Origin of the sequence: Zeimonas arvi (assembly GCF_008039575.1) — a bacterium.
Lineage (GTDB): Bacteria > Pseudomonadota > Gammaproteobacteria > Burkholderiales > Burkholderiaceae_E > Zeimonas > Zeimonas arvi.
Genome location: NZ_VDUY01000002.1, coordinates 111799 through 225427, shown reverse-complemented (window position 1 = coordinate 225427; position 113629 = coordinate 111799). Strand labels below are relative to the sequence as shown.

94 protein-coding genes and 3 tRNA genes (2 of these 97 running past the window's edge) are annotated in these 113629 nt (G+C 70.4%); 27 read left to right on the top strand and 70 right to left on the bottom strand.

The window, feature by feature from the left end; all coding sequences use genetic code 11:
- Together FHP08_RS05450 and FHP08_RS05445 are read left to right on the top strand one after the other, a co-directional pair.
- A protein-coding gene (locus tag FHP08_RS05450; protein ID WP_147703313.1) for a M20 aminoacylase family protein crosses the window boundary here: on the top strand, window positions 1-1058 show its 3' portion. The gene continues 151 nt to the left of window position 1, outside the view; only the last 1058 of its 1209 coding nucleotides appear in the window; the start codon falls outside the window, past its left edge; the stop codon is at window positions 1056-1058.
- A gap of 103 nt (window positions 1059-1161) precedes the next feature.
- A complete protein-coding gene (locus FHP08_RS05445) occupies window positions 1162-1590 on the top strand; it encodes a c-type cytochrome (RefSeq protein ID WP_147703312.1) in 429 nt (142 codons plus the stop codon).
- Between the two features lie 22 nt (window positions 1591-1612).
- On the opposite strand, the gene FHP08_RS05440 is transcribed toward FHP08_RS05445, so the two are convergent.
- Window positions 1613-2443: a class I SAM-dependent methyltransferase gene (locus FHP08_RS05440; protein WP_147703311.1), complete on the bottom strand. Its 831-nt coding sequence runs from the start codon at window positions 2441-2443 to the stop codon at window positions 1613-1615.
- Window positions 2444-2518: 75 nt separating this feature from the next.
- Window positions 2519-3880: a tetratricopeptide repeat protein gene (locus FHP08_RS05435; protein ID WP_147703310.1), complete on the bottom strand. Its 1362-nt coding sequence runs from the start codon at window positions 3878-3880 to the stop codon at window positions 2519-2521.
- An 86-nt stretch (window positions 3881-3966) separates the two neighbouring features.
- Here FHP08_RS05435 and FHP08_RS05430 point away from each other — a divergent pair, with 86 nt between their 5' ends.
- Window positions 3967-5025, top strand: coding sequence for a GlxA family transcriptional regulator (locus FHP08_RS05430; protein ID WP_147703309.1), 1059 nt, complete (start codon window positions 3967-3969; stop codon window positions 5023-5025).
- Here FHP08_RS05430 and gshA read toward each other — a convergent pair.
- The 5 genes from gshA to FHP08_RS05405 all read right to left on the bottom strand — a co-directional run bounded on the left by gshA (window position 4992) and on the right by FHP08_RS05405 (window position 10113).
- The gene (gshA, locus tag FHP08_RS05425; RefSeq protein WP_147703308.1) at window positions 4992-6584 is read right to left on the bottom strand and encodes a glutamate--cysteine ligase; all 1593 of its coding nucleotides are present in this window, start codon (window positions 6582-6584) and stop codon (window positions 4992-4994) included. The genes FHP08_RS05430 and gshA overlap by 34 nt on opposite strands.
- 102 nt (window positions 6585-6686) lie before the next feature.
- Window positions 6687-7172, bottom strand: a complete 486-nt coding sequence (locus tag FHP08_RS05420) for a nuclear transport factor 2 family protein (protein WP_147703307.1) — start codon at window positions 7170-7172, stop codon at window positions 6687-6689.
- A 290-nt stretch (window positions 7173-7462) separates the two neighbouring features.
- Window positions 7463-8140 (bottom strand): DUF6639 family protein, encoded by a 678-nt coding sequence (locus FHP08_RS05415; protein WP_147703306.1) that lies wholly within the window; start codon window positions 8138-8140, stop codon window positions 7463-7465.
- 3 nt (window positions 8141-8143) lie between these two features.
- On the bottom strand, window positions 8144-8749 hold the full coding sequence (locus tag FHP08_RS05410; protein WP_147703305.1) for a class I SAM-dependent methyltransferase: 606 nt from the start codon (window positions 8747-8749) through the stop codon (window positions 8144-8146).
- On the bottom strand, window positions 8746-10113 hold the full coding sequence (locus FHP08_RS05405; RefSeq protein ID WP_147703769.1) for a sigma-54 interaction domain-containing protein: 1368 nt from the start codon (window positions 10111-10113) through the stop codon (window positions 8746-8748). Before FHP08_RS05405 ends, FHP08_RS05410 begins: the two co-directional genes overlap by 4 nt.
- A 252-nt stretch (window positions 10114-10365) precedes the next feature.
- Between FHP08_RS05405 and FHP08_RS05400 the strand changes: the two genes are divergently transcribed.
- Together FHP08_RS05400 and FHP08_RS05395 are read left to right on the top strand one after the other, a co-directional pair.
- A complete protein-coding gene (locus tag FHP08_RS05400) occupies window positions 10366-10605 on the top strand; it encodes a hypothetical protein (protein WP_147703304.1) in 240 nt (79 codons plus the stop codon).
- Between the two features lie 37 nt (window positions 10606-10642).
- Window positions 10643-11566: an MBL fold metallo-hydrolase gene (locus FHP08_RS05395; protein ID WP_147703303.1), complete on the top strand. Its 924-nt coding sequence runs from the start codon at window positions 10643-10645 to the stop codon at window positions 11564-11566.
- Here the strand turns inward: FHP08_RS05395 and FHP08_RS05390 are convergent.
- Entirely contained in the window at window positions 11533-12939 is a 1407-nt protein-coding gene (locus FHP08_RS05390; RefSeq protein ID WP_147703302.1) for a NarK family nitrate/nitrite MFS transporter, read from the bottom strand. The genes FHP08_RS05395 and FHP08_RS05390 overlap by 34 nt on opposite strands.
- A 155-nt stretch (window positions 12940-13094) precedes the next feature.
- Here FHP08_RS05390 and FHP08_RS05385 point away from each other — a divergent pair, with 155 nt between their 5' ends.
- Window positions 13095-13790 (top strand): glutathione S-transferase family protein, encoded by a 696-nt coding sequence (locus tag FHP08_RS05385; protein ID WP_225879042.1) that lies wholly within the window; start codon window positions 13095-13097, stop codon window positions 13788-13790.
- Between the two features lie 63 nt (window positions 13791-13853).
- On the opposite strand, the gene FHP08_RS05380 is transcribed toward FHP08_RS05385, so the two are convergent.
- The 10 genes from FHP08_RS05380 to FHP08_RS05335 form a co-directional block, all read right to left on the bottom strand.
- On the bottom strand, window positions 13854-14294 hold the full coding sequence (locus tag FHP08_RS05380) for a host attachment protein (protein WP_147703300.1): 441 nt from the start codon (window positions 14292-14294) through the stop codon (window positions 13854-13856).
- The gene (locus FHP08_RS05375; RefSeq protein ID WP_147703299.1) at window positions 14291-14539 is read right to left on the bottom strand and encodes a hypothetical protein; all 249 of its coding nucleotides are present in this window, start codon (window positions 14537-14539) and stop codon (window positions 14291-14293) included. Before FHP08_RS05375 ends, FHP08_RS05380 begins: the two co-directional genes overlap by 4 nt.
- Window positions 14536-14922 carry a phage holin family protein gene (locus FHP08_RS05370; protein ID WP_147703298.1) on the bottom strand — a complete coding sequence of 129 codons (387 nt, stop codon included), beginning with the start codon at window positions 14920-14922 and terminating at the stop codon, window positions 14536-14538. Before FHP08_RS05370 ends, FHP08_RS05375 begins: the two co-directional genes overlap by 4 nt.
- A 20-nt stretch (window positions 14923-14942) precedes the next feature.
- Window positions 14943-15254, bottom strand: coding sequence for a DUF883 family protein (locus FHP08_RS05365; RefSeq protein WP_147703297.1), 312 nt, complete (start codon window positions 15252-15254; stop codon window positions 14943-14945).
- Window positions 15255-15381: 127 nt separating this feature from the next.
- Window positions 15382-16554, bottom strand: coding sequence for an ABC transporter ATP-binding protein (locus FHP08_RS05360; RefSeq protein ID WP_147703296.1), 1173 nt, complete (start codon window positions 16552-16554; stop codon window positions 15382-15384).
- The gene (gene modB, locus FHP08_RS05355; protein ID WP_147703295.1) at window positions 16547-17215 is read right to left on the bottom strand and encodes a molybdate ABC transporter permease subunit; all 669 of its coding nucleotides are present in this window, start codon (window positions 17213-17215) and stop codon (window positions 16547-16549) included. Before modB ends, FHP08_RS05360 begins: the two co-directional genes overlap by 8 nt.
- Entirely contained in the window at window positions 17197-18090 is an 894-nt protein-coding gene (gene modA, locus FHP08_RS05350) for a molybdate ABC transporter substrate-binding protein (protein ID WP_147703294.1), read from the bottom strand. Before modA ends, modB begins: the two co-directional genes overlap by 19 nt.
- 1 nt (window position 18091) lies before the next feature.
- On the bottom strand, window positions 18092-19276 hold the full coding sequence (locus tag FHP08_RS05345; RefSeq protein WP_147703293.1) for an acetyl-CoA C-acetyltransferase: 1185 nt from the start codon (window positions 19274-19276) through the stop codon (window positions 18092-18094).
- The gene (fghA, locus tag FHP08_RS05340; protein ID WP_147703292.1) at window positions 19273-20151 is read right to left on the bottom strand and encodes an S-formylglutathione hydrolase; all 879 of its coding nucleotides are present in this window, start codon (window positions 20149-20151) and stop codon (window positions 19273-19275) included. The genes FHP08_RS05345 and fghA overlap by 4 nt, the downstream gene beginning before the upstream one ends.
- A gap of 34 nt (window positions 20152-20185) precedes the next feature.
- Window positions 20186-21292 (bottom strand): S-(hydroxymethyl)glutathione dehydrogenase/class III alcohol dehydrogenase, encoded by a 1107-nt coding sequence (locus FHP08_RS05335; RefSeq protein ID WP_147703291.1) that lies wholly within the window; start codon window positions 21290-21292, stop codon window positions 20186-20188.
- A 368-nt stretch (window positions 21293-21660) separates the two neighbouring features.
- Between FHP08_RS05335 and FHP08_RS05330 the strand changes: the two genes are divergently transcribed.
- Entirely contained in the window at window positions 21661-22761 is a 1101-nt protein-coding gene (locus FHP08_RS05330; protein ID WP_147703290.1) for a GGDEF domain-containing protein, read from the top strand.
- A gap of 43 nt (window positions 22762-22804) precedes the next feature.
- A complete protein-coding gene (locus FHP08_RS05325; RefSeq protein WP_147703289.1) occupies window positions 22805-23800 on the top strand; it encodes a threo-3-hydroxy-L-aspartate ammonia-lyase in 996 nt (331 codons plus the stop codon).
- On the opposite strand, the gene FHP08_RS05320 is transcribed toward FHP08_RS05325, so the two are convergent.
- The 3 genes from FHP08_RS05320 to FHP08_RS05310 form a co-directional block, all read right to left on the bottom strand.
- Window positions 23785-26358 carry a TRAP transporter permease gene (locus FHP08_RS05320; RefSeq protein WP_147703288.1) on the bottom strand — a complete coding sequence of 858 codons (2574 nt, stop codon included), beginning with the start codon at window positions 26356-26358 and terminating at the stop codon, window positions 23785-23787. The two genes, FHP08_RS05325 and FHP08_RS05320, sit on opposite strands and share 16 nt — an antisense overlap.
- 149 nt (window positions 26359-26507) lie before the next feature.
- A complete protein-coding gene (locus FHP08_RS05315) occupies window positions 26508-27494 on the bottom strand; it encodes a TAXI family TRAP transporter solute-binding subunit (protein WP_147703287.1) in 987 nt (328 codons plus the stop codon).
- A 35-nt stretch (window positions 27495-27529) separates the two neighbouring features.
- On the bottom strand, window positions 27530-28900 hold the full coding sequence (locus FHP08_RS05310) for an aspartate aminotransferase family protein (protein WP_147703286.1): 1371 nt from the start codon (window positions 28898-28900) through the stop codon (window positions 27530-27532).
- A gap of 98 nt (window positions 28901-28998) precedes the next feature.
- Between FHP08_RS05310 and FHP08_RS05305 the strand changes: the two genes are divergently transcribed.
- A complete protein-coding gene (locus tag FHP08_RS05305) occupies window positions 28999-30564 on the top strand; it encodes a multicopper oxidase family protein (RefSeq protein WP_147703285.1) in 1566 nt (521 codons plus the stop codon).
- Window positions 30565-30590: 26 nt separating this feature from the next.
- Here the strand turns inward: FHP08_RS05305 and FHP08_RS05300 are convergent, their stop codons facing one another.
- Window positions 30591-32264 (bottom strand): MFS transporter, encoded by a 1674-nt coding sequence (locus FHP08_RS05300; RefSeq protein WP_222707820.1) that lies wholly within the window; start codon window positions 32262-32264, stop codon window positions 30591-30593.
- Between the two features lie 26 nt (window positions 32265-32290).
- Between FHP08_RS05300 and mnmC the strand changes: the two genes are divergently transcribed.
- The 3 genes from mnmC to purT all read left to right on the top strand — a co-directional run bounded on the left by mnmC (window position 32291) and on the right by purT (window position 35936).
- A complete protein-coding gene (mnmC, locus tag FHP08_RS05295; RefSeq protein ID WP_222707819.1) occupies window positions 32291-34249 on the top strand; it encodes an FAD-dependent 5-carboxymethylaminomethyl-2-thiouridine(34) oxidoreductase MnmC in 1959 nt (652 codons plus the stop codon).
- Between the two features lie 68 nt (window positions 34250-34317).
- Entirely contained in the window at window positions 34318-34701 is a 384-nt protein-coding gene (locus FHP08_RS05290) for a YkgJ family cysteine cluster protein (protein ID WP_147703283.1), read from the top strand.
- Window positions 34702-34703: 2 nt separating this feature from the next.
- Window positions 34704-35936 carry a formate-dependent phosphoribosylglycinamide formyltransferase gene (gene purT / locus FHP08_RS05285; protein WP_147703282.1) on the top strand — a complete coding sequence of 411 codons (1233 nt, stop codon included), beginning with the start codon at window positions 34704-34706 and terminating at the stop codon, window positions 35934-35936.
- Window positions 35937-35942: 6 nt separating this feature from the next.
- Here the strand turns inward: purT and FHP08_RS05280 are convergent, their stop codons facing one another.
- From FHP08_RS05280 to FHP08_RS05245, 8 genes are all read right to left on the bottom strand, one after another.
- Entirely contained in the window at window positions 35943-36917 is a 975-nt protein-coding gene (locus tag FHP08_RS05280; protein WP_187272176.1) for a Gfo/Idh/MocA family protein, read from the bottom strand.
- Between the two features lie 31 nt (window positions 36918-36948).
- Window positions 36949-38649 carry a phosphoethanolamine transferase gene (locus FHP08_RS05275; protein WP_225879041.1) on the bottom strand — a complete coding sequence of 567 codons (1701 nt, stop codon included), beginning with the start codon at window positions 38647-38649 and terminating at the stop codon, window positions 36949-36951.
- A complete protein-coding gene (locus FHP08_RS05270) occupies window positions 38646-40619 on the bottom strand; it encodes an LTA synthase family protein (RefSeq protein ID WP_147703280.1) in 1974 nt (657 codons plus the stop codon). Before FHP08_RS05270 ends, FHP08_RS05275 begins: the two co-directional genes overlap by 4 nt.
- 114 nt (window positions 40620-40733) lie before the next feature.
- Window positions 40734-42071, bottom strand: coding sequence for a sensor histidine kinase (locus FHP08_RS05265; RefSeq protein WP_147703279.1), 1338 nt, complete (start codon window positions 42069-42071; stop codon window positions 40734-40736).
- Complete coding sequence (locus FHP08_RS05260) at window positions 42046-42726, bottom strand: response regulator transcription factor (RefSeq protein WP_147703278.1); 681 nt, start codon at window positions 42724-42726, stop codon at window positions 42046-42048. The genes FHP08_RS05265 and FHP08_RS05260 overlap by 26 nt, the downstream gene beginning before the upstream one ends.
- A gap of 8 nt (window positions 42727-42734) precedes the next feature.
- Window positions 42735-44354 carry an ABC-F family ATPase gene (locus FHP08_RS05255; protein ID WP_147703277.1) on the bottom strand — a complete coding sequence of 540 codons (1620 nt, stop codon included), beginning with the start codon at window positions 44352-44354 and terminating at the stop codon, window positions 42735-42737.
- A 13-nt stretch (window positions 44355-44367) separates the two neighbouring features.
- Window positions 44368-48426 carry a phosphoribosylformylglycinamidine synthase gene (gene purL, locus FHP08_RS05250; protein WP_147703276.1) on the bottom strand — a complete coding sequence of 1353 codons (4059 nt, stop codon included), beginning with the start codon at window positions 48424-48426 and terminating at the stop codon, window positions 44368-44370.
- A gap of 72 nt (window positions 48427-48498) precedes the next feature.
- Window positions 48499-48969, bottom strand: coding sequence for an Lrp/AsnC family transcriptional regulator (locus FHP08_RS05245; protein ID WP_147703275.1), 471 nt, complete (start codon window positions 48967-48969; stop codon window positions 48499-48501).
- Between the two features lie 145 nt (window positions 48970-49114).
- On the opposite strand from FHP08_RS05245, the gene FHP08_RS05240 reads away from it, so the two are divergent.
- Window positions 49115-52705 (top strand): indolepyruvate ferredoxin oxidoreductase family protein, encoded by a 3591-nt coding sequence (locus FHP08_RS05240; RefSeq protein WP_147703274.1) that lies wholly within the window; start codon window positions 49115-49117, stop codon window positions 52703-52705.
- A 29-nt stretch (window positions 52706-52734) separates the two neighbouring features.
- Here the strand turns inward: FHP08_RS05240 and FHP08_RS05235 are convergent, their stop codons facing one another.
- The 13 genes from FHP08_RS05235 to FHP08_RS05175 all read right to left on the bottom strand — a co-directional run bounded on the left by FHP08_RS05235 (window position 52735) and on the right by FHP08_RS05175 (window position 64152).
- Complete coding sequence (locus tag FHP08_RS05235; protein ID WP_147703273.1) at window positions 52735-53076, bottom strand: hypothetical protein; 342 nt, start codon at window positions 53074-53076, stop codon at window positions 52735-52737.
- A gap of 152 nt (window positions 53077-53228) precedes the next feature.
- Window positions 53229-54368, bottom strand: coding sequence for a 3-deoxy-7-phosphoheptulonate synthase (locus FHP08_RS05230; RefSeq protein WP_147703272.1), 1140 nt, complete (start codon window positions 54366-54368; stop codon window positions 53229-53231).
- Between the two features lie 68 nt (window positions 54369-54436).
- Window positions 54437-54513, bottom strand: a tRNA-Pro gene (locus tag FHP08_RS05225).
- 15 nt (window positions 54514-54528) lie between these two features.
- Complete coding sequence (locus tag FHP08_RS05220; protein WP_147703271.1) at window positions 54529-54984, bottom strand: MerR family transcriptional regulator; 456 nt, start codon at window positions 54982-54984, stop codon at window positions 54529-54531.
- Window positions 54981-55400: an integration host factor subunit alpha gene (locus FHP08_RS05215; protein WP_225879040.1), complete on the bottom strand. Its 420-nt coding sequence runs from the start codon at window positions 55398-55400 to the stop codon at window positions 54981-54983. Before FHP08_RS05215 ends, FHP08_RS05220 begins: the two co-directional genes overlap by 4 nt.
- A gap of 78 nt (window positions 55401-55478) precedes the next feature.
- The gene (gene pheT, locus FHP08_RS05210; RefSeq protein ID WP_147703270.1) at window positions 55479-57887 is read right to left on the bottom strand and encodes a phenylalanine--tRNA ligase subunit beta; all 2409 of its coding nucleotides are present in this window, start codon (window positions 57885-57887) and stop codon (window positions 55479-55481) included.
- Window positions 57888-57898: 11 nt separating this feature from the next.
- Entirely contained in the window at window positions 57899-58927 is a 1029-nt protein-coding gene (gene pheS / locus FHP08_RS05205; protein WP_147703269.1) for a phenylalanine--tRNA ligase subunit alpha, read from the bottom strand.
- 149 nt (window positions 58928-59076) lie between these two features.
- The gene (gene rplT, locus FHP08_RS05200) at window positions 59077-59439 is read right to left on the bottom strand and encodes a 50S ribosomal protein L20 (protein ID WP_147703268.1); all 363 of its coding nucleotides are present in this window, start codon (window positions 59437-59439) and stop codon (window positions 59077-59079) included.
- A gap of 10 nt (window positions 59440-59449) precedes the next feature.
- Entirely contained in the window at window positions 59450-59647 is a 198-nt protein-coding gene (gene rpmI / locus FHP08_RS05195; RefSeq protein WP_147703267.1) for a 50S ribosomal protein L35, read from the bottom strand.
- A gap of 126 nt (window positions 59648-59773) precedes the next feature.
- Window positions 59774-60295 carry a translation initiation factor IF-3 gene (infC, locus tag FHP08_RS05190; protein ID WP_147703266.1) on the bottom strand — a complete coding sequence of 174 codons (522 nt, stop codon included), beginning with the start codon at window positions 60293-60295 and terminating at the stop codon, window positions 59774-59776.
- Between the two features lie 48 nt (window positions 60296-60343).
- Window positions 60344-62263 carry a threonine--tRNA ligase gene (gene thrS / locus FHP08_RS05185; protein ID WP_147703265.1) on the bottom strand — a complete coding sequence of 640 codons (1920 nt, stop codon included), beginning with the start codon at window positions 62261-62263 and terminating at the stop codon, window positions 60344-60346.
- 85 nt (window positions 62264-62348) lie between these two features.
- Window positions 62349-62425, bottom strand: a tRNA-Val gene (locus FHP08_RS05180).
- 62 nt (window positions 62426-62487) lie between these two features.
- Window positions 62488-64152, bottom strand: coding sequence for an ABC transporter permease (locus FHP08_RS05175; RefSeq protein ID WP_147703264.1), 1665 nt, complete (start codon window positions 64150-64152; stop codon window positions 62488-62490).
- A 43-nt stretch (window positions 64153-64195) separates the two neighbouring features.
- Between FHP08_RS05175 and FHP08_RS05170 the strand changes: the two genes are divergently transcribed.
- Window positions 64196-65344 (top strand): ABC transporter ATP-binding protein, encoded by a 1149-nt coding sequence (locus FHP08_RS05170; RefSeq protein WP_407703981.1) that lies wholly within the window; start codon window positions 64196-64198, stop codon window positions 65342-65344.
- A 64-nt stretch (window positions 65345-65408) separates the two neighbouring features.
- Here FHP08_RS05170 and FHP08_RS05165 read toward each other — a convergent pair whose 3' ends face one another.
- On the bottom strand, window positions 65409-67784 hold the full coding sequence (locus tag FHP08_RS05165; protein WP_187272175.1) for a DUF1631 family protein: 2376 nt from the start codon (window positions 67782-67784) through the stop codon (window positions 65409-65411).
- A 43-nt stretch (window positions 67785-67827) separates the two neighbouring features.
- The gene (locus tag FHP08_RS05160) at window positions 67828-69231 is read right to left on the bottom strand and encodes a GTPase (RefSeq protein ID WP_147703262.1); all 1404 of its coding nucleotides are present in this window, start codon (window positions 69229-69231) and stop codon (window positions 67828-67830) included.
- A 17-nt stretch (window positions 69232-69248) separates the two neighbouring features.
- Between FHP08_RS05160 and FHP08_RS05155 the strand changes: the two genes are divergently transcribed.
- The 4 genes from FHP08_RS05155 (at window position 69249) to katG (ending at window position 73809) form a co-directional block, all read left to right on the top strand.
- A complete protein-coding gene (locus tag FHP08_RS05155; protein ID WP_147703261.1) occupies window positions 69249-70274 on the top strand; it encodes a phospholipase in 1026 nt (341 codons plus the stop codon).
- 19 nt (window positions 70275-70293) lie between these two features.
- Window positions 70294-70665, top strand: a complete 372-nt coding sequence (locus tag FHP08_RS05150; RefSeq protein WP_222707818.1) for a diacylglycerol kinase — start codon at window positions 70294-70296, stop codon at window positions 70663-70665.
- Window positions 70662-71528, top strand: coding sequence for an alpha/beta hydrolase (locus FHP08_RS05145; protein ID WP_147703260.1), 867 nt, complete (start codon window positions 70662-70664; stop codon window positions 71526-71528). The genes FHP08_RS05150 and FHP08_RS05145 overlap by 4 nt, the downstream gene beginning before the upstream one ends.
- Window positions 71529-71634: 106 nt before the next feature.
- Window positions 71635-73809 carry a catalase/peroxidase HPI gene (katG, locus tag FHP08_RS05140; RefSeq protein WP_147703259.1) on the top strand — a complete coding sequence of 725 codons (2175 nt, stop codon included), beginning with the start codon at window positions 71635-71637 and terminating at the stop codon, window positions 73807-73809.
- Between the two features lie 83 nt (window positions 73810-73892).
- Here the strand turns inward: katG and FHP08_RS05135 are convergent.
- The 8 genes from FHP08_RS05135 to FHP08_RS05100 all read right to left on the bottom strand — a co-directional run bounded on the left by FHP08_RS05135 (window position 73893) and on the right by FHP08_RS05100 (window position 83296).
- Window positions 73893-73982 (bottom strand) — tRNA-Ser (locus FHP08_RS05135).
- Between the two features lie 143 nt (window positions 73983-74125).
- Window positions 74126-75433, bottom strand: coding sequence for a serine--tRNA ligase (gene serS, locus FHP08_RS05130; RefSeq protein ID WP_147703258.1), 1308 nt, complete (start codon window positions 75431-75433; stop codon window positions 74126-74128).
- Between the two features lie 85 nt (window positions 75434-75518).
- Window positions 75519-76808 (bottom strand): replication-associated recombination protein A, encoded by a 1290-nt coding sequence (locus FHP08_RS05125; protein ID WP_147703758.1) that lies wholly within the window; start codon window positions 76806-76808, stop codon window positions 75519-75521.
- A 148-nt stretch (window positions 76809-76956) separates the two neighbouring features.
- On the bottom strand, window positions 76957-78234 hold the full coding sequence (locus FHP08_RS05120; protein WP_147703257.1) for an MFS transporter: 1278 nt from the start codon (window positions 78232-78234) through the stop codon (window positions 76957-76959).
- A gap of 37 nt (window positions 78235-78271) precedes the next feature.
- Window positions 78272-79447, bottom strand: coding sequence for a DSD1 family PLP-dependent enzyme (locus tag FHP08_RS05115; protein WP_225879039.1), 1176 nt, complete (start codon window positions 79445-79447; stop codon window positions 78272-78274).
- A complete protein-coding gene (gene lolA / locus FHP08_RS05110; RefSeq protein WP_147703255.1) occupies window positions 79444-80133 on the bottom strand; it encodes an outer membrane lipoprotein chaperone LolA in 690 nt (229 codons plus the stop codon). The genes FHP08_RS05115 and lolA overlap by 4 nt, the downstream gene beginning before the upstream one ends.
- Window positions 80134-80219: 86 nt before the next feature.
- Window positions 80220-82616 (bottom strand): DNA translocase FtsK, encoded by a 2397-nt coding sequence (locus FHP08_RS05105; RefSeq protein ID WP_225879038.1) that lies wholly within the window; start codon window positions 82614-82616, stop codon window positions 80220-80222.
- Window positions 82617-82621: 5 nt separating this feature from the next.
- Window positions 82622-83296, bottom strand: a complete 675-nt coding sequence (locus FHP08_RS05100; protein ID WP_147703253.1) for a Crp/Fnr family transcriptional regulator — start codon at window positions 83294-83296, stop codon at window positions 82622-82624.
- 194 nt (window positions 83297-83490) lie between these two features.
- Here FHP08_RS05100 and trxB point away from each other — a divergent pair, with 194 nt between their 5' ends.
- From trxB to FHP08_RS05085, 3 genes are read left to right on the top strand one after another with little or no spacing between them, the layout of a single operon-like run.
- Window positions 83491-84450 carry a thioredoxin-disulfide reductase gene (trxB, locus tag FHP08_RS05095; protein ID WP_147703252.1) on the top strand — a complete coding sequence of 320 codons (960 nt, stop codon included), beginning with the start codon at window positions 83491-83493 and terminating at the stop codon, window positions 84448-84450.
- A gap of 46 nt (window positions 84451-84496) precedes the next feature.
- Window positions 84497-85165: a Smr/MutS family protein gene (locus tag FHP08_RS05090; protein ID WP_147703251.1), complete on the top strand. Its 669-nt coding sequence runs from the start codon at window positions 84497-84499 to the stop codon at window positions 85163-85165.
- On the top strand, window positions 85162-85788 hold the full coding sequence (locus FHP08_RS05085; RefSeq protein ID WP_225879037.1) for a DUF4126 domain-containing protein: 627 nt from the start codon (window positions 85162-85164) through the stop codon (window positions 85786-85788). The genes FHP08_RS05090 and FHP08_RS05085 overlap by 4 nt, the downstream gene beginning before the upstream one ends.
- A 22-nt stretch (window positions 85789-85810) precedes the next feature.
- On the opposite strand, the gene FHP08_RS05080 is transcribed toward FHP08_RS05085, so the two are convergent.
- Together FHP08_RS05080 and FHP08_RS05075 are read right to left on the bottom strand one after the other, a co-directional pair.
- Window positions 85811-86149 carry a P-II family nitrogen regulator gene (locus tag FHP08_RS05080; protein WP_147703250.1) on the bottom strand — a complete coding sequence of 113 codons (339 nt, stop codon included), beginning with the start codon at window positions 86147-86149 and terminating at the stop codon, window positions 85811-85813.
- A 20-nt stretch (window positions 86150-86169) separates the two neighbouring features.
- On the bottom strand, window positions 86170-87801 hold the full coding sequence (locus tag FHP08_RS05075; protein ID WP_147703249.1) for an NAD+ synthase: 1632 nt from the start codon (window positions 87799-87801) through the stop codon (window positions 86170-86172).
- A gap of 36 nt (window positions 87802-87837) precedes the next feature.
- Between FHP08_RS05075 and FHP08_RS05070 the strand changes: the two genes are divergently transcribed.
- A complete protein-coding gene (locus tag FHP08_RS05070; protein ID WP_147703248.1) occupies window positions 87838-88968 on the top strand; it encodes a GNAT family N-acetyltransferase in 1131 nt (376 codons plus the stop codon).
- Here FHP08_RS05070 and FHP08_RS05065 read toward each other — a convergent pair.
- From FHP08_RS05065 to ppa, 3 genes are all read right to left on the bottom strand, one after another.
- Complete coding sequence (locus FHP08_RS05065) at window positions 88956-92048, bottom strand: efflux RND transporter permease subunit (protein WP_147703247.1); 3093 nt, start codon at window positions 92046-92048, stop codon at window positions 88956-88958. The two genes, FHP08_RS05070 and FHP08_RS05065, sit on opposite strands and share 13 nt — an antisense overlap.
- 12 nt (window positions 92049-92060) lie before the next feature.
- Window positions 92061-93200 carry an efflux RND transporter periplasmic adaptor subunit gene (locus FHP08_RS05060; protein ID WP_147703246.1) on the bottom strand — a complete coding sequence of 380 codons (1140 nt, stop codon included), beginning with the start codon at window positions 93198-93200 and terminating at the stop codon, window positions 92061-92063.
- Between the two features lie 102 nt (window positions 93201-93302).
- The gene (ppa, locus tag FHP08_RS05055; RefSeq protein ID WP_147703245.1) at window positions 93303-93851 is read right to left on the bottom strand and encodes an inorganic diphosphatase; all 549 of its coding nucleotides are present in this window, start codon (window positions 93849-93851) and stop codon (window positions 93303-93305) included.
- Between the two features lie 208 nt (window positions 93852-94059).
- Here ppa and FHP08_RS05050 point away from each other — a divergent pair, with 208 nt between their 5' ends.
- The gene (locus FHP08_RS05050) at window positions 94060-95535 is read left to right on the top strand and encodes an aldehyde dehydrogenase family protein (RefSeq protein WP_147703244.1); all 1476 of its coding nucleotides are present in this window, start codon (window positions 94060-94062) and stop codon (window positions 95533-95535) included.
- 357 nt (window positions 95536-95892) lie between these two features.
- Here FHP08_RS05050 and FHP08_RS05045 read toward each other — a convergent pair whose 3' ends face one another.
- Genes FHP08_RS05045 through FHP08_RS05020 form a run of 6 tightly spaced genes read right to left on the bottom strand, consistent with a single transcriptional unit; the run spans window position 95893 to window position 101978 of the window.
- Window positions 95893-97164, bottom strand: coding sequence for a heme biosynthesis HemY N-terminal domain-containing protein (locus FHP08_RS05045; RefSeq protein WP_147703243.1), 1272 nt, complete (start codon window positions 97162-97164; stop codon window positions 95893-95895).
- A gap of 14 nt (window positions 97165-97178) precedes the next feature.
- Window positions 97179-98360 carry a uroporphyrinogen-III C-methyltransferase gene (locus FHP08_RS05040; RefSeq protein WP_147703242.1) on the bottom strand — a complete coding sequence of 394 codons (1182 nt, stop codon included), beginning with the start codon at window positions 98358-98360 and terminating at the stop codon, window positions 97179-97181.
- Entirely contained in the window at window positions 98353-99174 is an 822-nt protein-coding gene (locus FHP08_RS05035) for a uroporphyrinogen-III synthase (RefSeq protein WP_187272174.1), read from the bottom strand. Before FHP08_RS05035 ends, FHP08_RS05040 begins: the two co-directional genes overlap by 8 nt.
- Entirely contained in the window at window positions 99156-100106 is a 951-nt protein-coding gene (gene hemC, locus FHP08_RS05030) for a hydroxymethylbilane synthase (protein WP_147703240.1), read from the bottom strand. The genes FHP08_RS05035 and hemC overlap by 19 nt, the downstream gene beginning before the upstream one ends.
- A 5-nt stretch (window positions 100107-100111) precedes the next feature.
- A complete protein-coding gene (locus tag FHP08_RS05025) occupies window positions 100112-100912 on the bottom strand; it encodes a LytR/AlgR family response regulator transcription factor (RefSeq protein ID WP_147703239.1) in 801 nt (266 codons plus the stop codon).
- Window positions 100881-101978 (bottom strand): sensor histidine kinase, encoded by a 1098-nt coding sequence (locus FHP08_RS05020; RefSeq protein WP_187272173.1) that lies wholly within the window; start codon window positions 101976-101978, stop codon window positions 100881-100883. The genes FHP08_RS05025 and FHP08_RS05020 overlap by 32 nt, the downstream gene beginning before the upstream one ends.
- A gap of 142 nt (window positions 101979-102120) precedes the next feature.
- Between FHP08_RS05020 and argH the strand changes: the two genes are divergently transcribed.
- The 4 genes from argH to FHP08_RS05000 all read left to right on the top strand — a co-directional run bounded on the left by argH (window position 102121) and on the right by FHP08_RS05000 (window position 105797).
- Complete coding sequence (gene argH, locus FHP08_RS05015) at window positions 102121-103518, top strand: argininosuccinate lyase (protein WP_147703237.1); 1398 nt, start codon at window positions 102121-102123, stop codon at window positions 103516-103518.
- A 16-nt stretch (window positions 103519-103534) separates the two neighbouring features.
- A complete protein-coding gene (locus FHP08_RS05010) occupies window positions 103535-103945 on the top strand; it encodes a RidA family protein (protein ID WP_147703236.1) in 411 nt (136 codons plus the stop codon).
- 136 nt (window positions 103946-104081) lie between these two features.
- Window positions 104082-105404, top strand: coding sequence for a hemolysin family protein (locus FHP08_RS05005; protein ID WP_147703235.1), 1323 nt, complete (start codon window positions 104082-104084; stop codon window positions 105402-105404).
- 36 nt (window positions 105405-105440) lie between these two features.
- The gene (locus FHP08_RS05000; protein WP_147703234.1) at window positions 105441-105797 is read left to right on the top strand and encodes a hypothetical protein; all 357 of its coding nucleotides are present in this window, start codon (window positions 105441-105443) and stop codon (window positions 105795-105797) included.
- 60 nt (window positions 105798-105857) lie between these two features.
- Here FHP08_RS05000 and FHP08_RS04995 read toward each other — a convergent pair whose 3' ends face one another.
- The 6 genes from FHP08_RS04995 to aceE all read right to left on the bottom strand — a co-directional run.
- Complete coding sequence (locus FHP08_RS04995) at window positions 105858-107249, bottom strand: TRAP transporter large permease (protein ID WP_147703233.1); 1392 nt, start codon at window positions 107247-107249, stop codon at window positions 105858-105860.
- Window positions 107250-107255: 6 nt separating this feature from the next.
- The gene (locus FHP08_RS04990) at window positions 107256-107801 is read right to left on the bottom strand and encodes a TRAP transporter small permease subunit (RefSeq protein ID WP_147703232.1); all 546 of its coding nucleotides are present in this window, start codon (window positions 107799-107801) and stop codon (window positions 107256-107258) included.
- Between the two features lie 130 nt (window positions 107802-107931).
- A complete protein-coding gene (locus FHP08_RS04985) occupies window positions 107932-109029 on the bottom strand; it encodes a TRAP transporter substrate-binding protein (protein ID WP_147703231.1) in 1098 nt (365 codons plus the stop codon).
- A 220-nt stretch (window positions 109030-109249) separates the two neighbouring features.
- Complete coding sequence (lpdA, locus tag FHP08_RS04980) at window positions 109250-111073, bottom strand: dihydrolipoyl dehydrogenase (RefSeq protein WP_147703230.1); 1824 nt, start codon at window positions 111071-111073, stop codon at window positions 109250-109252.
- A 37-nt stretch (window positions 111074-111110) separates the two neighbouring features.
- Window positions 111111-112472 carry a dihydrolipoyllysine-residue acetyltransferase gene (gene aceF / locus FHP08_RS04975; RefSeq protein ID WP_147703229.1) on the bottom strand — a complete coding sequence of 454 codons (1362 nt, stop codon included), beginning with the start codon at window positions 112470-112472 and terminating at the stop codon, window positions 111111-111113.
- 29 nt (window positions 112473-112501) lie between these two features.
- Window positions 112502-113629, bottom strand: the 3' portion of a protein-coding gene (gene aceE / locus FHP08_RS04970) for a pyruvate dehydrogenase (acetyl-transferring), homodimeric type (RefSeq protein WP_147703228.1). 1584 nt of this gene lie beyond the right edge of the window; only the last 1128 of its 2712 coding nucleotides appear in the window; its start codon lies off the right edge, out of view; the stop codon is at window positions 112502-112504.

Sequence of the window (113629 nt, the reverse complement as noted above, 5' to 3'; positions counted from 1 at the left end):
AGTGGGGATACCAGGTCACCCGCAAGGTCGGCGGCCACGGCGTGGTCGGCACGCTGATGGCCGGTGACGGCCCGCGCAGCGTGGCGGTGCGCGCCGACATGGATGCACTGCCGATCGCCGAGGAGACCGGCAAGCCGCACGCGAGCCGCGTGCCCGGCGTCATGCACGCCTGCGGCCACGACGGCCACACCACGATGCTGCTGGGCGCCGCGAAGCAGCTGGCGAAGACCCGGAACTTCTCCGGCACCGTGCACCTGGTCTTCCAGCCCGCCGAGGAAGCGGGCCAGGACAGCGGCGCGCAGCGGATGATCGCCGACGGCCTGTTCGATCGCTTCCCCTGCGACGCGATCTTCGGGCTGCACAATCATCCGGGCGTGGCGGCGGGCACCTTCCTGTTCGGCTCGGGCCCGTTCATGTCGGCCTCGGACACCGCGAAGATCGTCATCCGCGGCAAGGGCGGCCACGCGGCCCGCCCTCACCTGTCGGTGGACCCGGTGATGATCGCCGGCAGCCTGATCATGGCGCTGCAGACCGTGGTGTCGCGCAACATCGACCCCACGCAGACCGCGATCGTGACCATCGGCACCGTGCACGCGGGGATCGCGGCCAACGTGATCCCCGACTCGGCGACGATGGAGCTGAGCATCCGCTCCTTCGATCCGGCGGTGCGCGAGCGGCTCGAGGCGCGGATCATCGGGCTGGTGAAGCGCCACGTCGAGGGCTATGGCGGCAGCGTCGAGATCGACTACCAGCGAGGCTATCCGGTGGTGGTCAACAGCGCCGCCGAGACCGGGTTCGCGATCGGCGTGGCCAGGGAGCTGGTCGGCGAGGACAAGGTGGTCACGCCCTTCGGTCCGGTGACCGGCAGCGAGGACTTCGGCTTCTACCTGCAGCACAAGCCGGGCTGCTTCCTGCGTCTGGGCAATGGCGAGGACTGCCCGATGCTGCACAACCCGAAGTACGACTTCGACGACGCGAACCTCACCGTGGGCGCGGCGTTCTGGACCCGACTGGTCGAGCGTTTCCTGGCAGGCGAGGCGCCGGTGGAGCCTGCTTGATCGGTGTCAATCCCTGGCGGCGCGGCCGGCCGGATGATCGCCGCAAGCGCGCATCGGAAATCGCGCTCGCGCCGGCCGCCGCCGCCGCCACCAGGAGACACTCATGAACGCTCTGCCCGCCGGCCGCGCCCTGGCCGCAGTCGCCCTCCTCGCCCTGTCCAGCGCCGGTTTCGCGCAATCCGCCGACGTCGATTACGGCAAGGCCGAGTACGTCAACAACTGCTCCGGCTGTCACGGCCCCGCCGGCAAGGGCGACGGCCATTTCAAGCAGTTCCTCACCATGCCGCCCGCCGACCTGACCACCCTCGCCAGGAGGAACGGCGGCGTGTTCCCGGCCGAGCACATCTACCAGATCATCGACGGCCGCAAGGCGGTGCGCGGGCACGGCACCGGCGAGATGCCGATCTGGGGCCGCGACTACCAGGCCCAGGCGCGGGCGATGTCGCGCTTCGGCACGGTGAGCGAGGAGGCCTACGTGCGCAACTCGATCAACCTGCTCGTCGAGTACATCTACCGCCTCCAGGAGCAGTGAGCCGGCGCGGTCCGCCTGCTCGTCAGCGCCGGCGGGCGATCATCTCGACCGGCGCGATCAGCCCGCCCTCGATGCTGGCGGCCATGTTGCCGATCTTCGTAACCGTGTCCGCGCCCATCACCAGGTGCAGCCCCAGCGGCGGCGGCCCCTTGGACGACGCCAGCCGCGCCCGAAGGCGCGCGAAGAAGTCGAGCGCGAACTGGCGTCGCACGCGCTCGGCGATCAGCAGGAAGCCGGTGGCCTCGAGCGCTTCGCGGTAGGCAGCGGGCGTCGCGACTGCACAGGTGGCAGCGCTCGTCGCCCAGGGCAGCGGATAGGCCAGCGCGCCGCCGCCGGCGCGCATGACGTCGTAGATGCCGAAGGGCGCATCCCGCCGCAGCACGCGCGCGACCTCGCCGAACAGCGCGCGCTTGTCCGCGATGTTCATCCCGACGTGGATCATGTAGGCGGCATCGAAGCTGCCATCGTCGAAGGGAAGGCTCGTCGCGTCGGCGACCTGCAGGTCGACCGCCCCGTCGAGCGCCGTCCAGCGCGTCAGCGCCTTGCCCGCCTCGACGTAGGCCGGCGTCAGGTCGACACCCCTGACGAGGACCCGGTATCGGTCGGCGGCGAATCGCGCCGGACCGCCGAGCCCGCAGCCGACGTCGAGCACGCGCTGGCCAGCGGCCAGGCCCAGCTGGTCGAGGAACTCGATGCTGGCTTCACGGCGGCCGATGTGGAACTCGTCGGCCGGCGCGAGATCGTCGATCGAGACGGTCGCCGGAGACTTTCCGAGCGCCGCGACGCCCGCCTCGAAGGCGGCGAGCAGGCCCTCGCGCCCGTAGTGGGCCGCGACCGGAGCGGTGTTCGTCATGGCAAGCTCCCGGTATCGCCCGCGCCCGAAGGCGACCCCTCCAGCGCGTGCGAAACAGCCCCTGTGAGCGGCCAATCATGCGGCGCGCTTGCCGGAACCTGGCGCCAGCCTGCCGGCAGGGTCCCGGCCCTCGGCCCTGCTCGCGAACAGCCGGCTCAGCGGGCTGGTCGGGCGCAAGCCGACACGCTCGTTGACCAGCGCCCTGGCCAGCGCCGGGTCGTCGCTTCGCAGCGCTGCCTCGATCAGCGTCAGGTCGATCACGTCGCGCTGGGCGTGGCTGCCGCCGAAGCGGTGCGCAATGCTTCGGATCGGGCGCAGCAGCCGGATCGCCTGCGCGTAGTCGCCCTCGCCGAAGGCGCGGATCGCGAGCGCGGCCGGACGCCCGACGTCGCGGGTGAAGGCGGCGTTGTCGGCGTCGCCCGCCAGCGCGGCCTCCTGCGCCTCGAGCAACTGCTGCTGCAGCGCTCGCTGGCCGGTGGACACGAAGGCCATCATCGCGTGCATGTCGTTGAAGGCGTAGTTGCCGGCGCCGGCGATCGGCGCCCAGTTGTCGGCCACCGCCTGCCAGCGATCGCCGACGTCCACGCCGCGCATCTGCAGGCGCCACAGCATTGCGCTGGCGTCGATCAGGTCGACCACGACCGTCGATCGCGCGCCGAAGATCGGCCCGTCGAACAGCCGCAACACCTCGTCGACATCGCCCAGCTCCAGATGGTAGAGCGCAAGGTGCCACCAATTGTGGACGGCCAGGAAGCTCTCCGGGGCCCATCTGGCCGAATTCGGCTGCAGCCAGGCGATGCCGTCTTGCGGCCGGTTGCGCATCTCGATCACGTGGGCGACCGCGTGCCAGCCCCATGCGTCGCGCGGCTCGATCTCGACGCAGCGGCGCCCCTGGCGCTCGGCCTGGTCGTAGTCGGCGGTCTCCTCGAGGCCGAAGGCGTGCATGCCGAGCACGGCGTGGTAGCCGGGCATCGCGGCATTCCACGCCGGAAGCGCGCGGGCGATCCGGTCGCGCAGCATCCGGGAATGACCGGTGAAGAAGTCGATCTGGTGCCCGGCCTGCAGTGCCAGCGGGTCGCGCGGCCAGGCGATGCTCAGGTCTTCGAGCACCCTGCCCGCGGCGTGCCAGCGTCCGTCCGCCAACAGGCGGACCGCCTCCAGGTGGGCGCGCTCGCGCTCGGTGGCCGGCAACCCGGTCGCCGCCTCGTGGCAGGCCCGCGCCACCGCGATGCCCGCGGGCTCGGTGCCCAGCAGGTGCAGCCAGGCCTTCAGGATGTGCGCCATCGTCATGTCGGGGCTGGCCTCGAGCGCGCGGTCGACGGTGGCCACCGGGTCGGCGATGAAGCAGCGAAGCTCGTGGGACGCCTGCTCGAAGCAGGCGAGGCTCTCCGGGCTTGCGCCCGAAACGGGGTGTCCGTGCTGGTCGGCCAGGGTCATGGCGTCTCTCCTTCGATGACGGAAGTCTCCCGCCACCGGCGCCTTTGCACTAAAGTGTTTTCTGCAAGAAAACGGACATTCGTGCCATGGCGGAATCGTCCCGGCCCATCGTCGTCGCGCTGCTCGCGGTCCCCGACGTGACCGCGGCCACGCTGTACGGGTTTCACGACACGCTGTGCGGCGTCGGGCGCGACTGGCAGATGGTCCATGGCGGCACGGCCCGGTCCCCCTTCCGGCCGCTGGTCGTTTCGGTCGACGGCGAACCGTTCACCGCCGCCAACGGTGTGCGCATCGTGCCGGAGGCCGCGTTTGCCGGCTGCCCCCGACCCGACATCGTCTGCATCACCGACCTCGCGATCGCGCCGGGCGCGAAGCTGGACGGCGTGTACGACGCGGCCGCGGACTGGGTCCGCGAGCGCCATGCCGAAGGGGCGTTGCTGGCCTCGGCCTGCTCCGGCGCCGCGCTGCTGGCCCGCACCGGCTTGCTGGAAGGGCTCGACGCCACCTCGCACTGGGCCTACTGCGATGCGCTGAGCCGGCAGTATCCGGGCGTGCGCTGGCATCCGGATCGCGGCCTGGTGATGAGCGGCGCCGGGCAGCGGATCGTGATGGCCGGCAGCGGCATCGCGTGGCACCAGCTCGCGCTCGCGCTGATCGCCCGGCACGCGGGCGCAGAAGCTGCGATGCAGGTCGCCCGGATCAACATGTTCGACTGGAACCCGACAAGCCCGATCGCCTATGCGTCGCTCACGCGGGGCGAGCCGGCGGCCGATCCGGTCATCGCCCGTTGCCAGCAATGGCTGGCGTCGAACTACCAGTGCGAGTCCCCGGTCGCGCAGATGGCCGCGATGTCCGGGATGCCCGATCGCACCTTCAAGCGCCGCTTCGCGCAGGCCACCGGGATGAGCCCGATCGAGTACGTGCACACGCTGCGGCTCGAGGAAGCCAAGCAGATGCTCGAGGCGAGCGACGCGTCGATCGAGGCAATCGCCTTCGAGGTCGGCTACCAGGACGCCAGCTTCTTCGGCAGGCTGTTCCGGCGCCGGGTGGCATTGACCCCGGCCCAGTACCGCCGGCGCTTCGGCAACCTGAAGCGCCGCTTGTCAGCGGCTCAGTCCCCGATCGGCAGCGTGCCGGCCAGGTAGCGCTGCCGGTACTCCTCGAAGGGCATCGATTGGGCCGCTTCGATCGCCTGCTGCTCGGCCAGCGAGGCTTCGGCCAACCGCTCGAAGCGCGCGCGCAGCGCCTCCGGAAACGCCCGGGCCAGGATCGTTTCGCGGTGCCGCTTCGAGGCCGCCAGCGCGAAGGCCGGAAAGGAATTGCCGTGCTCGCGGCGCATCGTGTCGAGCACCCGGGCCGACGGCGTGAGCGACGGGTCGGCGAGCGCAGCCTCGGCGCGGGCCAGCGCGTCGCCATGTGCGCTGCCGCCGCGGGCCTCGTCGAGGGCGATCGCGATCGGCGCGCATTCGGCGAGCAGCTGCCGGCCCCAGTCGGCCACGCCGATCTCCTGCGGCGCGGCGCCGTTCGCGCCCAGACGCCGCAGCTTCAGCGCCGGGTCGCGGCCGTGCTGGGCGACGCGATGCTGGTTGTAGGAGATCCCCGCGATCTCTTCCGGCGTGTCCTTCGGGCTGTCGGCGAGCAGGCAGTGCAGCAGGAACACGTCGAGGAACTGCATCGTGCCGGCGTCGATGCCCACCGGCTCGAACGGGTTCAGGTCCATGCAGCGGACCTCGACGTACTCGACGCCGCGCTCGGCCAGCGCGTGCAGCGGGCGCTCGCCCGAGCGGATCCGCCGCTTGGGCCGAATCGTGCCGTAGAACTCGTTCTCGATCTGCAGCAGCGTGGTCGCCAGCTGGCGATAAAGGCCGCCACCGTCGTGGATGCCGATGGCCTCGTAGGCCGGATACGGTTCGCTGAGCGCCCGTCGCAGCGAGGCGGCGTAGCTGTCCAGGCAGTTGAAGCTGGCGGCCAGCGAGGCCTGGGCGTCGCTCTGGTAGCCCAGCGGGCCCATTCTCAGCGAGGTCGCGTGCGGCAGGTACATCGTGCCGCCGGCCAATTGCCGCAAGCCATGCTGGCGCCCTTCGACGAAGCTCGCGCAGGTGGCCGGCGAGGCGCCGAACAGGTAGAGCAGCAGCCACGAGTGGCGGCGGAAGTTGCGGATCAGCGAGAAGTAGGCGGCGCTGCGGAAGTCCTGCTCGCCGGCGCGGCTGCACTCGGCCTGCATCAGCAGCGGCCAGGCCGAATCGGGCAGCGAGAAGTTGTAGTGGATGCCCGAGATGGTCTGCATCCGTCGTCCGTACCGATGCGACAGGCCCTGTCGATAGACCGTCTTGGCCCGACCCACGTTGGAGCTGCCGTAGCGGCCCAGCGGGATCCGGTCGTCCTCCGGCAGCTTGCAGGGCATGCTCGCCACCCACAGCAGCTCGTCGCCGATGTGCCGGTACACGTACTGGTGGATCTCGGTGACCTCGCGCACGCAGTCGGTGGCCGCGGCGTGGACGCCGGTGATCAGCTCGAGCTGCGACTCGCTGAAGTCGGTGGTGATGTTCGGGTGCGTCAGCGCCGAGCCCAGGGCGGCGGGATGCGGGGTGTCGGCCAGCATGCCGTCGGGGTTCGTGCGCAGGCTTTCCTTCTCGATGCCGCGCAGCAGCCCGCGCAGGGCGTCGGGCGTCAGCGCGCGCAGGCGGTTTTCCAGGCAGGTCAAGGTGAGTGCTCCGGTGGCCCCGGGGGAGCCGGATCGCAGGATGTCGGGGCGCAATTCTGGCAGAGAGCGCCCCGGCTTGCCCGGATTGTCGCTCAGGGCCGGCTAGCCTGCCCGGCTCGGGCGGCGTGCCAGGTGCGCGGCGACCTCCTCGCGCTGCCCGAGTTCGCGCGCATGGCGGCCCAGCAGCTTGCCGATCCGCTCGGTCGCGTAGCCGAGCTGGCTGAAGGCCACGCCCCGGTCGAAGGCCTCGGCGTAGTGCGCGATCAGGCCGTCTCGCAGGGTGAACCGGGCGATGCCCTCGAACACGATCGTGCGCCCTGCGCTCTCGGGTTCCTTCGACCGGTAGCTGAACAGGTAGCCGGCGTAGCCGGTGGTGCCGTCGCAGACCGGATTCCGGAACTCCCAGAGGAAATCCTCGCCGCCGACGTGGAATCGGTCGAGCATCGCGGCGATCTCGTCGCGGCCCTGGTGGCGACCGAAGAAGTAGTCGTCGTAGCTGCCGTCCGGGGTGAACAGCGCGGCAAAGGCGCTCGAATCGTGCGCGCTTGCGGCGGCCGCGAAGCGCTCCAGCAGGCTCTGCAGTTCCATGAATTCTCCTCTCGAATCGTCGCCATCCCTCGATCGGGCGATGGCAGGCCGCGGGCCGCGGTTCATCCCGAGTCGCACGGGCCCGTTCGGCGCCCGCTCAGCCGGGGAGATTGCCATGAACGGAAACACCGAGTCGAAAGCCGGGAGCCGCATCGGCCGCACGCCGGTCGCCTTGGCGGCGCTGGCCCGGCCGGCGACGCTCGGCATCAGCGGCTGCACCGAGATGGTGGCGATGAGCGGCTCGTTCCGGTTCTCACCGGTGCGTCGGTCCTCGCGCGGGCGGGTATCGCTCACCAGACGTCGGCGAGCGCCCGGCCGTCGAGGACCCGGCGGATGAACGCGGCGCCACCGTCCGGTCCGAGATGATGACGCCACGCGATCGCGGCGAACCGGGACGGATCCATCAGGTAGACCGGTCCGTTGAGATGGCCGGGGCCCTCGCTGCTGCTGCGAGGGTATCGCTCGAGCACACGATTGCGAAGTTCGGGAGGCATCGTGGCAAGCTGGGTGACGTAGGCGATGTACTCCTGGGCAACCGGTTCGGGTCGCGCGACGCTGAAGTTCGCCCCGGCAATCGCGTGACCGATCTCGTGCGCGACGACACTCCGATGCAGGGCCTTGCTCATCGGCAGCTCGAAGACGGCAGCCGGGTTCCGGCACTCGGATTCGATCAGCACCCAGGCGGTCCGTTGCTCCCGGACAAAGCATCCGATGGCGCTGGCGCCAACCCCGTCGGGCAGCGCGGCAACGATGCGCAACTCGATCGGCGCGGACACGTCGAGCCCCATGCCGGACAGGAAGCGCGTGGCTGCCGCCGCGGCCTCGCAGGCATGCATGGCCGTTTCCCGGTCTGGGGCGCGCGCCGAGACGGAGGTGCCTGCGCACTCGATACGCGACTCGGCCGAGGCCGCCAGCGCCCCCGCAACGAGCAGGCCGGCGAACCAGGGGGCCTGCAAGGCCAGCTTCATGCCCTATGCCGGCCGCTGGCCCAGGTAGCGCACGACCCTGGCTGCGCCCCGGTGCCCCGGCCCCTCGTCGAGCGTGACCTCGCCCGCCCAGGCGAGTTCCTCGCGAAGCAGGCCGTCGAAGTCCGCCTGCACGGCCTCCAGCGGGTAGAGCATGTCCGGGTCCTTCGGCCCGCCGCTGGACCGGCCCAGCTGTGCCCGGTCGAAGGCCTCGAGGATCAGCCAGCCGCCCGGCCCCAGCGCCTCGGCCATCGCATGGTGCACCGCGCGGCGGACCGAGGACGGCAGGTGAACGAATGTCAGGACCACTGCGTCGGCGCTGCCCGGCTCCGGCCGCCACTCGGCCAGATCCGCCTGCAATGTGGCGATCTGGGCGCCCTGCCCGGCTGCCAGCATCCGGGCCTTCTCCAGGCCGACTGCAGACGAGTCGATCGCCAGGACGTTGTGGCCCCGCAGGGCCAGCCAGACGCTGTTGCGACCCTCGCCGTCGCCGGGCAGGAGCACGCAGCCGCCCGGTCGCAGCCGCTCCGCCTCCGCGACGAGGAAGGCATTGGGCGCCGTGCCGTACTTGTAGCCTGCTTCGGCGTAGCGCTGATCCCAGAAATCGCTCATCCGGGTTCGCTCTCCTTCGGTGTTCCGTTGTCAGATGCCTGCGTTGCCCGCAGCGCGCGCAGCTTTCGATAGAGGGAACGTTCGCTGATTCCGAGCCGCCTGGCCAGTTCCGCTCGGCTGCCGTGGTGGCGGCGCAACTGTTCGTCGAGCGCCGCCAGTTCCAGGGCGGCCAGGGTCGTGGCTGCGGGCGGGCTCGCTTCTTGGGCGCCTGGGTTCTCGCCGCCCGCCCGCCACGGTCGGCAGCTTTCCATCGCCTGGTCGATGTGGGAGAGCTCGATGCGTGCGCCGTCGCACAGCAGCGCTGCGCGCTCGAGCAGGTTGCGAAGCTCCCGCACGTTGCCCGGGAAATCGTAGGCGGCGAACCGGGCAAGCGCGTCGCCGGAAAGCGCCAGCGCGCGACGCGGCGCCAGCCTCCCCAGCAGGGCTTCGGCCAGCAGCGCGATGTCCTCGCGCCGTTCCCGCAGCGCCGGCAGATGGATCGGGAAGACTTCCAGCCTGAAGAACAGATCCTGGCGGAAGCGGCCGTCGGCGATCATCGAGTGCAGGTCGCGGTGGGTGGCCGAGACGATTCGCAGGTCCGCGCGCCGAAGCTCGGTGCTGCCGACGCGGCGCCAGGTGCCGGACTCGAGCAACCGCAGCAGCTTGATCTGCATCGCCAGCGAAATGTCGCCCACCTCGTCGAGGAACAGCGTGCCGCCGTCCGCGGCCTCGACCAGTCCTGCCCGGGCCGCGCTGGCGCCGGTGAACGCGCCGCGCTCGTGCCCGAAGAGTTCGCTTTCGAACGACGACTCGGTCAGGCTGGCGCAGTCGACCACGACCAGCGGTCGCGAGGCACGATTGCTGCCTTCGTGGATGGCGCGGGCCACGAGTCCCTTGCCGGTGCCGGATTCGCCGCGCAGGAGCACCGACGCATCGGACGGCGCCACCCGGGAGATCAGCGCCATCAGGCTGCGGAAGGCTTCGGAGCGGCCGATCAGGCGCTCGCCTCCCTCGGATGCCCGGACGCTCCCGAGCGGCTGCATCTTCTCGACGTAATAGGCGATCGCGCCCGAGGCGTCGCGCACGGGGGTCAGCTCGATGTCGACGTAGGCCTCGCCATGCAGTGTGTGATGAAGGTGCAGCACGCGCTCGCGCCGGCCGCTCTCCCGGGCTCTCGCCAGGGGGCAGGATTCACCGGATTCGTCGCACGGCGCCTCGAAACGATGCGAGACCGCGTAGCAGGTCCGGCCGAGTGCCGAGCCCTCCGGGCTGAAGGCCCTGCGGTACGCGGCATTGGCGGCGAGGATGCGGTAGCCCCGATCGAACAGGATATGCGGCTCGGGGAGGCTTTCCAGATAGGAGATCAGCTCCGGAGAAAGGGACATCACGACTCCCGGTGGGCTGCAGAGGCTCATGGTAAGGCCCGGAAGCAGGTTCCTGCCAGATATGGCGGATGAACACGCCGAGAACATCTGCCGAAATCGGCACTTGCCAATGCCAATCTTGACGTTTCAAGTCAAGAATCATCTGGAATCATTCTTATATATGATTCATAAATATATGAATTAAAAGAAATATTTCTATCCGTCATGGCCTAAGCAATCCCTGGATCCGGAAGGCATCAGCTCTCTTCGCCGATGGAGCCTGCCATCTCCGATGCCAGTTCGGCCGCCCTTTTCTGCCACGCCTCGTCGGGTGACGCGGGAGTGCCGCGCGAGTCCGAGCGCCGCAAGCTCCCGATCGCCGCCGGCGGCATCGGCGCTGGCGCCGCCGCGACCGGGGCGGACTCCTTCGTGTCGAACCAGGTGCCGCCGCACCGGTTCCTCGGCGACACGAAGCCCGTCATCGGCGGGGACAGCGCCGCTCGAGCTGTGTAAGCTGGCCTGCGTCTGCAACCCTGCCCGGAGCCGCCCGATGACCGCCACGCGCCTGCAGATCGAGTCCTTCTTCGACGAGGACACCGCCACCTTCAGTCATCTGGTGCTGGACGGATCGAGCGGGCACTGCGCGATCGTCGACCCGGTGCTCGGCTTCGACCCGGCTTCGGGCCGCACCGACGACACCAGCGCCCGTCGGCTGGCGCATCGCGTGCAGGCGCTCGGCGCAAGGCTGCAGTGGATCCTCGAGACCCACGCCCATGCCGATCACCTGTCGGCCGCGCCCTTCCTCAAGCGCGCGCTGGGTGGCAGGATCGGCATCGGCGAGCGCATCCGCGAGGTGCAGCGCCGCTTCGGCGAGCTGTTCAACGAAGGGCCGGCGTTCGCGCGCGACGGCAGCCAGTTCGACCGCTTGTTCCCCGACGGCGAATGCTTCGCGATCGGCTCGCTGCAGGTTCGGGTCATGCACACGCCCGGCCACACGCCGGCCTGCCTGGCCTATGTCGTCGAAGACCAGGACGACCGGGTCGCTTTCGTGGGCGACACCCTCTTCATGCCCGACTACGGCACCGCCCGCTGCGATTTCCCGGGCGGCAGCGCCGCCACCCTGTACCGCTCGATCCAGAAGCTGCTCTCGTTGCCGCCACAGACCCGGCTCTTCATGTGCCACGACTATCCGCCCGATGGCCGCGCCATCCGGTGGGAAACAACGGTGGCCGAAGAACGGCGCGACAACATCCACGTGCGCGACGGGATCGACGAGGCCACCTTCGTGGCCATGCGCCAGCGTCGCGACGCCACGCTGGGCACGCCGCGGCTGATGCTGCCCGCCATCCAGGTGAACATCCGCGCGGGCGGGTTTCCGCCGCCCGAGGACAACGGGATCAGCTACCTGAAGATCCCGGTGGACGGTCTCGATCAGGTCCCTCAGCAGGGGCGCTCGGCGCCCTTGCGGGCGTAGAACCACCAGGTGGTCGCCACGCAGGTCAAGTAGAAGACGATGAAGCCCCACAGGGCGGCCTGCACGCCGCCGGTCATCGTGATCGACATCCCGTAGGTCTTCGGGATGAAGAAGCCGCCATAGGCGCCGATGGCCGCACTGAAGCCCAGCACCGCGGCCGCCAGCATGTTGCCTTCCTTGACCGCGGCCGCCTGCACCTCGGGGCCCTTGCCTTTCACGGACTCCATCGCCTCGTCCATGAAGATCACCGGGATCATCCGGAAGGTCGAGCCGTTGCCGATGCCCGAGGTGGCGAAGAGCACCAGGAACGAGACGAAGAACCCGGTGAGATTGCCGCCCTGCCCGCCCTCGGGCAGGAACTGCAGCACGCCGATCACGCCGACGATCATGGCCACGAAGTTCCACAGCGTGACCTGCGCGCCGCCGAGCTTGTCGGACAGCCAGCCGCCGAAGGGCCGGATCACCGCTCCGAGGAAGGGCCCCATCCAGGCGAACTCGAGCGGATTCACGTTCGGGAACTGCGACTTGATCAGCAGCGGAAAGCCCGCCGAGAAGCCGATGAACGATCCGAAGGTGCCCAGGTAGAGCCAGCACATCAGCCAGTTGTGCTTGCGCCCGAAGATCACCGCCTGGTCCCTGAACGAACTGCGCGCGTCGGCGATGTCGTTCATCATGAGGAAGGCCAGCAGCGAGGTGATCACGATCGGGATCACCCAGACGAAGGCCGCGTTCTGCAGCCAGATCTTGCGCGTGCCGCCGTCGGCCAGTTGCACGATCTGCGGGTCGCCGCCGAACCAGCCGAAGATGCCCGCCGCGATGACCAGCGGCACCATGAACTGCACCGAGGACACGCCCAGGTTGCCCAGCCCGGCATTCAAGCCCAGCGCCGAGCCCTTTCGCTCCTTGGGGAAGAAGAAGCTGATGTTGGCCATCGACGAGGAGAAGTTGCCGCCGCCGAAGCCGCAGAACACGGCAAGGAGCAGCATGACCCAGTACGGCGTTTCGGGGTCCTGGACCGCGAGGCCGATGCCGATGGCCGGGATCAGGAGCGACAGGGTGGACAGCACCGTCCAGCGCCGCCCGCCCACGATCGGCACCATGAACGAGTAGAAGATCCGCAGGGTGGCCCCGGAGAGCGCGGGTATTGCGGCGAGCCAGAACAACTGGTCCGTGGTGAACTCGAAGCCGGCTGCCGGCAATTGCGTGACCACCGCGCTCCAGACCATCCAGACCGCGAAGGCCAGGAAGAGCGCGGGGATCGAGATCCACAGGTTCTGGTTGGCGATCGCCCTGCCTTCGGCCTCCCAGAAGGCCTTGTCCTCGGGCGTCCAGAGGGTGAGCACGCGGCCCGTGCCGTGGGATATGTCGCTCATGAGCGGATCCTTGTCTTGTATGCGCTTCGTCGTCGAGCGCCGCGGGCTTCGCAAGCGGCGCTCGATCGCGCAGACTCTACGCGCTGAGCCAAGGCGCCGACAACACCCGGCATGCACAACCCGGACGAGGATTGACGAAGATGAAGGAGCCACTCATGAAGTTGTACATCGGCAACAGGAACTACTCGTCGTGGTCGATGCGGCCCTCGGTGCTGATTCGACAGACCGGCATCCCCTGCGAGGAGGTCGTGGTGCGCTTCGACTCCTTCGAGCCGGGCTCGGCCTTCAAGCGCGCGATCGCCGAGCTGAGCCCGACCGGCAAGGTGCCGGTGCTCGAAGCCGAGGTCGACGGCGCGCGACTGCTGGTCTGGGACACGCTGGCCATTGCCGAGTTCCTCGCCGAACGCTTCCCGGAGCGGCGCCTGTGGCCCGAGCGGGCCGCGGCGCGCGCCCGCGCGCGCTCGGTGGCCGCCGAGATGCACTCGGGATTCCAGGCGCTCAGGGCCTGCTTTCCGATGAACATCGAGGCCAGCCTGCCGGACGTGGGCGCCCGGCTGCTCGCCGAGCGCGGTGATGCGGCGGCCGACCTCGAACGGGTTCGCCGCCTGTGGCGCGACTGTCTCTCGGCTTCGGGCGGTCCCTTCCTGTTCGGGGATTTCGGCATCGCCGACGCATTCTTCGCGCCAGTGGTGATGCGGGCCCGGACGTATGCGCTGCCGCTCGACGACGACTGCCGCGCCTATGCGCAACGCGTGACGAATGCCCCCGGGGTGGCCGCCTGGATCGAGCTCGCCCTGGCGGAGAAGGACTTTCTCGCCTTCGAGGAACCCTATCGCAGCGGGCCCGCCTGAGCCGCGCTCCCCGAAGGGGCGGGTCACGCGATGCAGCCCGCCGGGGGCGGGCCCGGTCAGGCCTCAGCGCTCGAGTTGCTGGGCGATCCGCGTCTCGAGCTCGCGGCCGCTGAACGCGGTCAGGTCGATCGCGGCGCTGTGCTGGACCAGCTTGGCGCTGGGGCCGTCGAGCAGGTTGCGGAGGATTCCCAGCATGGCCGGGGAGGCGAACAGCACCAGCGCGCCGCAGCGGTCGCCGTGCACGCCCTGTTGCAGGCGGTCGACGATCTGCCGCGCGAACTTCTCCTGCTCCTTGTCCTTCATTTCCACCGCGGGGGAATAGGCGGTGTGGCCGCCGCCCTGGGTCATGGTGCTGCCAGGTTGGTCGTCGTTGAGCTCGGCGCTCTTCAGGCGGCTTTCGGGGTGGACGAATGACTCCAGCGGCTGGAGCGGATCCCTGGGTTTGGCGCGTTCGTAGAGCTGCGCCTGGAAGGCATTGGCGACGACGATCCAGGTGGGTTTCATCGGGAACTCTCCTTGGTCGGTGACGGCTTGCGGCGCCAGCGGGAATAGAGCCAGGGCACGACGAAGCCGAGCAGTGAGCGCCCGGGAACGGTCGAGGCTGCCGCGACCATCGATTCGCGCAGCAGCCTCAGCGGGCGCGTCGATTCGCGGATGTCGCGCGCCAGGCGCTCGCGCATCAGCATGGACTCGGCAACCAGCAGCCGCTTGCGCAAGGCGCGCAGGTCGTCCGGATCGGAGCGGCTCATCGCTTGGGTCCTTCGCCGCCTTGCCGGCGAACCGGAGGCGCCGCGCCCAGGCGCTGGCGATCCTGCTCGAACTGCGCCGCCGTTTCCGCGAACATCGGCGGCCGGTCTCGCGAGACGCGCGCCAGCAGCCACAGCAGCGCCGCGCCGCCGCTCGCGAACAGGATCGCGAAGCCGGCCAGCGCGAGCACGCGGTGGGTCTCCCAGAGCGCGACGACGACCGCGATCGCCCCGAATGCCACGCCGATGCAGAGCAGCAAGGCGCCGGCAAGGGCCATCGCGATCGCCCGCACGACATGGTCGATCTCGCCCTGGAGCTCGATGCCCGCGAGCTCGAGCCGAACGCGCAGCGTGCCGAGCAGCGAAGCGAGGATGCGCCGAATCATCGGGGCCGGTGCGCTTCGGTTCAGCGGCGGTTGAGCAGCAGGCCGATGACCACGCCCACGCCGGCCGCGATGCCGATCGAGGTCCAGGTGTGGTCGCGTACGTACTCGTCGCCGGCGCGCGCGGCGGACTTGGCCCGATCGGCGACCCGGGACTCGAGATCGGACAGGGTCTCGCGGGCTGCGCTGACCTGGTCGCGCAGCCTGCCCTTCAGCTCGACCAGATCGTCGCCGACGTCCGAGGCGGAGTCGCGGACCAGCTCGTCGAGTTCGGCCATGACCGTCTTGATGTCGGCGACCAGCTTTTCCTTCTGTTGTGCGCGTTGTTCGTTCATGAGGGACCTCCTGCGTGAAAAACTCGTGTGATCCGTGAGGGCGGCGACTCAGCCGGCACTGCCCGTCGCAGTGGCGCCGCGTCAGGACAATCTTCTCTCATGCGGCCATTTCCCGCGTTGTCCTGCCTCAATCCCCTGCCGATTCTGCCATGCGACTCGCGGCACCGGGCGCGGGCGGCATCAGCTGGATGCTGCGGCTGCGCAGGCGCAGCGGCACCGGATCGCCCTCGCGCAGCGCCTGCCGCTCGGCGATGTGGCGGGCCACGGTCAATGTCATGGGCAGGCCCGGGCGGTCGAAAGGCTGAACCGTGACGTGCAGTTGCGCGCCCAGCGCGATGATCCGCGTGATGCGCGCGTCGAACCGCGTGTCGCCGGGCGGCGTGGGCCGGAACGCGGAAAGCAGCAGCACCGCATCGGTGGGGATCGCCCAGGCGACCTCTTCGCCCGCGCGCAGCGAGTCGGCCAGCGGCGCCCGGACCGGCAGGCCTTCCCAGGCGATCCAGGTCGTGTCCTCGTCCGGGTCGTGGCGCAGCACCCGTGCCGGAAAGATGTTCTTCATGCCTGCCAGCCGGGCCACCTCCACGCTGCGCGGCCGGTGCAGCACCTCGAGCGGCGCGCCGGCCTGCAGGACCCGGCCTCGCGACAGCAGCGCGAGCCGGTCGGACAGCAGCGTGGCCTCGTCGAGGTCGTGCGTGACCAGCAGGATCGGGATGGCGAGCGCGCGGCGCAACTCGGCCAGTTCGCCGTACAGCTTCTCGCGGGTCACCTTGTCGACCGCGGAGAACGGTTCGTCGAGCAGCAGCACCGCGGGCTCGCGTGCCAGCGCGCGTGCCACCGCGACCCGCTGCTGCTGGCCGCCGGAAAGCTGGCCCGGAAGGCGTTCCTCGAGCCCCTGCAGGTTGACCCGCTGGAGCAGGCGGATCGCGCGGCCCTCGCGGTCGGGCAGCTTTCGCGGGACCGCCTCGAGCACGTTGCCGAGCGCGCTCAGGTGGGGAAAGAGCGCGTAGCTCTGGAAGACCATGCCGACCGCGCGCCGGCGCGCGGACAGGTCGATGCCCGCCGCGGTGTCCAGCCAGGTCTCGTCGCGGCAGCTGACCCGCCCGTTCGAGGGTCGGTACAGGCCGGCGATGGCCCGCAGGATGGTGGTCTTGCCGCTGCCCGAGGGGCCGACCAGCGACAGCAGCTCGCCGGGGGCGCAGTGCAGCGACAGGTCGAGCGGAATCGGGCCGGGCTGGGCCAGGCAGACCTGCAGCCCTGGCGCCCGAAGCGGCGGCGCTTCGGTGCGGAGACCGTCAGGCATGGCGCCTGGCCAGCCTGCCGCCGGCGACATAGGAGACCGCGATGGCCGCGAGCGAAACGGCCAGCAAGGTGGCCGACATGCGCGCCGCAGCGTTGTCGTCGAAGCCCTGCACCCGGTCGTAGATCGCGATGGCGATCGTCTGCGTCTCGCCGGGGATGTTGCCGCCGACCATCAGCACGATCCCGAACTCGCCCAACGTGTGCGCGAAGCTCATCACCAGGGCGGTCAGGATGCCCGGCCAGGCCAGCGGCAACTCGATGCGCCAGAGCGAGCGCGACAGCGACAGGCCGCAGCAGGCGGCGGCTTCGCGCACCTGCGGGGCGATCGACTCGAAGCCGCGCTGGATTGGTTGCACCGCGAACGGAAGATTGAACACCACCGAGGCGGCCACGAGTCCCTCGAAGCTGAAGGCGAGCGGCTTGCCGAAGAGCGCCTGCCAGACGGATCCCAGCGAGGACTCGGCGCCCATGCCCACCAGCAGGTAGTAGCCGAGCACCGTCGGCGGCAGGACCAGCGGCAGCGCCAGCAGCGCCTCGACGACGCCCTTGCCGGCGAATCGGCCGACCGCCAGCCATCGCCCGAGCACCAGGCCGATCGGCAGCAGGAACACCAGCGTCCAGAACGCCAGCCGAAGCGACAGGTTCAGCGCGTTCCAGTCCACCTGCTGCTCCCGGCGCCCTTCTCCCTGCCCCCTTCTTCCTTGTCTTCCGAGAACCCGTAACGCGCCAGCACTTCGCGCGCGGCCGGTTGCTGCAGCCAGGCGTGGAAGGCGCGCGCGGTCTCGCCTGCCCCCGCGATCAGCACCATCCTCTGGCGCAGCGGCTGGTGCCACGCGGCCGGGATCAGGGCGAACGAGGCGTTCCTGGCGACCTGCGGCGACAGCGCCAGCGACTGCGCCACGATGCCCCCCTGGGTGCTGCCGGATGTCGCGAACTGCGCGGCTTGCGAAACGTTCTCGCCCAGCACCAGCCTGGGCCGGATCGCGTCCCACAGGCCCGCGTGGCGCAGCGCCTCTTCCGCCCGCTTGCCGTAGGGCGCGTGATCGGGATTGGCGATCGCGAGTCGCTTCAGCCTGCCGTCGGCGAGCGCGGCCGCCAGGTCGCGCAGCTCGCCGTCGGTCTCGAGCGGCGAGCCGCGCGGCACGATCAGCACGATGCGGCCGACCGCGTAGAGCGTGCCGCGGTCCACCGTGAGGCCCTTGTCGGCCAGCCGGAAGACCATGTCCTCGTCGGCCGACAGGAACAGCTGGTAGGGCGCGCCCTGCTCGATCTGCCGGGCGAAGTTCCCCGAGGAGCCGAAGCTCAGGCGCAGCTTGCGGCCGGTTTCGCCGGTGAAGCGCGCCGCGAGCTCCTCGAGCGCGAACTTGAGGTCCGAGGCCGCAGCCACGGTGGGGATGTCGCCGGAGCCGGACGACGCTGCCGCGGCCGGCCGCACCGACTGCGCCGCGATGATCGAGGTCCCGCCGGCCAACAGGCCGGCCGCTGCGAGGCCGGCCGTGCCGCGCAGCAGGCGCCGTCGCGAAGAAGCCCGCGGCATCTCAGCGCAGCGCCTCGACGATCGTCACGTTCGCCATACCGCCGCCTTCGCACATCGTCTGCAGGCCGTAGCGCTTGCCGGTCTGCCGCAGCGCGTGCACCAGCGTGGCCATCAGCTTGGTGCCCGAGGCCCCCAGCGGATGGCCCAGCGCGATCGCGCCGCCGCGCGCGTTGAGCCGCTCGGGGTCGGCGCCGGTGGCCTTCAGCCAGGCAAGCGGCACCGACGCGAAGGCCTCGTTGACCTCGAAGAGGTCGATGTCGTCGATCGACAGCCGGGCGCGGGCAAGCGCCTTGGCGGTGGCCGGGATCGGCGCCTCGAGCATGATCGCCGGATCGTGGCCGAGCACGCTCATGTGGCGGATGCGCGCGAGCGGTCTCGCGCCGCTTGCCTTCAGGCCGCGCTCGTTCATGACCATCACGCCCGAGGCGCCGTCGCAGATCTGGCTGGCGTTGGCCGCGGTGATCACGCCGCCCTCCTGGAGCAGCTTGACCGAGCGGATCGCCTCGATCGTGGCGTCGAAGCGGATGCCTTCGTCGATCGTGTGCATGTCTTCGGACTCCGCGCCGTCGCTGGTGCGGATCGGCAGCGGCAGGATCTCGTCGCCGAAGGCGGCGCCGCGCACCGCGGCCGCCGCCCTGCGGTGGCTGGCCAGGGCGTAGTCGTCGAGCAGCTCCCGGGAGAGCTCGTACTTGCGGGCCATCATCTCGGCGCCGGCGAACTGGCTGAACAGCGGCGTGCCCGGGTAGCGTGCGCGGATCGCCGGGCTCATGTAGTCGCCCATGGCCGCCTTCGCGGCCAGCGCATGCGGCGAGCCCATCGGCACTCGGCTCATGCTCTCGACGCCGGCCGCGATCACCACGTCCATCGTGCCCGAGATCACCGCCTGCGCGGCGAAGTGCAGCGCCTGCTGCGAGGAGCCGCACTGCCGGTCCACCGAGGTGCCCGGCACCGACTCGGGCAGGCCGGAGGCGAGCACCGCGTTCCGGGCCACGTTGGTCGATTGCTCGCCGACCTGGCTCACGCAGCCCAGGATCACGTCCTCGACGCTCGCCGGATCCGCGCCGCTGCGCGCCACCAGCGCGTCGATGACCCGGCCCGCCAGATCCACGGGGTGCCAGCCTGAAAGCCGCCCGCCGCGGCGACCGCCGGCGGTGCGGACCGCCGCGACGATGTATGCCTCGCTCATGAACTCGTGCTCCCAGTGGATGTCGGCTTGCCCAGCGCCTTCGCATGATGGCGCAGGTGGTCGTCTGCGAAGCTCGCGATGAAGTAGTAGCCGTGATCGTAGCCCTCGTGGCGGCGCAGCTCGAGCGCCTGCCCCACTGCGGCGCATGCGGCCTCGAAGGCTTCCGGATGCAGCTGCTCGGACAGGAACTTGTCGGAAAGGCCCTGGTCGATCAGGATGCCGCCGGGGAAAGGCGCTTCGGCCTGCGACTGCATCAGCTCGCTGGCGTCGTGGGCGCGCCATCGGCCGCGATCCTCGCCAAGGTAGCCCGAGAAGGCCTTCACGCCCCAGGGACAGCGCATCGGCGCGGCGATCGGCGCGAAGGCCGACACCGAGCGGAAGCGCCCGGGGTGCCGCAGCGCCAGGGTCAGCGCGCCGTGACCGCCCATCGAGTGGCCGAAGATGCCGACCCGATCGCCATCCAGGTCGAAGCTGCGCGTGACGAGCGGCAGCAGTTCGGTGATCAGCCAGGACTCCATCCGCCAGTGGCGGTTCCAGGGCTCGCGCATGGCATCGAGCCAGAAGCCGGCGCCGACCCCGAAGTCCCAGGCGTCGGCTTCGCCCGGCACATTCGCCCCGCGCGGGCTGGTGTCGGGCGCGAGCAGTGCCAGTCCGAGCTCGCTCGCGAGCCGCTGGGCGCCCGCCTTGGTCGGGAACGTCTCTTCCGTGCAGGTGAGCCCCGCCAGGTACACCAGCAGGGGCACCCGATCCTTGCGCGCCTGAGGCGGCAGGAACAGCGAGAACCGCATCGGCAGCCCCACCACCGCGGAATCGTGCGAGTGGAACACCTGCACGCCCCCGAAGCAGCCGTGCTCGCTCAGCAACCTGGTCGCCATGCCCGTCTCCCCGCCTTCGTCCCCCGTCTCTTGCTCAATAAACCACCACCGACCTGATCGACTCGCCCCGCTTCATCAGGTCGAAGCCCTCGTTGATCTGCGCCAGGCTCAGCCGGTGCGTGATCAGCGGGTCGATCCGCAGCTTGCCGTCCATGTACCAGTCGACGATCTTCGGCACGTCGGTGCGGCCGCGCGCCCCGCCGAAGGCCGAGCCTTTCCAGACCCGGCCGGTGACCAACTGGAACGGCCGGGTCGAGATCTCGGCGCCGGCCTCGGCCACGCCGATGATGACGCTCTGGCCCCAGCCCTTGTGGCAGCACTCCAGCGCCTGGCGCATCGTGGTGGTGTTGCCGATGCACTCGAAGCTGTAGTCGGCGCCGCCGTCGGTGAGTTGCACGATCGTGTCGACGACGTTGTCCACGCTCTTCGGATCGACGAAGTGCGTCATGCCGAACTCGCGGGCCATCTTCTCGCGCGCCGGGTTGAGGTCCACTCCGATGATCCTGTCCGCGCCGACCATCTTCGCGCCCTGGATCACGTTCAGGCCGATGCCGCCCAGGCCGAACACCACCACGTTGGCGCCCGCCTCGACCTTGGCGGTGAAGAGCACCGCGCCGACGCCGGTGGTCACGCCGCAGCCGATGTAGCAGACGACGTCGAAGGGCGCGTCCTCGCGGATCTTCGCCAGCGCGATCTCGGGCACCACGATGTGGTTTGCGAAGGTGGACGTGCCCATGTAGTGCAGGATCGGCTTGCCGTCGAGCGAGAAGCGCGAGCTGCCGTCGGGCATCAGGCCCTTGCCCTGGGTGGCGCGGATCGACTGGCACAGGTTCGTTTTCCGCGACAGGCAGAACTTGCACTGCCGGCATTCCGGCGTGTAGAGCGGGATCACGTGGTCGCCCTTCTTCAGCGTGCCGACACCGGGCCCCACGTCGACCACCACGCCGGCGCCTTCGTGGCCCAGGATGGCCGGGAACAGGCCCTCGGGGTCGGCCCCCGACAGCGTGTACCAGTCGGTGTGGCAGATGCCGGTGGCCTTCACCTCGACGAGGACCTCGCCGAACTTCGGCCCCTGCAGGTCGACCTGCTCGACAGTCAGGGGTTTGCCAGCCTGCCAGGCAACGGCTGCGCGGGTCTTCATCGACACTCTCCTCGAATCGATCGGTTCAACGGCGCCGGCACCCGGCCGGAAAATGCGGCCAGTCTAACTCCCGGCCGCCTTGCGCCTGGGGCAAGGCGGACTTCCCGGGATTCCGCCATGCGGTAATCGCCCGGAATCCGACGGGCCAGCGTGCTGCCCGACCTTCGGCGCCGGAGCTTCGGCAAGCGCAAGGCGGCTTGATCCCGACGATCCGCCGCCGGCCGCCGCTGCCGGTGGCGGCCGGCCTTCCCCCTCTTCCCGGCTGCCCCCTGTTCAGGGCGGGTGCGCGCGCGCTTGCGGCGCTATAGAATTCCCTTAAGGCATTTCGGAAGGGTGCCTCTCCTCCAGACTGCCGCCAGGAGCGCAAGATGAACGCGCCAGAGCTGCATCACGCAAGGCCGGTCAAACCGGGCGCCTCGGCCGGGGAGACGATCCCCGGCGAGCGCTCCCACTGCGCCCGCCACCTGCGACGGCTCGCCGAGTTCAGCCGCGCCCTCCAGTCTGCTGGCACGCTGGCCGAGGCCTTGCGGCGCTTCGACGAGCACCTGCCGTGCCTGTTCCACACCACGGGCGGCGCGATCTACCTGTTCGAGTCCGGCTCGCCGCCCCTGCGGCGGGTATGCGCCTGGGGCCACGCCCCCTTGCCGCCGGCGTCCTCCGGAACGGCGCTTCGGGCCCTGCCTGCCAGCAACGACCCTGGCCGCAAGCGCCGCGGCGCGGTCTGGTTGCCGCTCCAGGTGAACGGCGAGGTCGACGGCTTGCTCGGGCTCGCCTGCGCCGCCGCGGAGGCCGACGCGCTGATGCGCAGCGCCTACACCGCGGCAACCGTCGCGCAGATCGCCCTCGAGATCGGCAACATGAAGTCGCGCGATGCCCTGCGCGAGCAGTCGATCCGCGACCCGCTCACCGGTCTCTACAACCGGCGCTACCTGGAAGAGTCGCTGCGGCGCGAGCTGCTGCGCGCGGTGCGCCTGACCCGACGCAGAGCCGGCCTGGGGGTCCTGATGATCGACGTGGACCATTTCAAGCGCTTCAACGACGAGCACGGCCACGAGGCCGGCGACCTCGTGCTTGCGGCCATCGGCTCGCGCCTGCGCCGGGTGGTGCGCGCGAGCGACATCGCCAGCCGCTTCGGCGGCGAGGAGTTCGTCGTCGTGCTGCCCGAGGTCACGCCGGCCCGCGCCCTGGTGCGGGCCGAGCAGGTGCGCTCGGCGGTCGAGGCGCTTCGCCTTGTCCACCACGGCGAGCCGCTTCCGCCGGTCACGGTGTCGGTCGGCGCGGCGATGTATCCGCACCATGGCGACTCGGTCGAGTCCTTGCTGCGGGCCGCCGACCACGCACTCTACGGGGCCAAGCGCGACGGGCGAAACCAGGTCCGCTGCGTGACCGCCGAGGAACTCCACGATACGGGTTCACGCCTGGGGGCGACCGCCGAGTCCGCTGTGCGAGCGCATTCCGGGAGCGCCTGAAACCACCGCAGCGGCCGATCGGGATCGCGTACGATCCCGACTCATGAGCGATTCCCTCCTTGCCGCTGCCGAAACCGCGCCGACCTTGCCCGGCTTCGCCGATGTCCGGCTTGCCGCCAGCCGCCTGGCCGGTGTCGCGCATCGCACGCCGGTGCTGCGCTCGGCCACCGCCGACGCAATCACCGGCGCGCAGCTGTTCTTCAAGTGCGAGAACCTGCAGCGGATGGGCGCCTTCAAGTTCCGGGGCGCCTACAACGCGATCGCCGCGCTCGACGACATCGGTCGGCGCGCCGGCGTGCTGGCCTTCTCGTCGGGCAACCACGCGCAGGCGATCGCGCTGGCCGCGCGCCTGCTCGGGGTCAAGGCCACGATCGTCATGCCGGCCGATGCGCCGGCAGCCAAGCTGGCTGCCACCCGCGGCTACGGCGGCGAGGTCGTCACCTACGATCGCTTCGCCGAGGACCGCGAGGCGATCTCGAATCGGCTCGCCGCCGAGCGCGGGCTCACGCTGATCCCTCCCTACGATCACGCCGAGGTGATCGCGGGCCAGGGCACGGCCGCGATGGAGCTCCTGGAGGAGGCCGGGCCGCTCGACGCGCTGTTCGTCTGCCTGGGCGGAGGTGGCCTGCTGTCCGGCAGCCTGCTGGCCGCCTCGGCCATGGCGCCGGCTTGCGCGGTCTTCGGCGTGGAGCCCGAAGCCGGCGACGATGCCCGCCAATCGCTGCGCGCCGGCCGGATCGTCACGATCCCGGTGCCGAAGACGATCGCCGACGGAGCGATGACCACCCACCTCGGGCGGCTGACCTTTCCCATCATCCGTGACCATGTCCGCGACATTCTCACGGTATCCGATGCCAGGCTCGTCGAACAGATGCGCTTCTTCGCCGAACGCATGAAGATCGTCGTCGAACCCACCGGTTGCCTGGCCGCTGCCGCGGCCTTCGACGCGGCGCCGGCCTGGCAGGGCAAGCGGGTCGGCGTGATCGTGAGCGGCGGGAACGTGGACCTGGCGGCCTACGCGCGCTACCTGGCCGGCTGAGCGGCCATCCGCCGCCCCTGTCTCCACCAGACCAGGCCGACCAGCAAGAGCGCCGGCAGGTAGATCCAGTGGATCGCCGGCTGATCGGTCGGCACCTTGACCGCGGCCACGTCCCAGCCGGCCTCGAAGCCCGACTTGCGGGCCCGGCTGCCGAAGGCCACGTTGGCGATCTGCACCGAGTCGCCGAGCGCCACCACGGCGAGCCCGGCGTCGCGCAGCCGCTTTCGCCCGTCGCCGGGTTCGCTGGCCAGCTGCACCGCCACGGTCTTCTGGACCTCGTCGCCTTCCAGGTTCACCCCGTGGATCTGCAGCACCAGCCGGTCGCCTTCGCCCAGCTTGCCGGCCACGTCGAAGATCTGGCTCGCCGGCGCCTCGGTGTACGGCGCCTTCAGCTTGTCCATGAAGTAATCGGGGCGGAACAGCGCGAAGGTGGCCACCAGCAGCAGCACGATCTCCCACCAGCGGCACTTCACGCGGAACCAGCCCATGGTGGCCGCCGCGAAGGTCAGCGAGGCGATGGTGGACGCGGTCGCCACCAGCGCGACCTCGAACCAGCCGTGCACGTCGATCAGCAGCAGCGCCGGGTTGAAGACGAAGACGAAGGGCAGCACCACGGTGCGCAGCGCGTACAGCGAGCCCTGGATGCCGGTCCGGATCGCGTCTTCCCCGGAGATGGCCGCGGCGGCGAACGAGGCCAACCCCACCGGCGGCGTGATGTCGCCCATGATCCCGTAGTAGAAGACGAACAGGTGCACCGCGATCAGCGGGATCACCAGGCCGTTCTGCGCGCCCAGCTCCACGATGACCGGCGCCATCAGCGAGGCGACCAGGATGTAGTTCGCGGTGGTCGGCACGCCCATCCCGAGCACCAGGCACACGAAGGCGGTGAAGAGCAGCATGGCGAACACGTTGCCCTGCGACACCACCTCGACGAAGTCGGTCATCCGGAAGCCGAGCCCGGTGAGCGTGATGCCGCCCACGATGATTCCTGCCGTACCGGTGGCAATGCCGATGCCGATCATGTTGCGGGCGCCGTCGTTGAGCCCGCCGACCACCTCGCGCCAGCCCACACCGAAGGCCTCTCCGAGGCGACCGTTCCCGCGGAACAGCGCGATCAGCGGGCGCTGCGTGACCATCAGCGCGATCAGCGCCATCGTGGCCCAGAAGGCCGAGAGCGCGGGCGACATCTCCTCGATCATCAGGCACCAGATCAGCGTGCCGATCGGGATCAGGAAGTGCAGCCCGGCGCGCACCGTGGGCCAGGTGTCGGGCAGCACCGGGTTGTCGACGTCGATCTCGGTGGGCAGGTCGGGATAGCGCGAGGCGATCTTCAGCAGCGCCACGTGCAGCGCGAGCAGCAGCCCGCCGACGATCCAGGGCGCCGCCGCGCCGAGCAGCCTCTGCGCACCCATGGCGATCCAGTAGATCAGCGCGAGCACCACGATCGTGCCGGACAGCCCGAGCCCCCAGCGCACCATTTTCTGGCCGATGCTTCGCTCGCGCTGCGAGGCGGTCGCCTCCAGGCCCAGCTTCAGCGCCTCGAGGTGCACGATGTAGAAGAGCGCGACATAGGAGATCGTCGCGGGCAGGAAGGCATGCTTGACGATGTCGGTGTACGGGATGCCCACGTACTCGACCATCAGGAAGGCTGCCGCGCCCATCACCGGCGGCATGATCTGTCCGTTGACCGAGGACGCGGTCTCGATGGCGCCGGCCTTCACGCCGCCGTAACCGGCCTTCTTCATCAGCGGGATCGTGAAGATCCCGCCCGACACCACGTTGGACACCGAGGAGCCCGAGATCAGCCCGTTCAGGCCCGAGGACACGACCGCGACCTTGGCCGGTCCGCCGCGCAGGTGGCCGAGCGCCGCGAAGGACACCTGCATCATGTAGTTGCCTGCGCCGGCCCGGTCGAGCAGCGAGCCGAACAGCACGTAGATGAAGATGAAGCCGACCGAGACGCCCAGGGCCACGCCGTACACGCCCTCGGTGGTCAGCCACATGTGCGAGATCATCCGCTCGAGCGAGGCGCCCTTGTGGGCGATCACGTCGGGCAGGTAGGGGCCCAGGAAGATGTAGCCGATGAAGATGATCGCGAGGATCGCCATCGGCGTGCCGACCGCGCGGCGGGTGGCCTCGAGCAGCAGCACGAGGCCCACGGTGGCCACCACGATGTCGAAGCCGGTGGGCTGGCCGGGGCGGGTCGCGAGCTGGTCGTAGAAGAGCAGCAGGTAGGCGCCGGCGAAGGCCGCCACGAAGGCCAGCACCCAGTCGTAGAGGGGGACGGCGTGGCGCATGCCGCTCCGGGAAGCCGGAAACGCCAGGAAGGCCAGGAACAGTGCCAGGCCCAGGTGCAGCGCCCGCGCCTCGGTGTCGTTGAGCAGGCCGATGCCCAGCGTGAAGGGCAAGGGCGATGCGTACCAGAGCTGAAAGAGCGCCCAGCCGATCGCCGCGGCGAAGATCACCACCCCGGCGGCGCCGCTGGCGGCCCGGCCGCCGGTGTCGCTGTCGGCGACCAGTTGCTGCAGGTCCGCGGGCGCCTTGTCGATGTCGCTCATCCTTCTCCCCTTCGGGCTCGGGCTGCCACAGGCGCCGCCACCGGCAGCCCGGCCGTGTCGTTCTTGTCGTCGCGCGTGTGCCGCGCAGGCCGGACGAAAAAAGCGGGCGCCGGGCCCGCTTTCTTCGCTTCAGCGACTCTCGGGCCGGATCACTTGACCCAGCCTTTCTCCTTGTAGTACCGCAGCGCGCCTTCGTGCAGCGGCGCCGACAGGCCGTCCTTGGCCATGTTCTCGGGCTTCAGGTTGGCCAGCGCCGGGTGCAGCTTCTTGAAGTCGTCGAAGTTGTCGAAGACCGCCTTCACGACCTGGTAGACCGTGTCGGCAGGCGTCTTGGACGAGGCCACCACGGTGGCCAGCACGCCGTAGGTCTCGGTCGGATCGGGGTTGCCCGGATACATGCCGCCCGGGATGGTGGCTTTCGCGTAATAGGGCTTGTCGGCCAGCAGCTTGTCGACGGCCGGGCCGGTCAGCGAAACCAGCTTGGCGCCGCATGAGGTGGTCGGGTCCTGGATGTTCGCCGACGGGTGACCCACCGCGTAGAAGAAGCCGTCGATCTTGCCGTCGCACAGCGCCGGGCCGTGCTCGTCGGCCTTGAGCTCGGCCGCGAGACCGAAGTCGCTCATCTTCCAGCCCAGCGCGCCGACCAGTTCCTCCATCGATGCGCGGGTGCCCGAGCCCGGGTTGCCCACGTTGAAGCGCTTGCCCTTGAAGTCGTCGAAGGACTTGACGCCGGCTTCCTTGCGGGCGACCACGGTGAAGGGCTCCGGATGCACCGAGAAGACCGCGCGCAGGTCGCCCCAGGCGCCGGCGTCCTTGAACTGGCCCACGCCCTTGGTCGCGTTGTACTGCACGTCGGACTGCGCGAAGCCCAGGTCGAGCTCGCCGGCCTTGATCGTGTTCACGTTGAAGACCGAGCCGCCGGTGGACTCCACCGAGCAACGGATGCCGTGCTTGGCGCGGTCCTTGTTGACCAGGCGGCAGATCGCGCCGCCGGCCGCGTAGTACACGCCGGTCACGCCGCCGGTGCCGATCGTCATGAACTTCTGCTGGGCCGAGGCCGGTGCACTGAAGGCGGCCGCCGTGAGGGCTGCGCCGACGATCGCCGCGAATTTCGCGGTTTGCGGGATCCTGATCATTTTTGTCGATCTCCTTGGTTGGAAACGCCCCAGATTTAACCGGAAACACGGATCGAGGCAAGTTCGGCCCCACGCACCGGCCGCCCCGCGATCGACGCGTCGACCGCCTCGCCGAGCCGCTCCACGATCATGTCCAGCTCATCGTCGGACACGATGAAGGGGGGCGCGAGCAGCACATGGTCGCCCAGCCGGCCGTCGATCGTGCCGCCCATCGGGTAGCACATCAGGCCCAGGTCCATTGCCGCCTGCTTGATCTTCGCGTGCAGCTTCAGCGCCGGGTCGAAGACCTGTTTCGATGCCCGATCGGACACCAGCTCGATCGCCTGGAACAGCCCGCGACCGCGGATGTCGCCCACGTGCGGGTGCTGGCCGAAGCGCGCCACCAGCCGTTCGGTGAGCGCGCGGCCCTGCACGCGCACCCGGTCGAGCAGCCGGTCGCGGCGGATGACCTGCTGCACCGCGAGCGCCGCGGCGCAGGCCACCGCGTGGCCGAGGTAAGTGTGGCCGTGCTGGAAGAAACCGGTGCCCCTGGCGAAGGCGTCGACGATGCGCCCGCTCGCGAGCACCGCCCCGATCGGCTGGTAGCCGCCGCCCAGCCCCTTGGCGACCGTCATCAGGTCCGGGGCGACGCCCTCCTGCTCGCAGGCGTGCAGCGTGCCGGTGCGGCCCATCCCGCACATCACCTCGTCGAGGATCAGCAGGATGCCATGCCGGTCGCAGAGCTCGCGCACGCCCTTCAGGTAGCCGACAGGCGGCACCAGGGCGCCCGAGGTGGCGCCCCCCACGGTCTCGGCCACGAAGGCGATCACGTTCTCGCCCCCCAGCCGGGCGATCGTGTCGGACAACTCGGCCACCAGCCGCTGGCCGTAGTCGGCGGGCGACTCGCCCATCTGCATGTCCCGGTAGGCATAGGGCGGCGAGACATGCTCGACGTCGATCAGCAGCGGCGCGAACTGCCTGCGCCGCCAGGCGTTGCCGCCCACCGCCAGCGCGCCCAGCGTGTTGCCGTGGTAGCTCTGCCGGCGCGCGATGAAGTGCTTGCGCTGCGGCTGGCCGATCTCCACGAAGTACTGCCGGGCCATCTTCAGCGCGGCCTCGACCGCTTCGGAGCCGCCCGAGACGAAGTAGACGTGGCCGATGCCGTCCGGCGCATCGGCCGCCAGGGTCTCGGCCAGCTCCTCGGCGACCTCGGTGGTGAAGAAGCTGGTGTGCGCGTAGGCCAGCTTGTCGATCTGCGCGTGCATGGCCGCGTTGATGTCCGGATGACCGTGGCCCAGGCAGGACACGGCTGCACCGCCCGAGGCGTCGATGTAGCGCCGGCCGTCGGCATCGACGATCCAGACGCCCTCCCCGCCGACGGCGACCGGGTAGCGCTTGTTCAGGGTGCGGTGGACGATTCGGGTCATGGCTCGATTCCTGGGGCGACGGATGTCATCGGAATTCTACGGCGAGGCGAGCGGGCATCGGGAACGGCGGGCGCGATCGGCGCTTATCCTTGCCGGCCATGAGCCGTCCACATGCGAACGCCCGCGACGATCTCCACGACGATCTCCACGACGATCGCTGCGGCGATCGCTGCGGCGATCCCGATCCGCTGCGACGCCGTCTGCTCGCGGCGGGCCTGACCCTTTCCTCCGGGGCCCTCGGTCTCCCGCTGGGGGGCTGCGCCAGCGTGGCCAGCCAGCGCGCGGCGTCCGTCCACGCGAGTCGGCTGCGCGCGGCCGAAGGGCGGGCCGCCTTGGTCGGCGATCTCGCCCCGCCGACCGCCGTCTGGCACTACGAGGGCGCGGTGCCCGGGCCGCTGCTCAGGCTGCCCCAGGGCGGCGTATTGGCCGCCACGCTCGACAACGCCCTGCCCGAGCCCACCACGATCCACTGGCACGGCATCCGTCTGCCCAACGCGATGGACGGCGTGCCCGGGCTGACCCAGCGGCCGGTGGCGCCCGGCGAGCGCTTCGACTACCGGTTCGCGGCGCCCGATGCCGGCACCTACTGGTACCACCCTCACCTGTCGACGCCGGAGCAGGTCGATCGCGGCCTGCATGGCGTGCTGATCGTCGACGAAGCCGATCCGCCGGCGGTGGACCGCGAACGGATCTGGCTGCTCGACGACTGGCGCCTGGACCGTCAGGCGCGGATCGTCGAGGACTTTCTCGATTTCCGCGACGTGTCCCATGCCGGCCGCATCGGCAACACGATCACGATCAACGGGCGGCTGGCCGACCGCGAGCCCGTGCGGCCCGGCGAGCGCCTGCGGCTGCGCCTGGTCAATGCCGCCAACGCGCGGATCTTCGGCTTGCGCTTCGAGGGCCTGGCGCCCTGGCTGATCACCCTCGACGGGCAGCCGCTGCCGGCGGCGCGCCCGCTCGGCCAGGACGAGCCGCTGCTGATCGGCCCAGGCATGCGGGCGGACCTCATCGTCGACATTCCCCGCGCGGGCGAGCGCTGGCAGGTGCTCGACGTATCGCAGCGCAATCGGGCCTGGCGGCTGGTCGACCTGGTCGCCGAGGGCGGCGCGCCCGCCCTCCAGGGAGCCGGCAGTGCGCGCGCAGGCGGCCGGCACGATGCGCCAGCGCCGATCGCGCCCAACCCTCACACGGAGCCGGAACTGCGCGACCCCTTGCGGGTGAGCCTGCATTTCGGCGGCGGGATGATGGGACGCGGCCTGCCGCCCGACACCGCGCAGGCCCGCGCGGCCCGTCGCCAGCGCCGGCTGGAAGGCCATCGCGCGCCCGACCCGGCCTGGAGCGTCAACGGGCATGCCCATCTGGAACACGGTGCCGGGCATCCCTTCGAGTTCCTGGCCGAGCGCGGTCGCACCGTCCTGCTGCAGCTGCACAACGACACGGCCTGGTGGCACCCGATCCACCTGCACGGCCACAGCTGGCGAGAGCTCGCCCGCGACGGCCGGCCGGTTCCGGACCGCCCCTGGCGCGACACTTCGCTGATGGCGCCGGGCGAGCGGCTCGAGGTGGCCTTCGTGGCCGACAATCCCGGCGACTGGCTGCTCCACTGCCACGTGCTGGAGCATCACGCGGGCGGCATGGGAACGCAGTTCCGGGTTCGGTAGCGCGGGTTCGGCCGCGCCTCGCGGCGTCAGCCGCTTCGCAGCCCCGCCAGCCTCACCAGCCCGATCGCCAGGAAGGGCAGCACCAGGGCCAGGGCCACCGACAGCAGCATCAGGTCGCCGAGCTGCGAGTAGTCGGCGGGCACGGTCACCGCGCCGCTCGCCGCATCGCGCACCTCTCGGGTCACGGTGAAGAGCTGGTTCAGGTACTTGGTGCCCAGTTGCGAGGCCGACAGCGCCAGGTTGGTGAACGAGGCCATCACCGCGAAGAAGGTCGCCTTGAGCCGGTCGGGCGCGCTGCTGGCGATCCAGGCGAGCATCGGCACCATCGCGATCTGGCCGAGCGGCGACTCGAGCGCGGTGTCCACCAGCGCGATGAAGCGGGCGTCGACGATGCCGCCGGTGCGCGCGGCGGTCCACTCGTGCAGGCCGTGGTACATGCCGATGATCGGCAGCGCGAGCAACGCACCGACCACGGTCAGGACGCCGACGATGCGGTAGATGGACTGCTCGGCCATGAACCGGCGGAACACGAACAGTCCGGCCAGCGTCAGCACGCTGGCGATCAGCGACAGCACGGCCAGGAACTGCTGGTCGAACTTCAGCTCGTCGATCATCCACCAGGTCTGGCCCGCACCCGGGGTCGGCAGCGCGCGGAACACGAAGATCACGACCGCGGTGCCAATCAGGGTCTGCCGGGCATGCGGCTCGAGCTCGCGAGTGAGCCGCCAGATCAGCGTCAGCACGATCGCCATCGACAGCGCGAAGATCCCCTCCTGGCCGAATCGGAAGTTGCCCAGGCCCACGCCGACCGACAGCAGCGCGAACACCGCTCCGCCGCCCAGCACCCACCAGTTCACCGGCGGGCGCTCGGCGTGGACCGCCATGCGGGCGTCGGCCGTGGCGGGCGCCAGGCCCTGCGCGATCAAGGCGGCCCGTTGCCGCCGGCGCAGCCACCAGGCGAAGACGACGCCGCTGACCGAGATCGCCGGGATCGCCAGCGCGATCTCGTGGACCGTCACGTAGACCGCCACGCGCTGCGCCTCGGGCAGCGCCGCGGCGCCGCCCAGCATGCCCACATTCAGCAGCGAGACCAGCACGCCGCCGCCGATGATCGCGACCCGCCCCAGGGTCTGCATCGTGGTGTGCATCGCCTTCAGGCGATCCTCGTCGTAGGGCCGGCCGGCGTCGTCGCGGTGCGGCACCGCCTCCACGGTCATCGCGTCGGCCACCACGTCCTGCATCACGTAGCCGATCGGCGACAGGATCACCGCCAGCACGTACCAGGCCTCGACGCGCATGAAGCTTCCCATCGCCTCGGGGCTCGACAGCAGCCCGATCATGATCAGCAGCTCGATCGCGATCAGCCCGGCGCCGGCCAGCACCAGCCAGCCTTTCCAGCGCCAGACCAGGTCGACCAGGTGGCCCAGCGGCATCTTGAGCGCCCAGGGGAGTCCCGCCCAGAAGCCGAGCGCGGCCAGGAACTCGGCCGACAGCCCCAGGTACTCCTTGACGAAGAAGGTGCCGACGATCGCGGTCAGGCCAGAGATGCCGGCCGCCATGTAGACCATCAGCGGCGGCAGGTAGGACAACCGCATTTCCCGCGCCAGCGTGAGCACGGCGCGATGAGGACGACTCAGGGTTTCGGACAGGGGCATCGGGCGCGGCCGGCATGCGGCGGTATCCAGGACGACCGATATCATCCCGGCTTTCCGACCCGCCGTGAATGATGACCGGTCCCGATCCCGACGAAATACCGGACGCCGCCGCCGGCTTCGCGCCCCACCGGGGGCTGGCGTTCGACGCGACCGGCGCGCCCTTCGATCCGGTCTACCGCGATGTGTTCCGCAATCGCGCGGGCGCCTGGGACGAGAGCGAGGCGGTCTTCGTCGATGGCTGCCGGGTGCGCGAGCGCTGGCGGGGCGCCGAGCGCTTCTGCGTGCTGGAGCTGGGCTTCGGCCTGGGCGTGAGCTTCCTGGCCACGCTGGCGGCCTGGCGCGCAGACCCGGCGCGCTGTCGCGCGCTGCACTTCGTGTCGATCGAGGCGCATCCGCTCTCGCGCGAGGACCTCTCGCGCGGCCTGGCCTCGCTGCCCGACCGGGGGCTGGCCGAGGACATCGCCGCCCTGCTGGCCGGCTGGCCGCTCCCGCTGCCCGGCCTGCACCGGCTGCGCTTCGCCGGCGGCGCGGTGACGCTCACGCTTGCTTTCGGCGAGGCGGCGAGCACGGTGCCTCGCCTGGCCGTCGCTGCCGACGCGATCTACCTGGACGGCTTCGCGCTCTCGCGCAACCCGGCCATGTGGGGGCCGGCGCTGATGCGCGCGCTGGCCCGTCGCGCGCGGCCGGACGCGCGGCTGGCGACCTGGTCGGCCGCCGGCGCGGTGCGCGAGGCGCTCGCGGCTGCGGGATTCGAGGTCGAGCGCCTGCCTGGCGTCGGCGGCAAGCGACACCGGATCGAGGCACGCTGGGCGCCTCGCTGGCGCAGTTGGCCGCCGCCGCCCGAGCCCCCCTTGCCGACTCGGCGCCACGCGATCGTGATCGGCGCCGGGCTGGCCGGCGCGGCGGTCGCCGAGGGCTTCGCGCGACGCGGCTTCACCGTCGATCTCCTCGACGCGCGCCGGGCGCCGGGCGGCGAAGGCTCGCTGCAGCCGGTGATCGCCGATCACCTGCACCTGTCGCCCGACGACAACCCGATGGCGCGGCTCACCCGCGCCGCGTTGCTGCTACGCGCCGGCGGCGGCGCCATGCGGTCTTGCGGCCGACTCGCGCTGGAATCCGGCCCCGACGATGCCGTGCACAACTCGGCGATGCTGGCGCGACTGGCCTTCCCCGCGGCCTTCGTGCGCCGGGTGGAGCGCGACGAGGCGAGCGACATCGCCGGGGTCGCGTTGCCGCGGGGTGGGCTCTGGCTGCCGGGGTGTGCCGCGGTCGCGCCGGCCCATGCGATCGCGAACTGGCTGGCCCGCAGCGGGGACGCGATCCGCTTCGTCGGCGGCGCGCGCGTGGAGACGCTGGCGCGCGACCCGTCGTCGGGCGAGTGGATCGCGCGCGATCCGGCGGGCCGGGCGATCGCGGCCGCGCCGGTCGCGGTGCTCGCCAACGCCGGCGACGCGGTGCGCCTCGCCGCAGTGGAAAGCCTGGCCGTCCGCCGCGTGCGCGGCCAGACCACCTGCCTGCACGACCCCCTGCTGGCCGGACTGCGCACGGTGCTGGGCGGCGACGCCTACGCGGCGCCGACCGGCATCGACGGGCGCATCCTGGTGGGCGCCAGCTTCGACGAGGGCGAGTCGCTGGCCCCGGACCCGCGCGACGATCTCGGCAACCTGCGCAGGCTGGGCAGGATGCTGGACCGCGAGCCGCAGGCGATGCTGCCGGGGGCGATCCCGGCCGCGGTGGGCTTCCGTTTCGCGCTTCCCGACCGGCTGCCCGCCGTCGGCCCGCTGCCCGACGAAGCGGCCGCCCGCGCCGCGGCCGATGCCCTGCTGCGCAACGACAAGCTGCCGATCCCCCTGGCTCCCGGGCTCTACGGCGCCTTCGCCTTCGGCTCGCGGGGGCTGCTCTGGGCGGCGCTGGCCGCCGAGCTGCTGCCGGCGATCGTATGCGGCGAGCCGGCGCCGATCGAGCGCGAGCTGGTCGCCGCGGTCTCGCCTTCACGCTTGCTGCGGCGGCGCCTGCGGCGCGCGCGCTAAACTTGCCGGGCCGCGCGCCGCGCGGACCTGCCGCGTCGCCACGTGCGCCGACGCCCTCCGGACCCATCATGCCGAACGCCGCGCCCCGCATCCGTTACGACTGTTCGAAGTGTCCCGGTTACTGCTGCAGCTACCCGCGCATCGAGGTCAAGGACAAGGACCTGAAGCGGCTGGCGAAGCACTTCGGCCTGCCTGTCGGGGAGGCCGAGCGAAAGTTCACCCGCCGCTACAAGGATGACGAGAGCGACGAGCGCATCCTCCGGCACCACAAGGACGAGATCTACGGCACGATCTGCCGTTTCTTCGACCGGACCGAGCGCCGCTGCACCGTCTACGCGGCACGGCCGGACGTCTGCCGCCAGTACCCGAACGGATCCACCTGCGGCTACTACGGCTTCATCCAGTTCGAGCGCAAGCACCAGGGCGATCCGGACTTCATTCCCTCGGCATGACCATGAGCCTTTCGCAACTTCCCGTTCTCGGCACCCCGCTGTCGCCTTCCGCCATCCGCGTCATGCTCCTGGGCTCAGGCGAGCTCGGCAAGGAGGTGGCGATCGCGCTGCAGCGGCTCGGCGTGGAAGTCGTCGCGGTCGACCGCTACCCCGACGCGCCCGGCCACCAGGTGGCGCATCGCGCCCACGTGATCGACATGACCGACGGCGAGGCCTTGCGCGAGCTGATCGCGCGCGAGAAGCCGGACCTGGTGGTGCCCGAGATCGAGGCGATCGCCACGCCTGCGCTGGTCGAGATGGAGAAGGAAGGCGCGGCGCGCGTGATTCCCACTGCCCGGGCGGCCTGGCTCACGATGAACCGCGAGGGCATCCGCCGGCTGGCGGCCGAGACGCTGGGCCTGCCCACCTCCCCCTACCGCTTCGCCGGCAGCCTGGCCGAGATGCGCGCCGCCATCGACGGCGAGGACGGCCAGCCTGGCATCGGCTATCCCTGCTTCGTCAAGCCGGTGATGTCCTCGTCGGGCAAGGGCCAGTCGAAGGTCGACCGCCCCGAGGACGTCGAGGCCGCGTGGGACTACGCCGCCCGGGGCAGTCGCGTGGACGCGGGCCGGGTGATCGTCGAGGGAATGATCGACTTCGACTACGAGATCACGCTGCTGACCGTGCGCGCCCGCGATGTGTCGGGGGCCATCGTCACGCATTTCTGCGATCCGATCGGCCATGTCCAGGTGGCGGGCGACTACGTCGAGAGCTGGCAGCCGCAGCCGATGAGCGACACCGCCCTCGCGCGCGCCCGCGAGATCGCGAAGCAGGTCACCGACGACCTGGGCGGCGCCGGCGTCTTCGGCGTGGAGCTCTTCGTCAAGGGCGACCAGGTCTGGTTCTCCGAGGTCAGCCCGCGCCCGCACGACACCGGCCTGGTCACGATGGCCAGTCAGCACCAGTCCGAGTTCGAGCTCCATGCCCGGGCGATCCTGGGCCTGCCGGTCGACGTGTCGCTGCGCACGCCGGGGGCCAGCGCGGTGATCTACGGCGGGGTCGAAGGCAAGGGCCTGGTATTCGAGGGCACGGCCGAGGCGCTGGCGGTGCCGGGCACCGACCTGCGCCTGTTCGGCAAGCCCGAGTCCTTCCTCAAGCGCCGGATGGGCGTGGTCGTGGCGCGCGCGTCCGATGTGAACACGGCGCGTGCCAACGCGAAGCTGGCCGCGTCGAAGGTGAAGCCCCGCCTCGCCTGATCTCTTTCAGGACGCCAGCAGCGCCTCGATCGTCTTCTGCACCTCGAGCGCGACCGCGGCGTCGGGAATCGGCTGGGGCTCGCCGCGCGCCAGCTGCGCGAGGCTGTCGAGCTGCGACTGGTAAGCGGCCGTGCGCGGATCGGGACGGTCCGCACCGAGCCCGCCGTGCGGCAACTGCGTCCAGCGCTTGCCGTCGCTCGCCGACAGCTCGAACCAGTTCTCCAGGCGCAGCGCGCCGGCATCGCCGCGCAGCGTGAACTCGACGACGTCGGGCCCGGCCGCGCCGGCCGAGGCGCTGACCAGCACCGGCACGCCGCCGCAGGACAGCCGCGCCAGCGCCGAGCGTTCGCACAGGGCCGGGTCTTCCTGCCACCCGATGGCCGCCGCCTCGATCGCGACCGGCCCGAGCAGGCGGCGCAGCAGGTACACGTAGTGCGACAGCACTTCGCGCACGAATCCGCCCTCTTCCCGCCAGGCCAGCCAGCCGGCGTTCGCCTGCCAGTCGCGCGGCCAGCGCGAGAAGAACAGCCGGATCTCTGCCTGGCGCGGGCTGCCGATGGCGCCTGCCCGCAGCCGGGACTCCATGGCCGCGACCGCCGGCGCGGAGGCGAACACGTAGTTCACGCCATTCGCGGTTGCCGACGTCGAGAGCGCCCGAACGATCGCCTCGCCGTCGACGAGGCTCACCGCCAGCGGTTTCTCGCAGAAGACCTTGCGGCCGGCGGCGATCGCCATCTCGACGTACTCGCGGTGGAAGGCCGGCGGCGTGCCCACGTAGACGATGTCCACGCCCGGGGCCTCGATCGCCGCACGCGCGCTCGCGGCGAGCGGAACCTCCGGGAAATCGGCCGCCGCCGAGCGCATGGCCCGGTCGGTGATGTCCCAGGCGGAAACGACCTTCAGGTCGTTCCGGTGGCGGGTCTGGTCGAGCATGCGGCGCCCGATCACGCCGAGTCCGATCACTGCGATGCCGTGGCTCATCGGGGAATCCTGTCCGGAGGTCGAGGCGCCATTATCCACGGGGCGCGAGCGCCACGGCGGCTGGCCGTTGCGCCGAACAGGGCAGCAGCGCATCCAGCGTCGCATCGTAGGCGGTCGTGCTGACGTCCATCAGGCCGAGCACCGAATGGAAGAGATTGTCGTGCGACAGCGGCGCGGCGGAGCGTTGGCGCAGGCAGTCCATCCGCGTGCCGCCACGCGCCTGCATTCCTGCGGACAGCCAGGCGACCATGGGCACATGCGTCTGCTCGGCCGGCGCGATCGACCAGGGCACGCCGTGGAGGTAAAGCCCGCCCTCGCCCAGCGACTCGCCGTGGTCGGACACATAGAGCATCGCCGTGTCGTTGGCGCCGCTGTCGGCGCGATTCTTCAGCCAGGCCAGGGCGAGATCGAGGAAGCGGTCGGTGGCCGCGATCGTGTTGTCGTAGGCGTTGATCACATGCTCCGCGGGGCAGTCGGAGAGCATGTTGCTCGTGCACTCCGGCTGGAAGGGCTTGCGGTCGGCCGACGTGCGCTTGTAGTAGGCGGGCCCGTGGCTGCCCATCTGGTGCATGACCACGACCACGCCGCGTGCCCGCCTTTCGGGATCCAGCGCCGCGATCCGGCGGTCCAGCCCGTCGAGCATCGCCTCGTCGAAGCACTCGCCGGCATCGCACAGGCCGGCCACCGGCTCGTCCAGCACGCGCACGCTGGGCACCCGCGCGCAGACGCCCTTGCACCCGGCCTGGTTGTCGAGCCAGAGCACGGCGAGCCCCGCGCGGCTCAGGACGTCGAGCAGGTTCTCGTGCACCGCCGTCCGGTCGCCGCCCTGCTCGCGGGTGAGCGGCGAGAACATGCAGGGCACCGACACATGGGTGTTGGTGCCGCAGGCGCTCACCTGGCTGAAATTGACCAGTTCGCCCGCTTCCTGCCAACGCGCGAGCGCGGGCGTCGTCTGGCGGGCGTAGCCGTTCAGGCCCCAGCTCCGGGCGCGCGCGGTCTCGCCGACCACGAGCAGGAGCAGCGGCGGGCTGCGCCGCGCGGCGTAACCGGGACCGAGCTTTGCGTCCACGCCCACCGGTTGGAGCGCGCTGGCTTGCGCCGGAAGCTGGTCGGCCGCCAGCCGGGCGCCGGCATAGACGGCATTGAGCGGATTCACCATGTAGCGCAGCGACTTCTGCTCACGGACCACGGGAGCCAGATCCTGGAAGCCCAGCAGGACCGCAGTGGCCGCCACCGCGACCCCGACCAGTGCGCCGACCGCGTTGCGCCAGGCCCGCTCGAACCAGCGACGCTGCGGCAGCGGCCGTCGCCAGATCCACCACAGGGCGGGGCCGGCAACGAGCAGCACGGTCGCGGGAAGCGACCAGGACATCAGGTCGCGCGCCTCCCGCACGTCGGTGCTGATCACGTTGGCCAGCATCGTGTTGTCGATCACGGCGCCGTACTGCCACATGAAGTGGCTGTTCGCGGCGGCGATCACGGCGAGCAGGCTGGCCGTCGGCCGGAACAGTCGCGGCCAGGCGAGCAGGGACAGCAGCGCGGCGGTACCGCCCGCCACCATCAGGCCGATGCCGGCGAAGATCACGAACTGGCGCGACGATCCGCCCGCCAGCTCGTGCAGCCTTTGCCAGAGCGGCAGGTTGCCGGCCACGGTGAGCCAGAGCACCAGCCCCCAGACGGTGACGAGACTCCGGGACATTCCGGTGGCGCGCTGCGGTCGCGCGGCGCTCATCGAACGACTCCCGGCTGGTCCAGGCTGGCATGCGTCGGGTCGACCACCGGTTGCGTGGCGCGCAACCGGTGGTCGCGAAGCAGCGCGTCGGCGAGCTGGTAGTCGGCGATCGCGCGGTCGGCCCTGTGGGGGTCCACCGGCACGGCGCGGGCGCTGCCGTCGGCATCGATCCGGTACTGCGTGACCTTCTGTTTCGGTGCGAGCACCACCAGGTCGCGCGTGCCGTTCGCGCCCGGGGTCAGCAGCCCGACCTCCTGGTAGTTGCCGAGCCAGGCGCGCTCGACCGCGTCGGGCGAGAGCAGGTCCTCGCCGAAGAACCGCCCATGATCGTCGATGCCCAGCCAGGACAGCAGGGTCGGCACCAGGTCGATCTGGCTGGCCATCTTGTCGTGGACCGCCGGCCGGACGTAGCGCGGCGCGTAGAACAGCGCCGGGATCTTGTAGCGGTCGGGCGGAATGCGCGTCTTGCCGGCCACCGAGGCGCAGTGATCGGCAACGATCACGAACAGCGTGTCGTCGAACCACGGCCGGCCGCGGGCCTGCTCGATGAACCGGCCGATCGCCCAGTCGGTGTACTTGACCGCGCCATCGCGCCCGGTCCTGGACGGGATGTCGATGCGACCGTCCGGATAGGTGTAGGGACGATGGTTCGAGGTCGTCATCAGGTGGAAGAACTGGCGCTTGCCGCCTGCCACCGTCCGATCGATCTGTTCGAGCGCGAAGTCGAACAGGTATTCGTCGGACACGCCCCAGATCGTCGAGAAGCCGACCCGATCGTCGGGAATGGAGGTCCGGTCCAGCACCTTGTAGCCGTTCCCGGCGAAGAAGCCGTTCATGTTGTCGAAGTAACCGTAGCCGCCATAGAGGAAGCTCGTCTCGAAGCCCTGCTGGCGAAGCGCCGCGCCGAGCGTGAGCACGCCCTCGCCCTCCGGGCGGCGGACCACCGACTGGCCGGGCAGCGGCGGCAGGCCCACCGACAGGGCCTCGAGCCCCCGGACGGTGCGCGTGCCGATCGCATAGAGCTCGGTGAAGAGCAGCCCGTCGCGCGCCAGCGCGTCGAGCTTCGGCGTGAGCCCCTGCTTGTTGCCGAAGCTGCCGAGAAAGCTCGCGCTCAGGCTCTCGACCTGGATGACGACCACATGCTTCGGGCGCGCGCCGGCATCGTGCGGGTGTCGCCGGCGCGGCCAGGCGCCGGCGATCGCGGCGGCCTGTTGCGGGTCGAGCATCGCGTAGAAGCGGCGGAACGACAGCGCGTTGTCGCGCAGGGCGGCAAGGAAGGCCACGCCGCCATTGCGCGCGATCTCCTGGTCGACCGCGTTGGCGCGCAGCGCAGTGGCATTGCCGATCGAGCCGTCGATCGCCAGCGCGAGGCGCCCTGCCCCGATCATGGAAACCGCGGCCAGCGTCGCGACACCCACCCGCAGGGGCAAGGTCCATCCGCGATGCATCGCGGCGGCCTGCAGCCGCCTCGAGCGCCGCCCGAGCAGCCATGCCAGCAGCAGCCCCGCGCTGCCGAGGCCCGCCAGGATCGGGCCGACCGGGTAGGACTCGACGATGTTGCCGATTACCTCGTTCGTGTAGATCAGGTAGTCGACCGCGATGAAGTTGAAGCGCGCGCCGAACTCCTCCCAGAAGAGGATCTCCGAGATGGCCGAGAAGCCGACCGCCGCCACGACGCCGGTCGTGACGGCGAGCCGCCAGCCGCGACGCAGCAGCCCCGGCGGACGGCTTCGATGCGCGAGCGCGCCGACGAACAGGGCGGGCGCCGCGCAGGCGAAGGCGAAGAGCGCGTCGGCCGCCGTGCCGCGCAGCAGGATGTCCAGGATGGCCCCTGGCGAGAGATCGATGTCCTGCCAGGCCAGCGAGGCCAGCACGACGCGCGTCGCCGTCGCTGTGGCGACCATGACCAGCCAGATCAGCCAGGCGCTCTCGAGCGCGGGATGGGAGCGAAGCCGGAGAATGCGTTGCATCAGGGACCACGATCGGAATCGAAGCCGCGATGCTGGCACCGGCGCGATGAGCTTCGCGCGGCGGTTTCGTGAGGAATTCGTGAGGGCGCGGCCGTCAGTCGCGGCCGGCCAGGTTCAGGCCTTCGCCAGACGCACCCTGGCTCGGGTGCCGCCGCCGGGGCGCGGCTCGAGCGCGAGCTGCCAGCCGGCCGCGTCGCAGATCCGCTGGGCGATCGAGAGTCCCAGCCCGAGGCCTTCGCTGTCCGGCCGGATTGGGGCCTGGCTGCTGCCGTCGGCGGGGGCGCTGCCCGGTCCGTTGCCGCTGCCGCCGCCGATGCCGATGCCATCGTCATCGACGACCAGCTCGCTGTCGCGCCAGTCGACGCGCACCCGCGTGCCGCCGCTGTGCCGGACCGCGTTGCGCACCAGGTTGGCGAGCACGATCCACAGGGCGCTGCGATCCAGCCTCACGACCGCGCCGGCCTCGACCTCCGAGCCCAGGGCGATGCCACGTGCCCTGGCTTCCGCCGCCAGGTGGCCGAGAACCTCGGCGACCAGGCGATCGATGCCGATCTCGCTCGCGGCCTCGGCGCTCCCGCCACGCGCCACGCGCAGCAACGCGACGGTCAGCATCGTCATCTCGTCGAGGCTGGCCTGCACGGTGTCCACCAGCCGGCGCTGGCGCTCGTCGAGCTCGCCGGCGCGCAGCAGGTCGAGCGAGGAGCCGGCGCGCATCAGCGGCGTGCGCAACTCGTGATTGGCGGCGGCGGTGAAGGCGCGCTCGCGGGCCAGGATCTCGACCAGGCGGTCCCGATAGGCGTCGAGCGCGCCGGCCAGGCGGGCGGTCTCGGCATGCGCGGCGATCGCGTCGAGCCGCGCCGGGCGCTCGGCCTCGTCCTGGGGGCGGCCGACCGCGTCGGACAGGCCCTGCAGGTCGCGGGTCAGGCGGCCGGCCATCCGGCCGCTCAGCAGCAGCGCGAGCGCGCCGATCGCGAGCACCGAGAGCGCGAGCGCGGCGATCGCGTTGTGCTGCCGGGTCTCGTGCTCGGCCACGTCGTAGACGAGGAAGAACCAGGCATCGCCGTCGCGTTCGATCGCCACGTGGTACTCGAGGTCCTCCCCCGGACGGAGCTCGTAGCCGCCCGCCCGCCGCGGCAGGCTTCGCAGCCAGGCGGGCAGCGCTGCCTCGGCCGCCGCGTCGCCGTCGTGGACCACGTACAGGCTCATGTCGGGCGTGTTCGGCGCGGCCAGTCCCGGCTGCTGGCGGTGCACGACGATGCTGCGCTCGAGCTGCCCGGCGAGGATGCGGTCGATCATCGCCTCCTCGGCGTGATAGCTGACGAACCAGACGAGGCTCGCCTGAGCCAGCGCGATCAGCAGCGCCAGCCCGGCAAAGACGGCGGCCAGCCGCCGGCGCAGCGAGGGCCGGTGCGTGCGGGGCGCAGTTTCAGTCGGCGGCGAGCCGGTAGCCATGGCCGTGCAAGGTGCGGATCGGATCGAAGTCGCAGCCCGCCTGCGCGAAGGCCCGGCGGGTCGCGGCCACCAGCGTGCGCAGCGCGTCGCCCTGCTCCCGTTCTTCGCCCCAGATGGCCTGCTCGAGCTCTTCGCGGCCGAAGATCCTGTCGGGCCGCTCCGCGAGCAGCTCGATCAGCCGGAAGGGCTTGGGAGAGAGCCGCACCTCGGTGCCATCGACCTGCACCCGGCGGCCGGCGCGGTCGACCAGCAGGCGGCCCGCGCGAAGGCTCTCGGTGGACGGCCGGCCCTGGGCGCGGCGCAACAGCGCGGCGAGCCTCACCGCGAGCTCGGGAAGCTGGAAGGGCTTGACCAGGTAGTCGTCGGCCCCTGCGTCGAAGCCGGCGAGCTTGTCCTCGAGCTCGTCGCGCGCGGTCAGCATGATCACCGGGGCGTCGCTGCCGATTTCCTCGCGGAAGCGCCGGCACCAGGTCAGGCCATCCAGGCGCGGCAGGTTCAGGTCCAGCACGACAGCCTCGGGCGCCTCGCGGGCGGCGAGCGCCATCGCCACGAAGCCGTCCGGCGCCCAGTCGCAGCGGTGCCCCCTGTCCTGCAGGAAATCGCAGACGTTGGCCCCGATCACGGGGTCGTCCTCGACGACCAGGATGCGCGCCATGGGCCGGTCTACTGCACCCCGATCGAGTCGAGGTACTCCTCGTAGCCGCCGCGCCAGTCGGTGATCTTGCCGTTGCCGTGCACCACCAGCACGCGGGTGGCCAAGGCGTCGATGAACTGGCGGTCGTGCGAGACGATGAACAGCGTGCCCTCGAACTTCTCGAGCGCCAGCTGCAGCGACTCGATGGATTCCATGTCGAGGTGGTTGGTCGGCTCGTCCATCATCAGCACGTTGTGCCGGCCCAGCATCAGCCGGCCGAAGCTCATCCGGTGCTTCTCGCCGCCCGACAGCACCTTGACCTGCTTGATGACGTCGTCACCCGAGAACAGCAGCCGGCCCAGGATGCCGCGCACCGCCTGGTCGTCGTCGCCGGCCTGCGTGTAGCGGCCGATCCAGTCCGTGAGCGTGTCCTGGGATTCGAAGTCCGGGTACACGTCTTGCGCCATGTAGCCGACGTCGGCGTTCTCGGCCCATCTGGCGCTGCCGCCGCCGGTGATCAGCCCGCCCGGATGGTTGGCCAGCAGCGCGCGCAGCAGCGTGGTCTTGCCGGCGCCGTTGGCGCCGACGATCGCCACCTTCTCGCCGGCCTCGATCGTGACCGAGAAGCCGTCGATGACCGGCATGCCGTCGGGTTCGTAGCGGTGCCAGAGGTTCTCGGCCTCGACCGCCAGCCTGTGCAGCTTCCTGGCCTGCTCGAAGCGGATGTAGGGGTTCTGGCGCGACGAGGGCTTGACCTCGACCGACTCGGACTTGATCTTGGCGATCAGCTTCTGGCGCGAGGTGGCCTGGCGGGCCTTGGCCTTGTTGGCGGCGAATCGCTGGACGAACTCCTGCAGCTCGCCGATCCGTTCCTTGGCGCGCGCGTTGGCCGCCATCTGCCGCTGGCGCGCCTGCGCCGAAGCCAGCATGTAGTCGTCGTAGTTGCCCGGGTAGATCCGCAGCTCGCCGTAGTCCAGGTCGGCCATGTGCGTGCAGATGGCGTTGAGGAAGTGCCGGTCGTGCGAGATCACGATCATCGTGGAGTCGCGATCGTTCAGCACGTTCTCGAGCCAGCGGATCGTGTCGATGTCGAGGTTGTTGGTCGGCTCGTCGAGCAGCAGCACGTCGGGGTTCGAGAACAGCGCCTGAGCGAGCAGCACGCGCAGCTTCCAGCCCGGCGCGATCGCGCTCATCGGGCCCTGGTGCTGGTCGACCGGGATGCCCACGCCCAGCAGCAGCTCGCCGGCGCGTGCCTCGGCGGTGTAGCCGTCGTACTCGGCGAACTTGGCCTCGAGCTCGGCGGCCTTCATGTAGTCGTCTTCGGTGGCCTCGGGGTTCGCGTAGATCGCGTCGCGCTCGCTCATCGCGGCCCACATCTCCACGTGGCCCATCATGACCACGTCGAGCACGCGGTGATCCTCGAAGGCGAACTGGTCCTGGCGCAGCTTGCCCAGGCGCACGCCCGGATCGAGCATGACGTGGCCGGCGCTGGGCTCGAGGTCGCCGCCCAGGATCTGCATCAGCGTGGACTTGCCCGATCCGTTGGCGCCGATCAGGCCGTAGCGGTTGCCTTCGCCGAAGCGGACGGTGATGTTCTCGAACAGGGGCTTGGCCCCGAACTGCATCGTGACGTTGGAGGTGGAAAGCATCTCTTCTCTTGGTTCAGCCGACCCAGACGCGGGCGTTGCGGAAGATCCGCATCCACGGCGAGTCCTCGCCCTGGGCGGGGTCGCGCCAGCTCATCTGGATGGTCCGGAACACGCGCTCCGGATGGGGCATCAGGATCGTGGCCCGGCCGTCGGCGGTGGTGAATGCGGTCAGGCCGTCCGGCGAGCCGTTGGGGTTGGCCGGATAGGTGGCGGCCGGCGCGCCGTCGTGATCGATGAAGCGCATCGCGGGGATCGCGGCCTTCGCGGCAGCCGGGCTCGCGAAGGCCGCACGGCCCTCGCCGTGCGCCACCACGATCGGGATGCGGCTGCCGGCCATGCCGCGGAACAGGAGCGACGGCGAATCCAGCACCTCGACCAGCGACAACCGCGCCTCATACTGCTCCGAGCGGTTGCGCAGGAAGGCGGGCCAGTGCTCCGCGCCGGGGATGATGCTCTTGAGCTGCGACATCATCTGGCAGCCGTTGCACACGCCCAGGCTGAAGGTGTCGGGGCGCTGGAAGAAGCGCGCGAAGGCCTCGGCCAGCTTCGCGTTGAACAAGACGGAGCGCGCCCAGCCGCTGCCGGCCCCCAGCACGTCGCCGTAGGAGAAGCCGCCGCAGGCCACCAGCCCGCGGAAGCCGGCCAGGTCGTGACGGCCCTCGATCAGGTCGGTCATGTGGACGTCGAAGGCCTCGAAGCCGGCCCGGTCGAAGGCCGCCGCCATCTCGATGTGGCTGTTCACGCCCTGTTCGCGCAGGATGGCCACGCGCGGGCGCGCGCCCTTGCCCACGAGGGGCGCGGTCACGTCCTCGCCCGGGTCGAAGGCGAGCTTCAGGTGCAGGCCGGGGTCGTTCTCGCGCAGCAGGCGGTCGAACTCTTCCTTCGCGCAGTCGGGGTTGTCGCGCAGCGCGGCGATCCGGTGGCTGGTCTCGGTCCAGGTGCGCTGCAGCTGCGCGCGCGGCGCGCTCCAGATGCACTTGCCGTCGCGGTAGAAGGCGATCTCGTCCTTGTCCTGCGGCTTGCCGATCGTGTGCGCGTGCGCGGACAGGCCAAGCTCGCGCAGCTTGCCCATCACCGCGTCGCGCTCGGCCGCGGGCACCTGGATCACCGCGCCCAGTTCCTCGTTGAACAGCGCCTTCAGGGTGAGCTCGTCGCGCTGCACCGAGACTTGCTCGGGGCGGATCTTGTAGTCGCCCCAGTCGGCCGAATGCGGGTCGATGGTCAGCAGGTCGAGGTTGACCGCCACGCCGCAGCGCCCGGCGAAGGCCATCTCGCAGACGGCGGCGAACAGGCCGCCGTCGGAGCGGTCGTGATACGCCAGCAGCCGGCCCTCGGCGTTCAGCGCCTGGATCGCCGAGAAGAAGCGCGCCAGCTGCGCCGGCTCGGCCACGTCGGGCGACTCGCCGCCGATCTGCTGGGTGACCTGCGCGAACGCGGAACCCCCCAGGCGCTGCCGTCCCTGGCCGAGGTCGAGCAGGATCAGCGCGGTGTCGGTGGAGGCCTGCAGCTGCGGCGTGAGCACGCGGCGCGCATCGGTCACCGGCGCGAAGGCGGTGACGATCAGCGAGGTCGGGGCGCGCACTTCGCGGCGCTCGCCGGCCTCGTCCCAGACGGTGCGCATCGACAGCGAATCCTTGCCGACCGGGATCGAGATGCCGAGCTCGCGGCACATCGACGCGCAGGCGTTCACCGCGTCGAACAGGTCGGCGTCTTCGGCCGGATCGCCGCAGGCGGCCATCCAGTTGGCCGAGAGCTTGATCGCGTCGATCGCCTCGATCGGTGCGGCCGCGATGTTGGTGATGGCCTCGCCGACCGCCATCCGCGAGGCCGCGGCCGCGTCGATGACCGCCAGCGGCGTGCGCTCGCCCATGGCCAGCGCCTCGCCGCGACAAGACTCGAAGTCGACCAGGCCGACCGCGCAGTCGGCCACCGGCACCTGCCAGGGGCCGACCATCTGGTCGCGCGAGCTCATGCCACCCACGCTGCGGTCGCCGATCGTGATCAGGAAGGCCTTCGAGGCGACCGCCGGCAGGCGCAACACGCGCTCGGCGATGTCGGCCAGCTGGAAACCGGCGGCGTCGACCGCCGGCAGCGCGCGGGCGCGGCGCTGGCCATCGCGGTGCATGCGCGGCGGCTTGCCGAGCAGCACGTCGATCGGCATGTCGACCGGGTGGCCGACCTCGTCGCCGCCGCCGTCGGATTTCTCGACGATCAGCTGCCGGTCGCCGGAGACGGTGCCGACCACCGCGTAGGGGCAGCGCTCGCGCTCGCACATCGCGTGGAAGGCCGGCAGGGATTCCGGCGCGATCGCGAGCACATAGCGCTCCTGCGATTCGTTGCACCAGATTTCGGCCGGCGACATGCCGGTCTCCTCGACCGGCACGCGGGCCAGGTCGAAGCGCGCCGCGCGATCGGCGCCGTGGACGATCTCGGGGAAGGCGTTGGACAGGCCGCCCGCGCCCACGTCGTGGATCGACAGGATGGGGTTGGCGTCGCCGAGCGCCTGGCAGCGGTCGAGCACTTCCTGCGCGCGGCGCTGGATCTCGGGGTTGCCGCGCTGGACCGAGTCGAAGTCGAGCTCGGCGGTGTTGGTGCCGGCGCCCATGCTGGAGGCCGCGCCGCCACCCAGGCCGATCCGCATGCCCGGGCCGCCCAGCTGGATGAGCAGCGTGCCGACCGGCAGGCCGTGCTTGGCGGTGTGCCGCGCGTCGATGCTGCCGACCCCGCCGGCGATCATGATCGGCTTGTGATAGCCGCGCACCAGCCCGGCCACGTTCTGCTCGTAGGTGCGGAAGTAGCCGGCCAGGTTCGGGCGGCCGAACTCGTTGTTGAAGGCCGCGCCGCCGATCGGGCCTTCGATCATGATCTGCAGCGGCGTGGCGATCCGCGACGGCGCGCCGTAGGGCCGCTGGCTCTCCGGAGCGGCCGGGTCGCGATCGGCGAGCGGCGCGGTCACGTCGGCGGCGTTCTCCCAGGGCTGGACGAATCCGTCGATGTTCAGGTTGGACACGGTGAAGCCGGTCAGCCCGAACTTCGGCCGCGAGCCGCGACCGGTGGCACCCTCGTCGCGGATCTCTCCGCCCGCCCCGGTGGCCGCGCCCGGGAATGGCGCGATCGCGGTCGGGTGGTTGTGCGTTTCGACCTTCAGCAGGCTGTGGATCAGGCCCTGTTCGGCCCGGTAGCTGCCATCGGGCCGCGACTGGAAGCGCCTGGCCGGACCGCCTTCGAGAATGGCCGCGTTGTCCGAATAGGCGACCACGGTGCCGCGCGGATTGGCCGCGTGCGTGCTGCGGATCATTCCGAACAGCGAGGTGTCCTGCTCGGCGCCGTCGACGGTCCAGCTGGCGTTGAAGATCTTGTGGCGGCAGTGCTCGGAGTTGGCCTGCGCGAACATCATCAGCTCGACGTCGCTCGGGTCGCGCCCGGCCTGGCCGAAGGCCTCGAGCAGGTAGTCGATCTCGTCGTCGGACAGCGCAAGCCCCAGCTCGCGGTTGGCGCGCTCGAGCGCCGCGCGGCCTTCCTTGCCCACCGGGATGCGCTGCATCGGCTTGCCGGGCAGGGACTCGAAGAGCCTGGCCGGTTCGGGCGCCGCCAGCAGCAGCGACTCGGTCATCCGGTCGTGCAGCGCGGCGCCGAGGATCGCGAGGTCGGCCGCGTCGAAGTCGCGCTTGCCGGTGAGGCCGGCCAGCAGCCCGCCGCGCGGCTCGATCGCGTAGACCAGGCCGCGCTCGATCCGGTGCACGTGGACCATGCCGCAGTTGTGCGCGATGTCGGTGGCCTTGCTCGCCCACGGCGACACGGTGCCGATGCGCGGCACCACCCACAGCCGGGGCGCGCGCTCGTCGATCCGGGCGCCTGCGCCGCGATCGCCGAGGTCCGACGGCGCATCGAGCAGCGCGACCAGGCGGGCCTGCTCGTCGTTGGTCAGCGGCCGGTCGGCCCAGACGTAGTGAACGTAGTGCGCATCGATGCCGACGACCCGGACGTCGATCTGGCGAAGGCGGTCGAGAAGGCGCGAGAGACGGAACTCGGACAGCGCCGGCTGTCCCGGGAGCGTCAGGTAGGCGGACATGGTGGGACGAGCGGAAGGTAATCCGCGATTATACGGGGCCGGGCGAGCCCGACGCCGAGCCCTGCAGGCGGTCTAGGCCTGCCCCAGCGGCAGCGCGGTCGTTCGCTTGATCTCCTGCAGGACCACGCTCGACTCCACGCTGCGCACGCCGGGCAACCGCATGAGGCGGTTCATCATGAACCGCGCGAAGGACTCCAGGTCCGCCGCGACGATCCGCAGCAGGTAGTCGTACGGGCCGGTCACCGAGTGGCACTCGAGCACTTCGGGCATCGCCTGCACCGCTGCGTCGAAGGCATCGTTGCGCCCCTCGCCGTGACGCTCCAGCGAGACGCGAGTGAAGGCGGTCACGGTCAGTCCGATCCGGGCGGCAGGAAGGAGGGTCACGCACTGTCCGAGCAGCCCGCTGTCCTGCAGGCGCTGGATGCGTCGGCTGATCTGCGAGGCGGACAGGTGGACACGCTCGCCGAGGGCCTGGTTCGTGGCGCGGCCGTCGCGCTGGAGCGCGTCGAGCAATTGCAGGTCGATGCGATCGAGTTCGAGCATGAACCGTTCTCCATTTGCTAGCACAGTACATGAATCGTGCGCCGACAGGCCGATATTGTGCGTGCTTCGCACGATCGCTGTGTTCCTGCGGGCATAGCATGTTTCCAATCCAGTGTTCGCGTCAGGCCGCCCGTCGAGTCCGGAGATGAACGCGCCCGAAGTCCCTTCCGCAGCGCCTGGCTTGATCCGCCGTCGTGCCAGCCTGGAGGACGCCCTGTTCGCGAAGTCCGGCACGATCTTCCTGAGCGGCATCCAGGCGCTGGTCCGTCTGCCCTTGATGCAACGCGAGCTCGACGAAGCGCGCGGGCTCGGCACGGCGGGCTTCGTCAGCGGCTACCGAGGCTCGCCGCTCGGTGGCTACGACAGGCAGCTCTGGGTGGCTGCCGAGGCGCTGGCGCGATCGAACGTCCACTTCCTGCCGGCCATCAACGAGGAGCTCGCGGCCACCGCGGTGCTGGGCTCCCAGCAGGTGGAGAGCGACCCCGCGCGAACGCGCCGGGCCGCGTTCGGGCTCTGGTACGGCAAGGGCCCGGGTGTCGACCGTGCCGCCGATGCGCTGAAGCACGGCCATGCGCGCGGCGCTTCGCCGAACGGCGGGGTGCTGGTCGTGGCCGGCGACGATCACGGCTGCGTGTCCTCCTCGATGGGGCACCAGAGCGAGCTCACGATGATGTCGTGGCGAATGCCGGTGCTCAGTCCAGCGAACGTGGCCGAGCTGCTCGAGTTCGGCCTGCACGGCTGGGCGCTGTCCCGCCACTCGGGCGCGTGGGTGGGCATGACGGCGATCTCCGAGGTCGTCGAGAGCGCAGCCACCGTGGATCTGGACACGCTGGAACTCCCGGTCGGCGTCCCGTGTCGCGGCACCGGCGAGGGGGCCCCCTTGCACTACCGCGCCGACGACCGGCCGGGGCTTGCGATCGAGGCGCGGATGGCCGCGCGACTGGACGCGGTGCGCGAGTTCGCCGCCGCGCACCCGATCGACCGCATGATCTGCGCGCCGCCGGGCGCGAGCCTGGGAATCGTCACCTGCGGCAAGGCTCATCCCGACCTGCTGGAGGCCTTGCGCAGGATCGGCCTGGGTCTCGACGATCTCGCCCGCGCCGGCGTGAGGCTCTACAAGGTCGGGCTCGCCTTCCCGATCGAGCCGGCGCGCATGCGGGCCTTCGCGCGCGGCCTCGCCGAGGTGCTCGTCGTCGAGGAGAAAGGCGGCGTGGTCGAGCAGCAGATGCGCGCCCTGCTCTACGGCGCGCCGCCCGGATCCCGTCCGTCGATCCTCGGCAAGACCTCGACCGACGGCCGGCCGCTTCTGCCCGAAGTCGACGAGTTGCGCCCGTCGCGCCTGCTGCCGGTGCTGGCCGACTGGCTGGCCCGGCATCGCCCCGCCCTCGATCGTCGATCGCTGGTCGCCGGGCTGCTTGCGTCCCCGCTGTCGCCGCACCCCGCCGATCACTGGACGCGGGTGCCGCACTTCTGCTCCGGTTGTCCTCACAACACCTCGACCGTGGTGCCGGCCGGGTCCCGGGCCCAGTCGGGAATCGGCTGTCACGCGATGGCGATGTGGATGGACCGCGACACGGCCGGCGTGACCCAGATGGGCGGGGAAGGCGTCGATTGGCTCGCGCATTCGCGCTTCACCGCGACGCCGCACGTGTTCCAGAACCTGGGCGACGGCACCTGGCTGCATTCCGGCGTGCTGGCGGTGCGCCAGGCGGTCGCGGCGAAGGGTCGGATCACCTTCAAGATCCTGGTCAACGACGCGGTGGCGATGACGGGCGGGCAGCCGCCCGACGGCGTGGCGACGGCCGACGCGATCGCCCGCCAGCTCCGGGCCGAAGGGGTGGCGCGCATCGCCGTCGTCGCCGAGGAGCCCGATGAACTGGCTCCGGTGAAAGCCGGCTTTCCACCCGGCGTCAGCTTTCACCCGCGCGCCGCGCTCGACGCGGTCCAGCGCGAGCTTCGCGAGCTGCCCGGCGTCTCCGCCCTGATCTACGTTCAGGTCTGCGCGGCCGAGAAGCGCCGCCGGCGCAAGCGTGGCGAACACTCCGCTGCGCCATCGCGCCTGATCATCAACGAGGCCGTCTGCGACGGATGCGGGGAATGCGGCCGGATCTCCAACTGCCTGTCGGTGGTGCCCGTGGACACGCCGACCGGACGCAAGCGGCGGATCGACCAGTCGTCGTGCAACATGGACTTGCGATGCGCCGATGCGTTCTGCCCGAGCTTCGTGTCAGTGCGCGGCGCGCGACTGCGCCGGCCCGGGCGGTCGATCGATCGCGAGCGCCTGGCGCAGCGCCTCGCCGCCTTGCCTCAGGCCGGGCCGCCTGCATCGCAGGGCCCCTACGACCTGCTGGTGGCAGGGGTCGGCGGCACCGGCGTGGTGACCGTCGGTGCGCTGGTCGCCATGGCCGCGCATCTCGAGGCTAGGCATGCGTCGGTGCTCGATTTCACCGGCTTCGCGCAGAAAGGCGGCAGCGTGCTGTCGCACGTGCGCATCGCCGCGAATGCCGGCGCGTTGAACCAGGCGCGGATCGACGCCCGGCAGGCCGACGCAGTGCTGGCCTGCGACCTGGTCGTGGCCGCCGGCGACGATGCCCTGCAGACGGTCAGCCGAGGCCGCACGCGGATCGTCGCGAACCTGGCTGCGGCCCCGATCGCCGCGCAGCTGAGGGATCCGGATGCGGACATGCCGCTGTCGGCCTTGCTCGACAAGCTCGCCAAGGCGGCCGGCGGCGGTCCGGACCTGTGCGACGCCCGAGCGATTGCCGAGGCGGCGCTGGGCGACGCGATGGCGGCGAACGTCGTGATGCTGGGTTTCGCCTGGCAGCGGGGAATCGTGCCGGTGGGTTGGGAGGCGATCGAGAAGGCGATCGAACTGAACCGCGTGGCCGTCGACTCCAATCTCCTCGCATTCCGGCTCGGCCGGCTCGCTGCGGCAGATCCGGTCTGGCTCGACGAGGCGCTGGGGCGTCCGGGCCTTGTCGCGCGGCACGCCCGGTGCGAGGCCGAGGACGACATCCCGCTCGACGCCTTGCTCGCGCGCCTGGAGTCGGAGCTGGTCGCCTACCAGAACGCGCACCTGGCGGGCCGCTGGCGCAGCCTGGTGGAGCGGACGGTCGCGCTCGAGACTCGCCTGCGCGCACCGGGCGAGGCGCTGGTCCTCGCGCCGGCCGTTGCCCGGAGCTACGCCAGGCTGTCGATGTACAAGGACGAATACGAGGTCGCCCGGCTGCATGCGTCGGACGACTTCCGGCAGGCGATCGAGGCACAGTTCGAAGGCCGCTTCTCGCTGACCTTGCACCTGGCGCCGCCGCTGCTCGCACGCCCGGGTCGTGACGGGCCGCCGCGCAAGCTGAGGCTGGGAGCCTGGGCATTCCCGCTGCTCGGCGCGCTAGCAGCCCTTCGCCGATTGCGCGGAACTGCAGTCGATCCCTTCGGGCACACGCGCGAGCGTCGCATCGAACGGGCGCTGCCCGTCGACTATGCCGCGATGATCGATGGCCTGCTCGCTCGCCTGTCCGACCTGGCCGCCGCTTCGTCCGACCGGCTCGGCCTGGACGAACCAATGGCGCTGGCCGTGGAAGTCGCTTCGCTGCCGCGCTCGATCCGCGGATACGGCCAGGTCAAGCTGCGCAATCTCGTCGCAGCGAAGCGTCGAGAGCGCGAGCTGCTGGGGCGTCTGGGGCTGGATCAGCCGGTATCGCGGCCGGTCGAGCGACTGATCGCCGAGTCAGCGTAGAGAAGCCGGGAGCGGCGCGCCGGGTTCGCTCAGCGAGCCGCGGCCCACTGGCCCGCAGCCGATCGAGCGGTCCAGCTGCCGTGCATCTCCCTGCCCTGCTTCACGAGCCGGCCTTCGAACTCGGCCTTGCCGAGGCGGCCCGTGGCGAAGCCGAAGCGGACGACCTCGCCGCGCACGGAGCCATTCACCTCACCCTTCAGGGGTGGGCAGCGGCGCGGGTCGCGCGAGGCTTTCGTGGCGCTCGCAGCGCCCTCGCCGGTCAGCACGGCGGACCGATCGTTCAGGCGGACCTCGCCGATCCAGTCGCAGCCGCTGGCGGGCTGGACGATTCGAACGGCCCAGCGGCCGGTCAGCGGCGGGAGCGGCTGCACGGGCTTCGCGGATCCGGCAGCACCTTGCTCCCTGGCCGAGAGCGGTTGCGGCAGGCAGGTCAGGCAGAGGACTGCGAGCGAGATCGCGCGTAGACGGCCCCCGGGCCGCGCGCGGGGCCCGCCCGGCGCGCGATCGGCGTCTCGCTCCCGGTTCACGCGACGCCAGGCGCAGCGCCGGCTCGCCGGCGCTGCCGGACCGCCTCGGCCAGACGCAGCAGCAGCGGCTCGGTCTGCGTCCATCCGATGCAGGCATCGGTGATCGAGAGCCCTCGTTTCAGCGGGACACCGGGAGCGAGATCCTGCCGGCCGGCCTCCAGGTGGCTCTCGAGCATCACCCCGGCCACGCGCCGGTCGCCGGCTGCGATCCGGCCGGCGAGATCTTCCGCCACGTCGATCTGCCGCAGCGGCTGCTTGGCGGAATTGGCATGCGAGCAATCCACCATGACGCGCTCGGACAAGCCGGCCTTGCGCAGCGCCGCGCAGGCCGCGTCGACGCCGGCGGCGTCGCAGTTCGGCCCATGCTTGCCGCCGCGCAGGATCACGTGTGTGGCCTCGTTGCCGCGGGTCTCGAAGATCGCGGCCTGGCCCATCTTCGTCATGCCCATGAAGGCGTGGCTCGCGCGGGCCGCCACGATCGCGTCCGCCGCGACCTGCACATCGCCGTCGGTGCCGTTCTTGAATCCGATCGGGCAGGACAGCCCCGAGGCGAGCTGGCGGTGACTGGGGCTCTCGGTGGTGCGCGCGCCGATGGCGCCCCAGGAGACCAGGTCGGCAATGTACTGCGGGCTCAGCAGGTCGAGGAACTCGGTGCCGGTGGCCAGGCCCAGGCTCGCGAGATCGAGCAAGAGCTCGCGCGCCCGGCGCAGGCCCTCGTTGATGCGAAAGCTGCCATCGAGTCGCGGGTCGTTGATGTATCCCTTCCAGCCCAGCGTGGTGCGCGGCTTCTCGAAGTAGACCCGCATCACGAGCAGGACGTCGGCGGACAGGGCATCGGCGGTTGCCTTCAGCCGGTGCGCATACTCGATCGCTTCGTCCCGGTCGTGGATCGAGCAGGGTCCGACCACCGCGAGCAGGCGATCGTCGCGGCCGCCCAGGATGTCGGCGATCTCCGCGCGCCTGCGCTCGATCAGCGCGAGGGCCTCGTCGGGCACCGGGAGATCGTCGAGCAGCAAGGCAGGAGAGATCAGCGGGCGCACCGCGCGGATCCGCACGTCGTCGATCCGGGTGGTGTCGAGCGTGGAATCGACCGATCCGGTCTCGCGATCGTGAAGGGGGTCGTCGATGCGGTTCAACTCGCCGTCTCCGGTTTACGCGCAAAAAGACAAAGGGCCAGCCCCTTGCGGGAGCTGGCCCTTCGATTTGGTCGGGGCGGCGGGATTCGAACTCGCGACCCCTTGCACCCCATGCAAGTGCGCTACCAGGCTGCGCTACGCCCCGAAGCCGCGGAGTATATCAGGTTCGCGAAGCCTCTCCGGCCTGCCCTTCCAGAATGGCCAGGGCCTGCTCGAGATCGGCGCGCAAGGCGGCCGTGTCGAGCGGCGAATCGGCGTTGGAACCGCCAGTGGCCCCTTCGCCCCGCGCGGCGCCGTCGGCCTGCGGGCCGGCCTCGGTGCCGTTGCCGGCGCGCGAGCGTGCCTGCAACTCGCCGAGCCGGTTGCGCGCGCCACTGATGGTGAAGCCCTGCTCGTAGAGCAGCTCGCGAATGCGCCGCACCAGCAACACCTCGTGGTGCTGGTAGTAGCGGCGGTTGCCGCGCCGCTTCATGGGCTTGAGCTGGGTGAACTCCTGCTCCCAGTAGCGCAGCACGTGCGGCTTGACCCCGCACAGCTCGCTGACCTCGCCGATCGTGAAGTAGCGCTTGGCGGGAATCGGCGGCAGCACCGCCTTGGTGTCGGGCCGGGTGCTCAATCCTCGATGCCCTCGATCTGCGCCTTCAGCTTCTGGCTGGCGTGGAAGGTCACCACGCGGCGGGCCGAGATCGGGATCTCCTCGCCGGTCTTGGGATTGCGGCCGGGGCGCTGGGGTTTGTCGCGCAGCTGGAAGTTGCCGAAGCCCGAGAGCTTCACGCATTCGCCGCGCTCGAGGGCGCCGCGGATCTCGTCGAAGAAGGTCTCGACCATGTCCTTGGCTTCGCGCTTGTTCAGCCCCACCCGCTCGAACAGCATCTCGGCCAGCTCGGCCTTGGTGAGGGTGAACTGCTCGCCGGCCGGCACCGCCGCCGGCTGGGCGGACTGGCTCGCCGCCTTCGCAGCGCCGTATGCGCTGCCGTCGGCGCTCGCGGAATCGAGCCGCCGCTCGTCGAGGGCCTGGCCAATCGGAGTCATCGCGTCCGCCAATTCTTCTTTCGACCCGGGGTCGTTCGGTCGTGCCTGCATCGGCCTTGTCTGTCGCCTCGTTTGCCGTCAGCCGCGCAGTCGCGCGCCGATCCTGTCGGCCAGCCAGCCGACGATCCCCTGTACCGCATCGGCCGCGTCGGCGTCGCTGAGGGTCCGGGCAGTATCTTGCATCCATAATCTGAAGGCAAGGCTTTTTTCCTTATTTTCCAATCCCTTACCGCGATATTCGTCGAAAATCCTGACGTTCTTCACGAGCGCTGCGGCGGGCACCGAAGCGATCGCCGAGGCGATCTCGCCGAGCACGCGGGCGGCCGGAATGTCGATCGGGACCACGACGGCCAGATCGCGGATCGCGGGCGGGAACTTCGACACCTCGCGGTAGACCGGCACCTTCGCCGCGAGCAGCGGATCGAGCTCGATCTCGGCCAGGACGGGTGCCTGCGGCAACTCCAGCGCCTGCTGATGCGCCGGGTGCATCTCGCCGATCCAGCCGACCGGGCGGCCCTCGAGCAGCACGCGCGCGCTGCGCCCGGGATGCAGGGCCGGATGTTCGGCTGCCTCGACGGTGAGCCCCTCGCCGGCCAGCGCTTCCAGGTCGCCCTTCATGTCGAAGAAATCGGCCGCTCGCGGCGCCGCCGACCAGTGCTCGTCGACGGCCGGACCGAAGGCCAGCAGGCCGAGCCGGCGCGGCTGGGCGATGCCGTGCACCTGGGCCGGGCCGGCCGGCACGGCGGGGTCGGCGAAGAACACGCGGCCGACCTCGAAGAGACGCACGCGGCCGGCCTTCCGGTTCAGGTTGGCGCGCAGGTTCTCGACCAGGCTGCCCCACAGGGTGGTGCGCATCCGGTCCATCTGCGCGGCGATCGGGTTCAGCAGACGGATCGCCGAGCTGCCCTCGGGAGCAAGGCCCAGCTGCGCGTCGAGGCCGCTCTCGACGAAGCTGTAGTTGATGACCTCCTGGTAGTCGCGCGCGGCCACCGTGCGCTTCAGGCGCGACACGGTGCGGCGCGCCTCCGGCCAGGCCATCAGGGCGGCCGGCGCGCGCGGCGGGCGCTGCGGCAGGCGGTCGTAGCCCCAGATCCGGGCGACTTCCTCGATCAGGTCTTCCTCGATCTGCAGGTCGAAGCGCCACGAGGGCGGCGTGACCACGATGCGGTCGCCCTGCAGCCGGGCCGGCAGGCCGAGGCGCGCGAAGGCGTCGGTCAGGGTCGAGTCGGCCATGTCGACGCCGATGATCTTGCGCGCCCGGGCGGTGCGCAGCGACACCGGCGCGCGCTCGGGCAGGCGGGTGACCTGGTCGTCGATCGGACCGGCCTGGCCGCCGCAGACGTCGAGGATGAGCCGGGTCAGGTACTCGATGTGCTCGACGGTGGTGGCCGGGTCCACCCCGCGCTCGAAACGGGCGCCGGCGTCGGTCGCGAAGTTGTAGCGGCGCGAGCGGCCGGCCACGGCGGCGGGCCACCAGAAGGCGGCCTCGACGTAGATGTTGCGGGTGTCGTCGGATACCGCGGTGGCCTCGCCGCCCATGATGCCGGCCAGGCTCTCGACCGCCTTCTCGTCGGCGATCACGCCGACGTCCGCGTCGAGTTGCACCGTCTGCCCGTTGAGCAGCTCGAGCGTCTCGCCCTTGCGCGCCCAGCGCACGTCGAGCCCGCCGTGGATCTTGTCGAGGTCGAAGACGTGCGACGGGCGTCCGAGCTCGAGCATCACGTAGTTCGAGATGTCCACCAGCGCCGAGATGCTGCGCTGCCCTGCCCGCTCGAGGCGCAGCCGCATCCAGTCGGGCGTGGGCGCCCCGGCGTTCACGCCGCGGATCACGCGGCCGGAGAAGCGTCCGCACAGGTCGGCCGCGGAGATCTTCACCGGGAGCTTGTCGACGATGGCAGGCGCCACCGGCGGGTGCTCGGGAGTCTGCAGCTCGGCCCCGGACAGCGCGGCCAGCTCGCGGGCCACGCCGAACACGCTCATGCAGTGGGCCAGGTTGGGCGTGAGCTTGAGCGTGAAGACCGTGTCGTCGAGCTTCAGCCAGTCCCGGATACCGGCGCCGATCGGGGCGTCGGGCGCCAGCGCCAGCAGGCCGGAGTGGTCCTCGGACAGGCCCAGCTCGCGGGCCGAGCACAGCATGCCGGCGCTCTCCACGCCGCGCATCCTGACCGGCTTGATCACGAAGTTGCCGGGAAGCACCGCGCCGGGCACCGCGCAGGGCACGCGCATGCCCGCGGCCACGTTCGGCGCGCCGCAGACGATGGTGCGCAGCGTGCCGTCGCCCGCATCGACCTCGCAGACCGACAGCTTGTCGGCGTTCGGATGGCGCTCGACCTTGCGGACTTCGGCCACGACGACGCCAGAGAAAGGCGGCGCGGCGGGCGAAGCCTCCTCGACCTCGAGGCCGGCCATGGTCAGCCGGTCGGCGATCTCGTCGGAAGTCCAGTCGGGGGAAACGAAGCTGCGCAGCCAGCTCTCGGGAACACGCATCTCGGACTCTCTCAGCGGTTGAACTGCTGCAGGAAGCGCAGGTCGTTTTCGTAGAACAGGCGCAGGTCGCCCACGCCGTAACGCAGCATGGCCAGGCGCTCGATGCCCGACCCGAAGGCGAAGCCGATGTAGCGCTCGGGATCGAGGCCGAAGTTGCGCACGACGTTCGGGTGCACCTGGCCCGAGCCGCTCACCTCGAGCCAGCGGCCGGCGAGCGGTCCGTCGGCGAAGCGCATGTCGATCTCGGCCGACGGCTCGGTGAACGGGAAGTAGGACGGACGGAAGCGCACGTCGAGATCGTCGCGCTCGAAGAAGCGGCGCAGGAAATCGGTGTAGACGCTCTTCAGGTCGGCGAAGGAGACGTCCTCGTCGATCCACAGCCCCTCGAACTGGTGGAACATCGGCGAGTGGGTCGCGTCGGAGTCCACCCGGTAGGTCTTGCCCGGCGCGATCACGCGGATCGGCGGCTTGTGCGCGCGGGCGTATCGGACCTGAACCGGGCTGGTGTGGGTGCGCAGCAGCAGCCCGTTGCCGTTCGCGTCTTTCGCGTCGACGTAGAAGGTGTCGTGCATCGAACGCGCGGGATGGTTCTCCGGCGTGTTCAGTGCAGTGAAGTTGAAGAAGTCTTCCTCGATCTCGGGGCCGTCGGCCACGTCGAAACCGATCGACTGGAAGATCGCCTCGATCCGCTCGATCGTCAGGCTCACCGGATGCAGGCCGCCGGCGCCGGCGGCACGGCCGGGGAGCGTCACGTCGATGGCTTCCTGGGCCAGCCGCGCGTCGAGCTCGGCGCGGGCGATGGCCGCCTCGCGCACGCTCACCGCCGTCTCGATCGCCTGCTTGGCCTGGTTCAGCTCGCGGCCGGCCGTGGCGCGCTCGGCGCCGGTCAGCGCACCGAGCTTCTTCATCTCGGCGGTCAGTGCGCCGTCACGCCCGATCGCGCGGGCCTTGGCATTGGCGAGCTCGGCCGGGTTCGCCGCGGCCTGGATATCGGCCGCGAGGCGGGCGGCCAGGTCGGCGAGGCGGGAGGAGTCGGACATCGGTCGTGTTCCTGCGGGAGTCGAAATGAGCGGAGGGCGGGAGGAAACGCGAACGGGGCCGCGAAGGCCCCGTTCGGTTGCCGGACCGGAGCGCGATATTACGCGAGGCCGACGGCAGTCCGGGCAGCACGAGGCCGCCCGGGCGACGCTCAGGCTGCGCCGAGCGAGGTCTTCACCTGCGCGACGATCGCCGCGAACGCCGGCTTGTCGTTGACGGCCAGCTCGGCCAGGACCTTGCGGTCCAGCCCGATCTCGGCCTTGTTCAGGCCGGCGATGAAGCGGCTGTACGTGATGCCGTGCTCGCGGGCCGCGGCGTTGATGCGCGCGATCCACAGCGAGCGGAACACGCGCTTCTTGGTGCGACGGTCGCGATAGGCGTACTGGCCGGCACGCATGACCGCCTGGACGGCCACGCGATAGACGTTGCCGCGGCGGCCGCGGTATCCCTTGGCGCGGGCCAGGACCTTCTTGTGACGGGCGCGAGCGGTGACTCCGCGTTTGACTCGGGGCATGGCGCTCTCCTTATGCGTACGGCAGCATGGCTTTCACGCTGACGACGTCGGAGGCATGCACCTCGGTCGTCCCGCGAAGCTGGCGCTTGTTCTTGGTGGTCCGCTTGGTGAGGATGTGGCGCTTGAAGGCATGCGCACGCTTCACCGAGCCGGAACCGCGGACGCGAAAGCGCTTGGCGGCGCTCTTCTTCGTCTTCATCTTCGGCATGTTGGCCTCGACTTCTCTTCTAATGCCTTGTCGGGTGCCCGGTACCCTTGCACCGGAACTTTCGATCGACCCGCTCGGCTTGTTCGGGCGCCCTTGCGGGCGCCCTTCATGCTCCGCGCAAGGCGGTCATTTCTTCTTGCGCGGCGCGATGACCATGATCATTTGCCGGCCTTCGAGCTTGGGCATCTGCTCGACGGTGGCGATCTCGTCGACATCGTTGCGGACTCGCTCCAGCAGGCGCACGCCGAATTCCTGGTGGGCCATTTCGCGGCCCCGGAAGCGCAGCGTGATCTTCGCCTTGTCGCCCTCTTCGAGGAAGCGTTTCAGGTTGCGCAGCTTGACCTGATAGTCGCCTTCGTCGGTGCCGGGCCGGAACTTGACTTCCTTGACCTGGATGATCTTCTGCTTGGCCTTGGCCTCGGCCTGCCGTTTCTGCTCCTGGTACTTGAACTTTCCATAGTCCATCAGGCGGCAGACGGGGGGCACGGCCTGGGGCGCAATCTCGACGAGATCGAGTTCGGCCTCTTCGGCCAACCTCAGGGCTTCCCTGAAGCTGACGATTCCGATCGGCTCGTTGTCAGGGCCGGACAGGCGCACTTCGGGTGCAGTGATCTCACCGTTGATGCGATGCGAGCGTTCCGTAGCGATGCTGCGTTCTCCTTGTTCGTTTCGTCGGAAAAGAAGGAGCCGTGCGACTCATTGCGGATTCGATCGCCTGGTGGAGATGTCCTCGGACAGTCGCTCCACGAAGGCGTCGACGCCCAGGGCGCCGAGATCGATTCCGCCGCGCGCGCGCACGGCCACCTTGCCAGCCTGCCGTTCCTTGTCGCCGACGACGAGCAGATACGGCACCTTTTGAAGGCTGTTCTCGCGGATTTTATAGTTGATCTTCTCGTTCCGCAAATCGGTTTCTACTCTAAATCCTTGTTTTTTCAATGTTTCTGCAACAGATCGGGCGTAATCGGCCTGCGCGTCGGTAATGTTCATCACGACGGCCTGCACTGGCGCCAGCCACATCGGCATCGCGCCGGCGTGGTTCTCGATCAGGATGCCGATGAACCGCTCGAGCGAACCCACGATGGCCCGGTGCAGCATGACCGGGTGGCGACGCGAGTTGTCCTCGGCCACATACTCGGCGCCCAGGCGCTCGGCGGTGTTGAAGTCGACCTGCATCGTGCCGCACTGCCACGGGCGGCCCAGCGCGTCCTTCAGCGTGTACTCGATCTTCGGGCCGTAGAAGGCGCCGTCGCCCTCGGCGATGGTGAACTCGCAGCCCGAGCGGCGCAGCGACTCCATGACCGCGGCCTCGGCCTTGTCCCAGAGGGCGTCGGAACCGACACGCTTCTCGGGCCGAGTGGCGACCTTGTAGAGGATGTCGGAGAAGCCGAAGTCGCGGTAGACCTCCTGCAGCTTGGCGGTGAACGCCACGCACTCGTCGAGGATCTGCTCCTCGGTGCAGAAGGCATGGCCGTCGTCCTGGGTGAAGCCGCGCACCCGCAGGATGCCGTGCAGCGCGCCCGAGGGCTCGTTGCGATGGCACTGGCCGAACTCGCCGTAGCGCAGCGGCAGCTCGCGATAGGAGCGCAGGTCCGACTTGAAGATCTGCACGTGTCCCGGGCAGTTCATCGGCTTGAGCGCGTAGTGCCTGTTCTCCGACTCGGTCGTGAACATGTTCTCGCGGTAGTTCTGCCAGTGCCCGGTGCGCTCCCAGAGACTGCGATCCAGGATCTGCGGCCCCTTGACCTCCTGGTAGCCGCTGTCGCGGTACACCCTGCGCATGTACTGCTCGACCTGCTGCCAGAGCGCCCAGCCTTTCGGATGCCAGAACACCAGGCCCGGGGCCTCGTCCTGCATGTGGAAGAGGTCGAGCTCGCGGCCCAGCTTGCGGTGGTCGCGCTTCTCGGCTTCCTCGAGCATGTGCAGGTAGGCGTCCTGCTCGTCCTTCCTGGCCCAGGCGGTGCCGTAGATGCGCTGGAGCATCTCGTTCTTCGAGTCGCCGCGCCAGTAGGCGCCGGCCACCTTCATCAGCTTGAAGACCTTCAACCGCCCGGTGGACGGGACGTGCGGTCCGCGGCACAGGTCGATGAAATCGCCTTCCCGGTACAGCGAGATCTTCTCGTTCGAAGGGATCGACGCGATGATCTCGGCCTTGTACTTCTCGCCGATGGACTCGAAGAAGCGCACCGCCTCGTCGCGCTCCCATTCCTCGCGGACGACGGTCTCGTCCTTGCGGGCGAGTTCGGTCATCTTCGCCTCGATGGCCGCGAGATCCTCGGGCGTGAACGGGCGCTTGTACGAGAAGTCGTAGTAGAAGCCGTTCTCGATGACCGGGCCGATCGTGACCTGCGCCTCGGGGAACAAGGTCTTGACCGCATAGGCCAGCAGATGGGCGGTGGAGTGCCGGATGATCTCCAGGCCGTCGGGGTCGCGCTCGGTGACGATCGCCACCGATGCGTCGCGATCGATCGTGCAGGAGGTGTCGACCAGCCGGCCGTCGACCCGGCCGGCCAGGGCGGCCTTGGCCAGGCCGGCGCCGATCGAGGCCGCGACCTGCGCGACCGTGACCGGGCCCTCGAAGGAGCGCTGCGAACCGTCGGGAAGCGTAATCTGGATCATGGGCGTCGGGACCTGCTCGGCTCCGGGCGGCAAAAACAAAAAGGGGCGGTCGTGACCGCCCCCCTGCCACCAGCCCGGGGAAGGCTGGTAGGCGCGATTGGACTCGAACCAACGACCCCCACCATGTCAAGGTGGTGCTCTAACCAGCTGAGCTACGCGCCTGAAAGAAAGAAAGTATACACGAATCGCGGCAGGTTTCCGCAGTGCCGCATGAGGCCGGCCGCTCAGCGTTTCGTTTCGCTGGAGGCTACCCGCGACAGGAACACCACGGGGGCCAGCCCCACCGCCACGATCAGCAACGAAGGCAGCGCCGCGGCGGCCAGGCGCTCGTCCGACGCGAACTGGTAGGCCACCACCGCCAGCGTGTCGAAGTCGAAGGGACGCAGGACCAGCGTGGCCGGCAGCTCCTTCAGGCAGTCGATGAAGACCAGCAGCGCCGCCGAAGCGAGGCCGCGGCGCATCAGCGGCCAGTGGACCTCGCGCAAGACCTCGACTGGGCGCCGGCCCAGGCTGCGCGCGCTGTGGTCCATCGACGGGCTGATCCGCTTGAGCGAGGAATCGATGCCCTGCCAGCCCACCGAGAAGAAGCGCACCGAGTACGCGTAGACCACCGCGAACACGCTGCCGCCGGCCAGCACCGCTTCCATGCCCAGGGCCGAGGTCAGCGGCGCGAGCAGGCGATCGATCTGGCCGGACAGGATCAGCAGCCCTACCCCGAGCACCACGCCGGGCACCGCGTAGCCGCTGTTGGCCAGCGCGACGCCCAGTCGCAGCACCCGCCCGCCGCCCAGGCGGGCGGCATAGGCGGCGAACAGTGCGAGGGGCAGCACGGTCGCCGCGCCCGCCGCTGCCAGAAGGGTGGTGTTCAGGATCCAGCCGCCCAGCCGCGGGTCGACTTGCGCGCCGTCGGCCAGCCAGCTCTGGGCAAGCAGCAGCGCCGGCAGCAGGAAGCCGAGCAGCGGCGGCAGCAGGCACCAGAGGGTGGCCCGCCAGGCTCGCCAACCGCGCAGTGGCACGCGGGGCGCGGGCCGGGCCGCGCGGGCATGGAAGCGCATCCGGCTGCGCGAGCGCCGCTCCGTCCACATCAGCGCGCCGACGAAGACCAGCAGGATCAGCGCGAGCCGGGCGGCGCCGACCCGGTCGCCCATGCCTTGCCAGGCCCGGTAGATGCCGGCGGTGTAGCTGTCGACCGCGAAGTAGCTGACCGTGCCGAAGTCGGCCAGGGTTTCCATCAGCGCCAGGGCGGTTCCGGCGGCGACCGCCGGGCGCGCCACTGGCCAGGTCACCCGCCACCAGACGGCCGCGCGGCTCGAGCCCAGCGAGCGCGCCGCCTCGGCCAGCGAGGGGCTGCGATCAGCGAAGGCGGCGCGCGAGAGCAGGTAGACGTACGGGTACAGCGCCAGTCCGAGGAAGAGCCCTGCTCCGTTCGGGGAGTGGATCGCGGGAAACCAGTACTCGCCGACCTCCAGGCCGGTGAGCGCCCGCAGCCCCGACTGCAGCGGGCCCCAGGTGGCCAGGAAGTCGGTGTACGCATAGGCCATCACGAAGGCCGGCGTGGACAGCGGCAGCACCAGCAGCCAGGCCAGCCAGGCGCGGCCGGGGAACTCGTAGGCGGCGACCAGCCAGCCGGTGGACACGCCGAGCGCGACCACGATGGCCACGACGACCAGCGCGAGGTGGGCGGTGGCGAGCGTGTAGCGCGGCATCACCGTGCCGAACAGGTGGTCCAGGGAGCCTTGCTCGCCTGCCGAGGGCGCGAAGGCCAGCCAGAGCAAGGCGACGATCGGCGCGGCCACGGCCAGCGCAAGCAGGATCGCCCCGAGACTGATCGGATCGGTCTTGCTCTCGCGCAAGACGGCGGGGGCGGTGGCTTCGACGGCGGCGGACACGGTTCGCTACAATGCTTTGACTGAGAATTATAGTTATTCGCAAGTGAATATCGAGAAGAGTCTCGTCGCAGGCGCATCGCTGCAGGTCGAAGGGCTGACGGTTTCGTTCGGCAGCGGCAACCACCGGGTTCTCGCGCTCGACGGGCTGGGCTTCTCGCTGAAGCCGGGCGAGATCGGCTCCCTGCTCGGCGCTTCGGGGTGCGGCAAGACCACCGCCCTGCGGGCGATCGCCGGCTTCGTGCGCCCGCACCGCGGCCGCATCCTGATCGGCCAGCGCGAGGTGGTCTCGGCCACGGTATTCGTTGCTCCCGAGAAGCGCGGCGTCGGCGTGGTGTTCCAGGACTACGCCCTGTTCCCGCACCTGGACATCGCCGGCAACGTGGCCTTCGGCCTGCGCGAGCTGCCGGCGGGCGAGCGGGCCGACCGCGTGGCGCAGATGCTGGAGCTCGTCGGGCTGCCGACGATCGGCAGGCGCTTTCCGCACGAGCTGTCGGGCGGCCAGCAGCAGCGGGTCGCGCTGGCCCGCGCGCTCGCGCCCTCGCCTTCGGTGCTGCTGCTTGACGAGCCCTTCTCCAACCTGGACCCGGACCTGCGCGAGCGCCTGGCGCTCGATCTTCGCGCCATCCTGAAGAGGCACGGCACGACCGCTCTGCTGGTCACGCACGATCAGTACGAGGCCTTCGCGCTGGCCGACAGCATCGGCGTGATGGAGGCCGGCCGCATCGCGCAGTGGGACAGCCCCTACCGTCTCTACCACCAGCCGGACACGCGGCAAGTGGCCGACTTCGTGGGCCTGGGCGCCTTCCTGCCCGGGCGCGTCGAGCATCGCGACGGCCGCTCCTTCGTGCAGATCGAGCTCGGCACCCTGCCGATCCAGACCCGCGCAGACCAGGCGATGGCGGGCGCCACCGCCAATGCCCAGGGCGAGGTCACGGTGCTGTTGCGGCCCGACGACGTGATTCACGACGACGCGAGCCCGCTGCAGGCCGAGGTGGTCAATAAGGCCTTCCGCGGCGCGGCCTTCCTTTACACGCTGCGGCTGCCCAGCGGCGCCATGCTGCTGGCCCTGGTGCCCAGCCACCACAACCACGCGATCGGCGAGCGGATCGGAATCCGTTTCGGCGCCGACCACGTGGTGACCTTCCCGGCCGACGAGGGCAGCCGGGCGCCGTCACTGACCGGGCCTTCCTGAGGCGAACATTGAAGCCGCCCGGTGGGCGGACGGGATGATGTCGACGCCGCCCGGACGTGGCGACTCAGAGACCGGATGCGATCAGGAAGGCGCGCTGGCTCAGGAAGCGCACCTTCAGGTCGTCCATCCGCATCGAGAGCGCGCGGCGATCGCCGCGCCGGACCAGCAGCGCCACGGTCCGCCGCTGGTTGATCCAGGCGACCTTCGCGTAGCTGGACCGGTCGTCGCGGCCCAGCAGCTCGACCCAGTCGCCACGGCCAAGCTGCGTGAAGGCCTCGTTGCCGTCGAGCGGCAGTCGCCGGGGTGCGGGGGCCAGGTCTTCCAGGTCCAGCGAGCCGAGAATCTCCAGCAGCCTGCGATCCGCGTGTTCCGGCTCGCCGGTCTCGGTCTGCGCCGCCTGGTCGTCGCGCCGCGCGCCGGGTGCCGCCATCGGCGCCGATTCGGCGGCGCCCGACGGCGCGCCGCGATCGGCGGCGGGGCTTCGCGCGCCGTCCGGCCGTCCCCGCTTGCGCTGCATCCGGCGAAGGTGGATCAGGAAGAGTTCGTCGAAGAATGCGCGGTACTCGTCGTCCTTCGCGCCGATCTCGTTGACGCCCTGTCCGATCAGCCGGATCAGCGGCGGGATGCGTTCGGCGAGTTCGCGGCGGCTGCCACCGTCGCGGCCGTCGAGGCTCCAGACCAGGTCGTCGACCACTTGCATCGCGACCCGGAAATCGGTGCTGTCCTCGCCGCTGCGCAGCGCCGCGGTCCGCAAGTGCCTGAGCCAGACGTTCTGCAGGAATTCGCGCACCGACTCCGGCACTTCGCTGCCCGACAGGCGCCGCTCGATCAGCTCGCGGATGCGCTCGGTGACCAGGCGCTCGCGGTCCGGGCCCGGACGTCGCGAGTAGTCCCGGCGGTTGCGCCGATCGGGCGCGGTCTCGAGCGACTGCCGCTCGCGCGCGACCCGTTCGATCAGCTGCCCGACATGCTGGGCGGCGCGCGCGTATTCGCGTTCGACCTGGCGCGCGATCACCGACGACCGGGTCTGCAGCGCCCCCGTGACCACCTCGACCGCGCGCACGATGGTCTCCAGCCGGCGATGCAGTTCGCTGCCGCGAGTCAGGTCCTCGGCGAAGGCCACCGAGATCGCGCCGACGTGCTCGACCAGTCGCCGCAGCGATCGCGGCTCGTCGCCGAGATAGCCGGGATCGAGCAGCGACAGCGCGAGTGCGGGCTGCTGCAGACGCCAGACCAGCGGCTTGGCCGGTTCGGGCATCCGCCGGTCGTCGACCACGTAGTCGAACATCGCGGCGACGACATCGACGACCGCGAGCTGGGCCGGCGAGGCGCCGGCCCGTGACAGGCCGCCGCGTGCCCGTCCGAAGAACTCTGCGCGGGCTTCCCGGGTGTAGGGCGCCACACCGGCCGAATGGGCGAGCGCAACCGCATCGCGCTCCAGCGCGGCCACCGGCTGCAGCACCGAGAGCGCGGCGCCGGACGGTGGTGCGCGCAGCGCGGACAGCGGCGAGCTGCCCAGCATGGCGGCGTCCCGGTCGACCGAAGCCACGCGCTCGGCGACGCCGACATCGGTCTCGGCTCGGCCCTCGTCGCCGGCCGGGGGCGGCGGCAGCGATGCGGGGCCGGCGGGCGCTTCCCGGGCAGCAGGTTCCTCGATCGGGAGAACCGGTTCGGCGGCGCCCGCTGCCGGCCGTCCGGATTCGGCGCGGGGCCCGGATTCGGATTCCGGCCGGGCCCCGAACGCGTCCGGCTCGCCCTCCTCCGCCCAGTCGTCCTCGTCGAGCTCGACGGCAGGACGCTCCGGCGCCGAAGAGACGCCTTCGGCTTCCAGCATCGCATCGGCCGACGCGATCGCGGCGGCGATCGGGCCGGCCATGTGGCGGCACAGCGACTGGCGCAGCGCGAGCCGGGTATTGGCGGTTTCGGCCACGCCGGACACTGCCGAGACGATCGCCGCGGCGATCGTGCGCGCCCCCAGGGGGTTCGCGTCGTCGTCGCTCCAGTCGCCCGAGGCGATCCTGCGAACCCGGTTCACGTAGTCGTCGTACTGGACGCCGGCCCCTTCCCGGATCGCGGCGGCGAGCGATCCGGCCAGGATCTGCGCCTCGAGCGCCTCGTGGCCCAGAAGGGACAGGGCGGTGCCCTCGCCTCCGCGGGTGCGCGACAATTCCAGGCAACGCAGCACCCGGCGGGACAATTCTTCCGGCACGCGAGCGGAACGGCCGATCGGGTCGCGCCCGAGCTGGATCGCGGCCGAGAGCATCGACTGGCGCTCGCGACCGTCCAGGGCCGCGTCGGCGCCGCGCTCCAGGTCGTGCGAGATGGCGATCAGCGCTTCGCGCAGCGCGCGCGACGAAGCCGTGCCCAGCGCCTCGCGCACGCGGGCGAACAGCAGCGGGCGCGAAGGCTCCGCGGGTCTTGTCGGGTCGGCATCGTTCACGGTCGGGGCGATGCTACCCGAAGCGGGGCCCCGCCTACGTGAACTAATCGACGCGCCCCATCCTGCGGGCGAGGAACTCGTCCACGCACTGCGCGAGGCTGCGGCGGCCGGTGGTCGCGCGCCCGGCCGGCAGGCCTCGATCGGTGAGGCCGTCCTGGGAGTCCCGGTAGTCGTAGCGCGCGCGGTGCACCGGCAGCGCAAGCCCCAGCAGCGCGCCGAGGTCCGCCGGCGTTCCGGAAACGACCGCATCGGCACCGCAGGCGACGATGGTGGCCTTCAGGTCGGCGACCTCCTGCGCCGAATACCCCATCGCCGGCAGCACCCTGCCGATGTGCGGGTAGCGGCGATACACGTCGGCGATCTCGCCTATGGCCGAGGTTCGCGGGTCGACGATCCCGGCGGCGCCGGCGGCCTGCGCCGCCACCCAGCCCGCGCCGTGCGGCATGCCGCCATGGGTGATCGTGGGACCGTCCTCGACGACCACCACCCGGCGGCCCGCCAGCGAGGCCGGCGGGTCGAGCCGAACGACGGAAGCGCCCCGGACCAGCGCGGCGCGTGGCGCGAGTTCGCGCGCCGAGGCCTCGACCTGCGCCAGCGCCTCGTCGGTCGCCGAGTTGGCCTTCGCAACCACGACCACGTCGGCCATTCGCAGCACGGCCTCGCCGGGATGCCAGCTGCGCTCGTGGCCCGCCCGCAGCGGGTCGACCAGCACCAGGTGCAGATCGGGCCGAAGGAAGGGAAAGTCGTTGTTGCCGCCGTCCCAGAGAATCAGGTCGGCCTCGCGCTCGGCCTCGGCCAGGATGCGCGCGTAATCGACGCCCGCCCAGACGACGCCGCCCGCCGCGATGTGCGGCTCGTATTCCTCGCGCTCTTCGATCGTGCAGTCGGCGGCGTCGAGGTCGGCGCGCGAGGCGAAACGCTGCACCGCCTGCCGCGCCAGGTCGCCGTAGGGCATGGGGTGGCGGATCACCGCCACGCGCAGTTCGCGCGCCCGCAGGCGGGTGGACAGCCAGCGCGAGACCTGCGACTTGCCCACCCCGGTACGCACCGCCGACACCGCGATCACCGGCAGGCGCGACGCGAGCATCGTGCTCGCCGGGCCGAGCAGCGTGAAGTCGGCGCCGGCGGACAGCGCGATCGACGCGCGATGCATGACCTCGACGTGCGCGATATCGGAATAGGCGAAGACGACCTCGTCGATCCGCTTGTCCGCGATCAGGGCGGCGAGTCTCGCCTCGTCTACGATGGGAATGCCTTGCGGATAACGCGGGCCGGCCAGTTCGGCCGGATAGCGGCGATCGGCGATGCCGGGGATCTGCGCGGCCGTGAAGGCCACGACTTCGTGGCGCGCGTCGCCGCGGTAGACGACGTTGAAGTTGTGGAAGTCCCGGCCGGCCGCGCCCATGATGGCGATGCGCCTGGCGCGGGGTGTGGAGTGACTGTTCATCGTTGTCGGACGGGCTCGTGTTTCGATCCTTCGGTCTACTGTACCTGCAGGCCTGCCTCTCGACGGCGCTGCTGGCTGCCGGCCCCGCGGCTGCCTGGAGCAATCACGCCCTGGCAACGCGCTCGGCGCTCGCGCCCCTGACCGGGCTTGCAGCCGGCGCGTCCGTCGAGGTCGAGCGCATCGAGACCTTCCTTGCGGCACAGGGACGAGTCCTGACGGACGTGCTCGACGAGCACGAGCGCTGGGCGCGCGAGCACCTGCCCGACTACCCGCCCCGGCCCGACGCTCTTCGCTTCGCCCCGGGCGATGCGAGCGACGCCGCCGACCTGAGGCGACGCTTCCTGGCGGCCTTGCGGCTCGCGCCCGACGCGCGTACCGAGCTCTACCTGCAGCGCCTGCCCGGCGAGTCGCTCGAAGGCAGGCCGATGCTTCCCGGCGCCGAGGTGACGACGCTGGGCGGCAATCGCGTCGTGGCTCGGTCGCAGTACGTGCGCCTGGCGGCGGGCGATCGGGTCAGCCCGGCCGAGGTGCTGTCGACCGCCTCGGACGAGCCCGACTATGGCATGGATCTCGGCCTGTGGGCCGACAACGGCACGGCACACGGACGCGTCTACGGTTTCGGGCCGCAGCCCTTCGGCAACCCCGCCCTCGCCTTCTCGAGCCAGGCGCCGATCCACATGGGCTTCTGGCACGAATCTCCGATCGTGTCGGCGGCGGCGCCCTTCCTGAAGCGCACGCTTCCCGAGTACCGCATCACCCTCTTCATCGCGCTGGCCAGGCAGGCGTTGCGGACCGGGCACGCGTACTGGGGCTGGCGCTTCGCCGGCTGGGCCCTTCACTACGTCCAGGACCTCACACAGCCCTACCACGCCCGGGTGCTTCCGGGACTGGGCACGGCGCGAATGCTGTGGATCAACGCCTTGTCGCTCGCCGGCGAGAATCCGGCGGCGCGAGATGCGATGATCGACCTGCTCGTTCCCCTGATGAGCGAGTTCGGGGCGCACACGCGGGCCTTCGTCCGCGCGCTGCGCGGCGAGCCTTGACGATGCCGGCGGAGGGACGATGCGGGCGGGCGGCTTGAAGGGCCAGGGTTTCGGCAGGCGCGCGCGATTCGCGCTGAACGGGCTGAAGCTCGCCCTGGCCCGCGAGCGCAGCATCAGGACGCACCTGCTTGGCGCTGCGGCGGTGCTGCTGGTCCTGCTGGTCACGCGCCCCGCGCCCGTCTGGTGGGCGGTGCTCGGGCTGGCGGTCGGCCTGGTGCTGGTGGCCGAGCTCGCGAACAGCGCCCTCGAAACGCTGATCGACCACCTGCACCCCGCGCAGCACCCGGAGATCGGCGCGGCGAAGGACATCGCCGCCGGCGCGGTGCTGGTCGCCAGCGGGATCGCGGTGGCGGTCGGCCTGGCCTTTGCGTTCGACTTCCTGCGCTCATGACTGCCTGCGCTCCGCTGATCGTCTTCTCCCACGCCAACAGCTTCCCTGCCGGCACCTACGGCGTCCTGTTCCGCTCGCTGCGGGCGCGCGGCATCGCGGTCAAGGCGATCGAGAAGTTCGGGCACGACCCGCGGTATCCGGTGACCAGCAACTGGCCGCACCTCGTCCAGCAGCTGGCGGACTTCGCCGCACCCGAGATCGCGCGGCACGAGGGCCCGGCCTTCCTGGTCGGCCACTCGCTGGGCGGGTTCCTGAGCCTGATGTGTGCGGCGCGCCAGCCCCGCCTGGGCGGCAAGGGGGTGCGCGGCGTGCTGCTGCTCGACTCGCCCTTGCTGGGCGGCTGGCGGGCCCGCACCCTCGGACTGGTCAAGCTGACCCAGCTGGTGGGTTCGGTCTCGCCCGGCCGCGTCAGCCGCCGGCGCCGCTACCAGTGGCCGAGCGCAGAGGAGGCGCTCGAGCACTTCCGGCACAAGCGGGCCTTCGCAGGCTGGCAAGCGCAGGTGCTGCGCGACTACGTGGCGCACGCGATGCACGACGAAGTCGCTCCAGATGGCACGACGCGCCGTGTGCTGGACTTCGATCGGGACGTCGAGACGGCCATCTACAACACGCTTCCGCACAATCTCGATCGCCTGCTGCGCAGCCATCCGCTTCGTTGCCCGGTCGGCTTCATCGGCGGCACCCGCTCGCTGGAGCTTCGTCAGATCGGCCTGGCGATGACGCGCAGGGTGGTCGGCCGCGGCGACCCCGACCGCCTGCAGATGATCGAAGGCAGCCACCTGTTCCCGATGGAGCGGCCGCAGGACACGGCCGCGGCGATCGAGGCGATGCTCGGCCGGATGCTCGCGGTGACGAGCGGCTGAGCGCGGCGCGAGTGAAATCGCCTATGGATCCGATGGAAGGAAAGAATTGGATCCCCGACTCCATGGACGGTTAGAGTCGTCCATCACCAAGCGAAGGGAGATGCAAATGGATCAGAACACTGCGAAATCCGCCGGCAAGTGCCCGGTGATGCACGGCGGCGCCACGTCGGCCGGCGCGTCGCGCATGGACTGGTGGCCCAAGGCCCTCAACCTGGACATCCTGCACCAGCACGACAGCAAGACGAACCCGTTGGGGCCGGACTTCGATTACCGCAAGGAGCTGAAGAAGCTCGACGTCGAGGCGCTCAAGAGGGACCTGAAGGCCCTGATGACCGACAGCCAGGATTGGTGGCCGGCCGACTGGGGCCACTACGGCGGCCTGATGATCCGCATGGCCTGGCATTCCGCGGGCACCTATCGCATCGCCGACGGCCGTGGCGGCGGCGGCACCGGCAACCAGCGTTTCGCCCCGCTCAACTCGTGGCCCGACAACGGGAACCTGGACAAGGCGCGCCGCCTGCTGTGGCCGATCAAGAAGAAGTACGGCAACAGGATCAGCTGGGCCGACCTGATGATCCTGGCGGGCAACATCGCCTACGAGTCGATGGGCCTCGAGACCTTCGGCTTCGGATTCGGTCGTGAAGACATCTGGCAGCCCGAGAAGGACACCTACTGGGGTTCCGAGAGGGAGTGGCTGGCCCCCAGCGGCAGCGAGGGTAGCCGCTACTCGGGCGAGCGCGACCTGGAGAACCCGCTGGCCGCGGTGATGATGGGCCTGATCTACGTGAACCCGGAAGGCGTCGACGGCAAGCCCGATCCGCTCGAGACGGCCCGCGACATGCGCGTGACCTTCGCACGCATGGCCATGAACGACGAGGAAACCGTGGCCCTGACCGCGGGCGGCCACACCGTGGGCAAGGCGCACGGCAACGGGAGCGCAGCCAACCTGGGCGCGGCGCCGGAGGGCGCCGAGCTCGAAGAACAGGGGCTCGGCTGGAACAATCACAAGACCCGAGGCATTGGCCGCGACGCCGTGACCAGCGGCATCGAGGGCGCCTGGACCACCCACCCCACCAGGTGGGACAACGGCTACTTCGACATGCTCTTCGGGCACGACTGGTGGCTGCAGAAGTCTCCGGCCGGGGCCTGGCAGTGGGAGCCGGTGAGCATCGCGGAAGAGGACATGCCGGTCGACGTCGAGGATCCCTCGATCCGTCGCAAGCCGATCATGACCGATGCCGACATGGCGCTGCGCTTCGACCCCGAGTACCGCAAGATCTCCGAGCGCTTCCGCAAGGATCCGGCCTACTTCTCGGAAGTCTTCGCCCGCGCCTGGTTCAAGCTCACGCACCGCGACATGGGCCCGAAGTCCCGCTACATCGGCCCGGACGTCCCCGAGGAAGACCTGCTCTGGCAGGACCCGGTTCCGGCGGGCCGCAGCAACTACGACGTCGCGGCGGTCAAGGCGAAGATCGCGGCCGCCGGCCTGTCGATCGGCGACATGGTCAGCACCGCCTGGGACAGCGCCCGAACCTTCCGCGGCTCGGACTTCCGCGGCGGCGCCAACGGCGCGCGCATCCGCCTGGCGCCGCAGAAGGACTGGGAAGGCAACGAGCCGGCCCGCCTGGCCAGGATGCTCGCGGTCTACGAGAGGATCTCCGCCGAGACCGGCGCCAGCGTGGCCGATGTGATCGTGCTGGCCGGCAACCTCGGCGTCGAGCAGGCGGCGAAGGCCGCCGGCTTCGACGCGAGTGTGCCCTTCGCGCCGGGCCGCGGCGACGCCAGCCAGGCGCAGACCGACGTCGAGTCCTTCGAGGTCCTGGAACCCCTGGCCGACGGCTTCCGCAACTGGCTGAAGCAGGACTACGTGGTCACCCCCGAGGAGCTGATGCTCGACCGGGCGCAGCTGATGCGGCTGACCGCCTGCGAGATGACGGTCCTGGTCGGCGGCATGCGCGTGCTGGGCACCAACCACGGCGGCACGAAGCACGGCGTGTTCACCGACCGGGAAGGCGTGCTGACGAACGACTTCTTCGTCAACCTGACCGACATGGCCTGGACCTGGAAGCCGGCGGGCAGCAACCTGTACGAGATCCGCGACCGCAAGACCGGCAAGACGCGCTGGACCGCGACTCGGGCGGACCTGGTGTTCGGCTCGAACTCGATCCTCCGGGCCTACGCCGAGGTCTACGCGCAGGACGACAGCAAGGAGAAGTTCGTGCGTGACTTCGTCGCGGCCTGGACCAAGGTGATGAACGCGGATCGGTTCGACCTGGGGTGAGCGTGACATCCCTCCCGGGGCCGGCAGGCTTCGGGCGAGGAAAAAAGAAACGGGCCCTCAGGGGCCCGTTTCTTCATGTGTCCTGGCGGAGAGGGTGGGATTCGAACCCACGTTAGGGTTGCCCCTAAACCAGATTTCGAGTCTGGCGCATTCGACCACTCTGCCACCTCTCCGGGGTACCGTGCGCGATCGCCTGCATTTCGTGAACTTCAGGCAATCGGCAGTGCGTGGTGCGAAGCCGGAAAGTATAGCAAAAACTTTCGAGCGAGGAGCCTGCCCGCGGCGACGACTTGCCTGGGTCGGCGACCCGGCGCCGTCAGGCTGACGGCGCCAGCTTCGCGGCCCCTCCCATGTACGGCCGCAACGCCGCCGGCACCACGATGCTCCCGTCTTCCTGCTGGAAGTTCTCGAGCACCGCGACCAGCGTGCGGCCGACCGCCAGGCCCGAGCCATTGAGCGTGTGGACCAGCTCGGGCTTGCCCTGCGGATTGCGGAAGCGCGCCTGCATGCGCCGCGCCTGGAAGGCCTCGCAGTTCGACACCGACGAGATCTCGCGATAGGCGTTCTGCGCGGGCAGCCAGACTTCCAGGTCGTAGGTCTTGGCCGCGCCGAAGCCCATGTCCCCGGTGCACAGGGCCATGACCCGGTACGGGAGTTCCAGCCGCCGAAGGATGGCCTCGGCGTGACCGACCATTTCCTCGAGCGCCTCGTAGGATTTCTCGGGATGCACCACCTGCACCATCTCGACCTTGTCGAACTGGTGCTGGCGGATCATGCCGCGGGTGTCGCGGCCGTAGGAACCGGCCTCGGAGCGGAAGCACGGCGTGTGTGCGGTGAGGCGCATCGGCAGCGTGTCGGCCGGCAGGATCTCGCCGGCGACCAGGTTGGTCAGCGAGACCTCCGAGGTGGGGATCAGGTACAGCGCCTCGCCCTCGCCTTCCTGGCCGCCCTTCTTCACCGCGAACAGGTCCTGCTCGAACTTCGGCAGCTGGCCGGTGCCGCGCAGCGTGGCCGCATTCACGATGTAGGGGGTGTAGCACTCGGTGTAGCCGTGCTCGCCGGTCTGCACGTCGAGCATGAACTGCGCGAGCGCGCGATGCAGTCGGGCGATCGGCCCCCTCATCACCGCGAAGCGCGAGCCCGACAGTTTCACCGCCGATTCGAAGTCCAGCCCCAGCGGCGCGCCCAGGTCCACGTGGTCGCGCGGCGCGAAGCCCAGCGGCTTCGGGTCGCGGCCTTCGGGGCTCCAGCGGCGGATCTCCTTGTTGCCGTGCTCGTCGCGCCCCACCGGCACCGATTCGTGCGGCAGGTTGGGCACCTGGGCGAGCCAGTCGTCGACGCGCTTGCGGACCAGGTCGCTCTGCTCGGTGGCCGTCTTGAGCTCGTCGCCCAGGCCCGCGACCTCGGCCATCACCGCCGAGGTGTCCTCGCCGCGTGCCTTCAACTGCCCGATCGACTTCGACAGCGCATTGCGCTTGGCCTGGAGTTCCTCGGCGCGCACCTGCAAGGCCTTGCGCTCGGCCTCGAGCTCGCGGAAGGCGTCGAGGTCGAGCCGGTAGCCGCGCGAAGCCAGGCGGGCGGCAACGGTTTCGGGATCCTTGCGGAGTTGGGCGATGTCGAGCATGAGAGGACCGGCGCGCGGGCGCCGCTGCGAAGGGTGAGGGCCACGAGGGGGCGAGTTTATCAAGCCGCCCCGTCGCCCCCTGCCCTCAACCTGGTCCCGAGTCCTTGCCGGCATCGCGCGCGCGCAGCCAGGCCAGCTTCTCGCGGATCTTGATCTCCAGGCCCCGGTCCACCGGCTGGTAGAAGGTCGGCGCCTCGACGTCGTCCGGGAAGTAGCGCTCGCCGGCCGCGTAGCCGCCCTCCTCGTCGTGGGCGTAGCGATAGCCCTGTCCGTGGCCCAGCCCCTTCATCAGCTTCGTGGGCGCGTTTCGCAGGTGCATCGGCACCGGCGCCGAGCCGTGCTCGGCCACGAAGGCGCGCGCCCGCTTGTAGGCGGTGTAGACCGCGTTGGACTTGGCCGCGCACGCCAGGTAGACCACCGCCTGCGCCAGCGCGAGCTCGCCCTCGGGCGACCCGAGCCGTTCGTAGACTTCGGCGGCCTCGAGCGCCAGCGTGAGCGCGCGGGGATCGGCCAGGCCGATGTCCTCGTTGGCCATCCGGATGATCCGCCGCGCCAGGTAGCGCGGATCGGCGCCGCCGTCGAGCATCCGGCACAGCCAGTAGAGCGACGCGTCCGGGTCGGAGCCGCGCACCGACTTGTGCAGCGCGCTGATCTGGTCGTAGAACGCGTCACCGCCTTTGTCGAAGCGGCGCAGGTTCTGCGACAGCGCCTGCTCGAGGAAGTCGCCGTCGACCTGGTCGCGGCCCAGCCCCCGCGCGGCGTCGGCCACGATCTCGACCGCGTTCAGGAGCCGGCGCCCGTCGCCGTCGGCCCAGCCGCTCAGCCGCTCGCGGGCGACCTCGTCGAAGGCCACCGGCGGATCGAGCGCGGCCACCGCGCGGGCGAACAGCTCGGCCAGCTCCTCGGTCGACAGCGGTTGCAGCACGTAGACCCGCGCGCGCGAGAGCAGCGCGCCGTTGACCTCGAATGACGGGTTCTCGGTGGTCGCGCCGATGAAGGTGAACAGGCCGCTCTCGACGTGCGGCAGGAAGGCATCCTGCTGCGCCTTGTTGAAACGGTGAACCTCGTCGACGAAGAGGATCGTGCGACGGCCGGCCGCCCGCTGCTGCGCCGCCGCCGCGACGGCCTCGCGGATCTCCTTCACACCGCCCAGCACCGCGGAGATCGCGATGAAGTGCGAGTCGAAGGCGTCGGCCATCAGGCGCGCCAGCGTGGTCTTGCCCACGCCTGGCGGCCCCCAGAAGATCATCGAATGAGGCTTGCCGGCCTCGAAGGCCACCCGCAGCGGCTTGCCCGGGCCGAGCAGGTGGCGCTGGCCGATGACCTCGTCGATCGTGCGCGGGCGCAGCCGCTCGGCGAGCGGCACGGCAGTCATGTCGCGGCCATTCCCGCTGCCCTCGTCGGCAGTCGAGCCGACCGAGGTTGGCGCGCCCTCGCGGGGCGCCGATCGCCCTGCCGGGACGCCGAACAGGTCGGGTTCGGCGCCGCTCATTGGCTTCGCTCTCGCAAGATGCGCCCCTGCCTCAGGTCGCCTTCGCCGCCTGCGCGGCCTGGCCAGCCTGCGCACGCGCGGCGCCGCCGGCGCGGAAGGCGCCCGCGATCATCAGGACCTGCGCGATCGCGATGCCGATCCAGACCCCGGCCGGCGCGCCCTTGTCCAGCATGAAGCCGAAGATGGGCGGCGCGATCGACATGCCCAGGTCCAGCCCCGAATAGACGATGCCGTAGACCCGGCCGGTGGCGCCGGGTGGCGCCGCGCGCCGGATCAGCAGATCGCGCGAGGGATTGGCCACGCCCGCCGCGAAGCCCATCAGCGCGAACGGCACCGGCATCGCGGCGCCCGGCCAGGGCACGAAGGGCAAGGTGAGCGCGACCAGCGCCGCCAGGCCGAAGGCCATCGCGATCGTGCGCTCGGCCCGCGAGGGGTCGGTCGCCACGAAGCCGCCGGCGATCATCCCCGTGGCGCTCGACAGCATGTAGGCGGTCAGGCAGATGGCCACCACCCCGAGCGGCACCTCGTGCAGCAGTCGCGCCGACTCGGGCCCGAAGCTCTGCACGCCGCCCAGCGCGAAGGCGCTCGCGAAGAAGAAGGCGAAGCTGAACCAGACCGCCGGCAGGCGCATGAAATCGAGCGGGCTGGGCCCGGCGGCGTGCCGGCCTTGCGGCGCCGCGGAGCCGGTCGCCGGCGCCGCAGCTTCGGCCGCCCGATGGGCCGCCACGACGAGCAGGTCGCGGCGCAGCGTCACCGCGGCGAGCATTGCCGCTGCGAGCAAGGCGGCGCCGAAGAAGGCGCCTTGCCAGCCCGCGATCTGCGCGATGCCCACCATGAAGACCGGCGCAAGCGCCCAGCCCAGGCTGCCGGCCACCCCGTGCATGGCGTAGGCATGGCCGATCCGCGGCGTTGCCACCCTGGCGTTCAGGATCGAGTAGTCGACCGGATGAAAGGGCGCATTGCCCAGGCCGATGAGCACCGCCCCGGCCACCAGCCATTCCCAGGACGAGGCGAGCCCGATCAGCGCGGCGCCGCTTGCGAACAGCGCCAGCGCGGCCTGCATCACCGGCGCCGGACCGATGCGGTCGACGAGAAAACCCGCCAGGGCCTGGCCGACGCCCGAAACGGTGAACAGCACCGTCATCAACAGGCCGAGTTCGGCATAGCTCAGGCCGAAGGCGTCGCGCAACCAGGGAAACATCGGCGGCAGCACCAGGTGGAAGAAGTGCGACACGCCGTGCGCCGACGAGACCAGCGTGATCACGCCGGCATCGCCGCGTGTGCCGTGCCCGAGGGTGGCCATGGTCATGGGAGCGCTCCCGGTCGTGCGCGCGGCAATCGGGCGCTCAGCGCGACGCGCCGCGCGGCAGCACCGGCCAGACCGCCTCGACCGTGTTGCCGCGGTAGGCGACGATCCAGTCGTGCAGGTTGACCGTCGGGTCGCAGTGCCCCGGATCCAGGATGACCCGCTGGCCCAGCGCCAGCGGCGCTGCGCCTTCCAGCGGCCGGATCACCGTGTGCTCGTCGGACAGCCCGACCACCTTCCAGCGCGGATCGCGCATCGCGGGCAGGCCCGAATCGACGGCGAAGCTCTTCAGGCCGCCGTCGAGCACTGCATGCGCGGCGCGCCGGCTGATCACCGTGGTCATCACGCCCAGCGCCTGGCGCAGCCGCGGCGCGGCCGGATCCACCGCGTTGGCCCGGTAGTCGAGATCCAACAGCGCGTAGGAGCCTGCCTGCAGCTCGGTCCAGACGCCGGCCCCGGCCTCGTTCGGAAAGCTGCCGGTGCCGCCGCCGCTGATCTCGCTCACCGCGTGGCCCGCCTGCTCGAGCGCGGCGCGGAACTCGCGAGCCACCGCTGCCGCGCGGGCGACCGCCTCGGCCCGCTCGCCGGCACCTCGCAGGTGCTGGGCCCGCCCGTGGTAGGCCTGCAGGCCGCGCAGCGCGAGATGCGGGGCGGCCCGATCGATCGCCTCGGCAATGGCCAGCGCCTGCGAAGGGGTTTCGACGCCGCAACGCTGCTGGCCGACGTCGACCTCGATCAGCACGTCGACCCGGCTTCCGGCGCTCGCGCAGGCAGCGGCGAGACGTTCGACCTGCAACGGGTCGTCGACGCAGGTCGCGATTCGCATGCCGGGCAGCGTGGCCAGCCTGGCCAGGCGCAGGCACTTGTCCGGGGAAACGATCTCGTTGGTGACCAGGATGTCGCGCACGCCGGCAGCGGCGAATCCCTCCGCCTCGCCCACCTTCTGCACGCAGATGCCGACAGCCCCGGCAGCGATCTGCCGCAGCGCCAGCCGCGGGCAGCGATGCGCCTTGCCGTGCGCGCGCACCGCCAGGCCGGCGGCGACCGCCTGCGCGTGCAAGGCCGCCACGTTGGCGTCCGACGCATCGAGGTCGAGCAGCAGCGCCGGCGTGTCGATCGCGTCGAGCGGGTCGCCCGGTCGGGCCGGCGGCGCGAGCAAGACGCCCGGGTCGGGACGCCCGGTGACGGGCGGGCTGGTGTCGGTCGGCATCGTCATTTCTGCTCGATCACATCGGCGCCGGCAGGCGGTGCGAAGCGGAACAGCGAGGCTGAAAGCTCCGGATTGCGCCGGATGCCTTCGAAGGCGAAGACCGAGGTGCGGCCGAAGGCGTCGCGCACTTCCATGACCGCCGGCAGGCCGTCGCGCAGGCCGATCGCGATCCGGTCGAAGCCCTGGTCGGTCTGCCTGGGCACCGCCTCGACCCATTCCATGCCATCGCGCTCGCCCTGCTCGGACAGCGCGAAGGCCTTCTCCAGGTCGCCCGAGCCGAACAGCAGCGCCGCCGGCGTGGAACCGACGGCCGCGCCGAGCTTCTGGATCGTGACCTGATTGAGGTCCTTGTCGTGGAACCAGAGCCGCTCGCCATCGGCCACCATCAGCTGTTCGAAGGGCTTGCGCACCTCCCAGCGGAACTTGCCAGGCCGGGAGAAGGCGAACACGCCCTGCGTGGATTCGAGCGTCTGGCCATTGGCGCGCAGCACCTTCTGGCTGAACTCGCCCTGGGCGCTGCGAGTCTCGGTCAGGAAGGCGCGCAGCTGGTCGAGGCCGGCGGCGAAGGACGGCGCCACCGCGAGCGCCTGCATCACGAGAGCGAGGACGGGCGCGGCGAAGGCGGGAGCGAGGCGCCTGCGACGCCGGTCATGGGGGCGCGAGGCGGACGTTGGAGCAATGAACTGGGTCATGGCCGAGAAATTAGCATGCCGCGGCCCGCGGCCCGGCGAGCGATACGCGGCATGCGAACGATTCACAGCCGCTTACTCGAATACGCTCAGTCCTCGCCCTTCTGCTGCGGCACCAACAGTTCCCGGTTGCCGTTGGTCGCCATGGCGGACACCAGCCCGGACTTCTCCATCTGCTCGAGCAGGCGCGCGGCGCGGTTGTAGCCGATGCGCAGGTGGCGCTGCACCAGCGAGATCGACGCCCGCTTGTGCTTGACGACGACGGCCACCGCCTGGTCGTACATCGGGTCGGCCTCGCCGTCGACGCCGGCCTCGGCCAGCGTCTGCGACAACCCGCCGAAGCCGACCGCGCTGCCCGCGTCGACTTCATCCGGCACCCCGCCTTCGAGGATGCCCTCCACGTACTGCGGCTCGCCCCCGAGCTCGCGCCAGTGCTGGACCACCGCGTGGACTTCGTCGTCGGCCACGAAGGCCCCGTGCACCCGCATCGGCAGGCCGCCGCCCGGCGGCATGTAGAGCATGTCGCCCTGCCCAAGCAGCGATTCGGCGCCCATCTGGTCCAGGATGGTGCGCGAGTCGATCTTGCTGGACACCTGGAATGCGATCCGGGTCGGGATGTTCGCCTTGATCAGGCCGGTGATCACGTCGACCGACGGCCGCTGCGTGGCCAGGATCAGGTGGATGCCGGCCGCGCGCGCCTTCTGTGCAAGACGCGCGATCAGCTCCTCGACCTTCTTGCCGACGACCATCATCAGGTCGGCCAGCTCGTCGATGACCACCACGATCTGGGGCAGGCGGCCCAGCGGTTCGGGGGCGTCCGGGGTCAACGAGAACGGGTTCGGGATCAGCTCCTCGCGCTTCTCGGCATCGGCGATCTTGGCGTTGTAGCCGGAAAGGTTGCGAACGCCCAGCTTGCTCATCAGCCGGTAGCGGCGCTCCATCTCGGCCACGCACCAGTTCAGCGCGTTGCCGGCGTGGCGCATGTCGGTGACCACCGGCGCGAGCAGGTGCGGAATGCCCTCGTAGGTGCTCATCTCGAGCATCTTGGGGTCGATCAGGATCAGCCGCACCTGGCTCGGGTCGGCCTTGTAGAGCAGCGACAGCAGCATGGCGTTGATGCCCACCGACTTGCCCGAGCCGGTGGTGCCGGCCACCAGCAGGTGCGGCATCTTGGCCAGGTCGGCCACCACCGCGTTGCCGGCGATGTCCTTGCCCAGCGCCAGCGTGAGCGGCGAGGCGCTGTTCGCGTAGACCTGCGAGCCGAGGATCTCGGACAGGCGAACCGTCTGGCGGCGCGCGTTCGGCAGCTCGAGGCCCATCAGGTTCTTGCCGGGGATGGTCTCGACCACCCGGATCGACACCAGCGACAGCGCGCGGGCCAGGTCCTTGGACAGGTTGACGATCTGGCTGCCCTTCACGCCGGTGGCCGGCTCGATCTCGTAGCGCGTGATGACCGGCCCGGGCTGCGCGGCGACCACGTTGGCCGCCACGTTGAAGTCGGAAAGCTTCTTCTCGATCAGCCGCGACGTGTACTCGAGGGTCTCGGCCGACACGGTCTCCTGCTGCGCCGGCGGCTCGTCGAGCAGCGACAGCGGCGGCAGCTCGGTGTCGGCCGGCAAGTCGACGAACAAGGTGGACTGGCGCTCGGCCACGGCCCGCTCGGAAGGCTGGATGCGCGCCACCGGCGGCTCGATCCGGATCGGCGCCGGGTCTTCTTCGAAGATCTTGCGCTTCTCCTGGACCTGCTCCTCGCGCACGCTGGCCGCCGCCTCGCCGATGCGCCGGTCCTTGCGCGCCGAGACCGCCTGCACCGCGCGCAGGGCCAGCCACTCGAGCGCGGTCCCGACCCGTTCGAAGATCGCGAGCCAGGACCAGCCCGACCACAGGCTGAATCCGGCGGCGATCAGTCCGAGCAGCGCCAGCGTGCCGCCCACCGCGCCCAGCGCGTCGAGCAGCGGCGTGGCCACGATGCTGCCGAGCACGCCACCCGGCGCGAACGGCAGCTCGGCGCCGATGCCGTGCAGTCGGGCGGATTCGAGGGCCACGCAGCCGATCAACAACATCGCGAATCCGAGCCAGCGCTCCCAGGCGAAGCGGCTGCCAGGCAGCGGCTCGTCGGGCTTCTGCGCGCGCTTCTTCGGGGCTTCGGCCTCGCGGGCCGCGGCGCGCAGCCGGGCCATGCCGCGCACGACCGACACGCCCATCGCGCCCGCCAGCAGGTAGGCGCTGAGCCCGAACAGGTAGAGCAGAAGGTCGGCGAACCAGGCGCCCACCCTGCCCCCGGCGTTCTGGACGATGCGATCGGGCGCGGCGTGCGACCAGCCCGGATCGGCCGGGTGATAGGTGGCAAGGATCAGCAGCAGGAACAGCGCGAGCACTGCCAGCGCGAGCCAGCGGGCTTCCTGCACCAGGCGAAGCGCCCTGTCGGGGAGCATGAACGCGGAGGCGCGGGATGCGCCATTGGAGAGCGTGGAACTACGGGACACGACGGTCAATGGGTGTAGGAGCCGAGCTTCTCGCGCAGCAGCATCCGGCCTTCGGGCAAGGGCACGACGAAGCCCTCGGTCTCGAGCCCTTTCATCACGCGAGACACCATCTCGCGCGAGGCGCCGATCATCTTGGCGATCTCCTGGCGAGGCAGGCGGTTGCGCACGATCCGCTCGCCGTTGACGTCCTCGGAGAAGTCGAGCAGCACCCGGGCGACGCGGCCGTAGACATCGAGCAGCGCCAGGGTCTCGATCTTGCGGTCGGCTTCGCGCAGCCGGCCGACCAGCTGGCGCATGACCGCCATGCTGACCTCGGGACTCTCGGCGAGCAGCTTGCGGAAGCTGGCCTTCTCGATGGCCATGAACTCGCAGGGCTCGAGCGTGATCACGCTGGCCGAGCGCGGCGCGTCGTCGATCATGCTCATCTCGCCGAACCAGTCGCCGGAGCCCAGCACCGCGAGGATGACCTCCTTGCCCTCCGTGTCGGAACGCTGGACCTTCGCCCGGCCCGACAGCAGGATGTACAGCGACTGCGACGGCTCGCCTTCGGCGACGATCGTGCGACCGCGCGGAAAGCTGCGGCGGGCGCTGCCCGCGGCCAGGGCGTCGAGCTGCTGCTCGCTCAGCGTGGCCAGCAACGGAATCCGTCGCAGGAAAAGCTTGTTTTCTTCCTGACGCATACCCACCTCGGATTGCAGGGCTCGACCGCGGTCTCGGCGGCCGGAATCCCTATAATTCTGCCCTAGTCGTGCCGAATTTAACAAAGCGCTCAAAAAACGACCCGCTAAGCCGATGATTTTTTGAGTTTTTCGCAACGCAGCCCGCTGCCGTCCCGACGAACGGTCCGGCCGGGACGAACCAGGTCCTCCCGATCATGTCCGCACCCCGCCACGCCCGCCTCCTGATCCTCGGCTCCGGCCCCGCCGGCTACACCGCCGCGGTGTACGCCGCCCGCGCCAACCTGAACCCGGTGCTGATCACCGGCCTGGCCCAGGGAGGCCAGTTGATGACGACCACCGACGTCGACAACTGGCCGGCCGATGCCGACGGCGTGCAGGGGCCGGACCTGATGGCGCGCTTCCAGAAGCACGCCGAGCGCTTCGGCACCGAGGTGATCTTCGACCACGTCCACACGGTGAAGCTCGACGAGCGTCCGCTGCGGCTGATCGGCGATGCCGGCGAGTACACCTGCGATGCGCTGATCGTCGCCACCGGCGCCACGGCGAAGTACCTGGGGCTGCCCACCGAGCAGGCCTTCATGGGCAAGGGCGTGTCGGCCTGCGCCACCTGCGACGGATTCTTCTATCGCAACCAGGACGTCTGCGTGATCGGCGGTGGCAACACCGCGGTCGAGGAGGCGCTCTACCTGACCAACATCGCCCGCAAGGTCACCGTGATCCATCGCCGCGACAAGTTCCGCGCCGAGCCCATCCTGATCGACAAGCTGATGGACAAGGTGCGCGAAGGCAAGGCCGAGGTGCGCTGGTTCCACGAGCTCGACGAGGTGCTCGGCGACGCAACCGGCGTGACCGGCGTGAGGATCCGCGACAACCGAGACGGCGAGACCGTTGACCTGCCGTTGACCGGCGTGTTCGTGGCGATCGGCCATTCGCCGAATACCGAGTTGTTCGCCGGCCAGCTGGAAATGGCCAACGGCTACATCGTCACGAAGAGCGGGCTCAACGGCCAGGCCACCGCGACCAGCGTGCCCGGCGTGTTCGCCGCGGGCGACGTGCAGGACCACGTCTACCGGCAGGCGATCACCAGCGCGGCCACCGGCTGCATGGCCGCGCTCGACGCGCAGCGCTACCTCGAGGCCCAGTCCGGCCACTGAGGCCGGCTTCGGGCGCCCACCCCCCTCGACCACGGAGCCCGACGCGATGAGTCGCCGCGCGCGCGATGGGCGCCGGAATCCTCCGCTCGAGGGCCTCGGGGCGCTGGCCGGCCTGCGCGAATCGCTGGCCGAGCAGGCACGCCGGGCGCGCCAGGCCGAAAAGCAGGCGCGCGAAGCCGCCCAGCGCGCGGAGCGCGAAGCCAACCTGTTTCGCGCCGAGATGGCCGGCGCGACCCCACTGCGCGCCAGCGGGCGCGTCGAGCTTCGCCCCGCGGCACCGCCGACGCTTCCGATCCAGCGCATGCGCGACGAGCGGGCGGTGCTCGAGGAGTCCCTGTCGGACGAGATCGACGTCGAGCGCTATCTCGACACCGACGAGACGCTGTCCTGGCGCCGCCCCGGCATCGGGCCCGACGTGGTGCGCCGGTTGCGCCGCGGTGAATGGGTGGTGCGCATGCAGATCGACCTGCATGGCCTGCGGGTCGACGAAGCGCGCGAAGCACTGGCTGGTTTCCTGGCGCAGGCGGTGCGCGACGAGATCCGCTGCGTGCGGATCATCCACGGCAAGGGGCTGGGTTCGATCGGCAAGGAGCCCGTGCTCAAGCGCAAGGTGCCGCGCTGGCTGGCCCAGCGCGAAGAGGTGCTGGCCTTCTGCGAGGCGCGGCCCAACGACGGCGGCGGCGGCGCGATGATCGTGCTGCTGCGGGTCCAGTGATCTCGGGGCTGTTGCCGCCCGGCGTGGCGCCATGGCTGCCCGAGCTCGCGCTCGCTGCGGCGCTGGCCTGGGGCGCCGGCATCCGGCTCTACGCAGTGGTCTTCCTGTTCGGCCTCGCGCACAAGTTCGGCTGGTGGGAGCTGCCGACGCATCTGGAGGTGCTCGCCCACCCGCTGGTCCTGGGCGCGGCGGCCTTCATGGCGTCGGTCGAACTCTTCGCCGACAAGCTGCCGCTGCTCGACAGCTTGTGGGACGGCCTGCACACTTTCGTGCGAATCCCGGCCGGCGCGGCGCTGGCGGCCGCGGCGTTCGGAGACTCGGGCGCCGCGGTCGCGGTCGCGGCCGCGCTGCTGGGCGGCACGCTGACCGCCACGACCCATCTGGCGAAGTCGGGCACCCGGGCGGCGGTCAACACGTCTCCCGAGCCGTTCTCGAACCTGCTGGTGTCCGCGGCGGAAGACCTGATGGTGCCGCTGGGCGCCTGGCTGGCGGTCAGCTGGCCGCTGGTCTTCCTCGGGCTGCTGCTGGTCTTCGTGGTGCTCGCGGCGCTGGCGATCCGTTTGCTGCTGCGGGGCCTGCGCCGCCTGACCCGCCGTACCGCGCCGGGCGGCCAGGGCCTGTGAACGGGCCCAGGGCGGGCGCGATTCAGATCGCGCTGTCGCCGGTCTCGCCCGTGCGGATCCGGATCACCTGCTCGACCTCGCTCACGAAGATCTTGCCGTCGCCGATGCGTCCGGTGCGCGCGGCCTTGGTGATCGCCTCGATGGCCTGCTCGGCCTGGTTGTCGTTGAGCACGACCTCGACCTTGATCTTCGGCAGGAAGTCGACCACGTACTCCGCGCCCCGGTAGAGCTCGGTGTGGCCCTTCTGGCGGCCGAAGCCCTTGACCTCGGTGACGGTCAGGCCCGAGACGCCCACTTCGGCCAGCGCTTCGCGGACCTCGTCGAGCTTGAACGGCTTGATGATCGCGGTGATCTGTTTCATGAGTTCTCCGGAAAGTCCTGTCAGTCCCTGAATTTCGAGGTGATCGGGTAGCGCCAGTCGCGGCCGAAGGCGCGATGCGTAACCCGGATGCCCACCGGCGCCTGCCGGCGCTTGTACTCGTTGACCTGGATCAGGCGCACCACGCGTGCCACCGCATCGGCCGGGTGTCCCGCCGCGACGATCTCGTCGACGCTGCGGTCTTCCTCCATGTACAGGCGAACGATCGCGTCCAGCGTCTCGTAGGGCGGCAACGAGTCCTGGTCGGTCTGGCCGGGCTTGAGCTCGGCCGAAGGCGGGCGGGTGATGATCCGGTCAGGGATCGCGTCGGACACGGTGTTGCGCCACCGGCAGAGCCGCCAGACCAGCGTCTTGGCGATGTCCTTGATGACCGCGAAGCCGCCGGCCATGTCGCCGTACAGCGTGGCATAGCCGACCGCCATCTCGCTCTTGTTGCCGGTGGTCAGCACGATGGCGCCGAACTTGTTCGACAGGGCCATCAGCAGCATCCCGCGGATCCGCGCCTGCAGGTTCTCTTCGGTGGTGTCCTCGGGCAGGCCGCGGAACTCGCCGGCCAGCGTGGCGCGGAAGGCGTCGAAGCAGGCGCCGATCGGCAACTCGTCGTAGCGCACGCCCAGGCGCTGGGCCATGTCGCGCGCGTCGAGCCAGGAGATCTCGGCGGTGTACGGCGATGGCATCATCACCGCGCGCACCTTGTCGGCCCCGAGCGCGTCGACCGCAATGGCCAGGACCAGCGCCGAATCGACCCCGCCCGACAGCCCGACGATCGCGCCGGGAAAGCCGTTCTTGCCGATGTAGTCGCGCACGCCGAGCACCAGCGCGGCGTAGACCTGCGCCTCGGGAGGCGGAGACTCGGGAATGGCCTGGCTCACGAAGTCGACGCGCCCGTCCGCATCGGCCTGGAGCTCGACCACCAGCAGGTCGCTCTCGAAGGCCTTGCCCTGCGCGGCCAGCGCACCCGAGGCGTCGAGCGCGAAGGAGAGACCGTCGAAGACGAGCTCGTCCTGTCCGCCCACCTGATTGGCCGCCAGCATCGGCATGCCCAGCGCGCTCACGTTGGCGCGGGCGGTGTCCAGTCGCGAGTGCTGCTTGCCCAGGTGATAAGGCGAGGCGTTGAGCACCAGCAGGGCCTGCGCGCCGATCTCGTGCAGCGCGCGGGGCGGCACGGGGAACCAGAAGTCCTCGCAGATCGCCACGCCGAGCCGCATGCCGTCGACGTCGAAGACGAACGCCTCCTCGCCGCGCGCGAAGTAGCGTGCCTCGTCGAACACCGCGTAGTTGGGCAGCTCGCGTTTGCGGCACACCCCGACCACCCGGCCACGGTGCAGCAGCGATGCGGCATTGAAGCGACGCCTGCCGGCCCCCTGCCCTTCGCTGACCGGATGGCCGACCAGCAGGAACAGCTCGAGCGACGCCGTAGCCTCGCGGATGCGATCGAGCGCCTCGTCGCTGCGGCGCTGGAAGGCGTCGCGCAGCAGGAGGTCCTCGGGCGGATAGCCGGTGAGCGACAGCTCCGGCGTGACCAGTACCCGCACACCGCGGTCGGCCGCCTTGCGGGCTGCGCCGATAATGCGGTCGGCGTTGCCCGGGAAATCACCGACGGTCTGGTTCAGCTGGGCAGCGGCGATTCGCATGGAGGATTGAGAGTGTCCGTAGCCGACGATTATCGCATGCGACTGGTGGACGACCTGGCGACAGTCGGGCCTGCCGACTGGAATTCGCTGGCGGCCGCGTCCGGCTCGGGACGGGCGCAGCCCTTCCTGCGGCACGAGTTCCTGCACGCGCTGGAGGCGACCGGCTGCGTCGGCGCGGGCACCGGCTGGCAGCCTCGTCACCTGCTGCTCGAGGACGCCCGGGGCCGGCTGCGCGCGGCCGTGCCGATCTACCTGAAGAGCCACTCCTACGGCGAGTACGTGTTCGACTGGGCCTGGGCCGACGCGTACCAGCGCCATGGCAGGCGCTATTATCCGAAGCTGCTGTCGGCGGTGCCGTTCACGCCGGTGACCGGCCCGCGGCTGCTGGCCGCGGACGCGCGCGCGCGCGGGGCGGCGGCCCGCGCCTTGATGCGCCTGGCTGCGGAAAGCGGGCTGTCCTCCCTGCACGTGCTCTTTCCGACCGAGTCCGAGGCAGCCCTGCTCGAAGCGTGCGGCGCGATGCAGCGGCGTGGCGTGCAGTTCCACTGGCGCAACGAGGGCTGGCCCGACTTCGACGCCTTCCTGGCCGCATTGTCCCAGTCCAAGCGCAAGAAGATCCGCGCCGAGCGCCGCAAGGTCGCCTCGGCGGGCCTCGCCATCGAGCGACTGGCCGGCGAGGCGATCGCGCCCGCCGACTGGGCCTTTTTCACGCGCTGCTACGAGAACACCTACGCCGAGCACGGCTCGACGCCCTACCTGAACCTGGCCTTCTTCGAACGGATCGGCGCGCTGCTGCCCGGGAACCTGGTGCTGGTCGTCGCTCGCGACGGCGCGCGCCCGATCGCCTGCAGCCTGCTGATGGTCGACGACGAACGGGTCTACGGGCGTTACTGGGGCGCGGTCGAGCAGGTGCCCTGCCTGCACTTCGAGCTCTGCTACTACCAGGCGATCGAGTTGGCGATCGAGCGAGGACTCGCGGTCATCGAAGGCGGCGCGCAAGGCGAGCACAAGATGGCGCGCGGCTTCGAGCCGGTGCAGACCCGTTCGGCGCACTGGCTCGCCGAACCCGCCTTCGCCGACGCCGTGGAGCGATTCCTGGAGCGCGAAGGCGGGATGGTGGGCGCCTGGCTGGACGAACTGGGGGAACGATCCGCCTACTTGCGCTGATCCCCGCCGCGACGGCGCGCAGTCAGGTTGAAGAAGAGCGGCACGAAGATCGGCGCCACGAAGGTGGCCAGAAGCATGCCGCCGACCACCCCGGTGCCCATCGACCGGCGGGCCGCGGCGCCGGCGCCCGAAGCGATGGCCAGCGGCAGCACGCCGAGCACGAAGGCCAGCGAGGTCATCACGATCGGGCGAAAGCGCAGGCGCGCGGCCTGCAGGGCCGACTCCAGCGGCGTCTTGCCCGCCAGGAAGGCCTGCTGCGCGAACTCCACGATCAGGATCGCGTTCTTCGCCGCCAGCCCGATCAGCACGATCAGGCCGATCTGGAAGTAGATGTCGTTCTCCATTCCTCTCAGGAACACCAGGCCGAGCGCGCCCGCGATCGCGAACGGCACCGCGAGCAGCACCGCGACCGGCAGGCCCCAGCGTTCGTAGAGGGCGGCCAGGATCAGGTAGACCATCACGATCGCGAAGCCGAACGCGAACACCGATGCGCTGCCAGTGCGTTTCTCCTGGAAGGCCTGGCCGGTCCATGCGATGGCGTAGCCGGGCGGCAGGCTGGCCGCGGCGACGTCCTCGACCGCGCGGATCGCGTCGCCCGAGCTGACCCCGGCCTTGCCACTGCCCAGCACCTTCGCGGCCACGTAGCCGTTGAAGCGCTCGAGCTGCTCCGGGCCCACGATCGACGAGACCTGGAGCAGCGCCGAGAGCGGGATCATCTCCCCACGCGACGAGCGGACCCAGACGCGGCCCAGGTCTGCGGGCGACATCCGGAAAGGCGCGTCGGCCTGCAGCTGCACCCGATAGGTCCGGCCGAACATGTTGAAATCGTTCACGTAGAGCGCGCCCATCGTGGCCTGCAGCGCCTCGAAGACCTCCGGCACCGGTACGCCCAGCGAGAGCGCCTTCTCGCGGTCGACCTCGACCCGCAGCTGCGGCACCGAGGGCCGGAAGAAGGTGTTGATGCCCTGCAACTGCGGATGCTTCTGCAGGTCGGCGACGAATACGCCGATCACTTCGGCCAGGCGCTTGGGGTCGGCGTTTCCACGGCCCTGCACGTAGACCTCGAAGCCGCCCGCGGTGCCCAGGCCGCGGATCGCCGGCGGGTTGAAGGCCAGCGCCATGCCGTCGGTCAGCGCCATGCCCTTCGCGAAGATCTCGCCCGCGACCTGCGGCGCGGTCTGGGTGCGTTCCTTCCAATCCTTGAGCGGCACGAAGATCGTGGCGGCGTTGGTCTTGTTGCCGCCCCCGATCAGGTCGAAGCCGTTGACCACGAACATGTTCTGGATCGCCGGGTGGCCCTCGAACATCTTCTGCAACTGCGCGCCGGAGCGGCCGGTGCGCTCGAGCGTGGCGCCGTCCGGAAGGATGATCGCGCCGATCACGTAGCCCTGGTCCTCGGGCGGCACGAAGCTGCCCGGGATGCGGACGAACAGCGCGGCCGCCAACGCGAGGAATCCCAGGAAGGCGACCAGCGAAACCAGCCGGCGCCGGGCCGCGAAGCGCACCGCCGCCATGAACAGCCGGGTGAGCGCGTCGAAGCCCTTGTTGAAGGGCTTGAAGAGCTTCGACTCGTGATGCGCGCTCTTGAGCAGGAGCGCGCACATCACCGGCGTGAGCGTGAGCGCGACGAAGCCGGACAGGACCACCGCGATCGCCACGGTGACCGCGAACTGCCGGTACAGCTGCCCGGCGATGCCGCCGAGGAAGGCCACGGGAACGAAGACCGCGCACAACACGAGCACGATCGCGACGACCGCGCCCGAGACCTCGCGCATCGCCTCGATCGCCGCATCGCGCGCGGGGAGCCTCTCCTCGCGCATCAGCCGCTCGACGTTCTCCAGCACCACGATCGCGTCGTCGACGACGATGCCGATCGCCAGCACCATCGCGAACAGCGTGAGCGTGTTGATCGAGAAGCCGAACAGCCAGAGCCCCGCGAAGGTGCCGATCAGCGAGACCGGCACCGCGACCATCGGGATTACCGTCGCGCGCCAGCTCTGCAGGAACACGAAGACCACCAGCACGACCAGCACCGCCGCCTCGATGATGGTCTTGACCACTTCGTCGATCGACGACGACACGTAACGGGTCGTGTCGAAGGGGATCACGTAGTCGACGCCCTCGGGAAACCCGCGCTTGAGCTCGGCCATGCGCGCCTTGACGGCCTCGGCGACGTCGAGCGCGTTGGCGCCCGACTGCAGGAAGACCGCGGTGCCGATCGTCGGGCGGCCGTCGAGCGTGTTGAAGGCGTCGTAGCTCTGCGCGCCGAGCTCGATGCGGGCGATGTCCTTCAGGCGCAGCACGCCCTCGGGCCCGCCGGCCCGGACGACGATCTCGCCGAACTCCTCTGGCTCGACCAGGCGGCCGCGCGCGGTCACCGTGTAGATCAGGCTCTGCCCGGGCACGGCGGGCTCCGCGCCGATCTTGCCCGCCGCGTACTGCGCGTTCTGCGCGCGGACGGCCGCCGCGACTTCGGCCGTGGTCACGCCCAGCGCCGCCATCCGGTCGGGGCGCAGCCAGACACGCATCGCGTAGTCGCGCGCGCCGAAGATCGACACGTCGGCCACGCCGGGCAGGCGCTTGAGCTCGTCGACGATGTTCAGCGACGAGTAGTTCGACAGGTAGAGGGTGTCGAAGCGGCCGTCGGGCGAGGTCAGCGCGACCACCAGCAGGATGTCGTTCGAGCGCTTCTGGACGGTCACGCCGTTGCGGCGGACCTCGTCGGGCAGACGCGGCAGGGCCAGCTGCACCCGGTTGTTGATGTTGAAGGTCGCCTGGTCGACGTTGGTGCCGACATCGAAGGTGGCGGTGATCGTCACCTGGCCGTTCGAGGACGAGCTGGAATTGAAGTAGAGCAGCCGCTCGACGCCCGAGAGCTGCTCCTCGATCGGGGCGGCCACGGTGCGGGCGAGCGTCTCGGCGCTGGCACCGGGGTAGCTCGCATTGATCGTGACCGTTGGCGGCGCGATCTCCGGGTACTGGGCTACCGGCAGGATCTGCGAGGCGACCAGCCCGGCCAGCGTGATGACGATCGACAGGACGGCCGCGAAGATCGGGCGGTCGATGAAGAAGCGCGACATGCGGGCCGCTCGTCAGGAGGCCGGAGCCGGCGGCTTGGGCGCCACCTTGGCGCCCGGGCGCAGCCGGATCAGGTTGTCCACCGCGACGCGCTCGCCCGCCTTCAGGCCCTCGCGAACCACCCAGTCGCGGCCCACCCACTCGCCGGTTTTCACCGGGCGCGGCGCCACGGTGTCGTCGTCGCCGACGACCCACACGAAGCTTCCCCGATCGCCCTGCTGGACGGCCGATTGCGGCACCAGGATCGCGTCGGTCTCGCCGATCTCGACCGCGAGCCCCAGGTACTGGCCGGGCAGCAGCCGGGAATCCGGATTGGCGAATTCGGCGCGCAGCTGGACCGTGCCGAGCTGCGGGTCGACCCGCGAACCGGTGAAGTTGAGCTTGCCGGTCAGCTGGCTTGCGCTGCCGCCCTGCCCGGGCGTTTCGCGGACCGCGACGCGGGACTTCTCGCCCCGGCCCGCCCTGAGCCGGGCGTACTCGGACTCGGACAAGGAGAAGCGAACCCACAGCGGGTCGTGACGCACGATCGTGGTCAGGAGCCCATCGTCGCGGCTCGTGCCGACCAGGCTGCCCTCGGAGCGCAGCGAGCGGCCGGCGACGCCCGAGGCGGGGGCCTCGACCGAGGTGTAGGAGAGATCGAGCTCGGCCTCGCGCACGCCTGCGCGGGCCGCTTGCAGGGCCGCATCGAGCTGGGCCAGCGAGGCCGCCGCGTCGTCGTACTCGCGCTGGCTGACGGCCCGTTCGCCGAGCAGCTTCTTCAGCCGAGCCGCCTCGACCGCCGCGCGCTCGCGGCGCGCCTGCGTTTCGGCCAGCGCGGCCTTCGCGCGCTGCAGGGCGATCTCGAAGGGGGCGCGCTCGATCCGGTACATCGGCGCGCCGGCACGCACCGCGTCGCCCTCGCGGAACAGCTGGCGCTCGAGGATGCCGCTCACGCGCGCCCTGACCTCGACCTCGCGCGAGCCTTCCGCCCGGCCCACCGCCTCGAGGGTGACCTGAATGCGCTTCGGGGCGACGGTGAGCGTGGTGACCGGCAGCGGCGGCGGCGGCGATGCGCCGGGTCCCTGCGCGCCCTCCGCGCGGCGATCGCCGCAGCCTGCCAGGAGGGTCAGGGCAAGCGCCCCGGCGAGTGCGAGGCGCGTGAGCTTGTCCGACATCGATGGGGCCTGCTTGGGAACAAGCTCGGGATTATGTGTCGAAACTGGCTGCCGCGTCAGCACGAACGCCCCGCCCCGCCGCGTGTCCGGACGGACGGCGACTCAGAAGCGCGGCTTGTCCTTCAGCGCCTTGAAGCGGGCCACGCCGTCGGTGATCTCGGCGGCGGCTTCCTCGGGCCCTCCCCAGCCGACCACCTTGACCCACTTGCCGGCTTCGAGGTCCTTGTAGTGCTCGAAGAAGTGCTGGATCGTGGCCAGGCGCTCGGGGGCGATGTCGGTGATCTTCTTCCAGTGCTTGTAGATCGGCAGCACCTTGTCGATCGGCACCGCGACCAGCTTGGCGTCGCCGCCGGCCTCGTCTTCCATCTTCAGGATGCCGAGCGACCGGCAGCGCACCACCGCGCCGGTCGTGACCGGGAACGGCGTGATCACCAGCACGTCGACCGGGTCGCCGTCGTCGGCCACCGTGTGCGGGATGTAGCCGTAATTGCACGGGTAATGCATGGCGGTCATCATGAAACGGTCCACGAAAAGCGCGCCGGTCTCCTTGTCGACCTCGTACTTGATCGGGTCGGCGGCCATCGGAATTTCGATGATCACGTTGAAATCGTGCGGCAGGTCGCGTCCGGAATCGACTCGGTCGAGGTTCATGGCGGTTTCTGAGGAGGAAGTTCGGAGGGAGGCGCCGGGCCCTGGGTGGCGGCGCGCGAAGCGCGGCAGCAGGCTCGGCCGAGCCGATATTGTAGCGAGATGTCGCCGAATTGTGCAGCGCACAATCCGGCTCGCACGCCGAAGCGACGAACGACGGGCCGGGCAGGCGCGATAATGGCGCCTTGCGCGACATCGAACGGACGTCCCCATGCTCCAGAGCCCTGCCCGCCACGTTCACTTCATCGACAACCGAGCCGTGCCGGCCGCCGGCGGCGAGAGCCTGCCGGTCGTGGATCCTTCGGACGGCTCGACTTTCGCGCAGATCGCCCGCGGCGACGCGCGCGACATCGACGCGGCGGTCCGTGCCGCGCGCCGCGCCTTCGACGGCGAAACCGGCGAAGCGGCCGCGGGCGTCTGGGGCCGCACCAGCGCCGTGGAGCGCGGCCGCCTGCTGCACCGCTGGTCCGACCTGGTGCTGGCCCACCAGGAGGAGCTCGCGACGCTCGAGTCGCGCGACACCGGCAAGCCGATTTCCCAGGCGCGCGCCGACGCGGTCGCACTGGCCCGCTACTTCGAGTTCTATGCCGGCGCGGCCGACAAGCTGCACGGCCAGACCCTCCCCTACCAGCACGGCTACACGGTGCTGACGGTGCGCGAGCCGCACGGGGTGACCGGCCACATCGTGCCCTGGAACTACCCGATGCAGATCTTCGGCCGCACGGTGGGCGGCGCGCTCGCGGCCGGCAATGCCTGCGTGGTCAAGCCGGCCGAGGATGCCTGCCTGTCGTTGCTGCGCGCCGCGGAACTCGCGGCCGAGGCGGGCTTCCCGCCCGGCGTGCTGAACATCGTGACCGGGCTGGGCGCCGAGGCCGGCCAGGCGCTCGGCGAGCACCCCGGCATCGATCACATCTCCTTCACCGGTTCCACCGGCACCGGCCGGCGGGTCGCCGCCGCGGCGGCCGCGCGCCATTGTCCGGTCACGCTGGAGCTGGGCGGCAAGTCGCCGCAGCTGGTCTTCGCCGACGCCGACCTCGATGCCGCCCTGCCGGTCCTGGTAGGCGCCATCATCCAGAACGCCGGGCAGACCTGCTCGGCCGGCAGCCGCGTGCTGGTCGAGGCCTCTGTCCACGATCGGCTGCTCGAGCGCCTCGCCGAGCGCTTCTCGGCGCTGCGCGCCGGCCCGGCCATGGCCGATCTGGACCTCGGACCGCTGGTCTCGCGCCGCCAGCTTGCTCGGGTGCGCGAGTTCCTGGACGGCGGGCGCACCAGCGGCGTGCGCGTCGCGGCACAGGGCCGGGTGGCCGACGACGTTCCGGCGGCAGGTTTCTACCAGGCGCCGGTGCTGTTCGACGAAGTGCCGGCCGACAACGCGCTGTTCCAGGAAGAGGTGTTCGGTCCGGTGCTGGCGGTCGCCTCCTTCCGCGACGAGGCCCACGCGCTGGCGCTCGCCAACGGCACGCCCTACGGCCTGGTGGCCGGCGTCTGGACCCGGGACGGCGCCCGCCAGATGCGCCTGGCCCGCTCTTTGCGGGCCGGGCAGGTCTTCGTGAACAACTACGGGGCGGGCGGCGGCGTCGAGCTGCCCTTCGGCGGCGTTGGGCACAGCGGCTACGGGCGCGAGAAGGGGTTCGAGGCGCTGTACGGCTTCACCACGCTGAAGACGATCGCGGTGCGGCACGGCTGACCGGGCGAAGCAGGTCGCGGCCTGCGCCCGACCCGGGAGGCGGCCCGCCGGCTTGCGGGACATGTGCTGCAGCCCCGCCGTGGGCGGGGCTGCCCTCGCCCACCTCGAAATCTCGCACCCGCCTCGTAAGGGGCTTCGCCCCTACGAACGGGTCCCGCGAGATTTCTTTCGGTGGCGCTCGGCTTGCACGAATGTCCCGCAAGCCGGCGGGCCGCCTCCCGGGCCTGGACGGTGTTGCGTGCAGGGTCGTTCTCGCGCCCGACTTTCGGGCGTGACGCACCGCGATCGCCTTCAAGGACAGCGTCTGGCCACTTCAACGACCGTGTCTGGCCTCGTCGACGACCGTGCCTGGGCCGTTCAGGGGCCGGGTACCGGTAAAGCCGGGGGGTCGCGCTCGTCTTCTTCTTCGATCTCGGGGAGTTGCGGAACGCGGCGCGGGTCCAGGGTGAAGGCTGCGTCGCCGAAGGCGGTCAGCGCGGCTTCGCGGTACCAGTGGGCGGCGTCTCCCGGGCGCTCGAGGCGTTCGCAGAGACTGGCCAGCAGGGTCTGGGCGACCGGGTTGGGCGACTTGCGCTCGGCGCGCAGCAGGAACTCCTCGGCCTTGCCCCAGAGCGCTTCGGAGGCGCACAGGCGGCCGAGCGCCACCAGAAGCGAAGACTCTTCTCCCCAGCGCTGCAACCATTGCTCGGCGCGGGCGATCCGCTTGCGGCCGGGGATCGCGGTGAGCTCGGGCCAGAGCGCGATCAGGTCGGGATCGTAGCGCTGCGCGAGCGCATGCTCGACGATGCGGGCTGCCGGCTCGTGCAGGCCCGCGCGCAGCAGTGCCCGCACGGCGGCCAGCGCGACTTCCTCGATCTCGCGTTCGGGCGCCGGAATCTCGTCGAGGATGCGCCGGACCGTCTCGGCATCGTCGCCCGCTCCGTCGAGCATCGCGCGCAGCGCTCGCACGCGCGACACGCGCGCAGCCGGCGCTTCGATCGCGCTGCGCCGCTCGAGCTGGCGAACATGCTCGAGCACCTCGGGCCAGTGGCCCAGCTGTTCGTGGGCGCGCAAGGAGAGCCGCAGCGCGTGGATGTGCCGGGTGCCGCGCACCTGCACGTCCGCGATCGCGGCCAGCGCGTCTTCGGGCCGGCGGTCTTCGAGCGCCAGCTCGGCCTCGGTCATGCGGCGCGCGTTCTCGACGGCCGGCACGGCGGTCGCCGATTCGATCCAGCGATCGCGCCGATCGGGCTCGCGCATCCGCTGGGCCGAACGGGCTGCGATCAGCGCGGCCGAGCCGGCCAGCGCATCGTCTGAAAGGGCGCCGCGGGCGAGCCGCTCGGCCCGGCCAAAGCGCCCTTCGAAGAAGGCGAGCAGGCTGTCGCGAAGCCCTGCCAGCGCCTTGTCGCGCTGCCGGCGTTCGCGGTATTCGCGCACCCTGCCCGGCAGGTTCAGCGCTCCCGACAGCACCCCGAACAGCAGGTGCAGCAGCAGGAAGAGCACGATCAGGATCAGCACCGCCAGGTTGACCGACAAGTCGATCCGGTACGGCGGCCAGAGGATCGCCACGTTGCCGTGGCCCACCCGCATCAGCAGGGCGATGCCGACAGCGGCCGAGACGACGATCAGCAGCCAGACGACGCGGCGCATCGCGGCCCCCCGGCTCAGCGCACCGCGGCGCGCGCCTTGCGCACCGCCGCGAGGCTGTCGTCGATGCGCGGCGGCTCGAGCACCAGCCTGGCGTCGAGCATCTGCCGCAGCTGGTTCTGCACCGCGATCACGTTGCGGTGCTCGCCGTCGTAGTAGCTGTGGATCCAGCGGCGGGCGCGCTCCAGGTCTGCGCGATAGGCGTCGCCGTTGCGCGAGAGCAGCGCCAGCCGGGCGTTGAGCAGCATCAGCCGGAGGTTCTGGCGCAGGAAATAAGCCTGTTGGGGCGCGACCAGCACGGCATCGGGCGAATCGACGCGACGCACCCGGAAGAGGTCGCGCAGCTCCTTGCCGAAGGCGCCGAGCGTGGCACCGATCCGGTCGGCGGCCGAAGCCGCCGCGGGCGTGGGGGCGTCGGAACCCGAAACCGCGGACGGCGCCGGGGCGGCGCCCCCCGGTGCTGCATCGACCAGGCCGTTGGCGGTCTCGACCGGCTCGCGGATCGTGGCCAGCAGCGGCAGCTGGTCGAGCGCGGCGATCAGCGCGTCGAGGCGCAGCGCCAGCCGGCCGACATCGCTCGAGGGGTGCACGCGCAGGCGCTCGATGTCGCGCGCCAGCACGGCGCGAACCGGGCCCAGCCGCGCGTCGCTCTCGCGGGCGAGGCGAGCCTCGATGTTCTGGATCGCCGCGAGCACCGCTTCGACATCGGCGCCCAGCGCCAGTTGTTGCGCCGCCAGGGCCAGTCCCGATTCGGCCTCGGCAAGCGTGACGTCGAAGGAGTCCTCGGCGCGGTCGCGGAAGAGCTTCTCGACCTGCGCCTGCAGCCCCGCGGTCTCGGCCAGCTTGTTCTCGAGCACCGCGTTGCGACCCTGGAGATCGCGCAGCAGATCGCGCGACTGCCCGAGCATCGCATCGAGCGCGGCCAACTGCTGCTCGGTCGCCTGCAGCCGGCGGGCGATCTCGCCCTCGATCCGCTCGAAGCGCTGCATGGCCCAGGCGCCCACGACCAGCGCGATCACGATGGCGACGACGCCTGCCACCAGGCCGGCTCGCCCCGAGCCGCGCGAGGTCTCGGCTGCAGGCGCGGCGGAGCCCGGGGCCACTGGCATCGCCGGGGCCGCTGCTTCGCGCGCGGCCTCAGCGCTGCCGCCCTCGCTGCTCGCGTCTTCGCCGGTTCGTTTCTGCTCGGTATCAGTCACTGTCGCTTCCGCTGCGATGTTGGCGCTGCCCGGGGGCTTCCGCCACCCGCCGATCCGATTCTATCGCGGCGAGCAGCGCTTCCAGGCCAGGTTCGATCGGCGTAACCGATTTCCAGCCGAGCGTGCGCAGCCGGTCGGCGATGCGCGGATGGATCGCCAGCGCGTCGATGTCGCGCAGGCTGCCCAGTGCCCCGGGGCCCCCGGCCAGTTCGGCGAGCCGCTCGGCCGCCTCGACGGTGGTCACCAGCACGCGCACGCAAGAGGTCTCTCGTTCCGAAAGCCAGCGCGCCAGAAGGTCGATGCCGCCCCGATCCGGCTGCAACGCCGTCCGCCGATAGGCCTCGAACACCTCGGTTCGTGCGCCACGGGCAGCCAGCTCCCTTTCGATCCTCGGGTTTCCGCCCTCTGCCCGGACCACCAGGATCCGGCCGTGAAGCGGCGCGGCGAGCGCGGGCAGCGCCAGCAAGGCCTCGGCATCGTAGGCCGGCCCCGGGGGAACCAGCAATCCAGGGTGGCGGTCGCCCCCACGATCGGCCAGCACCGCAAGGCTGCCCGGGCCGACGACCGCGGGCGCGAGCCCGGAAGGCCAGCCGTCATGCAGGGCGTCGGCGAAGACCTCGATCGCGGTGGGGCTCACGAACACGACGCGATCGAAGCGCGCAAGGGCCGCCATCAGCGCGGCGGCGCCCGGCAATCCGGTCAGCGGATGCAAGGCCACGAATGCGAAGCGCAGAGCCTCGTGGCCGCGCTCGACGAGCACGCGCGCCAAGCTCGCGGCGCGCGGCTCGGGCAGCGTCAGGACGAGCCGAGCCACTGCGCTGCGCCTTGCTCCAGCAACCGGCGCGCAGCACGCTCGCCGATCCGCTCGGCCGATGCCCGGTCGGCCTGCGGGCAGCGTTCGACGGCCTCGACCATCGCGCTGCCGTCCTCGGCTGCCACCCGGGCCACCAGTTCGAGCCCTCCATCGGCGCGGGACACGCACCAGGCCGCGAGCGGCACCCGGCAGCTGCCGCCCAGCACGCGCGAGACCGCGCGCTCGGCGGCCACTTCGGCCGCCGTCTTCGGGTCGGCCAGCGGCGCCAGCCAGGCCTCGAGCTCCGGGCGCCCGGCCAGGGTCTCGATGCCGAGCGCACCCTGCCCCGCGGCCGGCAGGCTGAGCTCGGGCGGCACGATCGCCCGGATCCGGTCGGCCAGCCCCAGCCGCTTGAGGCCCGCCGCCGCCAGGATGATGGCGTCGTACTGGCCGCTGTCGAGTTTGGACAGGCGGGTATTCACGTTGCCGCGCAGCGGCAGGACCACCAGGCCCGGATAACGGTGCCGGATCTGCGCGGCGCGGCGCAGGCTGGAGGTACCGACCCGCGCGCCGGCCGGCAGCGCATCGAGCGAGGCGAAGCGACCGGAGACGAAGGCGTCTCGAGGATCCTCGCGCTTCATGACGATCGGCAGCGCGAACTGCGGGGCCAGCTCCATCGGCACGTCCTTCAGCGAGTGGACCGCCAGGTCGGCCCGGCCGTCGAGCAGCGCGACCTCCAGCTCCTTGATGAACAGGCCCTTGCCGCCGATCTCGTTGAGGGCGCGGTCGAGCACCTGGTCGCCGAGGGTGGTCATGCCGAGGATGGCGACCTCGCAATCGGGGTACAGCGCGCGAAGGCGATCCCTGACGTGCTCGGCCTGCCACATGGCGAGCCGGCTCTCGCGCGAGGCGATGACCAGGCGTTTCGGCAGGCCGCTCGGAGTCGTGGACATGCCGCTCAGCCGACCAGGTTCTTGACGATGGACCACTGCCGCCGGCTGACCGGCAGCCGCTCGGTCACGTCGCGCAACACCACCTGCCAGTACGGGTCGCCGCCCTCGGTGTCGCCTTGCGGCTGCACCCGCTCGAAGCCGGCGATCGACGGGCGCGCGACCAGCGCGTTGCGGTGGATGCGCACGAAGCGGTCGCTGAACTCGTCCTCGAGCCCGGTCAGCGACTCCTCGATCAGGTACTCGCGTTCCTTGGTGCGCACGGTGATGTACTTGAGCTCGGCCTTCAGGTAGATGACCTGCTCGAGCGGCACCAGGATCACGCGGCCCCGCTCGTGCACCGACAGGTGCCGGCGGCGGGTGTTGGTGGCCACGGCGAGCTCGTCGATCTGCTGAGCGTGCTCGCTGGGCAGCCGCGTGAGCGCCCGGCGCAGCGCCTGGCCCAGCCGCTCGGCGCGGACCGGCTTGAGCAGGTAGTCGATGGCGCGGACTTCGAAGGCGTCGACCGCGAATTCGTCGTAGGCGGTCACGAAGATGATCAGCGGCATCTGCCGGGGCGACTCTGCCGCCTGCGCGCGCGCCGAGATGTGCCGGGCGAGCTCGATGCCGGTCATGCCGGGCATCTGGATGTCGAGCAGCACGATCTGGGGCTGCGCGACCTCGATCTGCGAGAGCGCCTCGGGCGCGTTGGGCGCCTCGCCGACGATGCGGTGCGGGAAGTCGGGCGCCAGGTCGGCGAGCAGCTCGCGAAGCCGCGAGCGGGCGACCGGTTCGTCGTCAACGATCAGGATCGAAGGTACGTCTGACATCTCGGCGTCTTCTCTCTTTGCGGTAGGGAAACTGGACGACGACCCGGAACAGGCCGTCTTCCGCCTGGGTTTCGAGCTGCCCTTCCACATCGAAGGTCAGCGCAAGACGTTCGCGAACGTTGGACAGCGCCATGTGGTTGCCCGATCGTACCGGCGGCGCGTCCGGCAGCGGGTTCATGATCTCGACCCGCACCCGGTCGCTGTTGCGGGAGATCCGGATGCGGACCTCGCCCGGCTCGGTGCGCGGCTCGATGCCGTGATGGACCGCATTCTCCACCAGCGGCTGCAACAATAGCGAGGGCAACAGCGCATCGCCCGGCATGGCGCCGAGATCCCAGTGGACCTCGAGCCGGTCGGTGAGCCGCAGCTTCTCGATGGTCAGGTACTCCTTGCAGAGCAGCACCTCGTCGTCCAGCGGCACCAGCTCGCGGCTGTCCTTCATGAACACGCGGAACAGATCGGCCAGGTTCTCGAGCGTTCGCTCGGCCTGGCGCGGGTCGCTGCGCATCAGCCCGATCACGGTGTTCAGGCTGTTGAAGAGGAAGTGCGGGCGGATGCGCGCCTGCAGCGCCTGCAACCGTCCCTCGGCCTGCGAGGGCTGCAGCGAGACCAGGCGCAGGCGCAGGAACTCGGCGATCAGCCAGGTGATCGCGGCGGTCAGCGGCACCGTGTAGAAGGCGCCGAGCAGCAGGTCCGGCAGGCTGCGATTGCCATCCTGCACCCAGCCCACGAACACCGCGACCGCGAACGCCAGCATCGACGGAAGCGCCAGCGCCGCCGCCCACTGCGCCGGCCGCGGCCAGCCATTGACGATCCTGCGGGCGAAGCAGAATGCCAGCAGCGACAGCAGCGCGACCGGGTTGGCGACGGCGCCGGCGCGCATGGCGGCGGCGGGCACCGAGCGGATGTCCGGCGCCGCGACCAGCGCGACGAGCACCAGCGCGACGTTCAGCGGCAGCAGCACCCGTGCCACCGTGCCGAGGTTGCAGCAGTCCGGGAGCACCGGCAAGGCAGCACCATCGGTCAGTCGCCGGCGTCGCGGTGCCGGCGGCTGGGCATCGTTCATCGATCGTCCTTGTCGTCCTGGCCGCGGTTCGCGCCGCGCTCGGGCCATGCCCAGGACCCGCGCGGGTCGAACCGTATAATCGAGGGCCGATCGCCGCCCGACTCACGGTGCACGGCCGCCCCTTCCCCTTATCCGACCGATTATGACAGATCAATTCGCCAGGAAATCCGAGGCCTGGTCCGCGCGCTTCTCCGAGCCGGTGAGCGAGCTCGTCAAGCGCTACACCGCGTCGGTGGGCTTCGACAAGCGCCTCGCGATGGCCGACATCGATGGCTCCCTGGCGCATGCGGCGATGCTCGAATCGGTCGGCCTGCTCTCCGCCGACGACCTGAAGGCGATCCGCGCGGGCATGGAAACGATCCGGGGCGAGATCGCCAGCGGCGCCTTCCACTGGTCGATCGATCTCGAAGACGTCCATCTGAACATCGAGAAGCGCCTGACCGAGCTGGTCGGCGACGCCGGCAAGCGCCTGCACACCGCACGCTCGCGCAACGACCAGGTCGCCACCGACATCCGCCTCTGGCTGCGCGGCACGATCGACGACATCGTCGCGGCGCTCGAGGCGCTGCAGCAGGCGCTGCTCGCCAAGGCCGACGAGCACGCCGGCACGATCATGCCCGGCTTCACCCACCTGCAGGTGGCCCAGCCGGTGACCTTCGGCCACCACCTGCTCGCCTACGTGGAGATGTTCTCCCGCGATGCCGAGCGCATGCGGGACTGCCGCAAGCGGGTCAACCGGCTGCCGCTGGGCGCCGCCGCCCTGGCCGGCACCAGCTACCCGATCGACCGCGAGATGGTCGCGCGCGCGCTCGGCTTCGACGGCATCTGCGCCAACTCGCTCGACGCGGTCTCGGATCGCGACTTCGCGATCGAGTTCTGCGCCGCGGCGGCGCTGGTCATGACCCACGTGTCGCGGCTCTCCGAGGAACTGATCCTGTGGATGTCGCCGCGGGTCGGGTTCATCGACCTGGCCGACCGCTTCTGCACCGGCTCGTCGATCATGCCGCAGAAGAAGAATCCGGACGTCCCGGAGCTGGCCCGAGGCAAGACCGGACGGGTCAACGGCCACCTGGTCGCGCTGCTCACCCTGATGAAAGGGCAGCCGCTGGCCTACAACAAGGACAACCAGGAGGACAAGGAACCTTTGTTCGACACGGCCGACACCGTGCTCGAAACCCTGCGCATCTTTGCCGACATGAGCGGCGGCATCGCCGTGAGGGCCGATCGCATGCGCCAGGCCGCAGCCGAGGGCTTCTCCACCGCCACCGACCTGGCCGACTACCTGGTCCGCAAGGGCCTGCCCTTTCGCGACGCCCACGAGGCGGTCGCGCGGGCGGTGCGCGCTGCCTCCGACCGCGGCGTGGACCTCTCCGAGCTTTCGCTCGACGAACTGCGGGCCTTCTCGCCGCTGGTCGGGGCCGACGTGTTCGAGGCGCTCACGCTCGAGGGTTCGGTGAACGCCCGGAACCACCCCGGCGGCACCGCCCCCGGACAGGTGCGGCAGGCGATCGCGGCGCACCGGCAGCGGCTTGGCGGCTGAACGACCGGAGAGAAGCTTGAATCTTCGCCTCGACCCCGACACGCTCGCCCGACCGAACGGATTCGTTCACGTGGTGCGCAGCACCGGCCGCGATACGGTCCTGGTCTCGGGCCAGGTCGCCTACGACGCCAACGGCACCATCGTGGGCCGTGGCGATCTCGCCTTGCAGACGCGACAGGTCTACGGGAATCTCGCGAAAGCGCTGGCCGCCGTCGGCGCCACCCTGGACGACCTGGTCAAGACCACCCTGTTCGTCCGCGATCTCGATCCGGAGAAGGCACGGATCGTTCGTGCGGCCCGAGCGCCATTCATGGCCCCGGACCGCCTGCCCGCCAGCACGATGGTCGGGGTGTCGTCGCTCGCCCACCCGGACCTTATGCTGGAGGTGGAGGCGATCGCCATGGTGGCGCCGGCCCAGCCGCTATAATCGGCCGTTCCGGAACCCCCGCGGGGCCGATCGCCAGGCGGGTGCCGGCGGTGCACCCCGACACGATGAACGACACAGAGCCCGAGCCGCGCCGACCCGGCGCCATTCCCCACCCTGCCTTCACGGCACCGCAACGATGACCGAGATCTTCATCCTGCTCGGCCTCATCGTGCTGAACGGCCTGTTCGCGATGTCCGAGATCGCACTGGTCACCGCGCGGCGCGCGCGCCTGCAGAAGCTCAAGGACGACGGCGACAAATCGGCGGCCGTGGCGCTGGCGCTGGGCGAAGACCCGAATCGCTTTCTGTCCACGATCCAGATCGGGATCACCTCGATCGGCATCCTGAACGGCATCGTCGGCGAGGCGGCGCTCGCCGCGCCCTTCGCGGACTGGCTCGAAACGCTCGGTGCCACACAGCCCTGGTCTGACTACGCCGCCACCGCGCTGGTCGTCGTGGTGGTCACCTACGTGTCGATTGTGGTCGGCGAGCTGGTGCCCAAGCGGCTCGGCCAGTTCAGTCCCGAAGGCATCGCCCGCTTCGTGGCGCGGCCGATGACCTTCCTGTCGCTCGCCTCCAAACCCTTCGTCTGGCTGCTCTCGAAGTCGACCGAGCTGCTGCTCCGGGTGATGGGTGCGAACCGCGAAGCCGGCCCCTCGGTCACCGAGGAGGAAATCCACGCGATGCTGGCCGAGGGCTCGCAGAGCGGCGTCATCGAGCAGAGCGAGCACGCGATGGTTCGCAATGTGTTCCGGCTCGACGACCGGCAGATCTCCTCGCTGATGGTGCCGCGCCCGGACATCGTCTGGCTGGACCTGAGCGACCCGATCGAGGACAACCTGGCGACGGTGGCGAACACCGTGCACTCGCGCTTCCCGGTCTGCGACGGAGAGCTCAACAACGTGCGCGGGATCATCCACACCAAGCAGCTGCTGGCGCGTTCCTTGACCGGAAAGAGCTTCGACCTGACCCAGGACCTGCAGCCCGCGCTCTTCGTGCCCGAGACGCTCACCGGAATGGAATTGCTCGAGAACTTCCGCTCGTCGAATGCGCACTGCGCGCTGGTCGTCGACGAGTTCGGCGAGATCCAGGGCCTGATCACGCTGCAGGACCTCCTCGAGGCGATCACCGGCGAGTTCGGCGCCCCCGACGAGGAAACCAGCTGGGCGGTGCAGCGCGAGGACGGCTCCTGGCTGCTCGACGGCCTGATCCCGATTCCCGAGCTGAAGGACCGGCTCGAACTGCGCGCGGCACCCGACGAGGAACGCGCACGCTACCAGGCGCTGGCCGGCATGCTGATGCTCCTGCTCGGCCGGATGCCGCAAACGGGCGATACCGTGGTCTGGGAGAACTGGCGATTCGAGGTCGTCGACATGGACGGCAAGCGGATCGACAAGGTGCTGGCCAGCCAGGTCTCGCTCCCGCCGGACGAAGATTCGGGCGAGGACGCCGGCGCCTGACGCGCGCCGCCGGCCTGCCGGACGAGAGGAAAGCCGATGATTGCCATGCTCCAGCGCGCGCTCGCGCGCGTCGCGGCGGTTGCCGCCCTGCTCCTCGGCGCGGCGCTTGCCGTCGTGCTGGGCCTTTTCACCCTGCTGTCGGGCCTGGCGATCGGGCTGGTCGCGGCGATCGCCGCCTGGTTCGGCGCCCGGGGCCGCCGCAGCGCCTCCCAGGGGCCTGCCGACGGTCCGTTCGGCCGCGGTTCGGCCGGGAGCCGGCCCGGGGGCGCGGTGATCGACGTCGAGATGCGCGAGATCGAACCGGGCAGCACCCGCAGCCCGGCAAGCGAGCCGAAGGAGAGCGAGCGGTCCCGATCGGCCGATGACCCCGGCCCCGATCGGCCGCAGCGCTGAGCGTTCCCGGCGACGCTTGGCCCGCAGGGCCCGGAATGCGCGCCGCGGGAGCGTGGCCCCTTACTGGTAGATGACCTTCGGCAGCCAGGTGGCCAGGGCCGGGAAGCTGAGCAGCAGTGCGATCGCCACGATCTGCAGCGCGACGAAGGGAACCACTCCCTTGTAGATCATTCCCGTGGACACGCTGGACGGCGCGACCCCGCGAAGATAGAAGAGGGAGAACCCGAAGGGCGGCGTCAGGAAGCTGGTCTGCAGGTTCACGCCCACCAGCACCCCGAGCCAGACCGGATCGACGCCCAGGTTCAGCAGCACCGGCGCGGTGATCGGGATCACGATGAAGATGATCTCGAAGGTGTCGAGGATGAACCCGAGCAGGAACATCACGAACATCACGACGATCAGCGCCCCGATCGCTCCGCCCGGCAGGTCGGTCAGGAACTCGTGTACCAGGTCGTCGCCGCCCATCATCCGGAACACGATCGAGAACACCGCAGCGCCGAGCAGGATCACGAAGACCATCGAGGTGACGGTGGCGGTAGCGATCGTCGACTCGCGCAGCATCGCAAAGCTGAACCGCTTCTTGGCGATCGCGAGGATCATCGCGCCGACGGCACCGACCGAGGCCGACTCGGTCGGCGTGGCAATGCCGCCCAGGATCGAGCCGAGCACCGCGACGATCAGGGCGAGCGGCGGGAGCAGCGCGGTCAGCACGTCGCGACCGAGCGCGGCCTTCTCCGCTTCGGTGACGACCATCGCCGGACAGGATTTGGGATCGAAGACCGCCTTGTAGATCGTGTACAGGAAGTACAGGCCGACGAGCAGCAATCCGGGGATCATCGCGCCGGCGAACAGATCGCCGACCGACACGGGCGTGGGCGCGAAGTTGCCCTTGGCCATCTGAACCTGGGCGTTGATGCCTGCCAGCATGTCGCCCATGAAGATCAGCACGGTGGACGGCGGAATGATCTGGCCCAGCGTGCCCGACGCGCAGATCACGCCCGAGGCGAGCTTCGGGTCGTAGCCAGCGCGCATCATGGCCGGCAGGCTGATCAGGCCCATGGTCACGACGGTGGCGCCGACCACGCCGGTCGAGGCCGCGAGCAGCGCGCCGACCGCGATGACCGAGAAGGCCAGCCCGCCGCGCAGGGTGCCGAAGACGCGCCCCATCGTGGTCAGCAGTTCCTCCGCGATCTGCGATCGCTCGAGCACCGTGCCCATGAAGATGAACAGGGGCACCGCGACCAGGACCTCGTTGGTCATGAAGCCGACGTAGCGCGAGGCGAGCGCCCCGAAGTTCGATGGATCGAAGACCCCGAGCAGCCAGCCGACCAGCGCGAATATCAGCGAGGTGCCGGCCAGCGAGAACGAGACCGGGAAGCCGATGAGCAGCGTCGCGATGACGCCGAGGAACATGAAGACGGCGAGGATCTCGCCGAGCAGGACGGAATCCATCGTGGCTTATCCCTGACCGTAGCGGAACTGCGCGGGCAGCAGGTGTTCCCGCCCGGCGAGTACGAGGATGCTGCGCGCGAGCATCGCGATTCCCTGCAATCCGACCAGGACGACGAACGCGAGGATGAAGGCCTTCAGGATGAACAGGCCGGGCATGCCGCCCGGGTTCGCCGAGCCCTCCTTGAGCATCCACGAGCGCTGCACGTACTCGAAGCCCCAGAGCCAGACGACCGCGCAGAACGGGAGCAGGAAGACGATCACGCCGACCATGTCGAGCACCGCCTTCTTTCGCAGCGGGGCCGGCCGATAGAAGATGTCGACGCGCACATGGCTGTCGGTGAGCAGCGCGTAGCCGGCCACGGCCATGAACATGGCGCCGTTCAGCCAGACGTAGAGATCCTGCATCCACAACTGCGTGGTCGAGAACACGTAGCGCTGGACGACGACGGTGAAGCAGACGACGACCGCGGCGAACGCGAGCCAGGAAAAGGTCTTGCCGACGAGCCCGTTCAGGCGCCCGATGGCGGTGACGATCAATGCGAGCGACTTCATGTTTGCTGCCTCCCGGGGGATGGCATTCCGGGTCCGGGCTCTCGAAACGACCGAAGGCCGCGGGGTGCCGCGGCCTTCGGGATCTCCGGCCGCGCCGCCGGGGAAGGCGGCTGGCCGGAAAGGCCTGCCCTTACTTCAGCTTGAAGTACTTCTGGCGGGCCAGCAGGTACGGAAGGTCGGTCGCCTCGGCACGCGCGCGCATCAGGTTGAGCGCGGACAGGAAGCTCTCGACCGTCTTCTTGGCCAGCGCGTTGTCGCTGCTGCGCAGCGCCGTCATGACCTCGACGGCGGCCTTGGCGCCGGCCTCGACGATGTCGTCCGGGAACTGGCGGATGGTCACGCCATGCTTGGTCATCAGCGTTTCCAGGGCGCGCGGGTCGTTGGCGTAGAAGTCCGAGGCGACCTGGTCGTACTCGGCCTGGCAGGCGGTGCGGACGATCTCCTGCAGGTCGGCAGGCAGGGCCTTGAACTTCGACTTGTTGACCACGGCCTCGGTGGCCAGGCCCGGCTCGACGAAGCTCGACATGTAGTAGTTCTTCGCCACCTGGTGGAAGCCCAGGGCCAGGTCGTTGTACGGGCCCACGAACTCGGCCGCGTCGAGCGTGCCGCTCTGCAGGGCCTGGAAGATCTCTCCGGCCGCCAGGTTGGTGACCGAGGCGCCCAGCTTCGCCCACACCTGGCCGCCCAGGCCCGGCGTGCGGAAGCGAAGGCCCTTGATGTCGGCCAGGCTCTTCAGCTCCTTGCGGAACCAGCCGCCCGTCTGGGTGCCGGTATCGCCGGACAGGAAGCCCTGCACGCCGAACTGGTCGTAGATCTCGTCCCAGATCTGCTGGCCGCCGAGGAAGCGGACCCAGGCCGCCAGTTCGCGCGAGGTCATGCCGTAGGGCACGCCAGTGAAGAAGGACAGGCCCGGGTTCTTGTTCTGCCAGTAGTAGGCGGCGCCGTGGCTCATCTCGGCGGTGCCGTTGATGACCGCGTCGAGCGCCTGCAGAGGCGGAACCATTTCACCCGCCGCGAACACCTTGATCGTCAGGCGGCCGCCGGACATCGTGGTGATGCGCTTGGCCAGGTTCTCGGCGCCCACGCCCAGGCCCGGGAAGTTCTTCGGCCAGGTCGTGACCATGCGCCACTCGATCTTGCCCTGCGAGATGGCGGGGGCGGCCAGCGTGGCCGCGCCGGCGGCTGCGCCGGCGGTCAGGGTCTTCTTCAGTGCGGAACGGCGATCCATGTACGGTGTCTCCTTGGAACGAATCGTTGAGACCGGCCGGCAATCCGGTTGCCACGGCTTCGCTGGTCGCGCAGTGGCCGGTCGACGGAGGCGAATTGTAAACGCTCCGGGTTCGCGATCCTAACCGGCTTCTCGCGCGCTGACCACCCGCAGCGCCAGGACCCGCGACAAATGTCACCGAGGCGGCGGGTGCCTCCCGGGCACCGGCCCTCGCCCCGAGTCAGCGCTTGCGCGGCGGGGCGATGTCGGTGCAGACACCCTCGAACACCTCAGCGGCCATGCCGATGGACTCGCCGAGGGTCGGGTGCGGATGGATCGTCCGCCCGATGTCGGTGGCGTCGGCTCCCATCTCGATCGCCAGCGCGACCTCGCCGATCATGTCGCCGGCATGCGTGCCCACGATGGCTCCGCCCACGATGCGGTGGGATTCCTCATCGAACAAGAGCTTGGTGAAGCCCTCGTCGCGGCCGTTGGCGATCGCCCGCCCGGACGCCGCCCAGGGGAAGACCGCCTTGCCGACCTTCAGGCCCTGTTTCTTCGCCTCGTCCTCGGTCACGCCGACCCAGGCCACTTCGGGGTCGGTGTAGGCGACCGAAGGAATGACCCGGGCGTCGAAGAAGGCCTTGTGGCCGGCGGCGACCTCTGCCGCCACGTGCCCTTCGTGAACCGCCTTGTGCGCGAGCATGGGCTGGCCCACGACGTCGCCGATCGCGAAGATGTGCGGCAGGTTGGTGCGCATCTGGCGATCCACCGGGACGAAGCCGCGCTCGTTCACCGCGATGCCGGCCCGCTCGGCGCCGATCTTGTTGCCGTTCGGGCTGCGGCCGACCGCGCTCAGCACCAGATCGTAGACCTGCGGGCCCTCGCCTTGGGGCGCGTTCTCGCCCTCGAACCAGACGTGGATGCCGTCCTCGCGCGCAGTGGCCTTGACTGTCTTCGTACGCAGCATGACCCGGTCGAAGCGCTTCTCGTTGTGCTTCTGCCACACGCGGACCAGGTCACGGTCGGCACCGGCCATCAGACCGTCCAGCATCTCGACGACGTCGATCCGGGACCCCAGCGTGGAGTAGACCGAGGCCATCTCCAGGCCGATGATGCCGCCGCCGATGACCAGCATCTTCTTCGGCACCTGGCGCAGCTGCAGCGCCCCGGTGGAGTCGACGATACGCGGGTCGTTGGGCAGGAAAGGCAGCCGCACCGCGGACGAGCCGGCCGCGACGATCGCCTGCTCGAAGCGCAGCAGCTCGGTCTTGCCGGTCTTCTCCTGGCCATCGCCTTCGGTGAGCTCGATCTCCAGGTGCGTCGGGTCCACGAAATGCCCGTAGCCCCGGATCACCCTGACCTTGCGCCCCTTGGCCATGCTGGCCAGACCGCCGGTGAGCTTGCCGACCACCCGCTCCTTGTGGGCGCGCAGCGCGTCGATGTCGATCTTCGGCTCGCCGAACTCGATGCCGTAGCGCGAGAAATGCCGCGCCTCGTCGACGACCGCCGCCACGTGCAGCAGGGCCTTGGAGGGGATGCAGCCCACGTTCAGGCACACGCCGCCGAGCGTGGGATAGCGTTCGACCAGGACCACGTCCATGCCCAGATCCGCCGCCCGGAAGGCCGCCGAGTAGCCGCCGGGGCCACCGCCCAGCACGACCAGCTGGCACTGGTGGTCGGGCGGGGGCAGGTTCGCCGCGGGCGCGGCGGCCGGCGCAGGCGCTCTCGCCGCGGCAGCCGGCGAGCTCGCCTCGGCGGGGGCCGCGGCAGCCTGGGCGACCACGGCCGGCGCGGCCGCCGGCTGGGCAGCGGGAGCCGGAGCGGCGGCGGGCTCGAGCTCGAGCAGCACCGAGCCCTCGGACACCTTGTCGCCGACCTTGACCCGCAGCGCCTTGATCACGCCGGCTGCCGAGGACGGGATCTCCATCGAGGCCTTGTCCGACTCCACGGTGATCAGCGACTGCTCGACCGCGATCGCGTCGCCCGCCTTGACCAGGACCTCGATGACCTCGACTTCCTTGAAGTCGCCGATGTCCGGAATCTTCACTTCGATCGTGCTCATCGTCTTCTCGGTTGGGTTCTGTTCGGCTCGCTGCGGGTCAGAGCATCACGCGGCGGAAGTCCGCCAGAAGTTGCGCCAGGTAGACGTTGAAGCGCGCGGCCGCGGCGCCGTCGACCACTCGATGGTCCCAGGACAGCGACAGCGGCAGGATCAAGCGCGGTTTGAACTTCTCGCCGTTCCACACCGGCTTGGTGAAGGAGCGGCACACGCCGAGGATGGCCACCTCGGGGGCGTTGATGATCGGCGTGAAGTAGGTGCCGCCGATGCCGCCCAGGCTGGAGATCGAGAAGGTGCCGCCCTGCATGTCGGCCGGCGAGAGCTTGCCTTCGCGTGCCTTGGCCGCGAGCTCCGAGGTCTCCTGCGCGATCTGGAAGATGCCCTTCTTGTCGGCATCGCGGATCACCGGGACCATCAGCCCGTTGGGGGTGTCCGCCGCGAAACCGATGTGCCAGTAGTTCTTCAGCACCACGTTCTCGCCGTCGAGCGAGGCATTGAACTCGGGGAACCTCTGCAGCGCCGACACGCAGGCCTTGATCAGGAAGGCCAGCATCGTGACCTTCACGCCGGCCTTGCCCTGCTCCTGGTTCAGCTGGACACGGAAGGCCTCCAGCTCGGTGATGTCCGCCTCGTCGTGATTCGTGACGTGGGGAATCATCACCCAGTTGCGATGCAGGTTGGCCGCCGAGATCTTGCGGATGCGCGCGACCGGCTTCGTCTCGATGGGGCCGAACTTCGCGAAGTCGACCCTGGGCCAGGGGATGAGGCCCAGGCCGGCGCCCTCGCCTCCGCCCGCGGCCGGCTCGCCGCCTTCGATCCGCGCGATCGCTGCCTTGACCCAGGCGCGCACGTCCTCGTGAGTGATCCGCTCCTTCGGCCCGCTGCCCTTGACCCTGGACAGGTCAACGCCGAGCTCGCGGGCAAACTTGCGCACCGAGGGCGAAGCGTGTGCCTTGGCTACCCGCGAGCCATCGGGCTCTTCGGCGAGCGTCGCGGTCGGCGACGGCGGGCGGGCCGGCACCGCAGTCTCGACGACCGGGCTCGCGGCGCGGGTCGGCGCCGCTGCGACCGGCGCTTCGACGGTGGAAGCGGCAGCCGCCGCCTCGGCCGGCGCCGGCGCGGTCTTCGGCGCCTCGGAGGCCGGCGCCGCTGCCGCGGCCCCCTCGCCGGCCTCGACGATCGCGAGCAGCATGCCCTCGGACACCTTGTCGCCGACCTTGACCCTCAGGTCCTTCAGGACGCCGGCTGCCGAGGACGGGATCTCCATCGAGGCCTTGTCCGACTCCACGGTGATCAGCGACTGCTCGACCGCGATCGCGTCGCCCGCCTTGACCAGGACCTCGATGACTTCGACTTCCTTGAAGTCGCCGATGTCCGGAACCTTCACTTCGATCGTGCTCATCGTTCTCGTCTCTCTCGTGAAGGCGTCGCTCAGGCGTGATGCGGGTTGGACTTCTCGGGATCGATCCCGTACTTGCGAATCGCGTCGGCGACCTTCTTCGCAGGAATCGCGCCCTCGTCGGCCAGCGACTTCAGCGCGGCCACCACGACGAAGCGACGATCCACCTCGAAGTGCTCGCGCAGCCGGTAGCGGAAGTCGGAGCGGCCGAAGCCGTCGGTGCCCAGCACCTTGTAGCTGCGTCCCTTGGGGATGTAGGGCCGGACCTGGTCGGCGAACAGCTTCATGTAGTCGGTGGACGCCACCACCGGCCCGGTGGTCTTCTCGAGCATCGTGGTCAGGTAGGGTGTCTTCGCCTTGCCGGTCGGGTGCAGCAGATTCCAGCGTTCGCAATCCATGCCGTCGCGCCGCAACTCGGTGAAGCTGGTGATGCTCCAGACGTCGCCGGCGATGCCCCAGTCGGCCTCGAGCATCCTGGCCGCCGCCATGACCTCGCGCAGGATCGTGCCCGAACCCAGCAACTGCACCCGGTGCTCGGCCTTCTTCGGGCCCGCCTCGAGCAGGTAGCCGCCGCGAACGATCCCCTCCTCGTCTCCGGCCTTCAGCCCCGGATGCGGGTAGTTCTCGTTCATCAAGGTCAGGTAGTAGAAGACGTTCTCCTGATTCCCGACCATGCGCTCGAGGCCGTGCTGAATGATGACCGCCACCTCGTGCGCGAAGGTCGGGTCGTAGGACACGCAGTTCGGGATCGTGGCCGACAGGATGTGGCTGTGGCCGTCCTCGTGCTGCAGGCCCTCGCCGTTCAGCGTGGTGCGGCCAGCGGTGCCGCCCAGCAGGAAGCCGCGCGCCTGCATGTCGCCGGCCGCCCAGGCCAGGTCGCCGACCCGCTGGAAGCCGAACATCGAGTAGTACGCGTAGAAGGGAATCATGATCCGGTCGTTCGTCGAGTACGACGTCGCCGCGGCGATCCACGAACTGAACGCGCCCGCCTCGTTGATGCCCTCCTGCAGGATCTGGCCGGCCGCGTCCTCGCGGTAGTACATGACCTGGTCCTTGTCCACCGGCGTGTATTTCTGCCCTTCCGGCGCGTAGATCCCCAGCTGGCGGAACATGCCCTCGAGGCCGAAGGTCCGTGCCTCGTCGGGCACGATCGGCACCAC

Excerpts from the sequence above, each read along its gene's own strand:
- FHP08_RS05445 (WP_147703312.1), top strand. The coding sequence starts at position 1,162 with ATGAACGCTCTGCCCGCCGGCCGCGCCCTGGCCGCAGTCGCCCTCCTC.
- FHP08_RS05440 (WP_147703311.1), bottom strand. The coding sequence starts at position 2,443 with ATGACGAACACCGCTCCGGTCGCGGCCCACTACGGGCGCGAGGGCCTG.
- FHP08_RS05435 (WP_147703310.1), bottom strand. The coding sequence starts at position 3,880 with ATGACCCTGGCCGACCAGCACGGACACCCCGTTTCGGGCGCAAGCCCG.
- FHP08_RS05430 (WP_147703309.1), top strand. The coding sequence starts at position 3,967 with ATGGCGGAATCGTCCCGGCCCATCGTCGTCGCGCTGCTCGCGGTCCCC.
- FHP08_RS05420 (WP_147703307.1), bottom strand. The coding sequence starts at position 7,172 with ATGGAACTGCAGAGCCTGCTGGAGCGCTTCGCGGCCGCCGCAAGCGCG.
- FHP08_RS05415 (WP_147703306.1), bottom strand. The coding sequence starts at position 8,140 with ATGAAGCTGGCCTTGCAGGCCCCCTGGTTCGCCGGCCTGCTCGTTGCG.
- FHP08_RS05410 (WP_147703305.1), bottom strand. The coding sequence starts at position 8,749 with ATGAGCGATTTCTGGGATCAGCGCTACGCCGAAGCAGGCTACAAGTAC.
- FHP08_RS05405 (WP_147703769.1), bottom strand. The coding sequence starts at position 10,113 with ATGTCCCTTTCTCCGGAGCTGATCTCCTATCTGGAAAGCCTCCCCGAG.
- FHP08_RS05400 (WP_147703304.1), top strand. The coding sequence starts at position 10,366 with ATGGAGCCTGCCATCTCCGATGCCAGTTCGGCCGCCCTTTTCTGCCAC.
- FHP08_RS05395 (WP_147703303.1), top strand. The coding sequence starts at position 10,643 with ATGACCGCCACGCGCCTGCAGATCGAGTCCTTCTTCGACGAGGACACC.
- FHP08_RS05390 (WP_147703302.1), bottom strand. The coding sequence starts at position 12,939 with ATGAGCGACATATCCCACGGCACGGGCCGCGTGCTCACCCTCTGGACG.
- FHP08_RS05385 (WP_225879042.1), top strand. The coding sequence starts at position 13,095 with ATGAAGTTGTACATCGGCAACAGGAACTACTCGTCGTGGTCGATGCGG.
- FHP08_RS05380 (WP_147703300.1), bottom strand. The coding sequence starts at position 14,294 with ATGAAACCCACCTGGATCGTCGTCGCCAATGCCTTCCAGGCGCAGCTC.
- FHP08_RS05375 (WP_147703299.1), bottom strand. The coding sequence starts at position 14,539 with ATGAGCCGCTCCGATCCGGACGACCTGCGCGCCTTGCGCAAGCGGCTG.
- FHP08_RS05370 (WP_147703298.1), bottom strand. The coding sequence starts at position 14,922 with ATGATTCGGCGCATCCTCGCTTCGCTGCTCGGCACGCTGCGCGTTCGG.
- FHP08_RS05365 (WP_147703297.1), bottom strand. The coding sequence starts at position 15,254 with ATGAACGAACAACGCGCACAACAGAAGGAAAAGCTGGTCGCCGACATC.
- FHP08_RS05360 (WP_147703296.1), bottom strand. The coding sequence starts at position 16,554 with ATGCCTGACGGTCTCCGCACCGAAGCGCCGCCGCTTCGGGCGCCAGGG.
- modA (WP_147703294.1), bottom strand. The coding sequence starts at position 18,090 with ATGCCGCGGGCTTCTTCGCGACGGCGCCTGCTGCGCGGCACGGCCGGC.
- FHP08_RS05345 (WP_147703293.1), bottom strand. The coding sequence starts at position 19,276 with ATGAGCGAGGCATACATCGTCGCGGCGGTCCGCACCGCCGGCGGTCGC.
- fghA (WP_147703292.1), bottom strand. The coding sequence starts at position 20,151 with ATGGCGACCAGGTTGCTGAGCGAGCACGGCTGCTTCGGGGGCGTGCAG.
- FHP08_RS05335 (WP_147703291.1), bottom strand. The coding sequence starts at position 21,292 with ATGAAGACCCGCGCAGCCGTTGCCTGGCAGGCTGGCAAACCCCTGACT.
- FHP08_RS05330 (WP_147703290.1), top strand. The coding sequence starts at position 21,661 with ATGAACGCGCCAGAGCTGCATCACGCAAGGCCGGTCAAACCGGGCGCC.
- FHP08_RS05325 (WP_147703289.1), top strand. The coding sequence starts at position 22,805 with ATGAGCGATTCCCTCCTTGCCGCTGCCGAAACCGCGCCGACCTTGCCC.
- FHP08_RS05320 (WP_147703288.1), bottom strand. The coding sequence starts at position 26,358 with ATGAGCGACATCGACAAGGCGCCCGCGGACCTGCAGCAACTGGTCGCC.
- FHP08_RS05315 (WP_147703287.1), bottom strand. The coding sequence starts at position 27,494 with ATGATCAGGATCCCGCAAACCGCGAAATTCGCGGCGATCGTCGGCGCA.
- FHP08_RS05310 (WP_147703286.1), bottom strand. The coding sequence starts at position 28,900 with ATGACCCGAATCGTCCACCGCACCCTGAACAAGCGCTACCCGGTCGCC.
- FHP08_RS05305 (WP_147703285.1), top strand. The coding sequence starts at position 28,999 with ATGAGCCGTCCACATGCGAACGCCCGCGACGATCTCCACGACGATCTC.
- FHP08_RS05300 (WP_222707820.1), bottom strand. The coding sequence starts at position 32,264 with ATGATATCGGTCGTCCTGGATACCGCCGCATGCCGGCCGCGCCCGATG.
- mnmC (WP_222707819.1), top strand. The coding sequence starts at position 32,291 with ATGACCGGTCCCGATCCCGACGAAATACCGGACGCCGCCGCCGGCTTC.
- FHP08_RS05290 (WP_147703283.1), top strand. The coding sequence starts at position 34,318 with ATGCCGAACGCCGCGCCCCGCATCCGTTACGACTGTTCGAAGTGTCCC.
- purT (WP_147703282.1), top strand. The coding sequence starts at position 34,704 with ATGAGCCTTTCGCAACTTCCCGTTCTCGGCACCCCGCTGTCGCCTTCC.
- FHP08_RS05280 (WP_187272176.1), bottom strand. The coding sequence starts at position 36,917 with ATGAGCCACGGCATCGCAGTGATCGGACTCGGCGTGATCGGGCGCCGC.
- FHP08_RS05275 (WP_225879041.1), bottom strand. The coding sequence starts at position 38,649 with ATGAGCGCCGCGCGACCGCAGCGCGCCACCGGAATGTCCCGGAGTCTC.
- FHP08_RS05270 (WP_147703280.1), bottom strand. The coding sequence starts at position 40,619 with ATGCAACGCATTCTCCGGCTTCGCTCCCATCCCGCGCTCGAGAGCGCC.
- FHP08_RS05265 (WP_147703279.1), bottom strand. The coding sequence starts at position 42,071 with ATGGCTACCGGCTCGCCGCCGACTGAAACTGCGCCCCGCACGCACCGG.
- FHP08_RS05260 (WP_147703278.1), bottom strand. The coding sequence starts at position 42,726 with ATGGCGCGCATCCTGGTCGTCGAGGACGACCCCGTGATCGGGGCCAAC.
- FHP08_RS05255 (WP_147703277.1), bottom strand. The coding sequence starts at position 44,354 with ATGCTTTCCACCTCCAACGTCACGATGCAGTTCGGGGCCAAGCCCCTG.
- purL (WP_147703276.1), bottom strand. The coding sequence starts at position 48,426 with ATGTCCGCCTACCTGACGCTCCCGGGACAGCCGGCGCTGTCCGAGTTC.
- FHP08_RS05245 (WP_147703275.1), bottom strand. The coding sequence starts at position 48,969 with ATGCTCGAACTCGATCGCATCGACCTGCAATTGCTCGACGCGCTCCAG.
- FHP08_RS05240 (WP_147703274.1), top strand. The coding sequence starts at position 49,115 with ATGAACGCGCCCGAAGTCCCTTCCGCAGCGCCTGGCTTGATCCGCCGT.
- FHP08_RS05215 (WP_225879040.1), bottom strand. The coding sequence starts at position 55,400 with ATGACTCCGATTGGCCAGGCCCTCGACGAGCGGCGGCTCGATTCCGCG.
- pheT (WP_147703270.1), bottom strand. The coding sequence starts at position 57,887 with ATGCGTGTTCCCGAGAGCTGGCTGCGCAGCTTCGTTTCCCCCGACTGG.
- pheS (WP_147703269.1), bottom strand. The coding sequence starts at position 58,927 with ATGTCCGACTCCTCCCGCCTCGCCGACCTGGCCGCCCGCCTCGCGGCC.
- rplT (WP_147703268.1), bottom strand. The coding sequence starts at position 59,439 with ATGCCCCGAGTCAAACGCGGAGTCACCGCTCGCGCCCGTCACAAGAAG.
- rpmI (WP_147703267.1), bottom strand. The coding sequence starts at position 59,647 with ATGCCGAAGATGAAGACGAAGAAGAGCGCCGCCAAGCGCTTTCGCGTC.
- thrS (WP_147703265.1), bottom strand. The coding sequence starts at position 62,263 with ATGATCCAGATTACGCTTCCCGACGGTTCGCAGCGCTCCTTCGAGGGC.
- FHP08_RS05160 (WP_147703262.1), bottom strand. The coding sequence starts at position 69,231 with ATGAACAGTCACTCCACACCCCGCGCCAGGCGCATCGCCATCATGGGC.
- FHP08_RS05150 (WP_222707818.1), top strand. The coding sequence starts at position 70,294 with ATGCGGGCGGGCGGCTTGAAGGGCCAGGGTTTCGGCAGGCGCGCGCGA.
- FHP08_RS05145 (WP_147703260.1), top strand. The coding sequence starts at position 70,662 with ATGACTGCCTGCGCTCCGCTGATCGTCTTCTCCCACGCCAACAGCTTC.
- katG (WP_147703259.1), top strand. The coding sequence starts at position 71,635 with ATGGATCAGAACACTGCGAAATCCGCCGGCAAGTGCCCGGTGATGCAC.
- serS (WP_147703258.1), bottom strand. The coding sequence starts at position 75,433 with ATGCTCGACATCGCCCAACTCCGCAAGGATCCCGAAACCGTTGCCGCC.
- FHP08_RS05125 (WP_147703758.1), bottom strand. The coding sequence starts at position 76,808 with ATGACTGCCGTGCCGCTCGCCGAGCGGCTGCGCCCGCGCACGATCGAC.
- FHP08_RS05120 (WP_147703257.1), bottom strand. The coding sequence starts at position 78,234 with ATGACCATGGCCACCCTCGGGCACGGCACACGCGGCGATGCCGGCGTG.
- FHP08_RS05115 (WP_225879039.1), bottom strand. The coding sequence starts at position 79,447 with ATGACGATGCCGACCGACACCAGCCCGCCCGTCACCGGGCGTCCCGAC.
- lolA (WP_147703255.1), bottom strand. The coding sequence starts at position 80,133 with ATGACCCAGTTCATTGCTCCAACGTCCGCCTCGCGCCCCCATGACCGG.
- FHP08_RS05100 (WP_147703253.1), bottom strand. The coding sequence starts at position 83,296 with ATGCGTCAGGAAGAAAACAAGCTTTTCCTGCGACGGATTCCGTTGCTG.
- trxB (WP_147703252.1), top strand. The coding sequence starts at position 83,491 with ATGTCCGCACCCCGCCACGCCCGCCTCCTGATCCTCGGCTCCGGCCCC.
- FHP08_RS05090 (WP_147703251.1), top strand. The coding sequence starts at position 84,497 with ATGAGTCGCCGCGCGCGCGATGGGCGCCGGAATCCTCCGCTCGAGGGC.
- FHP08_RS05080 (WP_147703250.1), bottom strand. The coding sequence starts at position 86,149 with ATGAAACAGATCACCGCGATCATCAAGCCGTTCAAGCTCGACGAGGTC.
- FHP08_RS05075 (WP_147703249.1), bottom strand. The coding sequence starts at position 87,801 with ATGCGAATCGCCGCTGCCCAGCTGAACCAGACCGTCGGTGATTTCCCG.
- FHP08_RS05070 (WP_147703248.1), top strand. The coding sequence starts at position 87,838 with ATGCGACTGGTGGACGACCTGGCGACAGTCGGGCCTGCCGACTGGAAT.
- FHP08_RS05065 (WP_147703247.1), bottom strand. The coding sequence starts at position 92,048 with ATGTCGCGCTTCTTCATCGACCGCCCGATCTTCGCGGCCGTCCTGTCG.
- FHP08_RS05060 (WP_147703246.1), bottom strand. The coding sequence starts at position 93,200 with ATGTCGGACAAGCTCACGCGCCTCGCACTCGCCGGGGCGCTTGCCCTG.
- ppa (WP_147703245.1), bottom strand. The coding sequence starts at position 93,851 with ATGAACCTCGACCGAGTCGATTCCGGACGCGACCTGCCGCACGATTTC.
- FHP08_RS05050 (WP_147703244.1), top strand. The coding sequence starts at position 94,060 with ATGCTCCAGAGCCCTGCCCGCCACGTTCACTTCATCGACAACCGAGCC.
- FHP08_RS05045 (WP_147703243.1), bottom strand. The coding sequence starts at position 97,164 with ATGCGCCGCGTCGTCTGGCTGCTGATCGTCGTCTCGGCCGCTGTCGGC.
- hemC (WP_147703240.1), bottom strand. The coding sequence starts at position 100,106 with ATGTCCACGACTCCGAGCGGCCTGCCGAAACGCCTGGTCATCGCCTCG.
- FHP08_RS05025 (WP_147703239.1), bottom strand. The coding sequence starts at position 100,912 with ATGTCAGACGTACCTTCGATCCTGATCGTTGACGACGAACCGGTCGCC.
- FHP08_RS05020 (WP_187272173.1), bottom strand. The coding sequence starts at position 101,978 with ATGAACGATGCCCAGCCGCCGGCACCGCGACGCCGGCGACTGACCGAT.
- argH (WP_147703237.1), top strand. The coding sequence starts at position 102,121 with ATGACAGATCAATTCGCCAGGAAATCCGAGGCCTGGTCCGCGCGCTTC.
- FHP08_RS05005 (WP_147703235.1), top strand. The coding sequence starts at position 104,082 with ATGACCGAGATCTTCATCCTGCTCGGCCTCATCGTGCTGAACGGCCTG.
- FHP08_RS05000 (WP_147703234.1), top strand. The coding sequence starts at position 105,441 with ATGATTGCCATGCTCCAGCGCGCGCTCGCGCGCGTCGCGGCGGTTGCC.
- FHP08_RS04995 (WP_147703233.1), bottom strand. The coding sequence starts at position 107,249 with ATGGATTCCGTCCTGCTCGGCGAGATCCTCGCCGTCTTCATGTTCCTC.
- FHP08_RS04990 (WP_147703232.1), bottom strand. The coding sequence starts at position 107,801 with ATGAAGTCGCTCGCATTGATCGTCACCGCCATCGGGCGCCTGAACGGG.
- FHP08_RS04985 (WP_147703231.1), bottom strand. The coding sequence starts at position 109,029 with ATGGATCGCCGTTCCGCACTGAAGAAGACCCTGACCGCCGGCGCAGCC.
- lpdA (WP_147703230.1), bottom strand. The coding sequence starts at position 111,073 with ATGAGCACGATCGAAGTGAAGATTCCGGACATCGGCGACTTCAAGGAA.
- aceF (WP_147703229.1), bottom strand. The coding sequence starts at position 112,472 with ATGAGCACGATCGAAGTGAAGGTTCCGGACATCGGCGACTTCAAGGAA.